The sequence below is a fragment of the Loktanella sp. SALINAS62 genome, from assembly GCF_018263905.1.
In the GTDB taxonomy this organism is placed as follows: Bacteria; Pseudomonadota; Alphaproteobacteria; order Rhodobacterales; family Rhodobacteraceae; genus Loktanella.
The window spans coordinates 303,290-415,809 of record NZ_JAAFZU010000055.1 but is presented as its reverse complement, the minus strand read 5'-3'; the positions used below and the strand labels follow the sequence as shown (position 1 = coordinate 415,809).

The 112,520-nt window shown below is 60.8% G+C and carries 108 protein-coding genes and 6 tRNA genes (2 of these 114 running past the window's edge); 70 read left to right on the top strand and 44 right to left on the bottom strand.

All coding sequences use genetic code 11. From position 1 onward, the window contains the following. From GZH79_RS16535 to GZH79_RS16520, 4 genes are all read left to right on the top strand, one after another. Positions 1–318, top strand: partial view of a DUF2948 family protein gene (locus GZH79_RS16535; protein WP_211644847.1) — the 3' portion only. The gene continues 150 nt to the left of window position 1, outside the view; only the last 318 of its 468 coding nucleotides appear in the window; its start codon lies off the left edge, out of view; the stop codon is at positions 316–318. A 77-nt stretch (positions 319–395) separates the two neighbouring features. Further along, positions 396–1,700, top strand: a complete 1,305-nt coding sequence (hisD, locus tag GZH79_RS16530) for a histidinol dehydrogenase (RefSeq protein WP_211645055.1) — start codon at positions 396–398, stop codon at positions 1,698–1,700. Further along, complete coding sequence (locus GZH79_RS16525; protein ID WP_211644846.1) at positions 1,697–2,176, top strand: UPF0262 family protein; 480 nt, start codon at positions 1,697–1,699, stop codon at positions 2,174–2,176. Before hisD ends, GZH79_RS16525 begins: the two co-directional genes overlap by 4 nt. Before the next feature lie 10 nt (positions 2,177–2,186). Continuing rightward, positions 2,187–2,651, top strand: coding sequence for a low molecular weight phosphatase family protein (locus GZH79_RS16520; protein ID WP_211644845.1), 465 nt, complete (start codon positions 2,187–2,189; stop codon positions 2,649–2,651). Positions 2,652–2,751: 100 nt separating this feature from the next. Here the strand turns inward: GZH79_RS16520 and GZH79_RS16515 are convergent, their stop codons facing one another. Beyond that, positions 2,752–4,293, bottom strand: a complete 1,542-nt coding sequence (locus tag GZH79_RS16515; protein ID WP_211644844.1) for a PRC-barrel domain-containing protein — start codon at positions 4,291–4,293, stop codon at positions 2,752–2,754. A gap of 240 nt (positions 4,294–4,533) precedes the next feature. Between GZH79_RS16515 and infA the strand changes: the two genes are divergently transcribed. The 5 genes from infA to GZH79_RS16490 all read left to right on the top strand — a co-directional run bounded on the left by infA (position 4,534) and on the right by GZH79_RS16490 (position 6,771). Next, positions 4,534–4,752: a translation initiation factor IF-1 gene (gene infA / locus GZH79_RS16510; RefSeq protein ID WP_056038395.1), complete on the top strand. Its 219-nt coding sequence runs from the start codon at positions 4,534–4,536 to the stop codon at positions 4,750–4,752. 87 nt (positions 4,753–4,839) lie between these two features. Further along, a complete protein-coding gene (locus GZH79_RS16505) occupies positions 4,840–5,433 on the top strand; it encodes a Maf family protein (protein ID WP_211644843.1) in 594 nt (197 codons plus the stop codon). Then, positions 5,430–6,449, top strand: coding sequence for a ribonuclease E/G (locus GZH79_RS16500; RefSeq protein ID WP_211644842.1), 1,020 nt, complete (start codon positions 5,430–5,432; stop codon positions 6,447–6,449). Before GZH79_RS16505 ends, GZH79_RS16500 begins: the two co-directional genes overlap by 4 nt. Beyond that, positions 6,446–6,619, top strand: coding sequence for a DNA gyrase inhibitor YacG (gene yacG / locus GZH79_RS16495; RefSeq protein WP_211644841.1), 174 nt, complete (start codon positions 6,446–6,448; stop codon positions 6,617–6,619). The genes GZH79_RS16500 and yacG overlap by 4 nt, the downstream gene beginning before the upstream one ends. A 77-nt stretch (positions 6,620–6,696) precedes the next feature. Further along, a tRNA-Phe gene (locus tag GZH79_RS16490) sits at positions 6,697–6,771 on the top strand. 99 nt (positions 6,772–6,870) lie between these two features. Here GZH79_RS16490 and GZH79_RS16485 read toward each other — a convergent pair. Continuing rightward, complete coding sequence (locus GZH79_RS16485; RefSeq protein ID WP_211644840.1) at positions 6,871–8,037, bottom strand: MFS transporter; 1,167 nt, start codon at positions 8,035–8,037, stop codon at positions 6,871–6,873. A gap of 254 nt (positions 8,038–8,291) precedes the next feature. On the opposite strand from GZH79_RS16485, the gene GZH79_RS16480 reads away from it, so the two are divergent. Both GZH79_RS16480 and GZH79_RS16475 read left to right on the top strand, forming a co-directional pair. Continuing rightward, positions 8,292–9,266 (top strand): response regulator, encoded by a 975-nt coding sequence (locus tag GZH79_RS16480; protein WP_211644839.1) that lies wholly within the window; start codon positions 8,292–8,294, stop codon positions 9,264–9,266. Further along, complete coding sequence (locus tag GZH79_RS16475; protein ID WP_211644838.1) at positions 9,263–9,601, top strand: Hpt domain-containing protein; 339 nt, start codon at positions 9,263–9,265, stop codon at positions 9,599–9,601. Before GZH79_RS16480 ends, GZH79_RS16475 begins: the two co-directional genes overlap by 4 nt. Here GZH79_RS16475 and GZH79_RS16470 read toward each other — a convergent pair. The 9 genes from GZH79_RS16470 to GZH79_RS16430 all read right to left on the bottom strand — a co-directional run bounded on the left by GZH79_RS16470 (position 9,598) and on the right by GZH79_RS16430 (position 20,719). Next, the gene (locus tag GZH79_RS16470) at positions 9,598–9,975 is read right to left on the bottom strand and encodes a response regulator (RefSeq protein WP_211644837.1); all 378 of its coding nucleotides are present in this window, start codon (positions 9,973–9,975) and stop codon (positions 9,598–9,600) included. The genes GZH79_RS16475 and GZH79_RS16470 overlap by 4 nt on opposite strands. A gap of 3 nt (positions 9,976–9,978) precedes the next feature. Then, the gene (locus tag GZH79_RS16465; RefSeq protein WP_211644836.1) at positions 9,979–11,097 is read right to left on the bottom strand and encodes a PAS domain-containing sensor histidine kinase; all 1,119 of its coding nucleotides are present in this window, start codon (positions 11,095–11,097) and stop codon (positions 9,979–9,981) included. Between the two features lie 116 nt (positions 11,098–11,213). Further along, positions 11,214–14,366: a CHASE domain-containing protein gene (locus GZH79_RS16460; RefSeq protein ID WP_211644835.1), complete on the bottom strand. Its 3,153-nt coding sequence runs from the start codon at positions 14,364–14,366 to the stop codon at positions 11,214–11,216. Positions 14,367–14,508: 142 nt separating this feature from the next. After that, complete coding sequence (locus tag GZH79_RS16455) at positions 14,509–15,846, bottom strand: AarF/ABC1/UbiB kinase family protein (RefSeq protein WP_211644834.1); 1,338 nt, start codon at positions 15,844–15,846, stop codon at positions 14,509–14,511. Positions 15,847–16,040: 194 nt separating this feature from the next. Continuing rightward, positions 16,041–16,115 (bottom strand) — tRNA-Glu (locus GZH79_RS16450). Positions 16,116–16,200: 85 nt separating this feature from the next. Then, positions 16,201–17,958, bottom strand: coding sequence for a single-stranded-DNA-specific exonuclease RecJ (recJ, locus tag GZH79_RS16445; RefSeq protein ID WP_211644833.1), 1,758 nt, complete (start codon positions 17,956–17,958; stop codon positions 16,201–16,203). Between the two features lie 62 nt (positions 17,959–18,020). Continuing rightward, the gene (glpX, locus tag GZH79_RS16440; protein WP_211644832.1) at positions 18,021–18,986 is read right to left on the bottom strand and encodes a class II fructose-bisphosphatase; all 966 of its coding nucleotides are present in this window, start codon (positions 18,984–18,986) and stop codon (positions 18,021–18,023) included. Between the two features lie 95 nt (positions 18,987–19,081). Then, positions 19,082–20,368, bottom strand: a complete 1,287-nt coding sequence (locus GZH79_RS16435; RefSeq protein WP_211644831.1) for a homoserine dehydrogenase — start codon at positions 20,366–20,368, stop codon at positions 19,082–19,084. Between the two features lie 54 nt (positions 20,369–20,422). Next, positions 20,423–20,719, bottom strand: coding sequence for a hypothetical protein (locus tag GZH79_RS16430; RefSeq protein ID WP_211644830.1), 297 nt, complete (start codon positions 20,717–20,719; stop codon positions 20,423–20,425). A 93-nt stretch (positions 20,720–20,812) separates the two neighbouring features. Between GZH79_RS16430 and GZH79_RS16425 the strand changes: the two genes are divergently transcribed. Together GZH79_RS16425 and GZH79_RS16420 are read left to right on the top strand one after the other, a co-directional pair. Next, complete coding sequence (locus GZH79_RS16425; RefSeq protein ID WP_211644829.1) at positions 20,813–21,400, top strand: TetR/AcrR family transcriptional regulator; 588 nt, start codon at positions 20,813–20,815, stop codon at positions 21,398–21,400. Next, complete coding sequence (locus tag GZH79_RS16420) at positions 21,397–21,864, top strand: hypothetical protein (RefSeq protein ID WP_211644828.1); 468 nt, start codon at positions 21,397–21,399, stop codon at positions 21,862–21,864. Before GZH79_RS16425 ends, GZH79_RS16420 begins: the two co-directional genes overlap by 4 nt. Before the next feature lie 8 nt (positions 21,865–21,872). Here GZH79_RS16420 and GZH79_RS16415 read toward each other — a convergent pair whose 3' ends face one another. The 3 genes from GZH79_RS16415 to GZH79_RS16405 are packed head-to-tail and all read right to left on the bottom strand — an operon-like array spanning position 21,873 to position 24,531. Next, entirely contained in the window at positions 21,873–22,472 is a 600-nt protein-coding gene (locus GZH79_RS16415; protein ID WP_211644827.1) for a hypothetical protein, read from the bottom strand. Beyond that, complete coding sequence (locus GZH79_RS16410; RefSeq protein WP_211644826.1) at positions 22,469–23,005, bottom strand: TadE/TadG family type IV pilus assembly protein; 537 nt, start codon at positions 23,003–23,005, stop codon at positions 22,469–22,471. The genes GZH79_RS16415 and GZH79_RS16410 overlap by 4 nt, the downstream gene beginning before the upstream one ends. Further along, entirely contained in the window at positions 23,002–24,531 is a 1,530-nt protein-coding gene (locus GZH79_RS16405) for a pilus assembly protein TadG-related protein (protein ID WP_211644825.1), read from the bottom strand. The genes GZH79_RS16410 and GZH79_RS16405 overlap by 4 nt, the downstream gene beginning before the upstream one ends. A gap of 225 nt (positions 24,532–24,756) precedes the next feature. On the opposite strand from GZH79_RS16405, the gene GZH79_RS16400 reads away from it, so the two are divergent. After that, positions 24,757–26,199: a Glu/Leu/Phe/Val dehydrogenase gene (locus tag GZH79_RS16400; protein WP_211644824.1), complete on the top strand. Its 1,443-nt coding sequence runs from the start codon at positions 24,757–24,759 to the stop codon at positions 26,197–26,199. Between the two features lie 145 nt (positions 26,200–26,344). Here GZH79_RS16400 and GZH79_RS16395 read toward each other — a convergent pair whose 3' ends face one another. Continuing rightward, complete coding sequence (locus tag GZH79_RS16395; RefSeq protein ID WP_211644823.1) at positions 26,345–27,391, bottom strand: quinone-dependent dihydroorotate dehydrogenase; 1,047 nt, start codon at positions 27,389–27,391, stop codon at positions 26,345–26,347. After that, the gene (locus GZH79_RS16390) at positions 27,388–27,723 is read right to left on the bottom strand and encodes a DUF952 domain-containing protein (RefSeq protein ID WP_211644822.1); all 336 of its coding nucleotides are present in this window, start codon (positions 27,721–27,723) and stop codon (positions 27,388–27,390) included. The genes GZH79_RS16395 and GZH79_RS16390 overlap by 4 nt, the downstream gene beginning before the upstream one ends. A 153-nt stretch (positions 27,724–27,876) precedes the next feature. On the opposite strand from GZH79_RS16390, the gene GZH79_RS16385 reads away from it, so the two are divergent. Next, positions 27,877–29,436 (top strand): bifunctional metallophosphatase/5'-nucleotidase, encoded by a 1,560-nt coding sequence (locus GZH79_RS16385; RefSeq protein ID WP_211644821.1) that lies wholly within the window; start codon positions 27,877–27,879, stop codon positions 29,434–29,436. A gap of 141 nt (positions 29,437–29,577) precedes the next feature. After that, positions 29,578–30,258 (top strand): SOS response-associated peptidase, encoded by a 681-nt coding sequence (locus tag GZH79_RS16380; protein WP_211644820.1) that lies wholly within the window; start codon positions 29,578–29,580, stop codon positions 30,256–30,258. Here the strand turns inward: GZH79_RS16380 and GZH79_RS16375 are convergent. Next, positions 30,252–30,776, bottom strand: coding sequence for a hypothetical protein (locus tag GZH79_RS16375; protein ID WP_211644819.1), 525 nt, complete (start codon positions 30,774–30,776; stop codon positions 30,252–30,254). The genes GZH79_RS16380 and GZH79_RS16375 overlap by 7 nt on opposite strands. Positions 30,777–30,913: 137 nt before the next feature. Here GZH79_RS16375 and GZH79_RS16370 point away from each other — a divergent pair. The 4 genes from GZH79_RS16370 (at position 30,914) to GZH79_RS16355 (ending at position 35,521) form a co-directional block, all read left to right on the top strand. Next, positions 30,914–30,987: transfer RNA gene (locus GZH79_RS16370), tRNA-Gly, on the top strand. A gap of 96 nt (positions 30,988–31,083) precedes the next feature. Then, positions 31,084–32,877 carry an ABC transporter transmembrane domain-containing protein gene (locus tag GZH79_RS16365; protein ID WP_211644818.1) on the top strand — a complete coding sequence of 598 codons (1,794 nt, stop codon included), beginning with the start codon at positions 31,084–31,086 and terminating at the stop codon, positions 32,875–32,877. A 110-nt stretch (positions 32,878–32,987) separates the two neighbouring features. Further along, a complete protein-coding gene (locus GZH79_RS16360) occupies positions 32,988–34,880 on the top strand; it encodes an acyl-CoA synthetase (RefSeq protein WP_211644817.1) in 1,893 nt (630 codons plus the stop codon). Between the two features lie 47 nt (positions 34,881–34,927). Then, positions 34,928–35,521 carry a hypothetical protein gene (locus GZH79_RS16355; RefSeq protein WP_211644816.1) on the top strand — a complete coding sequence of 198 codons (594 nt, stop codon included), beginning with the start codon at positions 34,928–34,930 and terminating at the stop codon, positions 35,519–35,521. On the opposite strand, the gene GZH79_RS16350 is transcribed toward GZH79_RS16355, so the two are convergent. Continuing rightward, the gene (locus tag GZH79_RS16350; RefSeq protein WP_211644815.1) at positions 35,518–36,078 is read right to left on the bottom strand and encodes a cupin domain-containing protein; all 561 of its coding nucleotides are present in this window, start codon (positions 36,076–36,078) and stop codon (positions 35,518–35,520) included. The genes GZH79_RS16355 and GZH79_RS16350 overlap by 4 nt on opposite strands. 246 nt (positions 36,079–36,324) lie before the next feature. Between GZH79_RS16350 and gabT the strand changes: the two genes are divergently transcribed. The 9 genes from gabT to GZH79_RS16305 all read left to right on the top strand — a co-directional run bounded on the left by gabT (position 36,325) and on the right by GZH79_RS16305 (position 48,523). Beyond that, positions 36,325–37,635: a 4-aminobutyrate--2-oxoglutarate transaminase gene (gene gabT, locus GZH79_RS16345; protein WP_249219266.1), complete on the top strand. Its 1,311-nt coding sequence runs from the start codon at positions 36,325–36,327 to the stop codon at positions 37,633–37,635. Positions 37,636–37,807: 172 nt separating this feature from the next. Continuing rightward, positions 37,808–38,782: a carbon-nitrogen hydrolase family protein gene (locus tag GZH79_RS16340; RefSeq protein ID WP_211644813.1), complete on the top strand. Its 975-nt coding sequence runs from the start codon at positions 37,808–37,810 to the stop codon at positions 38,780–38,782. A gap of 73 nt (positions 38,783–38,855) precedes the next feature. Further along, positions 38,856–41,645, top strand: coding sequence for an aminotransferase class I/II-fold pyridoxal phosphate-dependent enzyme (locus GZH79_RS16335; protein WP_211644812.1), 2,790 nt, complete (start codon positions 38,856–38,858; stop codon positions 41,643–41,645). Between the two features lie 14 nt (positions 41,646–41,659). Beyond that, positions 41,660–43,120: a biotin carboxylase gene (locus GZH79_RS16330; protein WP_211644811.1), complete on the top strand. Its 1,461-nt coding sequence runs from the start codon at positions 41,660–41,662 to the stop codon at positions 43,118–43,120. A gap of 3 nt (positions 43,121–43,123) precedes the next feature. Then, positions 43,124–44,095, top strand: coding sequence for a C45 family peptidase (locus GZH79_RS16325; protein ID WP_211644810.1), 972 nt, complete (start codon positions 43,124–43,126; stop codon positions 44,093–44,095). Positions 44,096–44,105: 10 nt separating this feature from the next. After that, complete coding sequence (locus GZH79_RS16320) at positions 44,106–45,146, top strand: 3-carboxy-cis,cis-muconate cycloisomerase (RefSeq protein WP_211644809.1); 1,041 nt, start codon at positions 44,106–44,108, stop codon at positions 45,144–45,146. A gap of 86 nt (positions 45,147–45,232) precedes the next feature. Further along, positions 45,233–46,321: a trypsin-like peptidase domain-containing protein gene (locus GZH79_RS16315; RefSeq protein WP_211644808.1), complete on the top strand. Its 1,089-nt coding sequence runs from the start codon at positions 45,233–45,235 to the stop codon at positions 46,319–46,321. Between the two features lie 181 nt (positions 46,322–46,502). Continuing rightward, positions 46,503–47,174, top strand: a complete 672-nt coding sequence (locus GZH79_RS16310; RefSeq protein WP_211644807.1) for a response regulator transcription factor — start codon at positions 46,503–46,505, stop codon at positions 47,172–47,174. Next, positions 47,171–48,523 (top strand): HAMP domain-containing sensor histidine kinase, encoded by a 1,353-nt coding sequence (locus tag GZH79_RS16305; RefSeq protein ID WP_211644806.1) that lies wholly within the window; start codon positions 47,171–47,173, stop codon positions 48,521–48,523. Before GZH79_RS16310 ends, GZH79_RS16305 begins: the two co-directional genes overlap by 4 nt. Here the strand turns inward: GZH79_RS16305 and GZH79_RS16300 are convergent. Together GZH79_RS16300 and GZH79_RS16295 are read right to left on the bottom strand one after the other, a co-directional pair. Continuing rightward, positions 48,505–49,434: a hypothetical protein gene (locus tag GZH79_RS16300; RefSeq protein WP_211644805.1), complete on the bottom strand. Its 930-nt coding sequence runs from the start codon at positions 49,432–49,434 to the stop codon at positions 48,505–48,507. The genes GZH79_RS16305 and GZH79_RS16300 overlap by 19 nt on opposite strands. Before the next feature lie 222 nt (positions 49,435–49,656). Further along, positions 49,657–49,740 (bottom strand) — tRNA-Tyr (locus tag GZH79_RS16295). 123 nt (positions 49,741–49,863) lie between these two features. Here GZH79_RS16295 and rlmB point away from each other — a divergent pair. The 3 genes from rlmB (at position 49,864) to GZH79_RS16280 (ending at position 51,598) form a co-directional block, all read left to right on the top strand. After that, complete coding sequence (rlmB, locus tag GZH79_RS16290; RefSeq protein ID WP_211644804.1) at positions 49,864–50,640, top strand: 23S rRNA (guanosine(2251)-2'-O)-methyltransferase RlmB; 777 nt, start codon at positions 49,864–49,866, stop codon at positions 50,638–50,640. Then, positions 50,637–50,942 (top strand): hypothetical protein, encoded by a 306-nt coding sequence (locus GZH79_RS16285; protein ID WP_211644803.1) that lies wholly within the window; start codon positions 50,637–50,639, stop codon positions 50,940–50,942. The genes rlmB and GZH79_RS16285 overlap by 4 nt, the downstream gene beginning before the upstream one ends. Before the next feature lie 182 nt (positions 50,943–51,124). Continuing rightward, on the top strand, positions 51,125–51,598 hold the full coding sequence (locus GZH79_RS16280) for a CoA-binding protein (protein WP_249219240.1): 474 nt from the start codon (positions 51,125–51,127) through the stop codon (positions 51,596–51,598). 53 nt (positions 51,599–51,651) lie between these two features. Here the strand turns inward: GZH79_RS16280 and GZH79_RS16275 are convergent, their stop codons facing one another. After that, positions 51,652–52,041: a DUF2147 domain-containing protein gene (locus tag GZH79_RS16275; protein WP_211644801.1), complete on the bottom strand. Its 390-nt coding sequence runs from the start codon at positions 52,039–52,041 to the stop codon at positions 51,652–51,654. A gap of 130 nt (positions 52,042–52,171) precedes the next feature. On the opposite strand from GZH79_RS16275, the gene hisA reads away from it, so the two are divergent. Next, positions 52,172–52,891 carry a 1-(5-phosphoribosyl)-5-[(5-phosphoribosylamino)methylideneamino]imidazole-4-carboxamide isomerase gene (gene hisA / locus GZH79_RS16270; RefSeq protein WP_211644800.1) on the top strand — a complete coding sequence of 240 codons (720 nt, stop codon included), beginning with the start codon at positions 52,172–52,174 and terminating at the stop codon, positions 52,889–52,891. Between the two features lie 4 nt (positions 52,892–52,895). Here the strand turns inward: hisA and GZH79_RS16265 are convergent, their stop codons facing one another. Next, positions 52,896–53,330, bottom strand: a complete 435-nt coding sequence (locus GZH79_RS16265) for a DUF302 domain-containing protein (protein WP_211644799.1) — start codon at positions 53,328–53,330, stop codon at positions 52,896–52,898. A 90-nt stretch (positions 53,331–53,420) separates the two neighbouring features. On the opposite strand from GZH79_RS16265, the gene hisF reads away from it, so the two are divergent. Together hisF and GZH79_RS16255 are read left to right on the top strand one after the other, a co-directional pair. Further along, entirely contained in the window at positions 53,421–54,182 is a 762-nt protein-coding gene (gene hisF / locus GZH79_RS16260) for an imidazole glycerol phosphate synthase subunit HisF (RefSeq protein ID WP_211644798.1), read from the top strand. After that, positions 54,179–54,487 carry a phosphoribosyl-ATP diphosphatase gene (locus GZH79_RS16255; RefSeq protein WP_211644797.1) on the top strand — a complete coding sequence of 103 codons (309 nt, stop codon included), beginning with the start codon at positions 54,179–54,181 and terminating at the stop codon, positions 54,485–54,487. The genes hisF and GZH79_RS16255 overlap by 4 nt, the downstream gene beginning before the upstream one ends. 31 nt (positions 54,488–54,518) lie before the next feature. On the opposite strand, the gene GZH79_RS16250 is transcribed toward GZH79_RS16255, so the two are convergent. Next, a complete protein-coding gene (locus GZH79_RS16250; RefSeq protein ID WP_211644796.1) occupies positions 54,519–55,010 on the bottom strand; it encodes a transglycosylase SLT domain-containing protein in 492 nt (163 codons plus the stop codon). A gap of 159 nt (positions 55,011–55,169) precedes the next feature. Here GZH79_RS16250 and GZH79_RS16245 point away from each other — a divergent pair, with 159 nt between their 5' ends. After that, a complete protein-coding gene (locus GZH79_RS16245; protein WP_211644795.1) occupies positions 55,170–55,991 on the top strand; it encodes an alpha/beta hydrolase in 822 nt (273 codons plus the stop codon). A 15-nt stretch (positions 55,992–56,006) separates the two neighbouring features. Here GZH79_RS16245 and GZH79_RS16240 read toward each other — a convergent pair whose 3' ends face one another. From GZH79_RS16240 to hisB, 3 genes are read right to left on the bottom strand one after another with little or no spacing between them, the layout of a single operon-like run. Next, positions 56,007–56,921, bottom strand: coding sequence for a glutaminase (locus GZH79_RS16240; RefSeq protein ID WP_349291224.1), 915 nt, complete (start codon positions 56,919–56,921; stop codon positions 56,007–56,009). After that, the gene (gene hisH, locus GZH79_RS16235) at positions 56,918–57,556 is read right to left on the bottom strand and encodes an imidazole glycerol phosphate synthase subunit HisH (RefSeq protein ID WP_211644794.1); all 639 of its coding nucleotides are present in this window, start codon (positions 57,554–57,556) and stop codon (positions 56,918–56,920) included. The genes GZH79_RS16240 and hisH overlap by 4 nt, the downstream gene beginning before the upstream one ends. Further along, positions 57,553–58,140 carry an imidazoleglycerol-phosphate dehydratase HisB gene (gene hisB / locus GZH79_RS16230; protein ID WP_211644793.1) on the bottom strand — a complete coding sequence of 196 codons (588 nt, stop codon included), beginning with the start codon at positions 58,138–58,140 and terminating at the stop codon, positions 57,553–57,555. The genes hisH and hisB overlap by 4 nt, the downstream gene beginning before the upstream one ends. Positions 58,141–58,262: 122 nt before the next feature. Here hisB and GZH79_RS16225 point away from each other — a divergent pair, with 122 nt between their 5' ends. Beyond that, the gene (locus GZH79_RS16225) at positions 58,263–58,502 is read left to right on the top strand and encodes an Lrp/AsnC ligand binding domain-containing protein (protein WP_211644792.1); all 240 of its coding nucleotides are present in this window, start codon (positions 58,263–58,265) and stop codon (positions 58,500–58,502) included. Between the two features lie 49 nt (positions 58,503–58,551). On the opposite strand, the gene GZH79_RS16220 is transcribed toward GZH79_RS16225, so the two are convergent. From GZH79_RS16220 to GZH79_RS16205, 4 genes are all read right to left on the bottom strand, one after another. Next, positions 58,552–58,626 (bottom strand) — tRNA-Gly (locus tag GZH79_RS16220). A gap of 19 nt (positions 58,627–58,645) precedes the next feature. Continuing rightward, positions 58,646–58,720 (bottom strand) — tRNA-Gly (locus tag GZH79_RS16215). Positions 58,721–58,848: 128 nt separating this feature from the next. After that, the gene (locus tag GZH79_RS16210) at positions 58,849–62,289 is read right to left on the bottom strand and encodes a pyruvate carboxylase (protein ID WP_211644791.1); all 3,441 of its coding nucleotides are present in this window, start codon (positions 62,287–62,289) and stop codon (positions 58,849–58,851) included. 63 nt (positions 62,290–62,352) lie between these two features. Then, on the bottom strand, positions 62,353–63,486 hold the full coding sequence (locus tag GZH79_RS16205) for an alpha-hydroxy acid oxidase (protein WP_211644790.1): 1,134 nt from the start codon (positions 63,484–63,486) through the stop codon (positions 62,353–62,355). Positions 63,487–63,629: 143 nt separating this feature from the next. On the opposite strand from GZH79_RS16205, the gene GZH79_RS16200 reads away from it, so the two are divergent. Beyond that, on the top strand, positions 63,630–66,026 hold the full coding sequence (locus GZH79_RS16200; protein WP_211644789.1) for a UvrD-helicase domain-containing protein: 2,397 nt from the start codon (positions 63,630–63,632) through the stop codon (positions 66,024–66,026). Here GZH79_RS16200 and GZH79_RS16195 read toward each other — a convergent pair. After that, the gene (locus GZH79_RS16195) at positions 66,023–66,622 is read right to left on the bottom strand and encodes a LysE family translocator (protein ID WP_211644788.1); all 600 of its coding nucleotides are present in this window, start codon (positions 66,620–66,622) and stop codon (positions 66,023–66,025) included. The two genes, GZH79_RS16200 and GZH79_RS16195, sit on opposite strands and share 4 nt — an antisense overlap. 71 nt (positions 66,623–66,693) lie before the next feature. Between GZH79_RS16195 and GZH79_RS16190 the strand changes: the two genes are divergently transcribed. Beyond that, entirely contained in the window at positions 66,694–67,146 is a 453-nt protein-coding gene (locus GZH79_RS16190; protein ID WP_211644787.1) for an Lrp/AsnC family transcriptional regulator, read from the top strand. 500 nt (positions 67,147–67,646) lie between these two features. Here the strand turns inward: GZH79_RS16190 and GZH79_RS16185 are convergent, their stop codons facing one another. Beyond that, positions 67,647–67,856: a DUF1127 domain-containing protein gene (locus GZH79_RS16185; RefSeq protein ID WP_211644786.1), complete on the bottom strand. Its 210-nt coding sequence runs from the start codon at positions 67,854–67,856 to the stop codon at positions 67,647–67,649. A gap of 228 nt (positions 67,857–68,084) precedes the next feature. On the opposite strand from GZH79_RS16185, the gene GZH79_RS16180 reads away from it, so the two are divergent. The 9 genes from GZH79_RS16180 (at position 68,085) to murD (ending at position 78,977) form a co-directional block, all read left to right on the top strand. Then, positions 68,085–69,158, top strand: coding sequence for an Mrp/NBP35 family ATP-binding protein (locus tag GZH79_RS16180; protein ID WP_211644785.1), 1,074 nt, complete (start codon positions 68,085–68,087; stop codon positions 69,156–69,158). A gap of 725 nt (positions 69,159–69,883) precedes the next feature. After that, positions 69,884–70,321 (top strand): cell division/cell wall cluster transcriptional repressor MraZ, encoded by a 438-nt coding sequence (locus GZH79_RS16175; RefSeq protein WP_249219239.1) that lies wholly within the window; start codon positions 69,884–69,886, stop codon positions 70,319–70,321. A gap of 9 nt (positions 70,322–70,330) precedes the next feature. Further along, entirely contained in the window at positions 70,331–71,299 is a 969-nt protein-coding gene (gene rsmH, locus GZH79_RS16170) for a 16S rRNA (cytosine(1402)-N(4))-methyltransferase RsmH (RefSeq protein WP_211644783.1), read from the top strand. Then, positions 71,299–71,658 carry a cell division protein FtsL gene (locus tag GZH79_RS16165; protein WP_211645053.1) on the top strand — a complete coding sequence of 120 codons (360 nt, stop codon included), beginning with the start codon at positions 71,299–71,301 and terminating at the stop codon, positions 71,656–71,658. Before rsmH ends, GZH79_RS16165 begins: the two co-directional genes overlap by 1 nt. Beyond that, positions 71,655–73,439 carry a penicillin-binding protein 2 gene (locus tag GZH79_RS16160; RefSeq protein ID WP_211644782.1) on the top strand — a complete coding sequence of 595 codons (1,785 nt, stop codon included), beginning with the start codon at positions 71,655–71,657 and terminating at the stop codon, positions 73,437–73,439. The genes GZH79_RS16165 and GZH79_RS16160 overlap by 4 nt, the downstream gene beginning before the upstream one ends. 19 nt (positions 73,440–73,458) lie before the next feature. Then, a complete protein-coding gene (locus GZH79_RS16155) occupies positions 73,459–74,952 on the top strand; it encodes a UDP-N-acetylmuramoyl-L-alanyl-D-glutamate--2,6-diaminopimelate ligase (protein ID WP_211644781.1) in 1,494 nt (497 codons plus the stop codon). Beyond that, a complete protein-coding gene (gene murF / locus GZH79_RS16150) occupies positions 74,949–76,364 on the top strand; it encodes a UDP-N-acetylmuramoyl-tripeptide--D-alanyl-D-alanine ligase (RefSeq protein WP_211644780.1) in 1,416 nt (471 codons plus the stop codon). The genes GZH79_RS16155 and murF overlap by 4 nt, the downstream gene beginning before the upstream one ends. A 27-nt stretch (positions 76,365–76,391) precedes the next feature. Then, positions 76,392–77,474, top strand: a complete 1,083-nt coding sequence (mraY, locus tag GZH79_RS16145) for a phospho-N-acetylmuramoyl-pentapeptide-transferase (protein ID WP_211644779.1) — start codon at positions 76,392–76,394, stop codon at positions 77,472–77,474. A 105-nt stretch (positions 77,475–77,579) separates the two neighbouring features. Continuing rightward, positions 77,580–78,977 (top strand): UDP-N-acetylmuramoyl-L-alanine--D-glutamate ligase, encoded by a 1,398-nt coding sequence (murD, locus tag GZH79_RS16140; RefSeq protein ID WP_211644778.1) that lies wholly within the window; start codon positions 77,580–77,582, stop codon positions 78,975–78,977. On the opposite strand, the gene GZH79_RS16135 is transcribed toward murD, so the two are convergent. Continuing rightward, positions 78,974–80,146: an NAD(P)/FAD-dependent oxidoreductase gene (locus tag GZH79_RS16135; RefSeq protein ID WP_211644777.1), complete on the bottom strand. Its 1,173-nt coding sequence runs from the start codon at positions 80,144–80,146 to the stop codon at positions 78,974–78,976. The genes murD and GZH79_RS16135 overlap by 4 nt on opposite strands. Before the next feature lie 156 nt (positions 80,147–80,302). On the opposite strand from GZH79_RS16135, the gene ftsW reads away from it, so the two are divergent. From ftsW to recN, 14 genes are all read left to right on the top strand, one after another. Continuing rightward, positions 80,303–81,472: a putative lipid II flippase FtsW gene (gene ftsW, locus GZH79_RS16130; RefSeq protein WP_211644776.1), complete on the top strand. Its 1,170-nt coding sequence runs from the start codon at positions 80,303–80,305 to the stop codon at positions 81,470–81,472. 11 nt (positions 81,473–81,483) lie between these two features. Then, the gene (locus GZH79_RS16125) at positions 81,484–82,560 is read left to right on the top strand and encodes a UDP-N-acetylglucosamine--N-acetylmuramyl-(pentapeptide) pyrophosphoryl-undecaprenol N-acetylglucosamine transferase (protein WP_211645052.1); all 1,077 of its coding nucleotides are present in this window, start codon (positions 81,484–81,486) and stop codon (positions 82,558–82,560) included. Then, positions 82,560–83,975 carry a UDP-N-acetylmuramate--L-alanine ligase gene (murC, locus tag GZH79_RS16120; RefSeq protein ID WP_211645051.1) on the top strand — a complete coding sequence of 472 codons (1,416 nt, stop codon included), beginning with the start codon at positions 82,560–82,562 and terminating at the stop codon, positions 83,973–83,975. Before GZH79_RS16125 ends, murC begins: the two co-directional genes overlap by 1 nt. Positions 83,976–83,979: 4 nt before the next feature. Beyond that, positions 83,980–85,482 carry a hypothetical protein gene (locus GZH79_RS16115; protein ID WP_211644775.1) on the top strand — a complete coding sequence of 501 codons (1,503 nt, stop codon included), beginning with the start codon at positions 83,980–83,982 and terminating at the stop codon, positions 85,480–85,482. Next, positions 85,479–85,733: a DUF2484 family protein gene (locus tag GZH79_RS16110; RefSeq protein ID WP_211644774.1), complete on the top strand. Its 255-nt coding sequence runs from the start codon at positions 85,479–85,481 to the stop codon at positions 85,731–85,733. Before GZH79_RS16115 ends, GZH79_RS16110 begins: the two co-directional genes overlap by 4 nt. Continuing rightward, the gene (locus GZH79_RS16105; RefSeq protein ID WP_211644773.1) at positions 85,730–85,990 is read left to right on the top strand and encodes a DUF2484 family protein; all 261 of its coding nucleotides are present in this window, start codon (positions 85,730–85,732) and stop codon (positions 85,988–85,990) included. The genes GZH79_RS16110 and GZH79_RS16105 overlap by 4 nt, the downstream gene beginning before the upstream one ends. Further along, entirely contained in the window at positions 85,987–86,928 is a 942-nt protein-coding gene (gene murB, locus GZH79_RS16100) for a UDP-N-acetylmuramate dehydrogenase (RefSeq protein ID WP_211644772.1), read from the top strand. Before GZH79_RS16105 ends, murB begins: the two co-directional genes overlap by 4 nt. A gap of 116 nt (positions 86,929–87,044) precedes the next feature. Beyond that, positions 87,045–87,923 carry a D-alanine--D-alanine ligase gene (locus GZH79_RS16095; RefSeq protein ID WP_249219263.1) on the top strand — a complete coding sequence of 293 codons (879 nt, stop codon included), beginning with the start codon at positions 87,045–87,047 and terminating at the stop codon, positions 87,921–87,923. Then, on the top strand, positions 87,911–88,792 hold the full coding sequence (locus GZH79_RS16090) for a cell division protein FtsQ/DivIB (protein ID WP_249219238.1): 882 nt from the start codon (positions 87,911–87,913) through the stop codon (positions 88,790–88,792). Before GZH79_RS16095 ends, GZH79_RS16090 begins: the two co-directional genes overlap by 13 nt. Then, a complete protein-coding gene (gene ftsA / locus GZH79_RS16085; protein WP_211644770.1) occupies positions 88,792–90,126 on the top strand; it encodes a cell division protein FtsA in 1,335 nt (444 codons plus the stop codon). The genes GZH79_RS16090 and ftsA overlap by 1 nt, the downstream gene beginning before the upstream one ends. Positions 90,127–90,300: 174 nt before the next feature. Next, entirely contained in the window at positions 90,301–91,929 is a 1,629-nt protein-coding gene (ftsZ, locus tag GZH79_RS16080; protein WP_211644769.1) for a cell division protein FtsZ, read from the top strand. A gap of 184 nt (positions 91,930–92,113) precedes the next feature. Then, complete coding sequence (gene lpxC / locus GZH79_RS16075; protein WP_211644768.1) at positions 92,114–93,031, top strand: UDP-3-O-acyl-N-acetylglucosamine deacetylase; 918 nt, start codon at positions 92,114–92,116, stop codon at positions 93,029–93,031. A 140-nt stretch (positions 93,032–93,171) separates the two neighbouring features. Further along, positions 93,172–94,017: an outer membrane protein assembly factor BamD gene (locus tag GZH79_RS16070; protein ID WP_211644767.1), complete on the top strand. Its 846-nt coding sequence runs from the start codon at positions 93,172–93,174 to the stop codon at positions 94,015–94,017. Positions 94,018–94,035: 18 nt separating this feature from the next. After that, positions 94,036–95,688 carry a DNA repair protein RecN gene (recN, locus tag GZH79_RS16065; RefSeq protein WP_211644766.1) on the top strand — a complete coding sequence of 551 codons (1,653 nt, stop codon included), beginning with the start codon at positions 94,036–94,038 and terminating at the stop codon, positions 95,686–95,688. 85 nt (positions 95,689–95,773) lie between these two features. Here recN and GZH79_RS16060 read toward each other — a convergent pair whose 3' ends face one another. Then, positions 95,774–97,147 (bottom strand): FAD-linked oxidase C-terminal domain-containing protein, encoded by a 1,374-nt coding sequence (locus GZH79_RS16060; protein WP_211644765.1) that lies wholly within the window; start codon positions 97,145–97,147, stop codon positions 95,774–95,776. Between the two features lie 117 nt (positions 97,148–97,264). On the opposite strand from GZH79_RS16060, the gene GZH79_RS16055 reads away from it, so the two are divergent. Further along, positions 97,265–98,872: a chloride channel protein gene (locus GZH79_RS16055; RefSeq protein ID WP_211645049.1), complete on the top strand. Its 1,608-nt coding sequence runs from the start codon at positions 97,265–97,267 to the stop codon at positions 98,870–98,872. Here GZH79_RS16055 and GZH79_RS16050 read toward each other — a convergent pair. The 5 genes from GZH79_RS16050 to cobS form a co-directional block, all read right to left on the bottom strand. Next, on the bottom strand, positions 98,869–99,210 hold the full coding sequence (locus GZH79_RS16050; RefSeq protein ID WP_211644764.1) for a DUF427 domain-containing protein: 342 nt from the start codon (positions 99,208–99,210) through the stop codon (positions 98,869–98,871). The genes GZH79_RS16055 and GZH79_RS16050 overlap by 4 nt on opposite strands. A gap of 41 nt (positions 99,211–99,251) precedes the next feature. Further along, entirely contained in the window at positions 99,252–101,042 is a 1,791-nt protein-coding gene (locus GZH79_RS16045; RefSeq protein ID WP_211644763.1) for an aminopeptidase P family protein, read from the bottom strand. A 71-nt stretch (positions 101,043–101,113) separates the two neighbouring features. Next, complete coding sequence (gene cobT, locus GZH79_RS16040; protein WP_211644762.1) at positions 101,114–102,991, bottom strand: cobaltochelatase subunit CobT; 1,878 nt, start codon at positions 102,989–102,991, stop codon at positions 101,114–101,116. A 12-nt stretch (positions 102,992–103,003) separates the two neighbouring features. Continuing rightward, a complete protein-coding gene (locus GZH79_RS16035) occupies positions 103,004–103,315 on the bottom strand; it encodes a hypothetical protein (protein ID WP_211644761.1) in 312 nt (103 codons plus the stop codon). Next, the gene (gene cobS / locus GZH79_RS16030; protein ID WP_211644760.1) at positions 103,312–104,298 is read right to left on the bottom strand and encodes a cobaltochelatase subunit CobS; all 987 of its coding nucleotides are present in this window, start codon (positions 104,296–104,298) and stop codon (positions 103,312–103,314) included. The genes GZH79_RS16035 and cobS overlap by 4 nt, the downstream gene beginning before the upstream one ends. A 175-nt stretch (positions 104,299–104,473) precedes the next feature. Between cobS and GZH79_RS16025 the strand changes: the two genes are divergently transcribed. The 4 genes from GZH79_RS16025 (at position 104,474) to GZH79_RS16010 (ending at position 106,914) form a co-directional block, all read left to right on the top strand. Further along, complete coding sequence (locus GZH79_RS16025) at positions 104,474–105,025, top strand: sigma-70 family RNA polymerase sigma factor (protein ID WP_211644759.1); 552 nt, start codon at positions 104,474–104,476, stop codon at positions 105,023–105,025. Next, on the top strand, positions 105,015–105,743 hold the full coding sequence (locus GZH79_RS16020) for an anti-sigma factor (RefSeq protein ID WP_211644758.1): 729 nt from the start codon (positions 105,015–105,017) through the stop codon (positions 105,741–105,743). Before GZH79_RS16025 ends, GZH79_RS16020 begins: the two co-directional genes overlap by 11 nt. 128 nt (positions 105,744–105,871) lie before the next feature. After that, positions 105,872–106,330: a peptide-methionine (R)-S-oxide reductase MsrB gene (gene msrB, locus GZH79_RS16015; protein ID WP_211644757.1), complete on the top strand. Its 459-nt coding sequence runs from the start codon at positions 105,872–105,874 to the stop codon at positions 106,328–106,330. Positions 106,331–106,482: 152 nt separating this feature from the next. Beyond that, the gene (locus tag GZH79_RS16010) at positions 106,483–106,914 is read left to right on the top strand and encodes a hypothetical protein (RefSeq protein WP_211644756.1); all 432 of its coding nucleotides are present in this window, start codon (positions 106,483–106,485) and stop codon (positions 106,912–106,914) included. Here GZH79_RS16010 and GZH79_RS16005 read toward each other — a convergent pair. Further along, positions 106,911–107,555 carry a J domain-containing protein gene (locus GZH79_RS16005; protein ID WP_211644755.1) on the bottom strand — a complete coding sequence of 215 codons (645 nt, stop codon included), beginning with the start codon at positions 107,553–107,555 and terminating at the stop codon, positions 106,911–106,913. The two genes, GZH79_RS16010 and GZH79_RS16005, sit on opposite strands and share 4 nt — an antisense overlap. A 72-nt stretch (positions 107,556–107,627) precedes the next feature. Here GZH79_RS16005 and GZH79_RS16000 point away from each other — a divergent pair, with 72 nt between their 5' ends. Beyond that, entirely contained in the window at positions 107,628–107,882 is a 255-nt protein-coding gene (locus tag GZH79_RS16000) for a BolA family protein (RefSeq protein WP_211644754.1), read from the top strand. Here the strand turns inward: GZH79_RS16000 and GZH79_RS15995 are convergent. Beyond that, positions 107,879–108,265 carry a DUF4177 domain-containing protein gene (locus GZH79_RS15995; protein ID WP_211644753.1) on the bottom strand — a complete coding sequence of 129 codons (387 nt, stop codon included), beginning with the start codon at positions 108,263–108,265 and terminating at the stop codon, positions 107,879–107,881. The two genes, GZH79_RS16000 and GZH79_RS15995, sit on opposite strands and share 4 nt — an antisense overlap. Before the next feature lie 19 nt (positions 108,266–108,284). Beyond that, a complete protein-coding gene (gatB, locus tag GZH79_RS15990; protein WP_211644752.1) occupies positions 108,285–109,796 on the bottom strand; it encodes an Asp-tRNA(Asn)/Glu-tRNA(Gln) amidotransferase subunit GatB in 1,512 nt (503 codons plus the stop codon). Between the two features lie 114 nt (positions 109,797–109,910). Between gatB and GZH79_RS15985 the strand changes: the two genes are divergently transcribed. Both GZH79_RS15985 and GZH79_RS15980 read left to right on the top strand, forming a co-directional pair. Then, positions 109,911–110,471, top strand: a complete 561-nt coding sequence (locus tag GZH79_RS15985) for a type 1 glutamine amidotransferase domain-containing protein (protein ID WP_211644751.1) — start codon at positions 109,911–109,913, stop codon at positions 110,469–110,471. Between the two features lie 166 nt (positions 110,472–110,637). Further along, positions 110,638–111,546 (top strand): transglycosylase SLT domain-containing protein, encoded by a 909-nt coding sequence (locus GZH79_RS15980; RefSeq protein ID WP_249219237.1) that lies wholly within the window; start codon positions 110,638–110,640, stop codon positions 111,544–111,546. On the opposite strand, the gene GZH79_RS15975 is transcribed toward GZH79_RS15980, so the two are convergent. Together GZH79_RS15975 and pepN are read right to left on the bottom strand one after the other, a co-directional pair. After that, the gene (locus GZH79_RS15975) at positions 111,488–112,363 is read right to left on the bottom strand and encodes a lysophospholipid acyltransferase family protein (RefSeq protein ID WP_211645047.1); all 876 of its coding nucleotides are present in this window, start codon (positions 112,361–112,363) and stop codon (positions 111,488–111,490) included. The genes GZH79_RS15980 and GZH79_RS15975 overlap by 59 nt on opposite strands. An 84-nt stretch (positions 112,364–112,447) precedes the next feature. Continuing rightward, a protein-coding gene (gene pepN, locus GZH79_RS15970; protein ID WP_211644750.1) for an aminopeptidase N crosses the window boundary here: on the bottom strand, positions 112,448–112,520 show its end. Its footprint extends 2,477 nt past the window's final position; the window shows 73 of its 2,550 coding nt (coding positions 2,478–2,550); its start codon lies beyond the right edge, outside the window — the gene reads right to left on this strand; the stop codon is at positions 112,448–112,450.

Here is a 112,520-nt window from a genome sequence, read left to right as displayed (position 1 = left end):
GCCATCTTGCTCAACCGCTTTCGATGGGAAGACAGCGCCGATGGCGATGCAAAACCGGAACGGGTCCGATCGGTTCTGCTAATCGAAGAAGTGACCGGCATCAAATCCCAGGGCGTCGAAAAAGGCGATGCGGATACGATCCTGTCGCTGCTGGATGTGACATTTGAACCCGGGCCCGATGGCACCGGCGCTGTGGTGTTGACCCTTGCAGGCGATGGGGTAATTTCCTGCGCTGTCGAAGCGCTGGGCGTGCGTCTGAAAGACGTGACACGCCCGCATGCTGCGGTGTCGGGCAAGCGGCCCACCCATCCGGACTGAAGCGTGACAAACAGCGGCTGTGTCGCACCATGATGAACAATCCGCCCGTGGCGGACAATAGCGTGACGGGGATGGCGATGCCTGATTTTCTGGACTACGGCGACGCGGATTTCGAACAACGGTTTTTGACGCTTTTGTCTGCCAAGCGCGAAGATTCGCCAGACGTCGATGACGCGGTGGCGGCCATCATTCAAGCGGTCCGCAACGATGGCGATGCCGCACTGATCGCGCTGACCGCAAAATACGATCGCTTGACCCTGACGGCGGACACGCTGCGGATTACAGCAGCCGAAGTGGACGCCGCTTGTGCGCAGGTCGCGGACGATGACCGTGCGGCACTGGAACTGGCCGCCGCGCGCATACGGGCCTATCACGAACGTCAGATGCCACAGGATGCGCAGTGGCAGGATGATGCGGGTGCGACGCTGGGTTGGCGCTGGACCCCGATTTCAGCAGCAGGGCTGTATGTGCCGGGCGGGCTGGCCAGCTATCCGTCGTCAGTGCTGATGAACGCTGTTCCCGCCAAGGTTGCTGGCGTCGGCCGTCTGGCGATGGTGGTGCCCAGCCCGGATGGGGTGTTGAATCCGTTGGTTCTGATGGCGGCACGGATCGCCGGGGTCGACGAAATCTACCGGATTGGCGGTGCGCAGGCCATCGCGGCGCTGGCCTATGGCACGGATACGATCAAGGCCGTGGACAAGATTACGGGGCCGGGGAACGCCTATGTCGCGGCGGCGAAACGGCGTGTGTTCGGCAAGGTCGGGATCGATATGATCGCAGGACCGTCCGAGATTCTGGTCATTGCCGACGCCGACAACGACCCCGACTGGATCGCGCTTGATCTGCTGAGCCAAGCGGAACACGATGAAAGCGCGCAGTCGATCCTGATCACCACAGACGCGGGTTTTGGCCGCGCGGTGGCGGATGCCGTCGATGCGCGGTTGCAAACCTTGGAACGCCGCAAAATCGCTGGGGCAAGCTGGCGTGATTTTGGCGCCATTATAACGGTGCCCGATCTGGATGTTGCGGTCGCCCTTTCGGATCGGATCGCGCCGGAACATCTGGAACTGTGCGTGAACGACGCCGAAGCGCTGGCAGACCGCATCACCCATGCGGGTGCGATTTTTGTCGGCGGCTGGACGCCGGAAGCGATTGGCGATTACATAGGCGGGCCAAATCACGTGCTGCCCACGGCGCGGTCGGCACGTTTTTCAAGCGGATTGTCGGTCATGGATTTTGTCAAACGCACCACGATCACCCGTATGACGCCCCGTGCGCTGGCGGCCGTCGGTCCGTCGGCAGTACGTCTGGCGACATCGGAAAGCCTGCAGGCGCACGGGTTAAGCGTGCAGGCGCGTCTGGATCGGTTGAACGAAACATGACACATATTATCGCCATTGATCTGGATGACAGCGGATTGCCTGCCCCCAGCGCCGAGATTGAACAGGAACGCAAGGTCGCAATTTTCGATCTTTTGGAAGATAACACATTCATTCTGCCCGCACGCGAAGACCGCGCCGTGCCGCCCGGTCCCTATGATCTTTCGCTGTCGATCCGGGACCGGCGGCTGGTTTTTGATGTCAAAGATTCCAAACACGGCGACGCCGGCGCTTTCCATCTGTCACTTGGCCCGTTCCGGCAGGTGGTAAAAGATTATTTCCAAATTTGTGAAAGCTATTTCGACGCGGTCAAGACTGCGGCCCCCAGCCAGATCGAAACCATCGACATGGCACGGCGCGGCATCCACAACGAAGGCGCGCGTGTGCTGCAGGAACGTCTGGACGGCAAGGCAGAAATCGACATCGACACAGCGCGCCGGTTGTTCACCCTGATCTGCGTGCTGCATTTTAGTGGCTGAGGGCGATCCAGTGACGCCAAGCTTGCCGCAGTCGGTTCTGTTCTGCTGCGACCACAATGCGGTCCGGTCCCCGATGGCCGAAGGCATCATGAAAAAGCTGTATGGCACGCGTGCCTATATTCAGTCGGTCGGCGTCAACAACGATATGGAAATCGACGGTTTCGCAATCACAGTGTGCAAGGAAATCGGGGTAGAGCTGGAACGCCACCGGTCCCGCAGCTTTGACGAAATGGAACAATGGGGCGACGATCTGTCGTCGTTCGATCTGGTGCTGGCACTATCGCCTGCCAGCCAGCGGCGCGCGCTTGACCTGACCCAGTTCTATCATCTGGATGTAGAATATTGGCCGCTTCTTGATCCCACAGGCATGGCTGACGACCGCGAGGCAAAGCTGAAGCTGTATCGCCAGACACGCGACCAGATCGTGCAGCATCTGCAGGATCGGTTCGGTCCCCCTGTGCTGGCGAAAGACTAGGCCGTGTTTCGGCACCCAACGACATTCCATCAGTGATGCGCTGACACGAAAAAGGCCGCCCCCGAAGGGACGGCCTGATGTGTCGACTAAGGATGTCTGATTAGCCTTCGAAGCGCGGCATGTCTTCGAGACGGTCCTGGTTTTCGTCGATGTAGACGCGAATGGAATTGTTTTCATCGCTCAGGATCGTCAGGCGGTCCATCGGTACTGCGACGGCGTGTTCGCCCAGTCCCAAAAATCCGCCGACGCGCAACACAAGGCTATCGACCTGTGCGTTGTCACCCAGCAGAACCTGACCGACTTCACCGATCTGGTCGCCGTTGATGCCGTACAGCGGGGCGTTTTCCAGCATTTCGGCGGTCATCATGTCCATCGTGGCGCGGGTGAACCCTTCCATCTGGACGTCCGGGCCATTGCTTTGCATTTCGTCGGACATGCCATCGGTTGCCATTGCCGCTTCGTCGGTGGTGTTGTCCAATGACTGCTCGGCGTTTTCGGCTGCGTTGTCGATCGCCATTGCCGCTTCGTCAGTGGCTTCGTCGGTTGCCTGGGCTGCATCCTCTGCAGTCTGTTCCAGATTCTCACCGGTCTCATCCAGTGACTGTTCGGCATCCATCATCGCTTCGTCGGCGTTGGTGTCGCTTTCCGTCATGGCATCTTCTGCCGCGTCGTCATTCGACTGGCCTTCGGCAGACGTATTGATGGTGACCGTTGGTTCGCCGGTCTGCACCATTTCGATGGTCGGTTCACCGCTTTGCTCGACCGTGACCTGTGGGTCAGCGGATTCGAAACGCACGGTCGGTTCGGACCGGTTGATCGTCGGTGCGTTGGCTTCGCCCTGTTCGTAAACGACATTGGGTTCGGCACTGGTCACATTGACGGTCGTGTCGGACAGTTCCGTGGGTTCGCCGGTTTCGCCAGCGCTCATGGTCTGGCCACTGGCGCGGTCGGTGACCTGCATGGACCCTTCTTCACCTTCGGGTGCGGGACGCAAATCAAGGTTCACCATCGGGGCGGCCTGCATGACCGTCACGGTTGGTTCTGCCTGACGCACTTCGACCTGCGGTTCGCTGTCGGTGATATCAACACTGGGATCGGGCATCGTGATGATGATTTCCGGTGCCGGCTGTTCGATGCGGATGGTCGGCTGCGGCATCATCAGGGTGACGTTGGCCGGGGCCTGACGCACGACGATTTCTGCCTGACCTTCGGTGACGGTCACTTCGGGCTGCGTGTCGGACACGGTCACGTCGGTCTGGCCTTCTTGCAGATCGACTTCGGCAGGCTGGCGGTCAAGATAAACCATACCCTGAACGGTCACCTGATCTTCCAGATCGACGGTCAGCGTTTCGGTTTCGGTCAGCTCTGCGCCTTCGGTCGTGGTGGCGCTGTCGGATTCACCCTGTGCTTCCTGTTCTTCGATCGCCTGCACAGCAACAAGTTCCACATCGCAGGCAGAACTGTCATCGGCTTCAAGCACCGCTTGAATACGCTCTGGGTTGTCGAACATTTCTGCCTGATTGGAATTCAGCAACTCTTCCAGTTGCTGGCACGAATCGGATGTCGCTTGCGCGGTTGCGGCTGTTGCGAAAGGCACGCAAAGTGCGGTCGTCAGCATCAGTTTCGTCAAGCTACTATTCATCGGGAAATCTCCTGTTGGATGGTTCGGCAAGACAAGGTTGTGCTGCGGCAATCTGTTCCAGGCTTTATCGCATTAATGTGATTGTCTTGTTCTTGATCAGCAATTTTTGAATTTTCACTGGCAGGAAGCGGCGATCAATCTAATGCGCGCGCCCAAAACTTGCCCCTTGAAAATTCCGGGGATGAGGCGCATCTAGGCCCGAGCGTTCAAACGGGACGCAAAGCAATCACAGGAGACCACATGGCCAAGGATGAACTTCTCGAATTTCCGGGCGTCGTGAAGGAATTGCTGCCGAATGCGACATTTCGGGTCGAGTTGGAAAACGGCCATGAGATCATCGCGCACACGGCAGGCAAGATGCGCAAGAACCGCATCCGCGTTCTGGCGGGCGACAAGGTACAGGTCGAAATGACCCCTTATGATCTGACAAAAGGTCGGATCAACTATCGTTTCAAGTAAGACGGAACCGGCGGTTCTGTCCCGTGCGGGACTGCGGATCGCGGTGCGATCCGCGTCCGTCACCCGGCAAAGATTCTGGGTGCTGATATGACCAACCCTTTTACACCGCGTCTGATCCTTGGGTCCGGTTCGCCCCGCCGGCTGGAACTTTTGGCCCAGATCGGCATCGTACCCGACGCCGTGACGCCGCCGGATGTGGACGAAACCGCCCATGGCGGCGAACTGCCACGCGACTACGTCAAACGGATAGCGCAGGCGAAGATCGACGCGCTGGACGCGGGCGACGATATTGTTCTGTGCGCCGATACGACAGTTGCCGCCGGTCGCCGCATACTGGGCAAACCCGCCGACGCGGCAGAGGCACGGAGGTTTCTGACCCTGCTGTCCGGGCGGCGGCACAACGTCATCACGGCCATTGCCGTGAAACGCGGTGACAAGGTCTGGACCCGCGACGTGCAGACCGCCGTGCGGCTGAAGTGCCTGACCGGCGCGGAAATGGACGCCTATATCGCGACCGGCGACTGGCAGGGCAAAGCGGGCGGTTATGCCATTCAGGGTCCAGCTGCAGCCTTTGTACCGTGGATCAACGGCAGCTTTAGCGCCGTGGTGGGCCTGCCGCTGGCGGAAACCGCAATCCTGCTGACAGCCGCAGGCTACCCCATATATGGAGACGCCCGATGAAAGGCCGTACCGTTGTTCTGGACCAGTTGAACGGCACCGAAGCCGCAGCGCTTTTGGTGGATGGTCAGTTGGATGATCTGCTGATCGACACGCCCGACCAGCCACGCCCCGGTGCAATCTTTCGCGGGATCTGCGATCGACCGCTGAAGGGGCAGGGCGGCATGATGCTGCGTTTGCCCGACGGTGACACCGCGTTTCTGCGGCAGGATCGGGGGCTGAAACCGGGCCAACCCATGCTGGTGCAGGTGACGGGTTATGCGACCGACGGCAAAGCCGTTCCCGTGACCGACCGTGTTCTGTTCAAAAGCCGCTACGCCATCGTGACACCCGGTAAGCCGGGGGTAAACGTGTCGCGCCAGATTGCCGATGACGATGAACGTGACCGGCTCAAATTAATTGCGCATGAACACTTTGACAGCGACATGGGGCTGATTTTGCGGTCGTCGTGCGACGGTGCCGCAGCGGATGACATCGCAGAGGATATCACCGCGATGCACGATCTTGCGCTGACGGTGCTGGCCGATGCGGACGGATCCGCCCCCGAAGCCCTGACCGAAGGCGACGGTCCCCATGCGCTGGCATGGCGTGAATGGACCCGCCCCGCTGAAATCGTCACCCTACCCGGGGGATTCGACGATCTGGGGGTGTTGGATCAGATCGACCGGATCGGCCAGCCGCGCATTGAAATGGATGGTGGATCGATGTTCGTCGAAGCGACGCGCGCTTTGGTTGCTGTCGATGTGAATACGGGCGGGGATACATCGCCCGCCGCAGCGCTTAAGGCGAATTTATCGGCTGCGCGGTTGTTGCCCCGCGCATTGCGCCTGCGTGGATTCGGGGGTCAGATCGTCGTTGATTTCGCACCCATGTCCAAGGCGCACCGCCGTCAGGTCGAACAGGGGCTGCGCGCGGCGTTCCGCGCCGATGCGGTCGAAACGTCACTGGTCGGCTGGACGACGATGGGCCTGTTCGAATTGCAGCGCAAACGCGAACGCCCCCCACTGGAGCTGTCATGACCTGCCCGATCTGCAACCGCGAGACTGATCCAAAGCTGCGCCCGTTCTGTTCGAAACGTTGCGCTGATATCGATCTGGCCAAGTGGCTGTCCGGTTCCTATGCGATCCCGGCAGCCCCCGAAGAGCAGGCCGACGACGAACAATGGGACGCGCCGGAAAAACCTCACTAAAAGGCAGCGATAGGCTATGGACACCCCCGATGTCATTGCCTAGAACGCCGCTACCCGACGGATGTATCCGTCCCGTTGCCCGGGTAGCTCAGGGGTAGAGCAGTGGATTGAAAATCCTCGTGTCGGTGGTTCGATTCCGCCCCCGGGCACCACTCGTCTGGTTACCTTCTCTGCCAGCCAAAGACAGATTCTGCTGCATAAGTCGTCGTATTGCAACGAGCTTCGTTGCCATTAGATGCGGATATGTCCGGTTAGTCTGATCTGTTCAGAATCGTGGATTTCCGCAGCAGAAAGGCAGTGACAACAGGTAGGCTGGCGGTCGCAAGGAACATCGTTCTGGAATCTGCTGCGTCTGTGATCAGTCCGGCCAATGCGGGACCACAGATGTTGCCCGCTGCGGTCGCCAGAAGCGTGGCGGTCAAACCCATCGACGGTGCCGACGGGAACAACCTTTCTGACCAGAATGCCAGCACCGCGCTGATCATCATGACGTTGACCCCCTGCAAACCTGCAGACAGCAACAAACCGATCCAGTGTCCCGGCAAAAATGTTGCTGTGACCAACGACGCTGTGGCCGCGATTAAAAGTGTGCGTAACAGCCACACCAAGCCGATGACATCCCTGACGCGGTTGGTGAGCAGACCAGTCAGACCGAAAATCCCGTAGATCACGAACATGGTCGATGGAACCGTGCCATCGGACAGGCCGGTGACACCCGACTGGCTAAACCAGTCACCGGCAAAAGCGATGAAAACGGCAGAGGTGATCCCGTAGACAAAGGCGATCGCAAAGAGCGGGCGCGATTTTGCCTGCAACAGGTCCTTGTATCGTGGGACTGGTGTGGTGGGGCGCGCTTTGTCGACCTGCCGCAGTGACAGCCAGTTCGTGACCAGTGCCATAGCCGCCGCAAGCGCAAAGATGGCCCAGCACGCGCGCCAGTTGAATCCGGTCAACACCATGATCAAAGCGACCGCACCCGCCAGCGCGATACCGGCGCTGGTGCCGGTGCTGATTTCAGACAGCGCGGTGGGTCTGTCTGCGTCATGCACCTTGCGGTGAACGGCGTCATTGAACGGCGTCCACGCAAACCCGGCACCGGACGCCGCCACACAGATACCGATGGTCAGCACTGTGACATTCGGCGCCAGCGCCGTGAGGGCCAGACCAAATGTGGACGCAGCCAACCCGGTCAGAACAGGAAAGGCTGGCCCACGCCGTTCAAGCCCCCATTCCGCGATCAATAGTCCGGCAAAGAACCCGGCAAAGCTGATGCTGGACACGATCCCCACGCTGGTGTCTGACATGGAAAAAGCTGCCTTGAATTCAGGCACGAAAAGCCCGAACCCCATGCGGGCAGGGCCAAAGCCGATTGCCGTGGCTGCAAAACCCGCGACGGTAAGGCGTTTGAAAAACGTCATGAAGAGACCTGATCTTTCAGGACGCAATGCAATCACCAGACCGAAAGTTCCTGAACTGAAACGTCGCTGACGGTAACGGTGACGCCGGACTATTGCCGTCGGGCATGACAAGGTGTACACGTTATAGTTGTATTTGTTGCGTTTGTATTAACAAAACGCCATCCGCTGGACACGTTTTCGCCCAGATTGCAGTGCCATATTGAAAAGAAAGAGCCGTCCCAAAGGCCGCCCCGCGTTTCTAAAAGGTAGCAGTCATGAAAATTCTCGCCGTTGACGACGATCCGTTCATTCTTGAACTTCTGGACAGCCTTGTTTCGTTCATGGATGGGCACGATCTGCTGACCGCAACGGATGCGATGCATGCGTCGCAGGTGATCGCGCAGACTGACGACATCGACTGTTTCTTGGTGGATATTCAGATGCCGGGCCGCGACGGCATCGATCTGTGCCGCGAAATTCGCCAAAATCCGCGCTATGCGCGCGCGCCGATCCTGATGCTGACGGCAATGACCGACAAGGATTACATTGACCGTGCCTTTGCGGCAGGCGCCACGGATTACATCAACAAACCTTTTGAAATTACAGAGCTGACCGAGCAGCTTGAACTTGCAAGCCGCAGGATTGCGGCCCGCGTCGGGGCACAGGAACGTCTGACGCAGATGCCGTCGGGGCGGTATGTCAGCGAAACCGACACCCCGCTTTCGCTGTTCCAGCCATTCGAAATCCATGACGTCGACGGTGTCCTGACACTGACGGCGTTGGAAAACTATATTACCAAACTGTCGCGAAACGCGCTTTATGGGTCCAGCGTTGTGGGATTTACCCTGCGCGCGGCCGATCGGTATTTTGCGGCGCTGTCGGAATTCGACTTCCGCTCTTTGATCGTAGATCTGGCCGAAGCACTTAGCGATCAGTTGGCTGAGCATTCTCCGCTTTTGACATATGTTGGCAACGGCAGCTTTGTGTGTATTCTTGAAGACGGGGCGCAGCTTGACCCGGCGCAATTCATCGATGCGCTGAACCTGTCCATTCATCAAATGGATCTGCATGCCAGCACCGGGGAACGGTTGCATTTGCGGATGTGCATGGGCGAAGCGGTGCGTCTGTTCTGGCGTCCGGGGCAACAGGCGATTGCATGTTTGTCCCAAGCGCATACGAACGCTGAATGCGAAGCGCAGCGCCTGGAACGGGCGCTGGACCTGTTTTGGAATATGGATCAGAGAGCATGAACGAAGCTGCGCCTGGAACGCTTGTCGCCGCCATCGATCGGCTGCGCATTCGATTTTTGGATCAATATAACGCGCAGCATGCGCAGCTGATCCAACTGGGGTTACAACTGGGTGAGGCGGGTGACGACCGTGACCGGACCCAGCAGGCCAAACACATCCTGCACCGGGTCGCGGGCACCGCTGGAACGCTGGGGCTAAAGCGACTGGGGCAGGCGGCGACACGGGGCGAAGAACGACTGCATCAGATCCTTGGGCAGGACAGTATTGACAACAATGCCGCGCGGCGCGCCATTGTCGCATTTTTGGAAGTATCGGCTGATTTCGTGACCGCCTAAGCGGTCGCTGGGCGCATGGCCAGTTTGATCTCATCCGCCAAAGTGATCGGATCAAAAGGTTTGGCGATCACCGCGACGGCCCCCTGATCCATCAGCGCACGGCGTTCCGCCATCTGCACCCGTGCGGTCATGAAAATCGCAGGCACATGCGATAAGGTCGGTTCCTGACGCAGACGCGTCAGCAATTCCGGGCCAGTCATGTGCGGCATCATCACATCCAGCAGTAGCACGTCAGGGGCAAATTCCACGGCACATTTCAGCGCGCTTGGGCCGTCCTCACACTGTTGGATGATAAATGTGTCGGACATTTGCAGCGCAAGCAGTGCGATTTCCCGAATATCGGAGTCATCTTCGACGTGTAACAACTTGATCATTAATCAAACCTTCGATGTCCTGTTTATGCAGTCTGCCTTGTCCGGCGCGATGGCAACAGTCACTGTGGTTCCTACGCCTTCGATGCTGGACAGGGCAATGGTGCCGCCGTGTTCTTCGATTATCGTCTTGACGATTGCCAGACCTAACCCTGTGCTGCCAGATCGGTTCCGGTGAACGGAACCCGCCTGATTGAACCGGTCAAAAACGGAACTGACCGCCTTTGACGGGATACCGATACCGTGATCGGTCACGCTGATTTCGAAAGCGCCGTCAGCCTTGCGGTCCAACTTGACCCGGACAGTCCCGTCGGGGTGCGAAAACTTGCAGGCATTGGAAATCAGGTTTGTCATCACCTGATGCATGCGGTCGGCATCAAAGATCACCATGGCGGGTTCGCTGGGGATCTGGCAGTCCAGCGTCACCCCGAATTCATCGGCAAACGTAGAGTTGGCTTCGCAGGCAAAGGCGACGGTATCACGCAGATCGGCGCGGTTCATGTCAAATGCCATGTGCCCGCTGGACATCTTTTCAAGGTCCAGAATGTCGTTGACCAGCAGCATCAACCGTCCGACGTTGCGGTGCGCGATATCCAGCAGACTGCGGGTTTTGTCCGTGATCGGTCCAGCGGCACCGGACAGTGCGAGGCCAAGGGCGCCCTTGACGGACGTCAGCGGCGTTCGCAATTCGTGGCTGACGGTGGCCACAAAATCGTCCCCCTGCGGTGTGAGCGTCGTTTGGGACGGGCCGCCGCGCCAGATCGTCACGATCATCGACCTTGCCACATCGCTGCCGCAACGCTGGCTTTCGACGCTGAACAACTGACCCTTGGTCGTGACGTGGGTTTCACGGCGCAGGACGCTTGCGCGTCTCAGATCGTTCAACAGCGTGTCTGCCCCGGTATCAAGTACCAGGTCTGCAAGTGGGCGTTGTGCCGCATCGTTCCAGCCAAACAGGCGGCAGGCAGCTGCATTGGCATGAACAATCATAGCGGCGTCAGGATCGAATGCGACAATAGGATCGGGTAGGGCGGACAACAACCAAAGATCGCTACGGCTGTTTTCGTAACCCCCGTCAGCGTCGCTTGGACGGATGATGGCGTAGTCATTCGGCGTCGTCTGCATTTAAGATATTCCTGCGATCTCAAAGCTGGAAAGGGGACGTCAATCTATCGTTTGGTGCAATACTTGTGTCATTAGCCCGCGATTGCGCCCAAAGCGTGACAATCCTGACAATTTTGTCAGGCGGCTTCGAACTCTCCCTGTCCAGTTTTAATCTGCATCGCGATTTCTTCCACGCATTTCCGTGATTTTGTCAAAGAAAGGCGGACCCGTTCGTCGATGTTTTGTGGTTCCATGGCGGACAGTGCGATCAGCTGGGCCTGTGGCTGTGCCCCTGTCAGATCGTCAAGAATCTCTGCCGCGTCGCCATCGCTGACTTCCCAGTCGATGATAATGATGTCGAAGGGCCGCTTGTGCATCAAGCTTCGCAGCTTTTTCAGGGATCTGGCGCGTGTCACATCGGCAAAGTCGAGAACCGATAGACGGACAATTTCCGCGAAATCGGCGTCTTCTTCCAGATGCAGGATCTGCTTGCGCCGATCTTCACTTGGGATGCATGGGGTGGTTTCTTTGGCGGGACTATCGGCTGCGGGGCAGGTAAACCAGAATGTTGTCTGGTTCGGCTGGCAATCGAACCCGATCTTGCCACCCATTGTTTCGACGATCTGACGCGAGATGTTCAGCCCCAATCCGGTGCCGCCCTTTGTGCGGGTGTCCGAACTGTCAGCCTGTGAAAACGCCTGAAAAATGCGGTCGCGGAACGCCGCTGGCACGCCAGGTCCGGTGTCCACCACACTAAAGCACACATCAGGCCCCGTGCTGGAAATCGTCAGGCGTACCTCTGATCCGTCGGGGGCGAATTTGGCAGCGTTGGAAAACAAATTGCTAAGAACCTGTGCGATACGGTCCGGGTCTGCCATGATCGACGCGCCGTCCGTCGTATCCTGTGCGTACAGCCCCACGTTGTGACGATCAGCATAGGGTGCGTTCTGTTCAATGGCACGATGCGCCAGCGTGATCGCCTTGTGTGCGCCAATATGGAACGCCAGCTTTCCGCTGGAAATCTTTTCAAGGTCCAGAATATCGTTCACCAGATAGATCAGCCGGGCCACGTTCGCCTGCGCGATTTCCAGCAGCCGCGGCGGTGCGTTGGCCCCTGCTTTTGCCATCAGGCCCAGTGCGCCGTTGATGGATGTCAGCGGCGTGCGCAATTCATGACTGACGGTCGCCACAAATTCCGATTTGACACGGGCGGCCTCTTTTTCCTGCGTGATGTCGTTGACCTGAAGAATGAACAGATCGTCACGCTGCGTGGGGTTGGGTGCCCATGACACCTTGACCAGACCCCAACATTCGGGGCCCGTGGGGCGATGCAGCCGATGTTCGCCCTTGTAGGTGCGCGTCGGGTGGCCTTGCAGGTCGATGACCGCGGCGACGATCCGTTCGGATTCCGCTGGGTGGAACAGATCGCTAAGCATCAGGTCCGACAGTTCTTCGCGGCTGCGCCCGGTCAGGGTTGCCAGCGCTGCGTTCGGATCGGTCAGTTTGCCGTTTGCGTCGATGATGGTCATGCCGACAGGGGCATGCGCCTGCGCCAGTCTCATCCGTTCCTCGCTTGCGATCAGTGCAGCCTGGGCATCAAGCAAGGCCTGAATGTCGGTCTGGGCACCGACAAGACGCTTGGCCCGGCCTTTCTGGTCGCGGCCGACAACCACTGCATCGGATTTCATGTAGTGCCAATTGCCATCATCAACTGCGACCCGGAACTGCGTAATTGACCGGGCCTTGTCGTCGGCAATACAGTCCCGATGCGCCTGTTCGATCAGCGACACATCGTCGGGATGCACACGCGACATGAAAATGCGCTGAATGTCCGACATCGGTGCATCGTCAGAAATGCGCATCAGCCTGCGCCACGTATCCGATACGATCACGGTGTTGGTTTCCAGATCGATATCGAACACACCGATATCAGCCCCGCTCAGCGCCATGTTCCAGCGTTCTTCGGCTTGTTGAAGCGCGACGGCATTTTCTGTCTGCTGCGTGACATCGCGTAAAATGACGGTCTGTCGCAATTCGCCCGTTGCGGATGTCCAGTTGTTGCGTTGCAGTTCCAGATAAATCCGCCGCCCGGCTGGGGTGGTCGCTGTGGCCTGTGCAAACGTCCAGCCGTCTTCCTTTTCAGTCCGGTCGACAAGCTGATCCAATCTTACTGAGTACATGGCGTCCTTGTCGCGTTCCAGCAGGTCCACCGCGGCAGAGTTGACGCTAAGGATGTCGCCGCAATGGTTCAGAACCATCACACCAAAGACCGCGTTGTCGACGATCGCCCGATTGCGTTCCTCGTTCGATTTGATCTGCCGGCGCTGCATCGTTTCGCTTTCGCGAAGGACCGACAGATAAGCGATCAACAAAATGGTAATGACGATACCGCTCACCAAGACGAAAAAGGCGATGTAATGACTTTGTGTCTGGGAAAACGCTGGTGTGCTGGCCCAGGTAATCGTCCAGTCCCGTCCAAAGATGGAAACGGTTTCGGTATGGGTCAGTCGCGCGTCGCTTGCCCGGTTCACGCCGAAAATCGGCTGATCCGCGTCTTGCGCGTCAATGACGGTCAGCGTGAAAAGCTGGTCCTGACCGGCCCCAAGGTTAGAAAGTATGCGATCCGCGAACAGGGGGGCATAAACCCAATCCAGAAATGCTGCCCGTCTTTGGTCAACGGTGTCCAGTGGCATCCCATCGTTGTAGCGCGGGCGCAGCATCAAGAATCCCACTTGATCGGTGCCACCCTGCACAAGCGTCAAGGGACCGCTGAGCTGGGTTTGCATCTGGTCACGTGCCGTCACGGCGGCGGTTCGTCGATTGGCTTCGAATGCGATGTCCAGTCCGCGCGCCGCAGCATTCCTGGCCAATGGTTCGATATAGCGGATGACCATCTTGTCGGGGGTGTCGGTGACAGGGTAGATCACAATTTCACCAGCATAATCTTGCCGTGCATCATTCAGAAATTCGGTCAGACCGTTGCCGTCGACCGGTTGGATCAGCCCGACACCGGCCACCGTTGGCAACGTGTCTGCAAGCCCGAGCGCATCGGTATAGTCTAGCCAGTCCTGCTGTGTCACGTTGACAGACGCATCAAGGAACCCCGACAGGCCGTCCAGCACCAAAGACACACTCGCAAACCGCTGCTGCAGGACCATGCGGCTGTCTTCGATCAAGGCGTCAAAGGCTGCCAGGTTCCGGTCGCGGGCAAGGTCGTAGGTCAGCCATGTGCTTAGTCCGGTCAGCACCACCATCGCGGGAACCGCAAGTTGCCGTATCGATGCAATCATGGCCGCCTCGCAACGCAAATATTATTTTTAGCTCAACCTACGGTAGGGATGTCTGCCGCAAGCGCAAACGCGCACGACCGTTCGGTGCCGAAAAATGAAAGCTGTTGCAATTTTCGCCCGTCCGGTGGGCCGCGGTCCCGGCCTAAGGTGCTGTGTGATCCAGATAGCGGTCCAGCAGTCCGACCACGTCGACCTGTGCGCCGATCCGTGCCGACAGCAGAAAAACGCCGCCAAACTTGCGTTGCAACAACAGCACCTCAATCGGCAACGGCGGCGGGATGAAACTGCTGTCCGCCAACGCGATGCCTTTGGCCTGCATCTGCCGGGCCAGACTGCGATCATTGAAATCGAAAATTTGCCCTGCGCAGAGTGCATCAAATACGGTTTGAATCATGTCGACGATCTGCGTGCGATGCGTGGTGGCGGTGTTATCGCCTAGAAAACCGATCTGTTGTGCGGTGGCTTCGATGGTTGCGGTGTCGCGATCCAGACCAGCCCGCAAAAGTTGCCGATACTGGTCGGCTGTTTGCGACGAAATCTGTTGTGCGGCGCCGAAATCCAAAAGCACGATCCGGCCTGTTTCTGCCTGATATCGATAATTGGCAAAGTTTGGATCGGTCTGCATCACGCCGAACTGAAAAAGCTCTTTCAGCGTCAGCGCGATCAGATCTTTGGCCACACCGTTGCGGATATCCTGCGACTGGGTGGCGACGTCTTCTATGGGCGCGCCCGCGACATAATCCATCGCAATGATGTGTCGCGTGCTCCAATCGGGATGGTGTTGCGGCACGACAAAGCGGTCATCATGCGACAACAGCTGTCCAAATCGCGTGAGCTGTTTCGCCTCATGCGTGTAATCGGTTTCCAAGTGCAATTGCGCGCGCGCCTCTTGCAGATACGGCTTCAGGTCGAACCCTTTGGGCAGTAGGCCCGACATGCGCATTAAGACACCGACATTGGCGACGTCACTGTCGATACTGTCAGCGATGCCGGGATATTGCACCTTGATCGCCAGATCACGCCCATCGCGTAACTGTGCCCGGTGGACCTGCCCGATAGACGCCGCCGCGATGGGGCGCACGTCAAAGAACGCGAACTGACGCAACCAGTCGGCTGGCCATTGCGCAGACAGTGCCTTTTTCAGTTGGGCGGGGGGCATATGATGGGCATCATCGCGCAGCCGTGCCATGATCTGTGCCAGTTCCGGCGGCAAGGCATCGCCTGTGTCCATCGAAATCAGCTGTCCCAGTTTCATGGCGGCACCACGCATCCGGGCCAGTTGTTCCGCTATGCGCGTCACGTTTCCCGGCGTCAGCAGCAGATCGCGCATCGCCGGGCGTTGACCGCGCCCCAACTGGGTCAAGCCGTTGACCGCCATATTTCCCGCCACACCAGCAGTCATCGCACCCAGCCTGCCGACGCGGGACAGTCGCCGGGACGGCACGGACAATGGGCGTGAAAAGGTTGGTTTGTCGGTCATGCGAAATACCTAGCGGTTGCTATGACGACGACAACCGCGGGTGTGTCGGCGCACCTGCGACAGATCGCCCAAGTTCAGCAGGGTACTGTCCCGGCACCGCCACCCCTGCGACCCAAGGTTAGCCAAGCGCATGGTCGCATACCTGCTGACTTGCCGGCCAACAGTCCGATCATCAATATCGTAAGGGAAAACCGTGGCAGCCCGTAGGGGAATCGAACCCCTCTTTCCAGGTTGAAAACCTGGCGTCCTAACCGATAGACGAACGGGCCACTGTTTGGTAGGGGGCTTTTAGGCAAGCCGCGCGGCGGGGGCAAGAGCGATTTTGACGGTTGCGATCAAAAAGTTTGCTGCAGTTCAAATTGCCGCGGGGGCAGCATCTTCCAACCGCAGTTGCGGGCTGGCGCGACCCTGCCAGACATTGATTTCAAGCTTGCCAGCAAGGTGAAACCGCGCGCCGTTGTGGTTCATCACGGCGGCACCCAGTGGACCGTCCATCGCGCCGAACGCGATGGCATCAATGCGTGCACCCATCCCGTCGCCAAAGGTAATCTTCAGATGGCCGGTCCCCACCGCCTTGGCAAAGAGAATCTGTGCGTCGGGGAATCCGAACCGGGGGGCGGGCGCACCGGCCCCGAACGGTCCGGCCTGTTCGATCTGGCGGATCAGTTCCACCGTCGCGGCCCCCGGCATCAGTAGCCCGTCCAGCCGCAGATCGGCCGGGCCCATTGCACCCGCACCCTGCCGGTCCAGCAGCACGGCGATCCGGTCCATCGCGGCGTCCAGTCCTGCGCGGTCAACGGTCAATCCGGCGGCCATCTTGTGACCGCCGCCCTTTGTCAGCAGACCCTCTGCCGTGACGCGCTGGATGACAGCACCCAGATCGATGCCACTGACCGACCGGCCTGAACCTTTGCCGACAGCGCCGTCCAGTCCGATGACGATGGCGGGGCGGTTGGTCGCTTCTTTCAACCGTGCAGCGACGATGCCGACAACGCCGGGGTGCCAGCCTTCGCCAGCCGCCCAGACAAGCGGCCCGTCCAGTCCCCGTGCCGTCGCCTGTTCCATTGCGGCCTCGCGGACGCGTGCCTCGATCTCGCGGCGTTCGGTGTTCAGCAGGTCCAGCCGTTCGGCCAGCGCCTGTGCCTCGTGCGGATTGTCAGTGGCCAGCAGCCTTGCGCCGAGATCGGCGGCCCCGATACGTCCACCGGCATTGACCCGTGGCCCCAGAAGAAACCCCAGATGATGGGACGTGGGCGCCTGATCCAGCCCCGCCACATCCGACAGGGCCGTGATGCCGATCCGTTCACGCCGCGCCATGACCGTCAGACCCTGCCGCACCAGCGCGCGGTTTACGCCGGTCAGCGGCGCCACATCGGCCACCGTGGCCAGCGCCACCAGATCCAGCATCGCCATCAGGTCGGGGCCGCGTGCGTTGTCCGCCTTCATCAGGCGGTTCACCTCGACCAGCATCAGGAACACGACGGATGCGGCGCACAGATGCCCCAACGCGCCGTCTTCGTCCTGCCGGTTGGGGTTCACGACCGCGACCGCTGGCGGCAGCGTGTCGGACCCCAGATGGTGATCCAGCACGATCACATCCGCGCCTTTGGCCGCAGCGATCGGGCCATGTGACAGCGTTCCGCAGTCCACGCAGACGATCAGGTCGTGATCGCGCGCCAGCGCCGCCATTGCGTCGTCGTTGGGGCCGTAGCCTTCGTCGATGCGGTCGGGAATGTACAACGTCGCACGGTGTCCCATTTGGCGCAGCCACACCAACAGCAAAGCGGCAGAGGCACCGCCATCCACGTCGTAATCGGCAAAGACGGCAATACGCTGACCGGTTTTCACCGCCGACAGGAAACGCGCTGCGGCAACGTCCATATCGCGCAGGCTGCGCGGATCGGGCAACAGCGCGCGCAGTGTCGGGGCCAGAAAATCGGTCGCCTGATCGGCTGTCACGCCGCGCCGCACCAGTGTGCGGCACAGGGCGGCGGGCAGGGCGGTGTCCTGCGCCATTGCTTCGGACAGGCGGTCCTCTGCCGCGCCGGGGCCGATCCAGCGGCGCCCGGTCAGGGATGCCTCGACGCCCAGAAATGCCGGTAAGTTCGTCATGCGGTAATCTGCCTGTGGTCTGGGTCCGGATCACGGGGGCAAGCCCCTGTCGGACCCATACATTAGGACCGTGGGCAGCGGTAGCGCATATGCCGGATCGCACCGGTCCGCGACCGCATCAAAACGGTTTCGGCGCAGACAAAATCACCGTCGCGTCGTATTCCCGACAGCAGGCTGCCATCGGTCACGCCTGTCGCGGCAAAGATCACGTGATCCGTCACCATATCGTCGCGGCGATAGATGCGGTCGAAATCAGTGATGCCCGCCTTTTCCGCGCGGCGCCGTTCGTCGTCGTTGCGAAACAGCAAGCGGCCCATGATCTGACCGCCCATGCATTTCAACGCGGCGGCGGCCAGCACGCCTTCGGGGGCGCCACCAGCGCCCATGTACATATCGATCCCGGTGCGTCCGGTGTCGGCGCAATGCATCACACCCGCCACGTCGCCGTCGGTGATCAGGCGGATGGCCGCACCAGTGGTGCGGACCGCTTGTATCATGTCCTCGTGCCGGGGACGTTCAAGTATGCAGACGGTAATGTCGGCGGGCATGCATCCCTTGGCATCGGCCAATGCGGCGACCCGGTCCTGCGGTGTCATGTCCAGCGTCACCGTGTCAGGGGCATAGCCCGGACCGATGGCCAGTTTGTCCATATAAACATCGGGGGCATGCAGCATCGATCCGCGCGGACCCATTGCGATGACCGCCAGTGCGTTCGCCATATCCTTGGCCGTCAGCGTCGTGCCTTCCAATGGATCAAGGGCGATGTCCACGGCAGGTCCGGTGCCGGACCCCACCTTTTCCCCGATGAACAGCATCGGCGCTTCGTCACGTTCGCCTTCACCGATGACGACGGTGCCTGCAATGTCCATCAGGTTCAGTTCGCGGCGCATCGCGTCCACGGCAGCCTGATCAGCGGCTTTTTCGTTGCCCCGCCCGATCAGGGGATAGCAGGCGATGGCCGCGGCTTCGGATACGCGGACAAGGCCCAGCGAAAGCGTCCGGTCATCGAAATCATCAAAATCTGGCATCGGTCTGTCCTGCTGCATGCGTCCCGGTCGCGGCGTAACGCGTGCTGCGCGCAGTGGGCAAGACTGAAAGCGCTAACAGTCAGACAGGGAAAAGTTCAGACCGTTTCGATGCGGATTGCGACCGGGGGCTGTGTCACGACGCCAGTGCTGTCAAAGCGGGCAATGGCTTCGTCCAGTGCGGCGCGGGTGGTTTTATGAGTGACGATCAGGACTGGGGCGGCGCTGTCCTTGTGGTCATACTGGCGCATCCGGTCGATGCTGACCCCGGCGTCGCCCAGAATAGACGCGACCTTGGCCAGCGCACCGGGTTTGTCCAGCAGACGCAGGCGCAGGTAATAAGGCGCCGCTATGGCAGCCTGTGCCGCGCGCGCCTTGCGCAGCGTCTTTGCGGGCTGGCCGAACGTCGACAGACGCGACCCGCGCGCAATGTCCATGACGTCGGACATGACGGCGCTGGCGGTCGGGCCTTCGCCTGCACCGGCCCCGCGCAGTACGATCTGACCCACGGCATCGCCTTCGAGCACGACCATGTTGGTGCCGCCCGACAGTTGCCCCAACGGCGAAGTGTCCGGCACCAGACAGGGAGACATGCGCTGTTCCAGTCCGCGCCCGGTCAGTTGTGCGACGCCCAGCAGCTTGATCTTGAACCCCATGTCGGCGGCCTGCCGGATATCGTCTATGGTGACAGACCCGATGCCTTCGAGTGCGACGCCTGCAAAATCGACCTGCGTGCCGAATGCGATGGACGACAGTAGCGCCAGCTTGTGGCCAGCGTCAATGCCGCCGACGTCCAGTTCGGGGTCGGCTTCCAGATAGCCCAGCGCGTCTGCTTCGTCGAAGACCTCTTGATAGGTCAGGCCCGCGTCTTCCATCCGGGTCAGGATGTAATTGCAGCTGCCATTCATCACCCCCATGATCCGCGTGATTTCGTTGCCTGCCAGACCTTCGGTCAGCGCTTTTACGACCGGGATTCCACCTGCGACCGCAGCTTCGAACCGGATCACGCGGCCTGCGGCCTCTGCCGCTTCGGCCAAGGCTTGGCCGTGGATCGCAAGCAGCGCCTTGTTGGCGCTGACCACATCCTTGCCCTGCGCGATGGCCGCTTCGGTCGTGGCTTTCGCGGGACCGTCGTCGCCGCCCATCACCTCTATCACCACGTCGACATCGTCGCGCGCAGAAAGTGCTGTCGGGTCGCTTTCCCAAGCATAAGCGCTTAGGTCGATCCCGCGATCCTTGGTCCGTGACCGGGCGGACACAGCCGTGATCACGATCGGACGGCCCGCGCGGGCCGCCAGCAGGTCACCGTGCGTCTGCACGATACGGACAATTCCGGTGCCGACGGTGCCAAGGCCCGCTATTCCAAGGCGAAGTGGGTCAGTCATGGCAGGCTCCGGTCGTGCGATTACGGTTGGCAGCCTGTTAGCGAAATCCCGCCGCTACCGCAACGCGGCTTGATCGATCCCGGCACGCATCCTTGCGCGGGTCGCGTCGTCGACAACCGGGCCGCGCAATGCGGTGGCGCGCGCGCGCAAATCGGCCGCGGAACCCGTAAGCGTCGCCGTTGTGCGGGGCGTCACGCGACCGGGGGCCGCTGCCTGCGCCAGCAAGGGGGCCAACGGTTGCAAGTCGGGATAGGGCGCTGCTGCGGCGGATGGTGTGATCCGGTCATTCAATTGCGGCGGCTGCGTGCAGGCAACCAGCGCCACGACGCCAAGGATCATTAAACTGCGCATTACCATTCCACCTGCTTGCATCATGACCCTAGCCCGCACAGCCATGTGACGAAACAGCTTTTCAAGCTGGGCGGGCTACCTATAAATGCGCACATGGCTCGCAAACAAGGTTCTTACGCGGATACCACGGGACCGCGCGTGCGCGATGCTGCCCTGCGTCTGATCGCGCGGCATGGGTTCGCCGCCGTTTCGATGCGGCAGATCGCGGCAGAGGTCGGCGTGCAGGCGGGCGCGTTGTATTCCTATACCCCTGACAAGCAATCGCTGCTTTTTGCCCTGCTGGACAATCACATGGCCGATCTGGCGGTTGCCGTAGCGCAGGCCGGAATTGTGGGCACACCACGACAACGGCTGGATGGTTTCACCCGGTTTCACATCCGGTTCCACCTGCCGCGCCGCGATGCGGTTTTTGTGTCCTACATGGAACTTCGCAATCTTGATGGCGATAATTTTGCACGGATCGCGGCCCGCAGACGCGCCTATGAAGACGTCCTGGAAGACATTTTGCGCGACGGTGTGGCCGACGGCAGTTTCCGGGTCGACGATACCCGCGTCACAACGCTTGCCCTGATCGCCCAATTGACGGGCATCACGAACTGGTACGATCCCGCAGGCCGTCTGACCCGCGACGAGATAGAAGCGATCTATTGCGCCTTGGTGCGCCGGACGGTGCAGGCGTGACGCCGACCCCCGACGCCCAACTGTCGTTGGCACCCAGCCGGTTGCGCCGGGTTCTGGCGCTGGGCGTGATCATGTTTCTGACCGCAGGTTTGGCGGTGATGGCGCTGGGTCAGGCGTTGGGGCAGCAAGCCGTGCTGCTGGGGCTGGCGTTTATGGCGCTTGCGGTTGCAAGCCTGTCCGTCCGGTCGTGGGACGACAGGCTGATCTGGACGGCGGACGGTCTTTACAATCACCGTGGCACGCTTCTTGCAGCGCGCGACCAGATTGTTGGTGTTGATCGACACGCGTTATCCTTGCGTCCGTCGCAGGGGTTCACCCTGTCACTGTCGCGCGCCGCGCCGCGTGGTTGGTCGCCGGGGCTTTGGTGGTCTTTTGGTCGTCGGATCGGCGTCGGCGGACTGACTGCGCCCGCCGCGACAAAGGCGCTGGCGGATCGTATCGCACTTGATATCAACCCGTCATAGCAGCGTTGTCAGCACTCGTCCGCCAATGGGTCCGTCGGCGTATTGTTAAAGCAGACGTTCGTATCGCGGGGTGCGGTAAACGTGAATGACGGGACGGTCACTTCGCGAATGGCCCGCAAGGGCGGTTTATAGTTGGTCCAGGTTTCAACCAGGATCATGCGGCCTTCGTCGGCCATGATGGGCAGGCGGTTTATCATCTCGGGCATGTCCGCAGATTCAAGGGGTTTGCGCGTGGTGCCACGGACTTCGGACCAGACGACGTGATAATGCGGTGCCACTTCGGTAAATCCGGTGTCATCATCCTTGGTGTGATAGCGCAGGACCGACACCCGCAATTCCGGCGCCTTGTCATGCAGGTTCAGAAATTGCTGAAGCGCGTACATTGAATCGATATACGCGTCGTCAACATAGTCGCGTTCGCGGCTCAGCATGTCTGCGATGGTCATACTTGTCTTGGTGCTGACGGCTTCGACGCGGAAGCCATCAAAATACACAAGCGTCCCCATCATGCCCCATAGCAACAGTGGGGACATCAGCACCAGTTCGACCGGCGCGTTGCCGTCGCGGCGCGACAGCAACCTGCGGATCAAGCGCGCGAAGCGGATCATTTGAAAGGCTCCATCACATAGGCTGTCGCGGCTTGCATCGCGTAATATTCGGTATCAGCTATAAGGATCTTGCGACCGACCCCGGCATAGTTGAAGGCAGGGTCGAACAGGATGCAGACCCGCAGCAGCATCAATTTGTTGTTTTCACCGTTTGCCAGCGTAATTTCGGGCGGGTTTTCTTCTGCGCGGTCGCGACACGGCGTTGCGTCTGTCGGCAAGGTCAGGTTGCGGGGATCAACCACCGTCATGTCCAACCGGATATCGCGTTCGCAGTTTTCAATCAGGCGCGCATACTTGCAGACCTGCGCGGTGAGATCGTCATGGGTCGGATTGGTCAGGTACCCGATCCGCACATCCCGGGCCGCCAGATCAACCGCACGATCAACCATGACCTGACGGATAGAGTGGACGTGAATTTCGAACGCGTTCACGAAAATAAAGAAAAACACGGGAACGACCAGCACAAAAGAGACCGTCGCCGCCCCACTCTCGCCGCGCAAGAGATCGCGGATTTTGGACAGCGGCCGCATCATTGCGTCAGCCTCAGTTCGGTGATCTGATTCGAAATAGCTTCGAAAATACTGTCAAGGTTCGACCCCGACGAGGCAAAGAAATTGGCCGGCTTTGTCGCGCAGGTCTTCATTATTTCCCGACCTGCAATGGCTGCGGTCGAAGTGTCCGTCCCAGTTACGGAAATGGTAAAGACTTCGATCCCGCGGGCTTTTGCCGCGTCGCACATTGCGATCAGGTACCCGTCACCGTCGGCAGGTGATTGCGTAAAAACAGCGTCAGGATTGGTCGTAGAACATTCGTTGGAGATATTCCAAAGATACCTTCTGACGTAGTCAAGGTTGACCCGTGCGAAATAATTCAGCTCGCTTGGTGTATCGACCCATTTGTCGGCCAATCGGCACGATCTGGAATTGGTCCCGTCGGTCAGCAGCACGACATATTTCAGTGTCGCCTGCGTATTGCTGCCACGGACCTGTTCATAGGGCGTCGGACGGTCCAAAAACGCGGGGTCGATGGCACCGGATGGCATGGCTTGCACCACGGTGTTAAACGATGGGTCCAGCAGGGCCGTGGCCCATTTCATGCCCATGAAAATGGACGTACCCGCGCGTGGTTTCAACTGGCTGACACGGCTTTTGAGATCGGTCACGTTCTGGCTGAGCGGCACGATCTGTTCATAGCTGAAGCGCGGACAAATCGGCTGATCAACGCCGCTGTTGCTGTACTCTCGGTCACTGCCATAGCCAAAAGGGTTGAACTGGACAGGCTGTGACTGCTTGTACGTGCTGGTCGTATCAAAAACCGTTGTCTGGTATTCGGTGGGATCAAATTCCACACAATGAGAAAAATCGTGCCGCGTCGCGGAGTCGACGTTCAGCGCGTTCAGAATGTTTGGCCCCGCATTTACCCGTTCGGAATACGGGATCAATGATACGGAAATTCGGTCCTTGAACGCGGGGTCCAGCAGGCGGTCCAGAAAACTTTCTGCCGCTTCCGTGACCAGCTGCATCCGCTTTTTGACGGTTCCGGGCACGTCTTCGTACATCGAACCGGAAATATCCAGCACAAGCGATACTTCGATCTTGCCGGTGCCCTGAACGGCGGTCGATACGGCATTGGCCCGCAGCACACTAGTGTCACCCAGCTGTCCCAGAAACGGCGATGCAATGTCCATAAAATAGGTTTTGATATCAACATAACTGTTGATCGTCACTTCGCGGCTGTTCACGCCCGATGTGATGATCGGGTCGCCGTTCAGATTGGCCGCGGCGCCTGCTTTGGTAAAATAGTCAACGATGACTGTTTTGGCATCCAGCGACTGTTTCAGGTTCGCAGTCGCTAGTGCTGCCTGATCGGTAATCCCTTGAAGCTGGGCGCGCCGCGCTTCGAACCGCATGAAATCGACGGCAATCCCGCCGACATAGATCATGGGGATCAACAGGACCAAGGTCAAAAGGATGATGGTGCCGTCTTCGTCACGGACAAAGCGGCGCAGCACGGGTGCCGACCGTGTGCGTTTCAGCAATTTCGAAACCCATATCATCATCTTGGTTCTTCGCCTCATACACTCTGCAGAACGCGCCTTGATCCCGTTCCACGCGGTTTTTCCGCCCGATGTAAAAAACAAATACCTTTGACGAAAATGGGGCACCGCAGTGTCAGGCCCGGTGCGTTATTCACAAATATCAAACAAAATGTGCATTACTGACGAATTGTATTAGCTGTTCATCAGGGCGGTCGTGCCGGTCGCCCCTTACGGAAGGAAACCGCGATGACACAACCCGAAACCAGTGCACAGGAACCCAGTTTTCGGGAATCCGTCGACATCATGTTCAATCGCGCTGTGCAGCTGATGGACCTCAGCCCCGGCCTTGAAGAAAAAATCAGGGTCTGCAACGCGACATATGTTGTCCGTTTTGGTGTGCGTCTGCGCGGTGCGATCCATACGTTTACCGGCTATCGTGCCGTACATTCCGAACACATGGAACCTGTCAAGGGCGGCATCCGCTATGCCCTGTCCGTACATCAAGACGAAGTCGAAGCACTGGCCGCGCTGATGACGTACAAATGCGCGCTGGTCGATGCGCCCTTTGGTGGCGCCAAGGGTGGTTTGTGCATCAATCCGCGCGATTGGGAAGAACACGAAATGGAATTGATCACACGCCGTTTCGCGTATGAGCTGATCAAACGTGATCTGATCAACCCCGCCCAGAACGTACCCGCACCCGATATGGGCACCGGTGAACGTGAAATGGCGTGGATCGCAGATCAATATAAACGCATGAACACCACCGACATCAACGGTGCCGCCTGTGTGACCGGCAAACCGACGAATGCGGGTGGCATTCAGGGCCGCACCGAAGCAACCGGGCGCGGGGTGCAGTATGCGTTGCGGGAATTCTTCCGTCACCCCAAGGATGTGGCAAAGGCTGGCCTGTCAGGCACATTGGCTGGCAAGCGTGTCATCGTGCAGGGGCTTGGCAACGTCGGATACCACGCCGCGAAATTCCTGTCCGAAGAAGACGGCTGCAAAGTCATCGGCATCATCGAACACGACGGATCGCTTTATCATCCGGACGGGCTGAACGTCGAAGCTGTGCGCGCGCATATCGTGGCCAACGGCGGTGTCAGCGGCTATCCGAATGCGGCCCACGATCCGCAGGGGGCCACGTTGCTGGAACAGGATTGCGACATCCTGATCCCCGCCGCGCTGGAAGGCGTGATCAACATGCAGAATGCGGACCGGATCAAGGCAAACCTGATCATCGAAGCCGCAAACGGTCCCACGACTGCCGGGGCTGATGAAATTCTGCGTAAAAAGGGCTGTGTGATCATCCCCGACATGTATGCAAACGCCGGTGGTGTGACCGTCAGCTATTTTGAATGGGTCAAGAACCTGTCGCATATTCGCTTTGGCCGGATGCAGCGCCGCGCCGAAGAAGCACGCCACCAATTGTTGGTGGACGAATTGGAACGCCTGGACGAGATGTTGGAACACCGCTGGTCGATGACCCCGGACTTTAAGGAAAAGTACCTGCGCGGTGCGGACGAAATCGAACTGGTGCGATCCGGGCTGGATGACACGATGCGCGTGGCCTATCAGGCGATGAGCAAGGTCTGGCACGAACGCGACGATGTCGAAGACCTGCGCACGGCTGCCTATCTGGTGTCCATTCGCAAAGTGGCTGACAGCTACCGCGCGAAGGGGCTTTAAGCCGTTTCGTTTTGGCCGGTGCCGCCTGCGTGTGGCACCGGCGATCCGTGGCACGGGACGGTCCTGCCTGTGGATGGTAAGCCGATTGTGTAACCGATGGGCATGATACGCGCAGACCGCACCGCGGCCCGCGCGGATGAATTGGTCAGGTCCAGTCGGCCCGACCGGCCCCGACCGCATCGCTGACCTGGGCAAACCCGTCGCGGGCCAAAAGCGCGTCCAGCCCCTGTGCAATGTCCGACGCCAGCGACAGCCCGCCATAGACCAACGCGGTATAAAGCTGGACCGCTGACGCCCCGGCCCGGATTTTCTGATAGGCCTGTTCCGCAGAACCGACCCCCCCCACACCGATGATGGGCAGGTCCGTCAATGACGATATGCGGGCCAAGACCCGTGTGGATTTCTCGAACAGGGGCTGGCCCGACAGCCCGCCCGCTTCGCCGGCGTGGGTGCCTTGCAGGCCGGTGCGATCCAGCGTGGTATTCGTGGCGATCAGCCCCGCGATCCCGGCGGTATTCGCGACCTCTGCCACATCGTCGATTTCAGCCAATGACAGGTCCGGTGCGATTTTCAGGAACACCGGGATCGGGCTGGGCAGGGCGGCATTCGCGGCAACCACCCGTTCCAGCAGCGCGCGCAACGCGGCTTTGCCCTGCAGGTCGCGCAGACGTTCGGTATTGGGTGACGAGACGTTCACCGTGGCAAAGTCAACGTCAGCACCGCAACGCGTCAGCACGCGGGCGAAATCACCCGCCCGGTCGTCAGAGGTTTTGTTCGCCCCAAGGTTCAGGCCGACAATTCCACTGTGACCTTTCAGCCGGTCCGCGATGGCGTCCATACCGTCATTGTTGAACCCGAACCGATTGATCGCGGCCCGGTCCTGGGTCAGTCGAAACAGGCGCGGGCGCGGGTTGCCAGGCTGCGGCAGCGGCGTGGCGGCGCCGACTTCGATGAAACCGAAACCGGACCGCGCCAATGGGGCAAGCGCCACCGCGTTCTTGTCAAAACCGGCGGCCAGACCAACCGGATTGGGCAGATCCAGACCGGCGATCGTTGTGCGTAGCCGATCCGAAGTGACCGGTCCGCCGCGCGGACCCAACCCCGCCTGTAGTGCAAGCAGTGCAAGCCCGTGCGCGCGTTCGGGGTCGAACGCCCGCATGATGCGCATCCCGGACCGTTCCAGCAGCGTCATAGGTCTGCGGGGAATCGGTGCAGCCCGTCGATCAGGGGCAGGGGGCGGTGCCAGACCACATCCGACAGCAGCAGGGGGCGATACAGGTGCGGAAAATCGGCGCCGCCGCGTGACGATTCCCAGTGCAGGCCATCGCCCATGCGGTCCGTATCGCAAGCGACCAGAACCAGCCCTTCGGCATCGGCAAAGTGTTTCAGGGCGGTTTCCGCGACCTGATCCGCCGTTGAAAAGTGGACAAACCCGTCCGCCAGATCGACGGGTGCGCCGTTGGTTGAACCGTCCGCCTGAAGCGCGGCCCATTCGGGGCTGTGAAAAATCTTGTATATCAACATGCATGTTCTTTGCCGTCTGCCCGGCAATTAATCAAGCATGGCCGTCATGAAACTGACGTAGGGACGGATTATGGCCCTTGTTCAGGCTTGGGTTTGACTCCGCATGGCGGCGTCGCCAGACTTTTGACAGTAAACCTTACATCTGGGAAAACGATGATGACTCGCATCCTGACAACGACCTGCTTGCTGGCCCTGACGGCCGGGGCGGCACAGGCGGAATACAATCTGACGATTCTGCACACGAACGATTTCCACGACCGTTATGAACCGATCAGCCAGTACGATGGCCCCTGTTCTGCAGAAGACAATGCAGCCGGTGAATGTTTCGGTGGTGCAGCCCGGTTGCAGACCGCACTGGAAGAGGCGCGCAGCCGGTCCAACAACACGATCCTTGTGGATGGCGGCGACCAGTTTCAGGGCACGTTGTTCTATACCCTGTATAAGGGCGAGATGACCGCAGAATTCATGAACAAGCTGGGTTACGACGCGATGACCGTGGGCAACCACGAATTCGACGACGGCCCCGAAGTGCTGGCCGCCTTTATCGATGCGGTCGAATTCCCCGTCCTGATGTCGAACGCCGATGTCAGCGGCGAAGACTTGCTGTCCGACAAGATCATGAAATCCACAGTCATCGAACGCGGTGGCGAACGGATTGGCCTGATCGGCCTGACCCCTGAAAATACCGGTGAATTGTCCAACCCCGGTGGAAATATCATCTTTACCCAGCCTGCCGATGCGGTGCAGGCGCAGGTTGATGCGCTGACGGCCGATGGCGTGAACAAGATTATCGTGCTGTCGCATTCCGGTTATGGCATCGATCAGGATGTCGCGGCCAACACCACTGGTGTCGATGTGATCGTCGGCGGTCATGACAACAGCCTGCTGGGCAATATGGACGGGGCAAAGGGGCCTTATCCGACGATGGTGAACGGGACTGCGATCGTGCAGGCCTATGCCTACGGTAAATTCCTGGGCGAACTGAATGTCACCTTTGACGACGACGGGGTGATTACGGAAGCCGCCGGTCAGCCCATCCTGATGGATGGCGGCGTCACCGAAGATACGGCCACCGTCGACCGGATCGCGGAACTGGCCCAGCCGTTGGAGGAAATCCGCAACGAAGTCGTCGGTGAGACGACCGACGCAATCGAAGGCAACCGCGATGTTTGCCGTGCGATGGAATGTTCGGGCGGCAATCTGATTGCCGATGCGATGCTGGACCGTGTGCAGGATCAGGGCATCGCCGTGGCATTTACCAACTCTGGCGGTATCCGGGCCAGTATCGACGCAGGCGAAATCACCAAGGGTGAAGTGCTGACCGTGCTGCCGTTCCAGAACACGTTGTCCACCTTCCGGGTGACGGGCGAACAATTGATGGAAGCACTGGAAAACGGCGTCAGCCAGATTGCAGACGGCAGTGGTCGTTTTCCGCAGGTCGCGGGCATGACATTCGAGGTTGATCCAACAGCCGAAGTCGGCAGCCGCGTGTCGAACGTGATGGTTGGCGGCGCGGCCATCGATCCGTCGCAGACCTATGGTTTGGTCAGCAACAACTTTGTCCGCAACGGTGGTGACGGCTACACGATGTTCCAGAATGCCGAAGACGCCTATGATTTCGGGCCGGACGTGGCTGACGTGGTGGCTGAATACATCGCCAATCTGGGTGGCACCTATACACCCTATACCGATGGCCGCATCACGATGAACTGATGCGCTGATCCATCTGGACGGATGCTGCGCCCCGGTCATTGGCCGGGGCGTTTGCGTTTACTGTGACGGAGAAAAGACCGTGACCCTGTTGTCTGTATGCACCGGCTGGTCAGTGCGCGTCGGATGTCCTAGCGTTTTGCCATGTGCGGACGCATGGCCATAACACTGCCCCACGCGGCGATGGCGCAGGTCTTTGACGCGGTGGCGTCGAACGATCTGCCAGACGTGCCGAATTACAACGTCTGCCCTACGGTGCAGGTGCATACCGTCACCAGTGACGATGGCCTGCGGCGGTTGCGCCCGATGCGGTGGGGGTTCATCCCCCATTGGTACGACAGCCCGACGGATGGTCCGTTGCTGATCAATGCGCGGTCGGAAACCATCGCCACCAAACCCGCATTCCGGCAGGCGGCCCGGACGCGGCGCTGTCTGATCGTCGCATCGGGGTTTTATGAATGGAAACGGATCGCGGGCGAAAAGCCATTGCCGTGGTATATCACGCGCGCTGATGCGGCCCCGATGGCGTTTGCGGGCATCTGGCAGGACTGGGACCGCGACGGGTCCGCGATGGCCACCTGCGCCATTGTGACCTGTGCCGCGAACGCCGCGATGGAACCGATCCACCACCGGCTGCCCGTGATCCTGTCACCGGGCGACTGGGGCAAATGGTTGGGCGAACAGGGGCACGGTGCCGCGACGTTGATGACACAGGTTGCGGATGATGCGCTGCATTTCACGCGGGTTGGCACGGCGGTCAATTCAAACCGTGCCAGCGGTCCGGACCTGATTGTGCCCATCGATCCGGACGCGCACGATCAATAGCTCAGATTGACCGGCCCCTGAATCAGCCGTCCCGGACGCATATCGGTGTAAACGGTTTCGACTTGTTCGGTCGTCGTTTCTTCACAATAGACCGTTCGCGTTTCCCATGTGCACCAGAACCAATAGCAGACCCGAACCTCTTCTGTGCCGCACGCATAGCTTGTCGTTGTGGTGACGTCTTCCACATCGACCGCACGGATTTCGGACGGCGCCTTGTCCAGCAGGATCGCAGAGGTCTGCCCCCTGGGAATGTTGGGCGTATAAACCTTGTTTCCAGTGGGGTTCAGGTAACGCAAATGAACGTCGCGGAATGACTGGTTCACAAAGCAGATATCCACCTGACTCGAATCCCATGCGCCGGAAAGGTTTTCAAAATAGATCTGTGGCGGAAGGATGCCCTGATCCTGAATGGTAAAGATTTCGTCGTTCACATCACAGGCCTGCGTCGCAGTTTGGGCAAGCAACAGGCCCGGGGCCAGCACAAGACCGCAGATCAGGGTCCGAAGGGCGTTTTTCATGGTCTACCTACGTGTCATTCGCCCAGTGGTCTTGCGGGCCTTTACCAAGCGGTAATCACCTAATCGGGCGATTTTATGACCCGGGACGGGCTTGCACTGTCAGTCGCGGCCACGATATAGAGTTCGTACAGCGCAAAGCGGGCGTTGTGTAATGGTAAGACCTCAGCCTTCCAAGCTGATGACACGGGTTCGATTCCCGTCGCCCGCTCCAGCTTTTCCGATACAGCCTGTCCTATGGTCGCAGCCGTCGTCGCTTGTGTCCTGTTGCCCATCCTTTTATGTGCTTTCGGGCAAGGGGACCTAAGACATGGCAGATCATCCCAAAACCGCAGAGACAGAGCGGGAAAAATCACGTAACATGGGCGCGCTGCGGCAGTTGTTGCCGTTCCTGTGGCCGTATCGGTTGATGATGGCGCTGGCGGGTGCGGCATTGGTGCTGACCGCGATCGTATCCTTGGTGTTGCCGCTGGCCGTCAGGCGGGTCGTCGATAATTTTGATGCCTCTTCCGCGGTATTGCTGGACGGCTATTTTGCAGCCGCCATGGGGATTGCGGTCCTGCTCGCACTGGGAACGGCACTGCGATATTACCTTGTGACGCGGCTGGGCGAACGGGTCGTGGCCGATATTCGCGTAGCGGTGTTTGACCGCATGATCGGCATGTCGCCCGCATTTTTCGAAAAGATCATGACCGGAGAAGTGCTGAGCCGCATCACGACCGACACCACGCTGATCCTATCGGTGATCGGATCGTCCGTGTCGGTGGCGCTGCGGAACGTGCTGATTTTCTTTGGCGGTCTGGTGTTGATGATGTTCACCTCTGCCAAATTGACGGGCATGGTGCTGTTGTTGGTGCCCGCCGTGATCGTGCCCATCGTGCTGCTGGGGCGGCGCTTGCGGGTGCTGAGCCGTGAAAATCAGGATTGGATCGCCCAAAGCTCTGGTTCCGCGTCAGAGGCGCTGTTGTCCGTGCAGACCGTTCAGGCATTCACCCACGAATCCCGCAGTCGTCATGCGTTCTGGGATGTGACCGAAAAATCGTTTATCGCGGCGCGGCGGCGGATCGGCGTGCGCGCATGGATGACCGCCATCGTAATCTTTCTGATCTTTGCGGGCATCGTTGGCGTGCTGTGGATGGGTGCGCGCGACGTGCGCACCGGTATCATGAGCGTGGGCGAATTGGTGCAGTTCGTGATCTATTCCGTGATGGTCGCGGGGGCCGTTGGCGCGCTGACCGAAATCTGGGGCGAATTGCAACGCGCGGCGGGGGCGACCGAACGTCTGGTCGAACTGCTTGAATCGCGTGACGCGGTGCAGGACCCGGCTGATCCGAAACCCGTCGGGAACCTGCGGACCGGGCATATCGTGTTCGATGACGTGACATTCCGGTATCCGGGGCGGCCCAGCATTGCGGCGCTGGACCATGTCAGTCTGGATGTGCAGCCGGGTGAAACAGTCGCGCTGGTCGGTCCGTCCGGTGCGGGCAAGACAACGATCATTCAGCTGTTGCAACGCTTTTACGATCCGACCGACGGCGCCATCACGATGGACGGTGTCGATCTGCGCGACATGACCCGTGCCGCGTTCCGCGCACAGGTGGCGCTGGTGCCGCAGGACCCGGTGATTTTTGCCGATACCGCGCGTGAAAACATCCGGTTCGGCAGGCCCGACGCCACTGACGCCGAGGTCGAAGACGCCGCACGCGCCGCCGCCGCGCATGATTTCCTGACCGCCTTGCCCGAAGGTTACGATTCCTATGTGGGCGAACGTGGTGTGATGCTGTCCGGTGGGCAGAAACAGCGAATCGCCATTGCGCGCGCAATCCTGCGCGACGCACCGATCCTGTTGCTGGACGAAGCCACCAGCGCGCTGGACGCGCAAAGCGAACGTCTGGTGCAACAGGCGGTCGATGATCTGGCCCGCAGCCGCACCACGCTGATCGTGGCGCACCGTCTGGCGACGGTGAAAAAGGCTGATCGCATCGTCGTGTTTGACGGGGGCCGCATCGTGGCAACCGGCACCCACGACAGCCTTGTGATGGAAAACGGGCTTTATGCCCGACTCGCACGGTTGCAATTCACCGAAGGCATGGCAGCCGAATAGCAGAAATGGCGCGGCGTCAGTCTTGCGCTGCCCCCCTAACTGCGTCCATCGTCCAAGCCAGCAAAATAAATGACCGGGCAGCCGGTAAAGACGTCTTGGGAGGGACAGCCATGGGTTATGCCGGACTTGCGGACCGCAATGCGATTGAACAGGAAGTCTCGTGGGGGGACCGTGACCTGCCGGTTACGACCTATGCCCAACTTTCGCAGACTGCCGCCCGATTCCCAGACCGCCCGGCGGTCACGTTCCAGCTGTTTTCCGGTCCCAAAGACCCGGCAGAGACATTTACATGGTCGCAACTCAAGGATCGCGTGACTCAGACGGCCAACCTGTTCCGCAGCCTGGGTATCAAAGAAGGTGATGTTGTCGCCTTTATGCTGCCGAACTGTTCCGAAGCGGTGCTGACCTATCTGGGCGGGCAGGTGGCGGGGATCGTGAACCCGATCAACCCGTTGCTGGAACCCGAACAGATCGCCGCGATCCTGCGTGAAACAGATGCAAAGGTTCTGGTGACGCTGCGCAGCTTTCCAAAGACCGATGTCGCGCAAAAGGCCGCCGCCGCCGTGGCGCTGGCCCCCAACGTCAAACACGTGGTCGAGGTCGATCTGCACCGTTACCTGACCGGTGCCAAAAAGCTGATCGTGCCGCTGATCCGGCCCAAAAACCCCGTCGAACACAAAGCAAAGGTCACAGCCTTTGACAAATCGGTGTCACGCCAGTCGACCGAATTGCAGTTCATGGATAGCCCGACCGACCGGATTGCCGCCTATTTCCACACCGGTGGGACGACCGGCATGCCAAAGGTCGCACAACACAGATACTCGGGCATCGTTTATAACGCATGGCTGGGCGCGCGGCTGTTGTTCACCGAAAACGACGTGCAGATCTGCCCGCTGCCGATGTTTCACGTCTTTGCGGCCATCGTATCGCTGGGTGCCTCGCTTGGATCGGGGGCGCATGTCGTATTCCCGACGCCGCAGGGCTACCGTGGCGACGGGGTTTTCGACAATTTCTGGAAACTGGTGGAACGCTACCGCGTGACGTTCATGATCACCGTGCCCACCGCGATGTCCGCGCTGATGCAGCGCAAGGTGGACGCAGATATTTCGTCGCTGAAACTGGCGTTCTGTGGGTCCGCGCCGCTGCCGCTGGAATTGTATCGCCGCTTCGAAGAAGCCGCCGGAATCACGATCTGCGAAGGCTACGGCCTGACCGAAGCGACCTGTCTTGTGTCGATCAATCCGCCCGCTGGCGAAAAGAAGGTCGGGTCCATCGGCATTCCTTTCCCCTATACCAAGGTCAAGATCATGTCGGTCGAAACGCATGAAGAATGCGGTGTCGACGAAATTGGTGAAATCTGCGTGGCCAGCCCCGGCGTGTTCAAGGGACACACCTATACCGAAGCCGACAAGAACAAGAACCTGTTCTATGCAGGCGAAACCGACCAATCCGAATACCTGCGGACTGGCGATCTGGGACGCGTGGATGCGGATGGATACGTCTGGATCACCGGTCGTGCAAAGGATCTGATCATTCGCGGCGGCCACAACATCGACCCCGCCGAAATCGAAGAAGCACTGGCGGGGCATGACGCAGTCGCGTTCTGTGGTGCCATCGGCCAGCCCGACAGCCATGCGGGCGAATTGCCCTGCGCCTATGTCGAACTGGTGGACGGGGCCAAAGTGACCGAAGCGGAATTGATGACCTTTGCGCGTGACAAGATTAATGAACGCGCGGCATTTCCAAAGCATCTGGAAATTCTGGACGAACTGCCGAAAACCGCAGTCGGCAAGATTTTCAAGCCGGACCTGCGCAAACGTGCGATCACCCGCGTCTATGATGCGGCATTGGCCGAACGCGGTGTCGCAGCGCGGGTCGGATCGGTGACAGAAGATAAAAAGCTGGGTCTGGTCGCCCATATCGACAGCGATGGCGCGTCCAAAGAGGATATCGCCCGCGTGCTATCGGAATACACGGTGGCTTGGGATATGGTCGACTCATGAACGGGACGGCGCAATGCCGCCCCGCTTTTCAGTCAAAGGCCTTTGTCATGTCGCTTTTCAATCGTGTCCTGACCCGTACCAACCTCGTACGGATCGCTGCACTTACCTGTGTCGCGGTCTTGTCCGCCTGTAGCCCAGAGGACGTCGCCGCGCTGAACACGCAAGTGGCCGCTTCGCCGGAACAATCCAGCGGGGTCGCGCGCCGTGGCCAGACCTCTGGTGCGCTGACGGGTATGCTGTGTGATCTGGGGCTCTGCACCGACCGACGGCCCGCCCCCCGCGACGGAGAGGTCTATGTCATCGCGCGCGACGGCGGTGGCCAGATCATCAGTGCCGAAGCGGACCGCGAAATGCTGCGCCAGTGGGGTGGTCCTGTGGAAATCCGTGGGTCATGCCGGTCGGCCTGCGTCATCTTTACAACCCTGCCCAATGCCTGTCTGGGTCCGAAACTGCGGATCGGTTTTCACAGTTCCAACGTCAATCGCGGCTTTGTCGGCAATGAACAGATCGCCAAATATCTGCGCGGCGGCATCAAGGAACGGTTCGTGAAAGAATGGCAGTTCGTGCCGAACGACGATCTGGTGTCCATTCGCGCGCGCGAATACGTCAAACTGGACCCGCAGGCCCGCATCTGCCGCTAGAACGTCGGCGGTGTGCAGGCGCTGATCACGACACATTCTGTCGTGCCGCAGTTGCGGAACCTGTGCGGCAGGCGGCTGTCGAACAGATAGCCGTCGCCCGGTTGTAAAACCTGCGACACGCCGTCCACCGTGACCTCTATCGCGCCGCGCACGACGATCCCGGCCTCTTCTCCGGTGTGTTGCAGGGGTTCGGGTCCGGTATCCGCGCCGGGGGGATAGGTTTCGTGCAGGATCTGCAGGGCATGATCCGCCGCGCGTCCCAGCTGCCGCAATGAAACATGCGGACCGGGCGCGTCGTCTTGCGGTGCAATTTCGGTGAACTGGTCTGCCGTGTAGAAATGCCGCGCAGGTGCCGCGTCTTCGAGTGGGGCAAAGAAATCGCCCATCGAAATCGGAAAGGCATCCAGCAGTGATTTCAGCGATGCCACCGACGGCGATGTGCGATTCTTTTCGATCAGGGAAATGGTCCCGTTCGTCAGTCCAGCGCGGCTGGCCAGTTCGCGCTGGGACAGACCGTGACGTTCGCGCAACTGCCGCAGTCGTTCACCGATATCCATGCCTGCAAATCCCGATATTTCCGACACCTCAAAGACTGCAAACGACACCGGAAAACAAGCGGGAACGCAGACCCTCTGAATTGCGTTGACAAGAATAATCAACAGGCGTCACTGATATTCAACGCTCACCTCTCTCGCTTGCGGAAGGACTGTCGCATGGCACAGAAAAAACAGACGACGAAGACCCCAAAGAAAACCGCCAACACATCATCGACGGCCCGCACCGACCTGAAGGTGGTGCGCGATATGCCGTTCGAAGCGCAGTCGAACGCAGAGCTTTTAAAACGCCGTCAGGCCGCCGTGCCGCGCGGTGTCGCATCCGCAGCACCGGTGTTCGCCAGCTTTGCCGAAAACGCCGAAGTCTGGGACGTCGAAGGCAATCGTTATGTCGACTTTGTCGGCGGGATCGCGGTGCTGAACACCGGCCACCGTCATCCACGCGTGGTCGCAGCCGCCAAGGCGCAGGAAGATCTTTATACCCACACCTCTTTTCAGGTGATGCCCTACGCGCCCTACATCGAACTGGCGGAACGTCTGAACGAACTGGCGCCGGGCGACCATGCCAAAAAGACGCTGCTGGTCACGACCGGCGCCGAAGCCGTGGAAAACGCCGTCAAAATTGCGCGCGCCGCAACAGGCCGTCCTGGTATCATCGCCTTTACCGGCGGTTATCACGGCCGCACGTTGCTGACACTGGGCATGACCGGCAAGATCAGCCCCTACAAAAAAGACGTGGGCCCGTTCCCGTCCGACATCTACCGCGCGCCGTTCCCGTCGCAGCGTGACGGCATCAGTGTGCAGGACGCACTGACCGGACTGCGCAACCTGATGCTGACCGACGCACAGCCCGAACGGATCGCTGCCATCATCATCGAACCCGTGCTGGGCGAGGGCGGTTATACCCCCGTGCCATTTGAAATGATGCAGGCGCTGCGGGCGCTGTGCGACCAGCACGGTATCATGTTGATCGCGGATGAAATCCAGGCGGGCTTTGGCCGGACCGGCAAATGGTTCGCCATTGAACATTCCGGCGTCGTGCCTGACCTGATCACCGTGGCAAAATCACTGGCGGGCGGTTACCCGCTGGCCGGTGTCATTGGCCGGGCAGAGGTGATGGACGCCATGATCCCCGGTGGTCTGGGTGGCACCTATGGCGGGAACCCGGTGGCCTGTGCCGCCGCACTGGCCGCCATCGACGTGATCGCAGAAGAAGGCCTGTTGGAACGTTCCACGGCACTGGGCGATCACTTCAAAGTGAAGTTCGCGGAAATCGGCGCACGATCCGCACCTTACCGGATGTGGGACATCCGTGGTCTGGGCGGCATGGTCGCGGTGGAATTCGTCACCGACTTTGCCACCGCCACACCGGATGCGGACCTGACAAAACGCGTGGTGGCGCACGCGCTGGACCGCGGCCTGCTGCTGCTGTCCTGTGGCCTGCATGGCAATGCCCTGCGGATCATGGTGCCGCTGACCGCGTCCGACGCAATCATCGAAGAAGGTCTGGCCATTTTCGAAGCAGCGCTTCAGGCCGCCGTGGCCGAGCAGCACGCCTGACGCGACAGGCTGAATGGCATGTGGGGCGGGTCAAAAGACCTGCCCCTATCGCCTGTTTGGGTTGTAACGCGGGTGCATTATCCCGTGATCACGCGCTATCCGGTTTAAGTTCTGGGTTTGTCCGGTTAAGATCGGCCTCAAGCGCATCCCGCGCAATCAAAGAGATATCGACATGACCCCTTTCGCAATCGCTGGCGTGCAGATGTACGTGCAGGCCCTGCAACCCAATATCGAAGGTATGATCCAGCGCCTTGATGTTCTGATGGCCCGCTTTCCGTGGACCCAGATGGTCCTGTTTTCCGAATTGGCGCCCTATGGCCCGCTGGATAAATTTGCGTTGCCGCCCCAGAATGACACGCTGTCCCGGTTCTGCGAAGCTGCGCGCCGTCATCGCGTCTGGTTGATCCCCGGTTCGATGTTCATCCGCCAGGAAGACGGGCGCATTCTGAACACATCTTATGTGATCGACCCCGATGGCAACGTCATCCGGCAATATGCAAAGATGTTCCCGTTCCGCCCTTACGAAGCCGGAATTGCTGCTGGCACCGAATTTTGCGTGTTCGACGTGCCGGATGTCGGACGTTTCGGTTTGTCGATCTGTTACGATATGTGGTTCCCCGAAACGACACGCCAACTGACATCCCAAGGGGTCGAGGTGCTGCTGCATCCGGTCCTGACCGGCACCACCGACCGCGATGCGGAACTGGCCATTGCGCGCGCCACGGCCGCGCAGTTCCAATGCTACGTCATCGATGTGAACGGTTTGGGGTCGGGCGGGATCGGGAAATCCTGCGTGGTCGATCCGACATCCATGGTGCTGCACCAGTCGGGCGGTCAGGAAGACATGTTCCCGATCGAGGTTGATCTGGACATGGTTCGCCGCCAGCGTGAAACCGGGATGAAGGGTCTGGGACAGGTGCTTAAATCGTTCCGCGACCGCGATGTCGATTTCGATGTGTATGATCGTACGTCAGGCCGCGATGATTTTCTTAAAACATTGGGACCACTTGAAATTCCGCATCAGGGCACACGTGCGGGTCTGCATGTCGATCCTGTAAGTGAAGCGGACGTGCCGCTTGAATTAGATACCCCCGCGCTAGGTGTTGCAGGGGGCGGTTACCTGCATCAAGGTATAAAGAACCAGTAGCGGCGATGCGCTGCCGAAACGTCGGCAGCGCCACAGATCGGCGTCCCGCACCCAAAAGGACGAGGATAAACGGATGAATTCAGTCACCGAGTACTACTCTGCAACCCAGTTGCGGTCGGACCGATGGAGCGCGCTCCGCGATGTCACCGCACAACTGTCCAGAGAAGCGCCGGCCAAGATTTCACCCAACCTACGCAGCCGCGCGGACGAGCTTTTCTCGCAACTGGCCGAAATCGAACCATACTGGGCGTTCCCGGGCATGCAGGATTTTGACTACATGCGCCGCCAGTTCAACCACAACAGCTTTGCCGAGCTGGCGTTCGCTGTGCACCGGGTCGCACGCGCGCTGACAACCGGCGCATACCGCAGGCGCCACATCCCGCTGGATCAGGCCGATACCGCCGACCGCGAAGAACACGACGACGAAGCGATGCTCAGCCCCGAAATGCGGGCCATGACAAAGCCCTATTTCGAAGTGCTGATCGTGGACGAGGTGAACGAGCAGCAGGAACGCTGGCTGAAAGCCAATGTGCATTCGATGCGCCGCGCCGAAGACGCGTTCATCTACGAAGCGGTGGTTGTCCCATCGGTCGAAGACGCGCTGATCGCGGTCCTGTTCAATCACAACATCCAAGCCATCGTCGTGCGCCCGGGTGTGACGCTGCGCACTAAGCAGGACCATCCGATCCTTGAACGGTTTTTGCGTGGAATCGCGGAAATCGACCATCTGAACGACCTTGGCCCCGAAGATTACGGCCCGGCCCTGTGCCGCCTGATCGACGACGTGCGCCCGGAACTGGACGCCTATCTGGTCACGGAACGGTCGGTCGAAGCAATTGCAGGCACCGATCTGGGCGTTTGCCGTCGCGTATTCTACAATCAGGAAGATTTCGTCGAATTACACCTGAACATCCTGCGCGGTGTGCAGGCGCGGTATAAAACGCCGTTCTTCACGGCACTGACGGAATATTCCAAACAACCGACAGGCGTGTTTCACGCCATGCCGATCAGCCGGGGCAAGTCGATCACCCGGTCGCACTGGATTCAGGACATGGGCGCGTTTTACGGGCCCAATATCTTTCTGGCCGAAACCTCTGCCACGTCAGGCGGGTTGGACAGCCTTCTGGAACCGCACGGCACAATCAAAGAGGCGCAGGAACTCGCGGCCCGGGCATTCGGATCGAAACAGACGTTTTTCGCCACCAACGGCACATCGACCTGCAACAAGATCGTGGTGCAGGCGCTGATCAAACCCGATGACATCGTTCTGGTGGACCGCGACTGTCACAAGTCGCATCATTACGGTCTGGTGCTGGCAGGCGCGCAGGTCTGTTACCTCGACAGTTATCCGCTGAACGAATATTCGATGTACGGGGCTGTGCCCCTGCGCGAGATTAAAAAGCAGCTTCTGGTGCTCAAGGCGGCGGGCAAGCTGGACCGCGTGCGCATGCTGTTGCTGACGAACTGCACCTTCGATGGGATCGTCTACAATGTCGAACGGGTCATGGAAGAATGTCTGGCGATCAAGCCGGACCTGATTTTCCTGTGGGACGAGGCATGGTTTGCCTTTGCCCGGTTCAACCCGACCTATCGCAAGCGCACGGGGATGCGCGCCGCCAACAAGATGCGCGTGCGCCTTCGGTCCGAAGAGCACGCCCGTAGTTATGCCGCACAACAGGAATTGCTGGCCAATGCGTCGCAGGACGACCTGCTGGATGCCCGTCTGATCGCACCGCCGCATGCACGTGTGCGCGTCTACACCACGCAATCCACACACAAGACGCTGACCGCGCTGCGGCAGGGCAGCATGATCCACGTCAACGACAGCGATTTCAAAGGCGAGGTCGAACAGGCGTTTCACGAAGCCTATATGACGCACACCTCTACGTCGCCGAACTACCAGATCATTGCGTCTTTGGACGTGGGTCGGCGGCAGGTCGAACTGGAAGGTTTCGAATTCGTCCAGCGCCAGCTGGAAGCTGCGATGGCAATGCGCCGCGCGATTTCAACGCACCCGCTTTTGGCCAAATATTTCCGCGTGCTGACCGTCGCGGACATGGTGCCGGAAGAGTTTCGTGAAAGCGGGACCGAAATGTATTACGACCCGGAACGCGGTTGGGTCGATATGCTGGACGCTTGGCAGAACGACGAATTCGTGTTGGACGCCACGCGGGTCACGCTGGCCGTTGGTGGCACTGGCTGGGACGGCGATACCTTCAAGACCAAGATCCTGATGGATCGCTACGGCATCCAGATCAACAAGACGTCGCGCAATTCGGTCCTGTTCATGACCAATATCGGCACCACCCGGTCGTCGGTCGCCTATCTGATCGAGGTGCTGGTCGAAATCGCCCGGTCACTGGACGATCTGCTGGATGATGCCAGCAAGATGGAACGGCTGGGATTTGAACGCCGGGTGACGAACCTGACAGAAAACTATCCGCCGCTGCCCGACTTCAGCTGTTTCCACGACGCCTTTCGCACCGATCTACAAAGCTCCGAAGGTGACATCCGGTCGGCCTATTACCTCGCATATGATGAACAATCGTGCGATTACATGGACTTGGACGGCACGCTGTACAACGCGCTGGAAGAAGGGCGCGAAGTTGTGTCCGCCAGTTTCATTATTCCCTACCCACCGGGGTTCCCCATCCTTGTGCCGGGGCAGGTCATCAGTCGTGAAATTCTGGCGTTCATGCGGGCGTTGGATGTGAATGAAATCCACGGCTATCGCGCCGATCTGGGGCTGCGCATCTTTACACCCGAAGCCCTGCGCGCGCTGCAGGACAAAAAAGGCGATCCCGCACCGAAACTCAAATCCAAGGCAAAGCCGAAATCCGCATCGAAAACCGCCGCCGAATAAATAAAGGAAGTTAAATGCCCAAAGCCGTTCTTCAGAATATCTCGGACATCCGGCGGTTCTTCCATCGCAACGAAGAGCCTGTCTATTTCGTGTCGGCCACCAATTTCAATTTGTTGGGGCTGGACGAATGGGTCAAGAATTTCAAATACATCACCTATATCGACTGCTACGAAGGCAAGCACCCGAACGTGTTTTGCCCGTCGGAACAACCGCACGCGGAATTCCAGTCGATCGAGGACATCAACAACTACCTGTTGCAGCACAAGGAAGTCATCGACTTCGTCAAGCGACGTGGTGGCAAGCCGAAATTCGTTTTCCTGATGTTCGACGAAGAAACCGAACGTCTGGCAAAAGAGCTGGGTGGCGAAGTCTGGTTCCCAAAGGCAAATCTGCGCCAGAAGATGGATAACAAGATCGAAACGGTCCGGATCGGCAACAAGGCGGGCGTGCCGTCCGTGCCGAACACGCTGGCAGAGGTCAAATCCTACGAAGGCCTGCGCAACACCTGCGAAAAGGCCGGTCTGGGGCACGATCTGGTGCTGCAATCGGCCTTTGGCGATAGCGGCCACACCACGTTCTTTATCAAGTCCGAAGAGGATTTCCGCCGCCACGAGCATGAAATCGTGGGGGAAGGCGAAATCAAGATCATGAAACGGATCGACTGTCGTGGGTCCGCGATCGAAGCCTGCGCCACATCGCAGGGCACCATCGTTGGTCCGCTGATGACCGAACTTGTCGGTTTCAAGGATCTGACGCCGTATCGCGGTGGCTGGTGCGGCAACGAAATTCTGGCGACCGCCTTTCCGCCCAAGGTGCGCCAGCATGCCCGCGACCTGACGTTCAAATTCGGTGAACAGCTCCGCAAGGAGGGCTATCGCGGCTACTTCGAGCTTGATTTCCTGATCGACAAGAAAACGGGCGATCTGTGGCTGGGCGAATTGAACCCACGGATCACGGGTGCGTCGTCGATGACGAACCACGCGGCCTTTGCCCATGCGGACGCGCCGCTGTTTCTGTTCCACCTGCTGGAATTCAGCCGCAAGAAGTTCAACCTTGATGTCGACGAACTGAACGCGCGCTGGTCCGATCCAGACATGATCGACGGCTGGAGCCAGATGGTCATCAAGCATACGCAGGACAGTGTCGATCTGTGCGAAACTGTGCCGGAAACTGGCATCTACAAGATGACAGAGGACGGGCGCGTCGTATTTGACCGGTTCGATTACCACCGCCGCGCCGTGGAATCCGAAAACGAATGTTTCTTTTTGCGCATCCTGCAACCGGGCGATTACCGCTACGAAGGTGCCGACATCGGCATTCTGGTGACGCGCGGACGTTCGATGACCAAAAACTTCATGCTCAACGAACGTGCCAAAAAATGGATTCACGGCATCAAAAAGGAAGTGACCGGCAAACCACTGCCCGTCGCCGCCGCAGGTCCAGCGCTCGCCGAACCTGTTTTCAAGATCATGTAAACGATGCTGTGGCGTGCCCTGTCAGAAGATCAGCCCGGCCCGCGATGGGCCGGGCTTTTTGCAGAATACTGGCCCGCCTACCGGGACTGGTGGATGCGCGAAGGCGAACACGCGCGCCCGACCTATGCCGAATGTCGTCGCCAGTTGGCGCGGCATATGCCGGAACTGCTGCCGCTATATGAAACGCTGTGCGAACTGGCGGGGGGCGGTGACAAAGCCGCGCGGTTCCTGTCGTTCTGGAATCCGCCCGCTTATTTGTCGGGGTGCAGTCAGGCGATCTGGCAGGGGCCGGAACCTGTCATGGTGCGCAACTATGACTACGACAGCCGCGCGTTCGACAGCCTGATCCTGCGGACAAAATGGGGTGGGCGTACCGTGATGGGTGTGTCCGACGGGCTATGGGGGCTGGTGGACGGGGTGAATGACGCAGGTCTTGCGATTTCGCTGACGTTCGGCGGGCGCAACGTGGTCGGGCAGGGGTTCGGCGTGCCGCTGATCCTGCGTTACGTCCTGCAAACCTGCACCACCACGGCAGAGGCAGGCGCGGCACTGGCCCGCATCCCCACGCATATGAGCTATAATGTCACGGTGCTGGATGAAAACCGGCAGTATCTGACCGCCATGATGGGTCCGGGACGTGACACGCTGATCACGCATAATGCCGTGGCGACCAATCATCAGGAAAGCGTCGAATGGGTCAGCCATGCCCGGTTCACCGCAACGGTAGAGCGTGAACGCTTTTTGTTGCAACGCCTGACCCTGCACCGTGAGCCACAGGAAACGTTCATTGATGCGTTCTTGAAACCGCCGCTATATTCGACCGCTTTTTCCAAAGGGTTCGGAACGCTTTATACCGCCGTCTATCGCCCCCGTCTGCGCCAGATGGAGGTCCGCTGGCCCGGCACGGTCTGGCCGATGTCGATGCACGCATTCGTCGAAGGGGGACGTCGCGTCACGGTCCCCGGTGCCGCCTGAAGGATCTGACATGGACGTTTTCGATCACCCCTATCTGTCCGGCTTGTTCGGCGATCCCGAGTTAGCAGTCCTGTGGTCCGCCAAGGCGCAGGTGGCGCATATGCTGGCGTTTGAATCCGCGTTCAGCCGCGCCATGGGGGCGGCAGGCCGATTTGACCGCCATCTGGCCGCACAGGCGGCAACGCATATTGACCAGCTGGCGCTGGACCCAACCACCTTGCGTGGTGGCTGCGCGCGTGACGGTCTGCCGGTTCCGGCGCTTGTCGCTGCGCTAAAGGCGGATGCCGGGGACACCGCTGCGGCCATCCACGCAGGCGCCACCAGTCAGGATGTGATGGATACCGCCCTTGCGCTGACCTTGCAGGGGACGACGACCCTGCTGGATGCGCGGTTGCGTGCCCTGAATGATGGGCTTTCCGCGCTGTCGGACCGCGATGGTGGCGCAGACCTGATGGGGCGGACCCGGATGCAGGCGGCATTGCCGATCACGGTCGCCGACCGGGTGCGGATCTGGCGGATGCCGCTGATTGATCATCGCGCGCGGTTGGATCTGGCGCGCGCCCAGACCGAACGGCTGTCGCTGGCGGGTCCGGTCGGCACAGGCGATTTCGCCGATGTGGCGGCAGATATGGCGCAGGCGCTGGGATTGACCACAGCACAGCCGTGGCACACCGACCGCAGCGGGATCGTCGCCTACGGCAACCTGCTGGCGCTGATGACCGGCAGCATCGGCAAGATCGGGCAGGATATCGCATTGATGGCGCAACAGGGTATCGGTGCCGTGTCGATCAGTGGCGGGGGGGGATCGTCTGCGATGGCGCATAAGCAGAACCCTGTTCTGGCGGAACTGCTGGTGACATTGGCGCGCTATAACGCGGGTCAGGCGGGTGTGTTGCAACAGGCGATGGTGCATGAACAGGAACGGTCAGGTGCTGCCTGGGCACTGGAATGGATGGTCCTGCCGCAAATGGCGCAAACGACCGGGCGGGCGCTGACGGCAGCCATCGCACTGGTGGGCGACATCAAACGGATGGGCGACGCGCAAACCTGACAAATTTGTATAGACGACGACAGGTGGCTGACAGACAGCGGTGACAAATACAGCCTCGTAACAACACCGAGGATGGAGCACACCTTATGTCTACTGCAATCCGCCGCACGATGACTGCCACATTGGCAGGCACCACCGCACTGGCCCTGCTGCCCGCCACCGCTTTTGCTGTTCCCGCTGGGGGATACGGCGATCTGGTCGAACGCCTGAACCCCGCCGTGGTCTTTATCGAAGTCACCGGAAAATCTGGCGACACCTCGATCGAGGACAGCCTGCCCGAAGGTTTCCCGCGCGAAGAACTGGAACGCCGCTTTGGCCCGATGTTCCCTGATCAGGGCCGTCCCGTTCAGGGTCTGGGGTCCGGCTTCATCCTGTCCGAAGACGGGATGATCGTGACCAATAACCACGTCGTTGAAAACGCCGATACCGTCACGGTCAAACTGGCTGACGGCACGGAATACGAGGCCGAAGTCATCGGAACCGATCCGCTGACCGACCTTGCCGTGCTGGATATCGAAGCAGACGACCTGACGACAGTATCCTGGGGGATCAGTGCGGATGTGCGCCCCGGTGACGAGGCACTGGCCATCGGCAATCCCTTTGGTCTGGGCGGCACCGTGACATCCGGCATCGTGTCGGCCGTGTCGCGCGACATCCAGTCCGGTCCCTATGACGACTATATCCAGACCGACGCGGCGATCAACCGGGGCAATTCCGGCGGGCCGCTGTTTAACGCGGATGGCGATGTGATTGGTGTGAACACCATGATCTTCAGCCCCGGCGGCGGCAGTGTCGGCATCGGTTTTGCCGTGCCGTCCGATCTGGCGCAGGACGTGGTCGCTGATTTGATGGACGACGGTACCATCGCGCGCGGTTGGCTGGGCGTCCAGATCAAACCGATGAGCGATGAAATCGCCAATGTGCTGGGCTATGACAAACCGACGGGCGCTGTGGTGGAAATGGTGTCCGATGGCAGCCCCGCCGCCGATGCTGACCTGCAGGAAGGTGACATCATCATCAGCTTTGCCGATAAGGACATCGCGGATGTGGGCGACCTGACCCGTGTGGTGGCCGATGTCGAACCCGATACGACGGTCGATGCCGTGGTCCTGCGCCGTGGGTCCGAAGAAACGATCAAGGTTACCGTCGGCAATCTGGCTGACCGGTCGACCTGATCGCGCAACGCGCGGCTGACACTGACGTTGGCCGCGCCACGTGACCCGCATCCGGATGCACTGTTGACGCGGGTCATTCTGGGCCTTGGCACACTCTTTTCAGAGGCCAAGGCCCATTTTCTTGGAATCACGGGCAAGACCCCCATGTTGCAGGGTGACGCAGATGCAGACAGGGTCCGACATGAAAATACTGGTCGTCGAAGACGATCCGACCACCGGTGCGTATATCGTGCGGGGACTGCGCGAAGAAGGGCACACCGTCGATCACGTGACCGATGGACGGGCAGGGCTGGTGCAGGCCACAGGTGCGAACCACGACGTGCTGGTCGTGGACTGGATGCTGCCGGAAATCGACGGGCTGACATTGGTGCAGACCCTGCGCGGCGCTGGCAATGCGACGCCGGTTCTGTTTCTGACAGCGATGGGTAGCGTCGACGACCGCATCGCAGGCCTGAATGCGGGGGCAGACGATTATCTGGTGAAACCGTTTGCCTTTGGCGAACTGTCGGCGCGCATCAGCGCGCTGGGCCGTCGTCCGCGCGCGCTGGCACAGGAAACGGTGCTGACGGCGGGCGATCTTTCGGTCGATCTGGTCACCCGCGACGTGACCCGCGCGGGTCAGCGCATTGATCTGCTGCCGCGTGAATTTGCCATTCTTGAACACCTGCTGCGCCGCAAGGGTCGGGTGCAAACCCGCACCATGTTGCTGGAATCGGTCTGGGACATCAGTTTCGATCCACAGACAAACGTCGTCGAAACACACATCAGCCGCTTGCGGGCGAAAGTGGACAAACCCTTTGACACCGAACTGATCAAGACCGTCCGGGGTGCAGGCTACCGGATCGAGGCATGAGCGGGCGCGGCCATCTGTTCAGCGCCAGTCCCGTGCGCCTGGCGCTGGGGCTGGTTGCGCTGTTTGCGCTCGTCAGTGTGGCATCGCTGGTGGCAAGCTACACGTTGACCAGTCGTGCGCTGGATACCCAGATGCGTCAGCAGCTACGTCAGGATCTGGCGGGGTTTCGGGCGGCGCCGACTGCGGCGGCGTTGGCGGCGCTTGTCGCGGCAGAGGCGCAGGCGACCGACCCCGACCGCGTCGTGCTGTCCTACGTCACCGAAAACGGACGGCATTTCGGCAATGGCAGGCTGGAACGCGATCAAGAAGGCTACGTCCTGACGACGCTGGAAGACACCGGCACCCCGATCAGCGGCGAATATCTGGCATTGGCGACGCGCGAACATCGCGGCTTGCTGACTGTCGCGCGCAGCCGGTCCGAGATTGACCAGCTATGGGCCGTATATCGCACCATCGCGCTGTTATCGTTGCTGCCAACGCTGATCATTGCACTGGGCGCGGGGCTGGCAATGGCGCGCCGGTCCGCCCGACAAGTGGATGCGGTGCGCCGCACGCTGGGGATTTTGACATCTGGCGATCTGTCGGCGCGGGTGCGGCCGACGTCCGCGTGGTCCGACGATCTGCGCAGGGTCGGGAACGGGATCGACCGGATGGCGGCCGCCTACGAAAACTCGACCGCTGCGTTACGGCAAGTGTCTTCGGACGTGGCGCATGACCTGAAAACGCCAATCCAGCGCATATCGGTGCGGTTGGATGAACTGGGCCGGACCGATCTGGACCCGGACGCGCAGGCACTGGTCGATCAGGCGCGCGCCGATATCGCGGGCGTGGTGTCCGTGTTCCGCGCACTGCTGCAGATCGCCCAAATCGAAGCCGGTACACCCAAAAGCCGGTTTCAGCCCGTTGATCTGGCAGCCTTGGTCGATACCTTTGCTGAACTTTATGAACCGGCGGCGCAGGAATCCGGGCGTCAGTTACGCACAGATGTTCCGGAACGGCCCATGATGGTGCATGGTGATGCCGACCTGATCGGCCAAATTCTGGCCAATCTGATCGAAAACGCCCTGCGGCATACGCCCCATGGCAGCGATATCGCGCTTCGGCTGGAACGGCTGCCTGATCGTGCGATTTTGCATGTCAGTGACAACGGTCCCGGCATCCCCGCGTCGGAAAGGGACAAGGTGATGCAACGATTGTATCGGCTGGACCGCAGCCGTAACACGCCCGGCAGCGGATTGGGGCTCAGCCTTGTGTCGGTCATCGCCAACCTGCACGATGCCGGAATTACTCTGTCGGATAACGATCCCGGTCTTTGCGTCAGCATCTCTTTTCAGGCGCTGAGCGCATAGTAGGGCGATGGGATCAGCCCCCGTTCAATGGCGCGGTCGTGCAGGGATTGCATGATCTTTATTTTCGGATCGGGATCGCGCGCGCAACGATCCAGCAGGTCCTGAAGCGCTGGACCATCGCCGATTCGGATCAGCAGGCTGAACAGATTGTTCAACGTGGCTTTGGCTGGTTGCAATTCCAGCGCGCGTTCATATTCGCGCCGTGCGAAATCGGGATGACTGAACGCCAGCGCCTTGCCGCGTTCACGGTGAAACGCCGCATTGCCGTTGCGGGCAAGCTTGAACTGCGGAATGCGGTCATCCTCTATCAGGCCGGAGATCAATGTCTTGACCAACCGCATTTTCGAAAGCGCCACCAGCACCGTATGCCCGGTAAATGGCAGGGCCAGTTCACGCACGTTGCGGTAAGCCGGACGCACGGTTTGGTTCAGGAATTTGACATCACGTGTCTGTACGGGATCGTAGATAACGAACGGCGCATGCCTTGATTTGCGGCTGCGCTTCAAATGGCGGTGCAGGACGCGCACATCTTTGTAAGCGGGCAGTGCCAGTCCATCCCAGGCGGGTAGCATGGGGGCTGCGGCGATGATTCGCGCATCGATCTGACCGCCGTAATACAGGGCGGCATAACCGCCGAGGCTGGACCCGTAACAGATGACATCGCGCCCCGGTGTGCACAGTGGCGACAGTGCGGCCCGAAAAACGGCGGCGTGCAAACCTTGGAACTGGGTGCCGCGCCGCTGCGCGACAAAAACATGATCCCATCCGTTTTTTTGGGCAAAATCTGTCCCGAACCCACTGTCAGCGATATCGGATGGCTGCCCGCCAAACGTCACCAGCAGCTTTTCGGTCGGCTGTGGGGCAGGATGATATGTAATCCGGTAATCGGCGTGGTCGGCAAGTCTGTGCATTGGTCATTCCAAAAGGGCGCCGGGTGAACCGCTTTTGATCGCGGACCGACGTTCCCAATGGGCTAAAGCCGAAAAACGGCATAAATATTGCGTGATTCGAGCCATTATGCGGTGTCATGCTGCAAATCGACACAATCCAACGCACCGGGCGCATGGCCATTGCCAAACTGCGCCCAGCACCCAGAGGCTGGGTTTTATGCCATGACAGAGATGCTGGATTAGTGGTGGGCGACCCTGGAATCGAACCAGGCGTGCGTCTCCGCGAGGGAGTTACAGTCCCCTGCCACACCTTGCGGCCTGTCGCCCACTGGCGGCGGGAATAGCCGCAGCGTTTTGGGGCGTCAACACGAAAATCTGCAGTTTACGTGGGCTTGTTCCGCGCGGCGTTAGCAGCCAAGTAGGATAAAGACACGATCAGGGACAAACGTCATGCAAAAACCCAAGTGGGTCATCGCGAAAGAACAAGGCAAACGCGCAGCTGCGGCGGAAACCGTGTGGCTGTTCGGGCTGCATGCGGTGCGCGATGCGCTGCTGAACCCGCGCCGCGAACGGCTGCGGTTGGTGGTGACACAGAACGCGCTGGCCAAATTGCAGGATGCGGTCACAGAAGCCGGCATGACGCCTGAAATCAGCGACCCGCGCAAATTCGCGGCCCCCATCGACCAAGGGTCGGTCCATCAGGGCGCCGCGCTAGAGGTCAAGCCGCTGGACTGGGGATCGCTGCAGGACATCGCGCTCGGCGAAGGGCCGGAACCCGCACGGATCATCCTGCTGGACCGTGTGACCGATCCGCATAACGTCGGCGCGATCCTGCGGTCAGCAGAGGTATTCGGCGCACGCGCCGTGGTGGCCGTGCAACGTCACGCGGCCCCTGAAACCGGTGCCTTGGCCAAAACGGCATCCGGTGCGCTGGAACGTCAGCCTTATCTGCGGGTCCGCAATCTGGCCGACGCGATGACGCAATTGCAGGACATGGGATACCGCGTACTGGGTCTGGACGGAGAGGCGGACACCACGATCGAAGCGGCCATCGACGGCTACCGCGATCGTCCGACCGCATTGGTGCTGGGCGCCGAAGGGCCGGGGCTGCGCGAAAAAAGCCGTGAAACCTGTGATGCGTTGGTCCGGTTGGACGCGGCGGGTGCATTCGGATCGCTGAACGTGTCGAATGCGGCTGCTGTCGCGTTGTATGCGGCGCGCGGATGACGGCGACAAAGGTTGCGACATGCTGTTATTGCGGCACGCGGGCGGCGCTGGTGCTGCGCGGCGATCAACGGCACGAGCTGTCTTGTGCGCAATGCGGCGCACCCTTGCATGATCTAAAGATCATGCCCGTCCGTGCCAGCGGTGCGTCTGCGCGTGCCGCGACACCCGCCCGCCCGGCCCGCACCCTGCGCGCGGATTTTCCAAATCGCCCCCAGAAAACGAGACGCAAGAAAAGCCGCAAGCGCGCCATGCGATCCCTGATCGAAGACCTGTGGGACGTCGTCGAAGATATCTTTGACTAAAATACCCCGTTGGCTGTGCGCGATGGGGGCGGCATGTGTACTGGAACAGAACAACGATACGCGTGACGTGACCCCGGGCGCAAAATGTGATTGCAGCCGCGTCAACTTGTGAGACAGAAATCGCTGGCGACTGGATCATGCGGTCTATATTCATGCCGGTGACACAAATTGGCGGCAGATCTTTGGATAACTTGTCAGATACAGAACTGCGGGCATTGTTTGCGTCGGTGAAAACCATCGCAGTGGTGGGCCTGTCTGCAAACCCGGTGCGGCCCAGCTATTTCGTTGCACGCTACCTGCAATTGCGTGGCTACCGGATCATCCCGGTCAACCCTGGTCTGACCGGGCAAACGCTGTTTGGCGAAACGGTATATGGGGCGCTTGCCGATATTCCGGACGAAGTGGACATGGCCGACATCTTTCGCAAATCCGAAGCCGTGCCCGATTTGGTGGATGAGGCATTGGCCCGCTGGCCCGATCTTTCGGTGATCTGGATGCAATTGGGTGTTCAGCACGCTGCGGCTGCCGATCTTGCGCGCGCAAGGGGCGTGACGGTCGTTCAGAACCGCTGCCCGAAGATTGAGTATCAGCGGCTTTATGAAGAGTTGCGGATGGGCGGGTTCAATACGGGCCGGGTGTCGTCAAAACTGACCTGAAGAAAAGGGCGCTGCCACTGGCGTCGCCCCTGACTGGTTCTGTCTATGCTGCGTTACTGGACGCGCACCCAGTTCTGGCTGGCGCAGATCAGGCCGCCCGCGACGCAACCCTGCAACCGCAATGCATTGCCCTGCACTTGCATTTTGCCAACGTAGGTTTTGCCATTCGATGGGCGGAAAACCTGACCGGCATAGGTGCCGTCGCCATTCGGGGCCATCCCGATGACGATCTGACGGCCAATGTTTTCCGACTGATAGGGCGTGCCGTCGGCCTGATAGGTCCGCACAATGGTTCCGCAGACGGCCGTGCCGCAGGCTGAGACATCGACATGCGCAAATGCGCCGTCGTCGACTTCGGTCTGCCATGTGCCAACCGCAGCATCCTGAGCGTGGGCTGCGGTCGCAATAACGGTGGCCGCGATGGCGGCGAATATGCGCTTCATATGGGTCTCCTCCCCCGATGTGATGATCTACACTGGGCCAGTGGCTGGCACCCGATCAAGCCTGACGTGGGGTCGGTTGCAATTTCCAGCTGACCACGCCAGAACGCGGCAAACGCAAAAGGACCCGCGCATGATCCTGTATCCGGCAATCGATCTCAAAGACGGCAAGGCCGTGCGGCTTGTGCATGGCGAAATGGATCAGGCGACCGTTTTCAACGATGATCCGGCAGCACAGGCGCGCAGCTTCGTCACGGCGGGCTGTACGTGGCTGCATCTGGTGGACCTGAACGGCGCCTTCGCGGGCGAACCCGTGAACGCCGCCCCGGTCGAGGCGATCCTGAAAGCCTGCAAGGTGCCGACCCAGCTGGGTGGCGGTATCCGCGACATGGCGACAATCGAACGCTGGCTGGATCGCGGGCTGACCCGTGTGATCCTTGGTACTGTCGCTGTGGAAAACCCCGATCTGGTGCGACAAGCGGCCAAGGCGTTCCCCGGTCAGGTGGCCGTCGGTCTGGATGCGCGCAACGGGCGCGTTGCCACACGCGGTTGGGCCGAAGAAACCGACGTCATGGTGACGGATCTGGCACGGTCGTTCGAAGACGCCGGAATCGCCGCGATCATCTACACCGATATCCTGCGCGATGGTGCGATGAAAGGTCCGAACATCGACGCCACCGCCGATCTGGCACGTGCCGTCGATATTCCGGTGATCGCATCGGGTGGCGTGTCGTCATTGGCCGATTTGACGGCCCTGCGCGACACCGGTGTCATTGCCGGTGCGATTTCGGGCCGCGCACTCTACGATGGTGCGCTTGATCTGGCAGAAGCGCTGGCCGCCCTGCGCAAATAGGTCGTCATTCGACGGCGCGGTCCGCCAGCATGCGCAGTGCACTTTCCATCTGCGCGACGTAATCTGCTGTCACATCGACGCCGAATCCGTCGAACATATCGCTGACACGTTCGTATGCGACCTGCACGTCGCCCTGATCGCCTTCGTAAACCAGCACCCGCAGTGGCAGCACCAGCCCGGTCTGGATATCGGCCTGCATGGCGGGGGTTCCCAGACGCGGATTGCCAAAGATCAGCAACTGCGACGGCGACAGATCCATATCGACCGCTTCGGCCCCGGCGGTGTGGTCCACGCGGGCAAAGACGGTTGCACCCGCCTCTTCGACGGCGGCTTCCAGTGCGTCCATCGTGTCGGGCACGGATTTCAGTGACTGCACGGTGCGGATTTCTGCGGCGGCGGGGCTGGCAAGGGCCAGTATCAGGGCAGTGGCGCGAAGCATTGAACGATTCCTTTCTGATGGGTCTGACCGGGAAACCCGGTTGCACCGTCTGGGGTTCCCCTTTGCCGGACTGCGCGATATGACGCATCCATGCTGAAAACCCGTATCATCCCCTGTCTGGACGTCGCCAATGGCCGGGTGGTCAAGGGCGTGAATTTCGTCGATCTGCGCGATGCGGGCGACCCCGTGGACGCGGCCATCGCCTATAATGCGGCTGGCGCGGACGAGCTTTGCTTTCTTGACATCATGGCGACCGAAGAAAACCGCGGCACCATGTTCGACTTGGCGACGCGCACCGCAGAGGCGTGTTTCATGCCGTTGACCATCGGTGGTGGCGTGCGGACGCACCATGACGTGCGCAATCTGCTTCTGGCGGGTGCGGACAAGGTCAGTTTCAATTCTGCCGCAGTCGCCAATCCGGATGTCGTCACCGAAGCCGCGTTGCGGTTTGGCAGCCAATGCATCGTGGTCGCCATCGACGCCAAAACCGTGGCACCCGGCCGTTGGGAAATCTTTACCCATGGCGGCAGGCGACCCACGGGCATCGATGCTGTCGAATTTGCCCGGACGGTGGCCCAAAAGGGTGCGGGGGAAATCCTGCTGACGGCGATGGACAATGACGGGGTGCAGACGGGTTACAACCTGCCACTGACGCGGGCGGTTTCCGATGCGGTCGACATCCCGGTCATCGCCAGTGGCGGGGCGGGCACGCTGGATCATCTGGTCGAAGGCGTGACCGACGGCGGTGCCAGCGCCGTGCTGGCCGCGTCGATCTTTCATTTTGGCACCTATACCATTCAGCAGGCCAAGGATCACATGGCCGCTGCCGGTATCCCGATGAGGCTGCAATGACCCTGAACGATCTTTTCAAAACGATTGAATCGCGCAAGCACGCCGATCCCGATACCAGTTGGACCGCGAAACTGCTGGCCAAAGGCCCTGCAAAATGTGCCGAAAAGTTCGGCGAAGAAGCAATCGAGGCGATCATCGAGGCCGCGCGCGGCGATAAAGCGGCGCTGACGTCCGAAGCGGCCGATGTGATCTATCACCTGCTGGTCATGCTGGCGGCCAGCGATGTGTCACTGGATGCGGTGATGGCGGAACTTGAACGGCGGCGGGGCACATCCGGCATCGCTGAAAAACAGGCGCGGTCCTGATCCGCGATTTTCCCGGACACGGCAGGCAGTGTCAGCCGCTGCGCAATCCGGTTTCGACCAGTTTGCCCTGTCGCTTGGCTTCGTAATAAAAACCCTGCGAATACCATTTGACGGCCTGCGCTTCGGACCCGCCCGATAGCAACCACGCACCGCGCAGATATTTCCCAGCGTATTTCAGGTTGGTTTCGGCATCCAGCAGATCGGATGGCGCGCCACGAAATCCCATAGTGCGGGCGGTCGCGGGCAGGATCTGCATCAGCCCGTAATAGGGGCCATTACGCGCGCCGGGATTGTGGGTGCTTTCGCGGATAATGACCCGGTGCAGCAGGCTGCGGGGAATGTCGTAGGTATCCGCGTATTCGTTGATAAGTGCGCGCAGTTCCGGCGTCTCGTTGGGGTGCATCGGGATGCGTGGGGCGACCTGTGCAAAGGATTTGGTGATCTCTGGCGTGGTGGCCGGGCTGGAACAGGCGGCCATCAGGGCAAGGCAAAACGCCGCAAGGGCGATCTTTGTGGTCTGCATGGATCGTTGTCCTGTTGTGATGCTGCGCTTACTTAGCCGCGTGGCTGGCGTGCGGACAAGTGCGTGCGTCCGCGTCGGCAAGTTCCGGCGCACGCAGCAGTGATGGAACCGCAGTCATGACATCGGGTTATTTGGCAAAGGCTGTAATAGGAGACACCGATGCCAATGATCGAAACACGCGACGGCACACCCATCTACGTCAATGATTGGGGCATCGGTGATCCCGTCGTGCTGATCCACGGCTGGCCCCTGAATGCTGACAGCTGGGAATATCAGGCCGTCAAACTGGCAGAGGCAGGCTACCGTGTCATCGCCTATGATCGCCGTGGCTTTGGGCGGTCCGGCCAACCTTTTGCAGGCTACGATTATGACACGCTGTCCGACGATCTGGTTGACGTGATGACAGCCTTGAACCTTGAAAACGCCGCCCTCGCGGGGTTCTCGATGGGTGGCGGCGAGGTCAGCCGTTACATGTCACGTCACGGCGGCAAGAACGTGGCAAAGGCGATGCTGATCTCTTCGGTCGCGCCCTACATGAAAAAGGCCGACGACAATCCTGACGGTGTCGACGACAGCGTGTTCGAAGATATGAAGGCAGGATTGCGCGACGACCGCCAAGCGTTTTTGCAGGATTTTTTCAACGACTTCACCGGAGAAGGAACCGATGCGGGTGGTGTATCGGACGCGACCCGGAACTGGTTGTGGTCAATGGCGATGCTGGCCAGTCCAAAGGCGACGCTGGATTGCGTGGACGCTTTTGGGCGGACCGATTTCCGACCCGACATGGCGCATTTCAAGGTGCCCACGCTGGTTGTCCATGGCACCGGTGACAAGATCGTGCCGATTGCGCCTGCCGGTCAACAGGCTGCTGACATGATCGATGGCGCGACGTTCAAATCCTACGACGGTGCGCCACATGCGCTGACTGCGACCCACAAGGAACAGTTGACAAGCGACATGCTGGAATTTCTGGGCCACTGACCGCCCGCTGCTGGCCTAGGAAAAGACCGACCATCCGGTATCCTGGGCCAGCATTTCCATCGCTTCGGACCCCAGTTTCGAATTGCCGCGCGCATTCAGGCCTGGTGACCAGACTGCGATCCCCGCGCGCCCCGGTGCGACGGCCAGAATGCCACCGCCGACGCCCGACTTGCCGGGCAGTCCTACGCGAAAAGCGAAATCGCCCGATGCATCATAATGCCCGCACAGCATCATCAGTGCGTTTATGCGCCGCCGCCGTGCCGCCGACATCAGGCGCGGCGTGCCCTTTGCACCGGTAAAAATCAGTGCGGCGCGGGCCAGTTGGCGGCAGGTCATCGCCAGCGCGCATTGGTGGAAATATGCGCCTAGCACGTTGGGAACCGCGTTCTGAAGCCGTCCGTGGGACGCCATGAAATAAGCGAGCGACCGGTTCAGGTCGCCTGTTGCCTCTTCGGATCGGGCGACGTCTGCATCGATATGGATGTCGTCGTCACCGGCTGCGTTGCGGACGAATTGCACCAGTTCGGCCAGAAACTCCTTGGGCGCATGATGCGCCATAGCCGCATCTGTCGTGGCAATGGCGCCCGCGTTGATGAACGGATTGCGCGGGCGGCCTGCCTCGTGTTCCAGTTGCAGGATCGAGTTAAAGGCCTGACCCGATGGCTCGCGTCCCACGTTGGTCCAGAACGAATCCCCCAGCCGCCCCAGCGCCAGCGACAGGGTGAATACCTTGGAAATGCTTTGGATCGAAAACCGTGTGTCGGCGTCGCCGGTGGTCAACACCTGCCCATCGGGCAGGGCAACGGCCATACCGAATTGGCGCGGATCGATCCGGGCCAACGGCGGTATGTATTGCGCGACGATCCCGCGGTCAGGGGCGACAGACATCTGTGCCCCGATCCGGTCAATGATAGCCTGAAGATCGGTCACGGGGTCCAGCGGAGGAAATTCGCAATCATCCGCAGGCCCGCGCTTTGGCTTTTTTCGGGGTGGAACTGCGCGCCGATGATGTTGTCGCGCCCGACCACTGCCGTCACGTCCCCGCCATAATCCACATGCGCCAGCAGGTGCGCGTCATCATGCACACGCATGGCATAGGAATGAACGAAATAGGCGTGATCGCCCGTCGCCATGCCGTCGAGCACGGGATGGGCGCTGTCCATCACCAGATCGTTCCAGCCCATGTGGGGGATTTTTAGCGCTGTATCCACAGGGCGAATCCGGTTCACGTCGCCGGGAATCCAGCCAAATCCTGACGTCGCTTCATATTCGTGACCCGTCGACGCCAAAAGCTGCATGCCTACACAGATGCCAAAAAACGGCACGCCCCGATTTTCGACCGAATCCACGATGGCTTCTGCCAGTGCTGTGCGGCTGAACAATTGGTCGCGGCAATGTGGGAATGCGCCATCACCGGGCAGCACCAGCCGGTCGGCGCTGGCGATGACATCCGCATCGCCACTGACGACGACCGGGCCGGACCCGCTGTCGCGTGCCATCAGCTCGAACGCTTTTTGTGCGGAATGCAGGTTGCCGCTGTCGTAATCGATCAGAACTGTAGTCACAGGATACCTTTGGTAGACGGGATCGCATCGGCCTTGCGCGGGTCTGTTTCCAGCGCTTCGCGCAACGCGCGCGCGACGGATTTGAATGCGGCTTCGGTGATGTGGTGCGCGTTGAAACCGTGCAGGCGGTCGATGTGCAGTGTGATGCCGCCGTGGGTTGCCAATGCCTGAAAGAATTCGCGCACCAGTTCGGTGTCGAACGTGCCGATCTTGCCGTAGGGCAGGTCCAGATTGCAGATCAGGTAGGGACGGCCCGACAGATCCAGCGCGCATCGCACCTGCGCGTCATCCATCGCAAGGTGGCAGTCGCCGTAACGCCGGATGCCTTTCTTGTCGCCCAAGGCCTGCGTCAGGGCTTGGCCGATGGCGATGCCTACGTCCTCGACCGTGTGGTGGTCGTCGATGTGCAGATCGCCCGCAGCCTTGACGCGCAGATCGATCAGCGCGTGTCGGGCCAACTGGTCCAGCATGTGATCAAAGAACCCGACACCGGTACGGTTGTCATATGTGCCGGACCCGTCCAGTTCCAGCATGACGGTGATGTCGGTTTCGGCGGTCTTGCGTGTGATCGTGGCGCTGCGCATCGCGGACTCCTGTCGTTGCGCGCCCCGTATAGGCGGCGCAGGGGTATCGTGCCAAGTCCACGGATTGCGCGGAACGCGTCCGTGGTGCAGGTTTGCCGAAAACACCCCCGAAAGGAAGCCCCATGACCACCTGCGTGTTCGTCCAGATCCGCTGCAAGCCCGGCACCACCTATGAGGTCGCCGAAAAGATCGCGCTGCGCGAATTGCATTCGGAACTGTATTCCACCAGCGGCGATTTCGACCTGCTGATGAAAGCCTACGTGCCAGCGGACGAAGACATCGGCCATTTCATCAACGAAGGCGTGGCAGGGATCAAGGGCATCGAACGCACATTGACGACACTGACGTTCAAGGCGTTTTGATCCACCACAAACAAAAGCCGCCCCAAGGGGGCGGCTGTTTTCGTCAATCTGGAGCGGGCGAAGAGATTCGAACTCTCGACCCTAACCTTGGCAAGGTTATGCTCTACCCCTGAGCTACGCCCGCGCACCAGATCGTCACTTGATGGAGCGGGCGAAGAGATTCGAACTCTCGACCCTAACCTTGGCAAGGTTATGCTCTACCCCTGAGCTACGCCCGCGTCATCAAGTAGGGCAGGCTTTACCGTTCCGGCTTTTGGCCTGCAAGTGTATTTTCGCAGAAATTCAACTTCTGCGAAGGATTACCGCCGGACGGCGGATCGCAGATCAATCCGCCATCCAAAAGGGCTTACTCGAATTCGATCAGCAGATCCTTTGCATCGATCTGTGATCCGGCGTTGACGTAGACCGCCTTGATTGTCGCGCTGCGGTCGGCGTGGATGCCGGTTTCCATCTTCATCGCTTCGATGGTCAGCAACAGATCGCCTTCTTTCACCTTTGTACCCGCCTGTGCGGCCACGGTGGCCACCACACCGGGCATCGGCGCGCCGATATGGTTGGGGTTGCCCATTTCCGCCTTGGGCTTGCTGACACGGTCGGCGGCGGCCAGACGGTTCAGCACACGGATCGTGCGGGGCTGACCGTTGAGTTCAAAGAACACTTTGACCTCGCCGTCCTCGTTCATTTCGGATTCGGCCTGCATCCGGATTTCCAGCGTTTTGCCGGGATCGATCTCGGCGCTGATCTCTTCACCGGGTTCCATGCCGTAAAAGAACGTCTTTGTCGGCAGGGTGCGGACCGGACCGTACAGTTCATGCCGCGCGGCATATTCGGTAAAGACCTTTGGATACATCAGGTAGCCGTTCAGATCCTCATCATCGACGGCTGTGCCGATCGTGTCGGCCAAGGTTTTGCGCGTCGCATCCAGATCGACCGGCGGCAGACGCTTGCCGGGGCGTTCGGTGTTGGGTTTTTCGCCTTTCAGCACTTTTTTCTGAATACCGGCAGGCCAGCCGCCGGGGGGCTGGCCCAGACTGCCGCGCATCATGTCGATCACCGATTCGGGAAAGGACACATCGACCGATGGATCTTCGACCTGATCGCGGGTCAGGCCCTGACTGACCATCATCAACGCCATGTCGCCCACCACCTTGGACGACGGCGTCACCTTGACGATATCACCGAACATCCGGTTCACGTCGGCATAGGTCTGCGCGACCTCGTGCCAGCGGTCTTCCAGTCCCAGGCTGCGCGCCTGCGCCTTGAGGTTGGTGAACTGCCCGCCGGGCATTTCGTGCAGATAGACCTCTGACGCGGGGGCCTGCAAACCGGATTCGAACGCCAGATAATGCGCGCGGACCTGTTCCCAGTAGTTGGAAATTTCGCGGATGGCGGCGATATCCAGCCCGGTGTCGCGGTCGCTGCCTTTCAGCGCCTCGACGATGGACCCCAGCGTGGGCTGGCTGGTGTTGCCCGACAGCGCGTCCATCGCGGCATCCACGCAATCGACGCCCGCGGCGGATGCGGCCAGCACGGTCCCGATGGCCGCGCCCGATGTATCGTGGGTGTGGAAATGGATCGGCAGGCCGACCTCTTCTTTCAACGCCTTGAACAACTGGCTGGCTGCCGGTGCTTTCAGCAGGCCCGCCATGTCCTTCAATCCCAGCACATGCGCACCGGCCTTTTCCAACTCCTTGGCCATGCCGATGTAGTATTTCAGGTCATACTTGGACCTGTCGGGGTCCAGCATGTCGCCGGTGTAGCAGATCGTGCCTTCGCAGACCTTGCCGCTGTCGATGACCGCATCCATCGCGATGCGCATGTTTTCGACCCAGTTCAGGCTGTCGAACACGCGGAACACATCGACCCCTGACGTGGCCGCCTGTGTGACGAACGCCTGCACCACGTTGTCGGGATAGTTGGTATATCCCACGCCGTTGGATGCGCGTAGCAACATCTGCGTCATCACGTTGGGCATGCGTGCGCGAATGTCGCGCAACCGCTGCCACGGACATTCCTGCAAGAACCGATACGCCACATCGAATGTTGCACCGCCCCAGCATTCGACGCTGAACAGCTGGCTCATCTTGGTGGCATAGGTCGGTGCGATGGTGGTCATGTCGATGGACCGCATCCGGGTGGCCAGCAGCGACTGGTGCCCGTCGCGCATCGTGGTGTCGGTGATCAGCAACTGCGGCTGGTCCTTCATCCATTGTGCGATGGCGGCGGGGCCGTCACGATCAAGGATCTGGCGCGTGCCGTCAGGCACGTCTGCGGTGGATTTTACCGGCGCCTTTGGCAATTTCACATCCGCCGCCGGGCGCGGACGGCCTGCTGTTTCGGGATGTCCGTTGACGGTGATATCCGCGATATATGTCAGGATTTTCGTCGCACGGTCCCGGCGCGCCTTGAATTCAAACAGCGCCGGGGTCTGATCGATGAATTTGGTGTGGTATTCGTTGTTCAGGAACGTCGGATGCTTCAGCAGGTTTTCGACGAATGCGATATTGGTGCTGACACCCCGGATGCGGAATTCGCGCAACGCGCGGTCCATCCGGGCGATGGCCATTTCCGGCGTCGGTGCACGGGCCGTCACCTTGGTCAACAGGCTATCGTAATAGCGTGTGATCACGGCCCCCGAATAGGCGGTGCCGCCGTCCAGGCGGATGCCCGGCCCGGTGGCGGTGCGATACATCTGGATGCGCCCGTAATCGGGGATAAAGTTGTTCTGCGGGTCTTCTGTCGTGACCCGGCACTGCAGGGCGTGACCGTCCAGTTTTACATCGTATTGCGACGCGCATCCGGTTGCTTCGACGATGCTTTTGCCTTCGGCGATCAGGATTTGCGCACGCACGATGTCGATGCCCGTCACTTCTTCGGTAACCGTATGTTCGACCTGCACGCGGGGGTTCACTTCGATGAAATAGAATTCGCCCGAATCCATATCCATCAGGAATTCGACCGTGCCCGCGCATTCGTAATTCACATGCGCGCAAAGCTTCTTGCCCAGATTGCAGATACGTTCGCGCTGGGTTTCCGACAGATAGGGCGCGGGGGCGCGTTCAACGACCTTTTGGTTGCGGCGCTGCACGGAACAATCGCGTTCCCACAAATGATAGATTTCGCCGTGGCTGTCGCCCAGGATCTGCACCTCGACATGGCGCGCCTTGAGGATCATCTTTTCCAGATAACCTTCGCCGTTGCCGAATGCGGCCTCTGCCTCGCGCCGGCCTTCGCGGACCTTTTCTTCCAGTTCCTTTTCGGACTCGATCGGGCGCATGCCGCGTCCGCCGCCGCCCCATGATGCCTTCAGCATCAGGGGATAACCCACCTCTGCGGCTTGCTTGCGGATGGCGTCCATATCGTCGCCCAACACTTCAGTTGCTGGGATGACGGGCACGCCCGCTTCGACCGCGACGCGGCGCGCGCTGGCCTTGTCGCCCAACTGGCGCATCGTCTTGGCCTTTGGCCCGATAAAGGTGATGCCTGCGTCCGTGCAGGCATCCACAAAATCGGGGTTTTCCGACAGCAGACCATAGCCCGGATGGATCGCGTCCGACCCTGACATCTTGGCCACGCGAATGATTTCCGCGATCGACAGATAGGCCGCGACCGGACCCAGACCCTCGCCGATGCGGTATGCCTCGTCCGCCTTGAAGCGGTGCAATGACAGCTTGTCCTCTTCGGCAAAGACGGCGACGGTTTTCTTGCCCATCTCGTTACAGGCGCGCATCACGCGGATTGCGATTTCGCCCCGGTTGGCAATCAGGATCTTTTTGAAGTCGGCCATGTAAAACAGTCCTTTTGCAGTTGCAGCAATTTGTAACCTTGCACCCAAGGATGTCCAGTGCCGCTAACGGATCAAGCGTCCCGGTACGTCTGACAGGCGGTGCGTACCCAACTGACCCATGTTTGCGATCAGATCCGCGCGCAGAATGTCGATCACATGGGCCGCGCCGGGTTCACCCAGCGCGGCCAGTCCATAATGGAACGCGCGGCCCAGCATGACGAAATCCGCGCCAAGCGCGATCATCCGCAGTATATCCAGACCACCCGCAATCCCGGAATCGACGATCAGCGGCAAATCCGTCGCGGCGCGCATCGCGGGAACGACGCTTGCGGTGGCGGGTGCGGCCGCGAACTGACGTCCGGCGTGGTTGCTGATCCAGATCGCATCGACACCGGCCTGTTGCAGCGGGGCCGCATCATCCGGGTCCAGCACGCCCTTGACCACCAGCGCGCCATCCCACGCGTCGCGGATCTGGCGCAGGTAGTCCCAATCCGGAGAGGTACGTAGCAGGTATCCGGCATGGGCCGTGGACGGCAGCGCGGTCGCGGCATCGGCGTAACTGTCGATCAGACGCATGCGCGGCATGCCTGTCCGCCGGATGCCCGCCAGCCATGCCGGGCACCGGGCGGCCTGTGCCGCCAGACGTGGCGTCAGGCGCGGCGGATTGGTCAGCCCGCCACGCGTCTGCCGTTCGCGCCGCGATGCCACCGGCACATCGACCGTCAGCACCAATGTGCCGAATCCAGCTGCGCGTGCCCGGCGCAGCATATCGGCGCGGATGTCGGGGTCGCGCGGCGGATAGATCTGGAACCAGCCATCGTCGCCCAAGTGCGGGGCGACGTCCTCTGGCGTACGGGTGGCAACGGTGGACAGACCATAGGGAATGCCTGCGGTCGCAGCCGTGCGGGCAAGCAGGCATTCGGCATCGGGCCAGACCAGACCCGACATGCCCACAGGCGCAATACCAAAGGGCAGGGGGTAGGTGCGGCCCATCACCGTGACCGAGAGGTCGGGCGTGAATTCGCCATGCAGGATCGAAGGGCGCAACAGCACCGCATCCAGTGCCGCGCGGTTGCGGGCCAGTGTCGCTTCGTCCCCCGTCGCGCTATCAAGGTATTCCCAGACGAAATGCGGAATCCGGCGGCGCGCGCGCGCTTTGAGATCGGCAATGGCGGGATAACGGTTGTGCAGGGTCATGCAGCCACGCTACGGCGTTGGGTCATCGGTTGAAAGGGGGGTGGCACTGGCGGGCATATTTTGCAGAAACCAAGAACTTGTGTTGTGAACGAAGCATGAACAAGGGGTTTCTTTGCGCGCCGTCTGGGTCTATTGAGGATCGCATGAGCGATTATTCCGAAGACGATGCATTCGAACGGGCCGTCCCGCTGTCGCAACGCGCGATGGCCCGGCCTGCGGCGGCCCCTGATTATCTGGACGGGCTGAACCCCGCGCAGCGTGCGGCTGTGGAAACGTTGCACGGTCCGGTCCTGATGCTGGCAGGTGCGGGCACCGGCAAGACGCGGGCACTGACCGCACGCATTGCGCATCTGCTGACCACGGGCACGGCACAACCGCGCGACATTCTGGCGGTGACATTCACCAACAAGGCCGCGCGCGAGATGAAGAACCGCATCGGTCGCCTGTTGGGCCAGACCGTTGAGGGAATGCCGTGGCTGGGCACGTTCCACGCGATCTGCGTCAAGATGCTGCGCCGTCACGCCGAACTGGTCGGCCTGAAATCCAATTTCACCATTCTGGATACCGATGATCAGCTTCGGCTGCTCAAACAGTTGATCATTGCCGAAGGGATCGACGAAAAACGCTGGCCGCCGCGCATGCTGGCCGGGATCATCGACGACTGGAAGAACAAGGCGCATGGCCCCGACAAGGTACCGCTGGCCGATGCCGGCGCATTCGATCACAAAGGTGTGGCGCTTTATGCCGCCTATCAGGCCCGGTTGCGCGATCTGAACGCATGCGATTTCGGTGATTTGCTGATGCACATGGTGACGATCTTTCAGACCCATCCTGATGTGCTGGCGCAATACCAGCGCTGGCTGCCCTATATTCTGGTGGACGAATATCAGGATACCAACGTTGCCCAATATCTGTGGCTGCGACTGCTGGCGCAAAAGAACAAGAACATCTGCTGCGTGGGTGACGACGACCAGTCGATTTACGGCTGGCGCGGCGCAGAGGTGGGCAACATCCTGCGGTTCGAAACCGACTTTCCCGGCGCGCAGGTCGTCAAACTGGAACAGAACTATCGGTCCACCCCGCATATTCTGGCTGCGGCATCAGGTGTCATCGCATCCAACAAGGGGCGGCTGGGCAAGACCCTGTTCACTGACGCGCAGGACGGTGAAAAGGTCCGCCTGATCGGCCATTGGGACGGCGAAGAAGAAGCCCGCTGGATCGGTGAGGAAATCGAGGCGATGCAGCGCGGAACGCGGGGCATGGACCCGGTCGGGCTGGACGATCAGGCAATCCTTGTCCGTGCCAGCCACCAGATGCGCGCATTCGAAGACCGCTTTTTGACGATCGGGCTGCCGTACCGCGTGATCGGCGGGCCGCGTTTTTATGAACGGTTGGAAATCCGCGACGCGATGGCTTATTTCCGGCTGGCGGTCAGCCCCGACGACGATCTGGCGTTCGAGCGGATTGTGAACACGCCCAAACGCGGGCTGGGCGACAAGGCGGTACAGACCATCCAGCGCACCGCACGCAGCAACGGCGTCAGCCTCGTCGAAGGCGCGCGGATCGTGGTGCAGTCAAAGCTGCTGGGCGGCAAGGGGCTGAAGGAACTGGGCCTTTTGGTCGACGGGCTGGACCGCTGGCACGGGCAGGTCCGGGCCGAAGCGGACACCCATCAGGAACTGGCGGAAATGATCCTCGACGAATCCGGCTACACCGGGTTCTGGCAGAACGACAAGACGCCCGAAGCACCGGGGCGGCTGGAAAACCTGAAAGAACTGGTCAAGGCGCTGGACAATTTCGAAAACCTGCAAGGGTTTTTGGAACACGTCGCGCTGATCATGGACAACGAAACCGAACAGGACGGCGAAAAGGTCAGCATCATGACCCTGCACGCCGCCAAGGGTCTTGAATTTCCCGCGGTATTCCTGCCGGGCTGGGAAGACGGGTTGTTTCCGTCCCAGCGGTCGATGGACGAAAGCGGGCTGAAAGGTTTGGAAGAAGAACGCCGTCTGGCCTATGTCGGCATCACGCGGGCAGAAGAAATCTGCACGATTTCATTCGCCGCAAACCGCCGGGTCTATGGCCAATGGCAATCGGCACTGCCGTCACGGTTCATCGACGAATTGCCAGAAGATCACGTCGACGTGCTGACGCCGCCGGGCCTGTATGGCGGTGGCTATGGTGCGGCGGGCATGGCCACCAGCGCCAGTCCGAAACTGCGCGAAGAATCCATGTCGGACCTGCATCAAAAGGCGCATGACGCCAATGTCTACAACTCTCCGGGGTGGCGCAGGTTACAGTCGCGCGGGCAGGCGCGTGGCATGTCGCAACCGTCAGAGGCGCGCAACATGGTCATCGACATGAACGCCGTCAGTGCATTCACCACCGGCGACCGGGTGTTCCATACGAAATTCGGCTACGGTGAAATTACCGGGATCGAGGGCGACAAGCTTGCGATCTCTTTTGACAAGGCGGGCGATAAACACGTCGTGGCGAAATTCGTGGTATCGGCGGATGCCGCGACGGACGCACCGTTTTAATGCCATACCATCGGCACCAGCGACGCCATCAGCAACACGGCCATCGTGATGTTGAACACGCGCAATCGCCGTGCGGTGCCCAGATAGCGGCGCAACTGGACGCCAAGTGCCGTCCAGACGGTAATTGCTGGAAAGTTGGACAATAAAAACACGCCCGCCACGATCAGCGATCCGACCCAGACCGCACGATCCTGCGGCGCAAACGCCGTGATGGCAGTGATCGCCATGACCCATGCCTTTGGGTTGACCCATTGGAATGCCGCTGCCTGCCAGAACGTGAATGGTTTGCCCGTGACCTGACGTGCCTCTGGCGGGACGGCGGTTGCGATCTTCCACGACAGCCATGTCATGTAGATCACCGCCACGACGGTCAGCAGGGTGTTCAGGACGGGGAACGCATCGAACACGCGCAGCAGGGCCAGCCCGATCATTACTACCATGAACGAATGGCCCAGACTGATCCCGCACATATGTGGCAGCGACCGCCGAAAGCCATAGTTTGCGCCGGATGCCATCAGCATCAGGTTGTTCGGACCGGGTGTGATCGAACTGACGAAGGCGAATTGGAACAATAAAAGAAGTGTGAGGGTATCCATCGCGCCGGTATATCGTGCCCTGCGTGGATATAAATTGCGAAGATGGTGTAAAACTGCCTACTTTCGCAATTATGAATGAACAAGATCGTATAAACGCTGAAATATTGCGTCTGCTGGCCTGTGATGGCCGGATCAGCAATCTGGAACTGGCCGACCGCGTCGGGTTGTCGCCGTCCGCCTGTCTGCGCCGCGTTCAGGAACTGGAACGGCGCGGCGTCATCCGCGGCTATCGCGCCCGGCTTGATCCGGTGCAAACGGGGCGTGGTTTTGTGGTTTATGTAGCGGTCGGACTTGCCGAACACACCAAAGCCGCACAGCAGGGGTTCGAACGTGCAATGGACCGGGCGCAAGATGTCGTGGAATGTCACAACGTCGCTGGCGCGTTCGAATACATGCTGCGGGTCGAAGTCGCGGATCTGCCCGCCTACAAGCTGTTTCACACCGAAACGCTGGGCACCGTGCCGCATGTCCGGTCGATCACCAGCTATATGGTCATGGGAAGCCCCAAAGACCTGCGCGCCTGACCCATCCCCCGCGAAAACAAAAAAGGCGATGCGCGGGAGGAGGTGCGCATCGCCTTTCGTTATGAACGCAAACCTCGGGGAGGAGGTCGGGTCTGCGCCAGTGCCGGTCCCCCTGGGAGGAGGTAGGAAGAGCCGGCTATGCGGACCACCGCGGGAGGAGGTGCAGTGTCCGTATTCGAATTCTTGGCGCGGTGGTGGCCGGGAGGAGGTGACCACCACCGCTGTTAGTCAGGTTCATCCGCCGGGAGGAGGCGGGGCAAACCCTGGTCTTTCCCGAAAGTCCGGCTGGGAGGAGGTAGCCATCGTTCCGGTTATCAACGGACCACCGCGGGAGGAGGTGCAGCGTCCGTATTCGCATCTGTTCAAAACGGCGACCCCAACACGGGGAGGAGGTCGGTCAGAGCCGCCGCTTTGTCATGTGCGCGCCCGCCGGGAGGAGGTAGCAGGCTGCGCGGTCAGGTCCGTATCAGGGAGGAGGTTGATAAGGACCCGATTGGAATTCATTTGCCGTATGCGGCTTCTATCGCGATACCCTTGATCATCGACCGGGCAATGCCCAGATCGGCAAGTTCGCGGTTGCTGAGCGCTGAAAGTTCGGTCAACGTCGTGCGGTAGACACGGCGCTTTGCAGCTGCTTCGGCGATTTGTGCGCGCATACCTGCAAAGCGCTGGTTCAGCGTCGGTGCGGTGTTCGTATTCGTGTATGCCATGTTGCTCTCGCTCTTCTCATCTGGTGAAGCACGTCTGCGCTTCTGATGACCAATATCTAGGATCATGCTGCAGTTGCACAATAGCTGTCTCGTCAATGCTGCTATGCAGCAGATGCAATTTACTCTGGGTCACGTTACAAAGCAGTTACATTGGCTTTCCGCGCGCCCTTGAACCTTGGAACCGACAGGCAGACTGTGCGCCTGTATAAGTAGTGAAAGGTCGCACCGATGGCGTTGGACAAGAACATGATCATGGCAGAGCTGTCTCGCGTGGGCCTGCCTGACGGGGGCGATCTTGTGTCGCGCGACATGATCCGCGCGTTGACGGTGGACGGTGGACAGGTCCGTTTTGTGATCGAAGCACCGGATGCCGCCACGGCCGCACGTATGGAACCGGTACGCGCCGCAGCGGTGGATGTGATCCGGGCGCTTGGCGACGTTGAAGCTGTCTCCGCCGTCTTGACGGCCCATAGTGCGCCCGCAGCGAAACCGGAACCGCCCAGTCTAAAGGTCGGGCGTCATCCGACCCCGCAGGCCGGTCCGGAACGTGTCGCGGGGGTGGACCGGATCCTTGCGATTGGTTCGGGCAAGGGTGGCGTTGGCAAATCGACGGTGTCGTCGAATCTGGCCGTGGCACTGGCGCGGGCAGGGCGGCGGGTCGGTCTGCTGGATGCCGATATCTATGGCCCCAGCCAGCCGCGCATGATGGGCGTGAACCAGCGACCCGGCAGTCCCGATGGGAAACGTATCGTGCCGCTGCAGGCACATGGCGTCACCATGATGTCCATTGGCCTGATGGTCGACCCGGCCAAGGCCGTGGTCTGGCGCGGACCCATGTTGATGGGCGCATTGCAGCAGATGCTAGGACAGGTGGAATGGGGCGAACTCGACGTTCTGATCATCGACCTGCCACCGGGGACGGGCGACGTGCAATTGACGCTGGCGCAAAAGACCGCGTTGACCGGGGCCGTGATCGTCAGCACGCCGCAGGACGTGGCCCTGCTGGATGCCCGCAAGGCGATGGACATGTTCAACACACTCAAAACGCCAATTCTTGGCCTGATCGAGAATATGAGCACCTTTCATTGCCCGCATTGTGGCGAGGAAACCCAGATTTTCGGCCACGGCGGTGTCGCCGACGAGGCAGAGGCGCTGGGGCTGCCATTCCTAGGTGCGCTTCCGATTGATCTGCAAACCCGCGTGTCCGGTGACGCCGGCGTTCCGATTGCGGCGGGTGAAGGCCCGGTCGCCGATGCCTATGCCGCGCTTGCGCAGCGTTTCATCGACGGTGGCATGGCCTGACGACCCCGCCTGACCGGCGACCCGGTCGGGTCTGGGCTGCGGTCTGCGATTCGAACAACATTTCTGAATCTCTGTGAATCTGGATCGGGCATCTTTTTGGATGCCCGATTCTGGCCTTTGACGGCCAAAATTTTTGTCATTTTATCGCACGAAGGGGATTGACTGCGGCGGCGGCGCCACTGGTTCAAGCCGACTCGGGGGAGCGGCGAAAACTTTTTTCGATCCCTGTGAACTTCTGGGAACGTCTCGCCTCAGCACCATATATGGTAAAATTTATCCACAAACGCGGCATATCTATAACCGGCTCTGTGGATAACCATCGAATCACAGGGGCGTGATTCTGCGTGACATCCCGTGATGTTCACAGAAATCCCAATTTAGGCGTTGCCCGGTCCGTTTCTGCATGCCACAAAGTCATCACGGTAACGACGGGCAGACAATCAAGGGGCGCCAAAGACCCCACCGGCAAATAGTCAGGTTTCATACAGGCCTCGTTTTTACTGACAAAGCGATCCGGCGCGTGAGCGAGCAGACATCCCCCCAGATGGCGCGCGCAGCTGGTCCCGCCCTTACTCCAAAGGGCATGAGACGGCGGGTTGAGTAGTGGCAGCTAACTCAATCCGCCGTTTCTACATTTAGCGACACATTTGGGGCGGGCGGAAAGGATCACGGTGGACCTGGGTTTCACAGGCCAGTTTCAGTCGAAAGTGGATGGGAAGGGGCGCATGTCCATCCCGGCTAAATTTCGGCGCGTGATCGAAGCCGGTGATCCCGAATGGTCCCCAGACAAACCGATGCAGGCCAAGATCCTGTTCGGAAACCATCTGGGCGAAAGCCTGCAGATCATGACGATGAACGATTTCAACATTCGGATGGCAAAAATCATCGCCATGCCTGACAACAACCCCAACAAATCAAAGCTGCGCCGCCTGATGATCGGGTTTTCGGACGAATTGACCATCGACAAGGACGGTCGCGTTGTCATGCCGTTGGCGTTCCGCAAGAAAATGGGCGTCGTCGAAGGCGAGTTGAAATTCATGGGCCTTGGCGATTTTTTCCAGATCTGGAAGCTTGAAAACTTCGAAGCCAGCGTGAACGACGATCTGGACGAATGGATCGCCGAACAGGGCGACGATTTCGACCCGATGAGCCTGGTCGAATAGGGCGCGGAAATGTCAGGTCCGGACGCACCCCATATTCCCGTTCTGATCAACGCGATCATCGATGGCTGTGCGCCGATCACCGGTGTCTGGCTGGATGGCACGTTCGGCGCGGGCGGCTATACCCGCCGCCTGCTGGATGCGGGCGCTGATCGCGTGATCGCCGTTGACCGCGACCCGCTGGCGTTCGACATGGCGCAGGACTGGATCGGGGATTATGGCGACCGGATCGTGCCGGTTGCAGGCACGTTTTCGCAGATGGACAGCTATGCGCAGGATCTGGACGGCGTGGTGCTGGATCTGGGTGTGTCGTCCATGCAGCTTGACCTGCCGGAACGTGGGTTTTCGTTCATGCGTGACGGACCGCTGGACATGCGGATGTCGCAGGCGGGCACCTCTGCCGCGGATATAGTCAACACCGCCGACGAAACCGAATTGGCCGACATTATCTATCTTTATGGTGAAGAACGCGCCAGCCGCCGGATTGCGCGGACGATTGTCGCCGCGCGTCCGGTGACGACAACGTTGCAACTGGCCAAGATCGTCGAAAGCTGCCTGCCACGTGCCAAACCTAACCAATCGCACCCGGCAACACGGACGTTTCAGGCGCTGCGGATCGCGGTGAACGACGAATATGGCGAACTGGCCGACGGGCTGATGGCCGCTGAACGGGCCTTGCGGCCCGGTGGCAAATTGGCCGTGGTGACGTTCCATTCCGTCGAAGACAGGATGGCAAAACGGTTCATTCAAGCGCGGAGCGGCACGACCGCCAACGCCAACCGCTATGCCCCCGCATTGGATGAAATCACCCCGGCCTTTACACAAAAGACCCGCAAGGCGATTGCCGCCGACCCGGACGAAGTCGCGGCCAACCCACGCGCCCGGTCCGCCAAATTGCGGATCGCCACCCGTACCGACGCCCCCGCCGCCGACATCGCGCGGCGTGATCTGGGCATGCCACTCAGGACGACCGACCAATGATGCGTTTCGTGATGTATGTCGCCGCTGCCGTCGCGGTCATGGGGCTTGGGTTTTGGGCCTATCAGGAAAACTACCGCACGCAGACCGCGATCAAGGATGTGCGCCTTTTGCACGCGCAGATTGGCGATGCCCACGAACGTCTGGGTATGCTGCGCGCCGAATGGGCGTATCTGAACCGGCCCGACCGGCTGGTCGATCTGGCAGAGCTGAACTTTGACAGGCTGGGGCTGCTGCCACTGTCGCCCGACAGCTTTGGCGATCCGCGCTATATCGTCTATCCGATCCCCGATATTCTGCCGATCACGGATCCCATCGATATCAATTCCATCGGCCCATCGGACGAAGAGGACCCGCTGTGATCCGCACCCCACTGCGCCCGCTGGCCCGTATCCTCAAAGCGCGCGAAACGGGCGAAGACCCGTCCGCGATTGAAAAAGAAAACCTGCGCCTGCGTCACGAAGCATTGGCCGATCGCAGCCGTGCCCGCGCAGAATCGCGCCTGTTGCTGCTGGGCGCGGCTTTTGCGTTGGCGTTCGGCACCATCGGGGTGCGGATGTCCACGCTGGCCGCATCGGTGCCCGAAGAACCGCGTGTCGCCGCCAGCGGCAACCCGATCATCGGGCAGCGTGCCGATATCGTCGATCGCAACGGCCGCATCCTTGCGACCAACCTTGCGACGCATGCACTGTATGCCCAGCCGCATCAGATGATCGAACCCGCGCGTGCGGCGGCGGAACTGGCAGCGATTTTCCCCGATCTGGATGAAGAACGCCTGCTAAAGGACTTTACAGGAAGCCGAAAATTTGTCTGGGTCCGCAGGCAGATTTCACCTGAACAGATGCAGCAAGTGCATGATATCGGGTCGCCCGGCCTGCTGTTCGGCCCGCGTGAAATGCGGCTTTACCCCAATGGGCCGATTGCGGCGCATGTGCTGGGCGGTGCGTCCTATGGCCGTGAAGGCGTATCGAGCGCCGAAGTCATCGGTGTCGCGGGCATCGAGCACCGGTTTGACAATCTGCTGCGCGACCCCGCCAACGAAGGTGCGCCGCTGCAACTGTCGCTTGATCTGACGGTGCAGGCCGCCGCAGAGGAAGTGTTGGCAGGTGGCATGATGCTGCTGAACGCCAAGGGTGCGGCATCCATCATCATGGATATTCATACCGGTGAAATCATCTCGCTTGCGTCATTGCCGGATTTCGATCCGAACAACCGCCCGCCGGCGCTGACCACAGGTGACCAGTCTGATAGTCCGCTGTTCAATCGCGCGGTGCAGGGCGTCTATGAACTGGGATCGACGTTCAAGATTTTCGCCATCGCCCAAGCGATGGAAATGGGCCTGATCAACCCGATGACGATGGTCGACACCAAGGGGCCGCTGTCGTTTGGCCGCCAGCGCATCCGGGATTTTCACCGCATGGACCCGGTCATGACCGCGACCGACGTGATCGTCGAGTCGTCCAACGTGGGCACGGCGCGGGTCGCTTTGCAGATCGGTGGCGTGCGGCAAAAGGAATTTCTGGCGAAATTGGGCCTGACCGAACCCACCCAGATCGAATTGACAGAAGCGCCATCAGGCCGACCTCTGCTGCCGCCCCGCTGGGGCGAGGTGAACACAGCGACGATTTCCTTTGGTCACGGCTTGTCCAGCTCTCCGCTTCATCTGGCGCAGGCTTATGCGACCGTTGTGAATGGCGGCACAAAGGTGACGCCGACGCTGCTGAAACGTGAGACACCGCAGGTTGGCCCGCGGGTGATCCGCGAAGATACGTCAGAACGTGCGGTTGATATGCTGCGGCAGGTCGTGACTCGCGGCACCGCATCCATGGGCGAGGTCGCAGGATACGAGGTGGCCGGCAAAACCGGAACCGCCGACAAACCGCTGACGAACGGCGGCGGCTATTACGATGACAAGACAATCACGACCTTTGCATCCGTCTTTCCCGCGTCCGGCCCCAAATACGTGGTCATCGTGACGCTGGATGAAGCGGTCGAATCCTCTGGCGATGAACCACGCCGGACTGCGGGTTGGACGGCGGTGCCCGTGGCCGCCGAAATGATCCGTCGCGTCGCACCGCTGCTGGGCATGAGACCACTGATTGAACCTTTGGCACAGGCTAGTGTAACACTCACCTCGAACTGACGCGCGCCGGAGATACGCCATGTCCGAGATCAAAACCTTGCTGGACCTTGGTCTGCACGCGCGCGGTGGTCGCAATCCGCGAATCCTTGGGGTCGAAACGGACAGCCGGGCCGTCCGGCGCGGTTATTTATTCGCGGCATTGCCCGGCACCAGCGTTCACGGTGCAAGCTTTATTCCCTTGGCGCTGGAACAGGGCGCGGCGGCGATCCTGACCGATACCGCCGGTGCGGAACTGGCCGCCGACGTGCTGGCTGACACCAATGCCGCGCTGGTCATCGCGCAGGAACCGCGTCAGGCGTTGGCGCAGACCGCGTCCCTGTGGTTCGGCCCCCATCCAGAGGTCATGGTCGCCGTCACCGGCACCAACGGTAAAACATCCGTGGCGACCTTTACCCGGCAGATCTGGGAAATCCTTGGCTATGCGGGAATCAACATCGGCACCACCGGCGTCGAAGGCGCGTGGACCGCGCCGTTGCACCACACCACACCGGATCCCGTGACGTTGCACCGCATTCTGGCAGAGGCCGAAGAAGACGGTGTGACCCATGCCGCGATGGAAGCATCCTCTCATGGGTTGGATCAGCGCCGGATGGACGGCGTCATGGTCGCGGCGGCGGGGTTTACGAACTTCACCCAGGACCATCTGGACTATCACGAAACGTTTGAGGCCTATTTCGAAGCGAAAATGGGGCTGTTTACCCGCATTTTGGCCGACGACGGCGTGGCGGTGGTCAATCTTGACGATCCGCGCGGGCCAGAGGTTGCCAGTCTGTGCACGACACGTGGGATTGAAGTGATCGGGGTCGGCCGTCATGCCGATGCGCGGTTGCGGATCGTGGCGCAGCGATTCGACGATACCGGACAGGATTTGCAGCTTTTGTGGCAGGATCGGCCATTTCGCGCCCGGCTGAACCTGATCGGCGGCTTTCAGGCCGATAATGTCGTTGTCGCCTGTGGGCTGGCCATCGCGGCGGGCGCACTGCCCGGTGATGTCTTTGCCGCGCTGGAAAAATTGACGACGGTGCGCGGACGGATGCAACTCGTTGCCACCCGCGAAAACGGCGCGCCGGTCTTTGTCGATTACGCGCATACACCCGATGCGGTGCAGACAGCGCTGCGGGCGATGCGTCCGCATGTGATGGGTCGGATCGTTGTGATCGTGGGCGCGGGCGGGGACCGTGACAAGGGCAAGCGGCCCCTGATGGGGCAGGCGGCTGCAGCCAACGCCGATCTGGTCGTGGTGACCGATGACAACCCCCGGTCCGAACGGCCCGCCGATATCCGCGCTGCAGTTTTGTCCGGTGCAATGGCCGAAAACGCCGCAGAGGTCATAGAGGTCGGCGACCGCGCCGAAGCGATCCTGCGTGGCATCGACGCGCTGGGGCCGGGTGACGCGCTGCTGATCGCGGGCAAGGGACACGAGTCGGGCCAGATTGTTGGCGATACAGTGCTGCCATTTGACGATGCCGAACAGGCCAGCGTTGCTGTCGCTGCACTGGAGGGACGGATTTGACCCCGCTGTGGACCAGCGCCGATGCGGTGACGGCAACCAAGGGTGAAACAACGACCGACTGGCAGGCGACAGGTGTGTCGATTGATACGCGCACGGTGCAGCCCGGTGATTTGTTTGTGGCCCTGACGGCTGCCCGTGACGGCCACGATTTCGTCGCACAAGCGCTGGAAAAAGGCGCCGCCGCCGCGCTTGTGTCACATCGACCTGCGGATGTTGCGGCTGATGCACCGCTTTTGATCGTGGATGATGTGCTGGCGGGGCTGGCTGATCTGGCCCGCTTTGCGCGCGCCCGGACGCGCGCCCGGATCGTTGCCGTCACAGGGTCGGTCGGCAAGACATCGACAAAGGAAATGCTGCGGTCTGCCTTGGCAATGCAAGGCCGCACCCACGCGGCAGAAGCGTCCTACAACAACCACTGGGGCGTGCCCCTGACGCTGGCGCGGATGCCTGTGGACACGCAATATGCGATCATCGAAATCGGCATGAACCATCCCGGCGAAATTGCACCGCTGTCGCGGCTGACCCGCCCGCATGTGGTGATGGTCACAACCGTTGCGCCCGCCCATCTGGAAGCCTTTGAAAACCTGTCCGGCATCGCCCGCGAAAAGGCGTCGATTGTCACCGGGCTGGATGGGGATGGTGTCGCTGTGCTGAACGCCGACTTGGATACATCGTACATTCTGACCGATATTGCCCGCGATGCAGGCGCGCAAATTGTTACTTTTGGAACATCGGGCGAATGGGCATTGGGTAAAGTGCGGATCACCGACAGCGTCACGACTATAGCGATACAGCACGACGGGACCGAATACCTGTGCAAGCTGTCGGTGCCGGGCAGGCATTTTGCGATGAACGCCGTCGCCGTGCTGGCAGCGGCCGACGCGTTGGGGGCAGACCCTGTGCAGTCTGCCGTCAACCTGTCACGGTGGCAGCCGCCGCAGGGCCGTGGCACCCGCGAACGCGTGGTTCTGGACCCGCTGGAAGACGGGATCACGCTGGATCTGATCGATGATGCGTTCAACGCCAACCCGACATCCATGGACGCCGCACTGGAAGTGCTTGCCGCCAGCCTGCCGCGTGATGATGTGGGCCGCACCCGTCGTGGTCGCCGCATCGCGATCCTGGGCGATATGCTGGAACTGGGGCCGGATGAAATGGCGATGCACGCGGGTCTGGCCGACAGTGCGCATCTGGGAACGGTGAATGTCATCCATTGTGCAGGGCCACGGATGCGGGCGCTGTTCGACGCGCTGCCCGCCGAACTGCGGGGGCATTGGGCACCCGACGCCGATGATCTGGCCGCCACAGTCAGAAGTCTGGTCGATGCCGGCGATGTCGTGCTGGTCAAAGGGTCCAAAGGATCGCACGTCTCGCGTGTCGTTGACGCCATCAGGAAACTCGGGCATCGCTGACGCGCGGTCCAGCAAGGGAACCACAACATGCTATACTGGCTTACCGAGCTGTCGGACGGCGGTGATTTTTTCAACCTGTTTCGTTACATTACTTTCCGCGCCGGCGGGGCGTTCATGACGGCGCTGGTGTTTGGTTTCCTGTTCGGTCTGCCGCTGATCAATGTCTTGCGCCGCACCCAAGGCAAGGGGCAGCCGATCCGCAGCGACGGACCAGAAGGCCATTTTATCAAGGCAGGCACCCCCACGATGGGGGGGCTTCTGATTGTGGGTGCGCTGACCACATCGACCCTGCTGTGGGCGCGCTGGGACAATCCCTATATCTGGATGGTCCTGTTTGTGACCTTGGGCTTTGCCGCCATCGGATTTGCTGACGATTACGCAAAGGTCAGCAAACAGAAATCCGACGGTGTGCCGGGCAAGGTGCGACTGGGGCTTGGTTTTTTGATCGCGCTGCTGGCGACGCTGTGGGCGTCTTATTTCCACCCCATCGATCTGCAATATCAACTGGCGGTCCCTGTGTTCAAAGATGTCTTGCTGAACCTTGGAATTTTCTTTGTGCCCTTTGCGATGATTGTCATTGTGGGGGCCGCGAATGCGGTCAATCTGACCGACGGTCTGGACGGCCTTGCGATCATGCCCGCGATGATCGCGGCGGCGACATTCGGGATCATCGCCTATTTCGTGGGGCGCGTGGATTTCGCAGAAAGCCTGGGCCTGCATTATGTCGTCGATTCAGGTGAAATCCTGATCTTTTGCGCGGGGCTTGTGGGCGGCGGCCTTGGGTTTTTGTGGTATAACGCACCGCCAGCCGCCGTGTTCATGGGCGATACCGGATCGCTGGCCTTGGGTGGTGCGTTGGGCGCCATCGCCGTAGCGACTAAGCATGAAATCGTGCTGGCTATCGTCGGCGGCCTGTTCGTGGTCGAGGCGCTATCGGTCATCGTGCAGGTCCTGTATTTCAAACGGACCGGCAAGCGCGTGTTCCTGATGGCCCCGATCCACCATCATTATGAAAAAAAGGGCTGGGCCGAACCGCAGATCGTGATCCGCTTCTGGATCATCGCGCTGATCCTTGCGATGATCGGGTTGGCGACGCTAAAGGTGCGGTGAAGTGGCATCGCCCATTTGCCGGATTGAAACACCTTTTGCTTGCAAACGCCCGGCGGTATCCGGTTTGAAACCCAAGCCTGCCACATCTGACATAAGGCCGTTCCCATGATCCCTGTCCAAGGTTTTGCCGGTCAATCCGTCGCTGTTCTGGGCCTTGGCCGGTCTGGTCTTGCCACGGCGCGGGCGTTGCGGGATGGCGGTGCGCATCCCGTCGTCTGGGACGACAGCCCGCGTGCCCGCGACATCGCAGAGGCAGAGGTGCTCGTGCTGCGGGACCTGACCAGACCGGGTGCGTTCGACGGGATCGCGGCGCTGATCGTCAGCCCCGGCATTCCGCACCTGTATCCCGCCCCAAACCCAGTGATCGCCGCCGCGTGGGACGCGGGCGTGCCGGTTGACAACGACATCGGCCTGTTCTTTCGCTCTTTCGCCACCGATGACTGGGACGGGTTCGATACCCGCCCGCGCGTGATCGCGGTGACGGGTAGCAACGGAAAATCCACCACCTCTGCGCTGATCCATCATATTCTGGCGGAAAACGGGCGTCCGACGCAGCTTGCCGGTAACATCGGGCGTGGGGTGCTGGACATCGACCCCGCCCACGACGGCGAAGTCGTGGTGCTGGAATTGTCATCCTACCAGACCGAACTGGCGCGGCATCTGACGCCCGACGTGGCCGTGCTGACGAATATCAGCCCTGATCATCTGGACCGTCACGCCGGGCAGGGTGGCTATTTCGCGGCCAAACGCCGCCTGTTTTCCGAAGGCGGCCCGGACCGCGCCATCATCGGCGTGGACGAGGACGAAGGCCGTTATCTCGCCAACCAATTGGTCAATGCCCTGTCCGACGACCGCCTGATCCGGGTATCGGTCACCCGCAAGCTGGGTGACGGCTGGACGGTCTGCGCCAAAAAAGGGTTTCTGGTTGAACATCGGCGCGGCAAGCAGGTGGCATCCATCGACCTGCGTGACATCACCGGCCTGCCGGGCGTGCATAACCATCAAAACGCCTGCTGCGCCTATGCCGCAGTGCGGACGCTGGGACTGGGACCGCGCGGGATCGAAGCGGCGATGCGCAGCTACCCCGGTCTGCCGCACAGGTCGCAGATCGTGGCCGAACGTGACGGCGTGACATTCGTGAACGACAGCAAGGCCACCAACGTCGACGCGGCGGCCAAGGCGTTGCAGGCATTTCCGCGCATCCGCTGGATATGCGGTGGCCTGCAAAAAGAGGGCGGTCTGGACGGGTTGCTACCACATCTGGGGACGGTCGCCCGCGCCTATGTCATCGGACGCGAGGCCGAGGATTTCGCCCGCCAGTTGGGTGGCGTCGACGCGGCGATTTGCGGCACGATGGATGTGGCTGTTGCACAGGCCGTGGCGGATGCCGAACCGGGCGACGTGGTGCTGCTGGCACCGGCCTGTGCGTCGTTCGATCAATACGACAGTTTTGCCGCGCGAGGTGATGATTTTACCGATCAGGTCCGCAGCGCATTGGCCTAACACCCGGCGGCAATGGCCGTGCCTGCGGCCCAGCCCGATGACCACGCCCATTGGAAATTGTAACCGCCCAGCCATCCTGTGACGTCGACCGCCTCGCCAATGGCGAACAGGCCCGGCACGGTTTTCGCTTCCATCGTGGCGGAATTCAGCGCGTCGGTGTCGATGCCGCCCAATGTCACCTCTGCGGTGCGGTAGCCCTCTGATCCGGCCGGGGTCAGTTGCCAGTGATGCAGACGGTCTGCAATTTGGGCCAGTTTGGCATCCGACAAATCAGCCAAGTTCGATTTGGGCAAGTCATCATCCAGATATACAACCAATCGGGCCGGTAGATGTTGCGAAAGGACAGTCGTCAATGACCGACGACCTGCGGTCTGGCGCGCGGTTTTCAGCAGATCGAACAGCGATGCGTCCGGTGACAGGTCGAGCGTGATGGTCTCACCCTCTGTCCAGTAGCTTGACGCCTGCAGCACGGCTGGCCCGGATAGCCCGCGATGGGTGAAAAGTGCGGCTTCCGTGAATGCGGGACCATTTGCCGATATGCGACTGGGCAGTGCGATGCCCGCCAGCGGTTTGAAGGTGTCGCCAAACGTCAGCGGCACCAGTCCGGGGCGGGGCGTGACCAGCGGCAGGCCGAACTGTTCCGCAATGCGATACGCAAGGCCCGTCGCGCCCATCTTCGGGATGGATTTACCGCCCGTGGCAAGGATCAGGTGATGGGCGGTCACGACCGTGCTGCGCCCGTCACGGGTCAGGGTCACACGGAACTCGCCATCATGCGTGACGCTGTCGATGCTGGTCTGCAGCCACATCTGTGCGCCAGCCCGGTCCATTTCGGCCCGCAAAAGTGCCACGATCTGTCGCGCGCTATCGTCGCAAAACAACTGGCCCAGCGTTTTTTCATGCCATGCAATCCCGTGGCTGTTCACAAGGTCGATGAAATCCCATTGCGTATAGCGCGACAGGGCCGATTTCATGAAATGCGGATTGCCCGAGATGAAATTGGCGGGTTCCGCATAAAGATTGGTGAAATTGCAGCGTCCGCCGCCAGAAATGCGGATCTTTTCCCCCGGTGCGCGGGCATGATCCACGACCAGCGTGGACGGCCCCGCATGGGCGGCCGCCATCATGCCGGCAGCCCCGGCGCCAAGGATCAGCGTATTGACTTGCATGCCGACGGGATTCGCCTGAAACGTCCGCGGTTGCAAGACCCCGCCGTGTGGGCAGGGTGCGTCAATTAGAAGTAGAATCGGTCCGGCTTTCGGTTTAGGCTGGCAATCAGACCCGGACAAAACCGGGCGAAGATAGGCAATTCGGGCGGAATTTGCATGACCGAGATGGTGTACGGCGCGCCGCGCGTGGTGACGGGTGATCCCGTTTTGCCGCGCTGGTGGCGGACGATCGACAAGTGGACAATGTGCTGCATTCTGGTGCTTTTCGCCATTGGCATGCTGCTCGGACTGGCCGCATCGCCCCCTTTGGCTGCGAAAAACGGATTGCCCCCGTTCTATTACGTGACGCGTCAGGCGTTTTTCGGTGGCATGGCGATTGCTGTCATGTTCGGCTTTTCGCTGATGACGCCGGTGATGGTGCGCCGTCTTGCGGTCATTGGGTTTGCATTTGCCTTTGCCGCGCTGGCCCTGCTCCCGATATTCGGCACTGATTTCGGCAAGGGTGCGACCCGCTGGTATTCGCTGGGCTTTGCTTCGGTGCAGCCGTCGGAATTTCTTAAACCCGGCTTCGTCGTGATCTCTGCTTGGATGATGGCCGCAGCGCTTAGCGTCGGCGGGCCGCCGGGCCGGATGTACAGCTTTGTCCTGACGATCCTGATCGTGGCCCTGCTGGCCTTGCAACCCGATTTCGGTCAGGCCTGCCTTGTGTTGTTCGCATGGGGTGTGATGTATTTCGTGGCCGGTGCGCCGATGGTGTTGCTGCTGTCGCTGGCGGCCTGCGTCGTGGGCGTTGGGTTTTTTGCCTACAACAGTTCCGAACACTTCGCCCGTCGCATCAATGGCTTTTTGTCACCCGAGGTCGACCCGACAACGCAGCTGGGTTACGCGACAAACGCCATCCGCGAAGGTGGCTTTTTTGGCGTGGGCGTTGGCGAGGGGCAGGTGAAATGGTCCCTGCCTGACGCGCATACAGACTTTATCATCGCCGTCGCCGCCGAAGAATATGGTCTGATCTGCGTCGTTGCCATTATCATCCTTTATGCCGTGATCGTGGTGCGTAGCCTGTCGCGGCTGATGCGCGAACGCGACCCGTTCATCCGGCTGGCGGGCACGGGGTTGGCCTGTGCGTTCGGCGTGCAGGCGATGATCAACATGGGTGTGGCCGTGCGGCTGCTGCCTGCCAAGGGGATGACCCTGCCGTTCGTCAGCTACGGCGGGTCGTCACTGATTGCGACGGGCATCGCGGTCGGCATGCTGCTGGCCCTCACCCGCAGTCGTCCACAAGGCGAAATCGGTGACATTCTGATGCGGCGGATGGGACGTTGAGCCGGCTTTTGATGATCGCTGCGGGTGGCACCGGCGGTCATATGTTCCCCGCTCAGGCACTGGCAGAGGCGATGCTGGATCGCGGCTGGCGGGTGAAACTGTCGACGGACGCGCGCGGCGCGCGCTACGCGGGCGGGTTTCCGGATGCGGTTGCTGTCGATCAGGTGGCGTCCGCCACCTTTGCCCGAGGCGGTGTGCTGTCCAAGGCCGTGGTGCCCGCGAAAATCGCGGCCGGTGCGGTGCAGGCCATCCTGAAGATGCGGCGCGACCGCCCGGCGGCTGTCGTTGGGTTCGGCGGCTATCCTGCCATTCCAGCGATGACGGCGGCGACTGCACTGCGGATTCCGCGCATGATCCACGAACAAAACGGCGTGCTGGGCCGGGTGAACCAATTATTCGCCAGCCGCGTCGATGCCGTGGCCTGCGGGACATGGCCCACCAAACTGCCTGCAGGTGTCAAAGGCATCCACACCGGTAACCCGGTGCGGCAGGCGATCATGGACCGCGCGTGTGCCGGATATATCCCGCCGGGTGATTACCCGATGTCGGTGCTGGTGATCGGCGGCTCGCAGGGGGCGCGTATCCTGTCCGATGTGGTGCCTGCCGCCATCGCCGCACTGCCCGATGCGGTGCGCCGCAACATCCGCGTCTTTCAGCAGGCCCGCGAAGAAGACGTGAAGCGTGTCGATGCGTTTTACGCCGCGCGCGGCATCGCGGCGCAGGTCCAGACCTTTTTCCACGACATCCCCACCCTGATGGCAGAAGCGCAGCTCGTCATTGCCCGATCCGGTGCCAGCACTGTCGCGGACCTTAGCGTGATCGGGCGGCCCGCGATCTTTGTCCCGCTGGCCAGTGCGATCCGCGACGAACAATCCGCCAATGCGCGCCAGATGGTCGATGCGGGTGCCGCGATCCTGATGCCCGAAAGCAAATTCACCGCCGACGCGTTGGCAGAACATATGGAAACCGTCCTGCTGCATCCCACCGGGGCAGGGCAAATGGCCCGCGCGGCCTTGTCCTGCGGGACACCGGACGCTACGGAACGGCTGGCCGCGCTGGTCGAAACACTGGCAGGAGCACAGACATGATGGACGGGAGTTTACAGCTTATGGCACCGACGAAATTGCCACTGGACGTGGGCGCGATCCATTTTGTCGGGATCGGCGGGATCGGCATGTCCGGCATCGCAGAGGTGCTGATGAACCACGGCTATACCGTGCAGGGGTCCGATTTGAAGGCCACCCCGATCACCAAACGGCTGCAAGAGCTGGGCGCCACCGTCTTTGTCGGGCAAAAGGCCGAAAATCTGGCGGACGCGCAGGTCATCGTGATCTCATCGGCGATCAAACCGGGCAACCCCGAACTGGACGCCGCGCGCGCGCGCGGTTTGCCGGTGGTGCGCCGGGCGGAAATGCTGGCTGAACTGATGCGTCTGAAATCCAACGTCGCGGTCGCGGGCACGCATGGCAAGACGACGACCACCACGATGGTCGCCGCCCTGCTGGACGAAGGCGGGATCGACCCGACCGTGATCAACGGCGGTATCATCCACGCCTACGGGTCCAATGCCCGCATGGGGCAGGGCGAATGGATGGTCGTCGAAGCGGACGAAAGCGACGGCACGTTCAACCGTCTGCCAGCCACCATCGCCATCGTCACCAATATCGACCCCGAACACATGGATCACTGGGGCACGATCGAAAACCTGCGGCAGGGGTTTCTGGATTTCGTGTCGAACATCCCGTTCTACGGGCTGGCCGTGTGCTGCACCGACAACCCAGAGGTCCAAAGCCTTGTGGGCAAGATCACCGACCGCCGCGTCGTGACATTCGGGTTCAACGCACAGGCCGACGTCCGGGCGATCAACCTGACCTATCAGGCGGGCCGCGCACATTTCGACATCGCCCTGCGCGCCGAAGACGATGTCATCACAGGCTGCGTGCTGCCCATGCCGGGCGATCATAACGTATCGAACGCATTGTCCGCCGTCGCCGTCGCCCGCCATCTGGGCATGACAAAGGACGGTATCCGCAAGGCCCTTGCGGCATTCGGCGGCGTCAACCGCCGCTTTACCCTTGTCGGAGAGGTGGGCGGCATCACCATCATCGACGACTACGGCCACCATCCCGTCGAAATCACGGCCGTCCTGAAAGCCGCCCGTCAGGCGACCGAAGGCCGCGTGATCGCCGTGCACCAGCCGCACCGGTTCAGCCGCCTGTCGCATCATTTCGACGAATTCTGCGCCTGTTTCAATGACGCCGATGTGGTGGGGATATCCGACGTCTATGCGGCGGGTGAAGACCCGATCCCCGGCGCATCCCGCGACGATCTGGTCGCAGGCCTGATCCGCCACGGCCACCGCCACGCCCGCACCGTCGCATCCGAAGAAGACCTTGAACGGCTCGTACGCGAACAGGCCGTCCCCGGCGACATGGTCGTCTGTCTGGGCGCCGGCACAATTTCCGCCTGGGCTTACGGCCTGAAAGACCGACTGGCAGGCTAGGGCGGTGGACATCGCCCAGGTTCAGGATGAGGAGAGCCTAAAGCGGTATCTGGACGCGCTGCCGGAAGATGACGCCGTAGAGGCTGTCAAGCGAATTTTGTCGCGAACATCGGCCCGTTATTTGCCGATGATCGCAATTGAGTTTGCTGAGAATCAGCATTTGAGAGCGTCGGGTGCGACAGCAGTTCCGTTTTTTGGTGCTGTTGCTACGTCGCTGGTAGCAAATGATATAAAAAATAAACGAACCCTCGAAAGCTCTGCGTATGCAGTGGCATCTGTAGCGACTGCTGTTGCCGAGCAAACAGCAACCTATTCATCGTTTTTTCAGTCAGGCCGGTATGGTAATTCAGGATTCTTTGTTGCTGCCTATGCGCCAATGGCTTGTTTTACTTCCACAGCAAAACAAGCCATTCCGTATGCAATAAATGCGCTAAATTCGTTGGTGCCGAATAGGAAGTGGAGTGAAGTAAACACAGATTTATTGGCCAAGTCGGGGGATCCCGTCTGGTATGCCAAAATGTCTGGAGAATATCGAAAATCTTGGGAGCATGTTCAGGATGTGTTTGAGAATGACCCCTCCGCCGATTGGTCATTCTGGATCGCCTGGTACGAGCGCGTCCTGTCGGGCCGTGATTTTCTAGCGGCAGATATGGCCGAGGTACTAAGCACACTGGGCAAGGACGACTGGGACAAAGGCCCCGCACATATCAATCCGATGTTTGACGGGGTGCTGGGGCTGTATCGGGCGCAGGATGCTGACCAGATCATTGCTGCGACCCCGCTGGGTGAAGACGTCACCTACGACGAAGAAAATGCCGTCCTCGTGCTGCGCGCGACCGATACGATTGAGCAGGATTATCTAGTCGACGTACTTGGTCAGATCTCCAGTGCCTGTCGCTTGTTCGAATCCAGTGATGTGGCACGCAACAGTTTCCCTCTCACTACCGAATTGCGCATCTTGGACGAGGCGCAAACCATTCACCGGGATCGGCCTGTCCTGATCCTGAAGGACGTGAGCCGCGTTTTGACGCGTTTGGCAAAGAAAATCGCGATAGGCGACTGTCCTTCTGCTGATCAGGATGCAGAAATCGGTGACTTTCAAGAGATTCTCGAAAATGTGCAGTTGGACCTGATCGGTCTGAGCCCAGAGATCAGAGCATACTATCAAGCGACCCGTCCCGCTGTACCAGAGGGCGATGTGTCTCTGATTGCCGAAGGCGCGCGCGCCATTGCGCAATCAGGCGATGAAGCACTTGCCGAAGCACTTACGACCGAAGCTGCTATTATCGAAGATACCGAAGAAGATGAAGTTGCACGTCGCAACGCGCTCTATCGCATCGCCGGCCTTACTGCACGATGCTATCGCGCAGTAAGGGTCACGCTTAAAGAAACTGCGTCTGTAGTGAAGGATTTTGCGGTAATTGGAGGGGCCTATGGTGCAGTGGTCTACTTTTCAGGCCCAGCCTTTCGCACTCTTTTGGAAATCTTTTTCCGGAGCTTTCCATGACCCCCTCCCTCATCATCGCGGCGCTTTGGGTCATTGCGGCGACCGTCACCGCTTTCCTCCCCATGCGACACCAATATGTGCCGGGGGTGGCGCTGTTGCTGGTGGCTCCCGTCCTGATCGTCTGGCTGGGGGTTGATCTGGGGTGGCTGGTGGCGGGACTTGCCGTGCTGGCGTTCGTGTCGATGTTCCGCAATCCGTTGCGTTACCTCTTCGCACGGGCGCGGGGGCAGACCCCGGAGGTGCCACGATGAGCGTGCCTGTCATCCTTGCACTGCTGTGGCTGATCGCGGCCAATGTCGTGGCGATGTTTCCGTCGCGCGACAATCACTGGCGGTTCGCCTATGTGATGATCGCGCTGGGCATTCCCTTGCTGGGCTGGGTCACCTATGTCAGTGGCCCGGTGATCGGGCTGGTTTTCATGGCAGCGGGCGGGTCCGTCCTGCGCTGGCCGATCATTTATCTGGGGCGCTGGTTGCGTCACCGCAAAACGCAGGAGCCTGCTGAATGACGACCGCTTTGCCCGATGTGCGCGGCACCCTGACGCTGGACCGTCCGCTGGACAGCCTGACGTGGCTGCGTGTCGGCGGCCCTGCGGATGTGCTGTTCCAGCCTGCGGATGTCGATGATCTGGCTGCTTTTCTGGCGGCCCTCGATCCGGCGGTGCCTGTCTTTGCGATGGGTGTCGGGTCCAACCTGATCGTGCGTGATGGCGGCGTGCGTGGCGTGGTGATCCGGTTGGGGCGCGGGTTCAACGATATTGTGGTCGCGGGCGATACGGTGACGGCGGGGGCCGCCGCGCTGGACGCCCATGTTGCGCGCCGCGCGGCCGATGCGGGCGTGGACCTGACGTTCCTGCGGACCATTCCCGGCAGTATCGGCGGGGCCGTGCGGATGAACGCGGGCTGCTACGGGTCCTATGTGGCCGATGTGCTGGTCAGCGCCGATGTGGTGCTACGCGATGGCCGCCGGGTGACGCTGGACGGCGCCGAACTGCAACTGGCCTACCGGTCCAGCACACTGCCCGATGGTGCGGTGCTGGTGTCCGCCGTGCTGCGTGGTCCGCTGGGCGATCCCGGCGCATTGGCGCAGCGCATGGCCGACCAGCTGGCCAAACGCGATGCAACCCAACCGACCAAGGACCGGACGGCGGGCAGCACATTCCGCAATCCAGTCGGGCACTCGTCAACGGGACGTGACGATGATACGCACGAGATGAAGGCATGGAAGGTGATCGAGGGCGCCGGAATGCGGGGCGCCACGCTGGGCGGGGCGGTCATGAACTTGATGCATGCTAACTTTTTGACCAATGCGGGTGGTGCAACCGCTGCTGACCTCGAAGATTTGGGCGAAATGGTCAGAAAAAGGGTTTACGCCGAATCGGGCGTCACACTAGAGTGGGAAATCATGCGGGTCGGCGAACGCACCCTGCATGAAGCCACGGAATAATCCCCGAAAACGGGGCGGCCCCAGGCAAGGGCCAATGATAATGACGGGTCGCAAAGACCCGCAAGCGAGGCGGTTAGGGCATGTCAGAAGTGGCACCCTCCAAGGTTGTCGTCGTGATGGGCGGCCCATCGGCAGAGCGTGAAGTCTCTTTGTCCACGGGCCACGAATGCGCGCAGGCACTCAGAGAGGCAGGATTCGAAGTCATCGAACTGGACGCGGGCCGTGATCTGGCCACGCGCCTGACCGATGTTGCGCCTGACGTTGTGTTCAACGCACTGCATGGCCGCTGGGGCGAAGACGGCTGTATTCAGGGCCTGCTGGAATGGATGCGGATTCCGTATACACATTCGGGCGTGCTGGCGTCGGCGCTGACGCTGGACAAGCAACGAACCAAAGCCGCCTATATCGACGCAGGCCTGCCGGTCGTGCCCAGTCTGATTGCCCGTGCGGCGGACGTACGCGCCGGTCACGTCATGGTGCCGCCCTATGTGGTCAAGCCCAACAACGAAGGGTCGAGCGTCGGGATCTACCTTGTGCATGACGCCGCTGACGGCCCGCCCCAATTGGCTGACACCATGCCGGACAGCGTATTGGTCGAAGCCTTTGCACCGGGACGTGAGCTGACCGTGACCGTGCTGGGCAACCGCGCGCTGACCGTCACCGATATCCTGACCGACGGCTGGTACGATTACACGGCGAAATACACCGAAGGCGGGTCGCGTCATGTGATCCCCGCCGATCTGCCGCCCAACATCTTTGACGCCTGCATGGATTATGCGCTGAAGGCACATTTATTGTTGGGCTGCCGCGGCATCAGCCGGACCGATTTCCGATGGGACGAAAGTCGTGGGCTGGCGGGCCTGATCCTGCTGGAAACCAACACGCAGCCGGGCATGACACCCACGTCGCTCGCGCCTGAACAGGCCGCACACGTCGGCATCGACTTTCCATCACTTTGCCGCACCTTGGTAGAAGACGCCTCATGCGACAGATGACGCGACCGATCCGCGATCCGGCCCCGTCGAAATGGGGCTACCGCTGGCAGCGCTGGATGCTGACGCCCGGCGTGCGCACGGGCCTGCGGGTCGGTGTGCCGATGGCCACTGTGGCACTTGTTGCGGGGCTTTGGTCGCTGAACGATGCGAACCGCGCGTTGCTGACCGACCGGGTCGCGCAACTGACGGAAGCCTTTCATCAACGCCCCCAGTTCATGGTGTCAGAGCTGTCGATCACAGGTGCGGACGAAACATTGGCAGACAGCGTGACCAAGGTTGCGAATGTCACCTTTCCGGTGTCGTCGTTCGATCTGGATCTGGCCGGATTGCGGACGCGGATTGCGGCGCTGGACAGCGTTGCCGATGCGCGCGTGCGGGTCGGTGACGCGGGTGCGCTGGAAATCGCCGTGACGCCACGGGTGCCGGTGGCGCTGTGGCGCACGCCCGAAGGGTTGCGGATGATTGATGCAGACGGCGTGTTTGCCGGGGCAGTGACGTCGCGTAGTGACCGGCTGGATCTGCCATTGATCGCAGGGCAGGGCGCGCAGGGCCATATCGCAGAGGCACTGACACTGTTTCGCAGCGCGGGACCGATCGCAGAGCGGATGCGCGGTTTGGTGCGTGTGGGTGACCGACGTTGGGACATGGTGCTGGATCGTGACCAGCGCATTCTGCTGCCCGCCGACGGTCCGGTGAGTGCGCTGGACAGAGTGATTGCGCTGAACGAAGCGCAGGACGTGTTGGATCGCGATGTCGCCGTCGTCGACATGCGGGTGCCGCAGCGCCCGACACTGCGTCTGGCACAAGAGGCAGTAATCGCAACGCGCAACGCAAGCGCGGCAGGTAGAGTTCAGAGGATGGGGCAGTAATGCGGGATTTATACGAAACGCAACGGGCGATGCGGAACGTGCGCAAAGCGGCGATGCAGAGGGGCGTCATCGCCATTCTGGACGTCGGCACATCCAAGATCGCGTGCCTTGTGCTGCGCTTCGACGGACCCGATCGGCTGGGCGATAATGACGGTGTCGGATCATTGGCGGGGCAATCGCGGTTTCGGGTGATTGGTGCCGCGACCACGCGGTCGCGCGGCGTCCGTTTCGGTGAAATCGACGCGATGCAGGAAACCGAACGCGCCATCCGCACCGCCGTGCAAGCTGCGCAGAAAATGGCCGAAGTGCGCGTCGATCATGTCATCGCCTGCTTTGCCGGTGCGCGGCCCCGGTCCTATGGTCTGGATGGCAGTGTCGAGGTTGCGGAAAACATCGTGACGGAAAATGACATTGGCCGCGTGCTGGCGGCCTGTGACATGCCGGATTTCGGTGATGACCGCGACGTCTTGCACGCCCAGCCTGTCAATTTCGCGCTGGATCACCGCAGCGGTCTGGGCGACCCGCGCGGCCAGATGGGCCAGACGCTGACCACTGACCTGCATCTGCTGACCGTGGACGCAACGGCGATCCGCAACCTCTTTTTCTGTATCAAGCGGTGCGATCTGGAACTGGCTGGCATCGCCTCTTCGGCATATGTGTCTGGCGTGTCGAGTCTGGTGGAAGACGAACAGGAACTGGGGGCGGCCTGTATCGACATGGGCGGCGGGTCCACCAGCCTGTCGGTTTTCATGAAAAAGCATATGATTTATTCCGATGCGGTCCGCATGGGCGGCGATCATGTGACGGGCGATATTTCCATGGGCCTGCAGGTGCCGATGCAGACCGCCGAACGGATCAAGACGTTCTACGGTGGCGTTGTCGCAACTGGTATGGACGACCGCGAGATGATCGAGATCGGTGGCGATACCGGGGACTGGGAACGCGACCGCCGCACCGTCAGCCGGGCGGAACTGATCGGCATTATGCGCCCCCGGATCGAGGAAATTCTGGAAGAGGTCCGCGCGCGTCTGGACGCGGCTGGATTTGAACATCTTCCCAGCCAACAAATCGTTCTGACCGGTGGCGGCAGCCAGATTCCGGGGCTGGACGGGCTTGCGGCGAAAATTCTGGGTCAACAGGTGCGATTGGGTCGCCCCCTGCGCGTGCAGGGTCTGCCACAGGCCGCGACGGGGCCTGCGTTTTCATCGTCTGTCGGTCTGGCGCTCTTTGCCGCCCATCCGCAGGACGAATGGTGGGATTTTGACGTGCCCGCCGACACTTATCCGGCGCGATCACTGAAAAGGGCCGTCAAGTGGTTCAAAGACAATTGGTGAGTCTATATTTGGCACGACTCGCCATATCGTGAAAAACTGTGCGGAATCATGCCACATTTTGTGGTGAGATTGTGGTTTTCGGGTGACGCGTCTGCGTGAAGGCGTTAGGATTGCGATAATTAGTCGAATTATGCCCGGTGGGACGGGTGCAACATAAAAACAGGCGGACCGAGCATGACACTGAATCTTTCCCTTCCCGGGCACGAGGACCTGAAGCCACGGATCACCGTTTTCGGTGTCGGCGGCGCGGGTGGCAACGCGGTCAACAACATGATCGAGAAAGAGCTTGATGGCGTCGAGTTCGTCGTTGCGAACACCGACGCGCAGGCGCTTCAGCAGTCCCGGTCCGAGCAAAAGATCCAGATGGGCGTGAAAGTGACCGAAGGTCTGGGTGCCGGCGCACGCGCAACCGTCGGTGCCGCCGCCGCTGAAGAAAGCATCGAACAGATCGTCGACCAACTGGCCGGGGCGCATATGTGCTTTATCACCGCCGGTATGGGCGGCGGCACCGGCACCGGTGCTGCCCCGATCATCGCGCAGGCCGCGCGTGAATTGGGTGTGCTGACCGTCGGCGTCGTGACCAAGCCGTTCCAGTTCGAAGGCGGGCGTCGGATGCGTCAAGCCGAAGAAGGCGTCGAAGCACTGCAAAAGGTCGTCGATACCCTGATCATCATTCCCAACCAGAACCTGTTCCGTCTGGCGACCGAAAACACCACCTTTACCGAAGCTTTCGCGCTGGCCGACGACGTGCTGTATCAGGGCGTCAAGGGCGTGACCGACCTGATGGTGCGTCCGGGCCTGATCAACCTTGATTTCGCAGACGTCCGCGCCGTGATGGACGAAATGGGCAAGGCGATGATGGGCACCGGCGAAGCCGAGGGCGAAGACCGCGCAAAGCAGGCCGCACAAAAGGCCATCGCAAACCCGCTGCTGGACGAAATCAGCCTGCAGGGCGCACGCGGTGTATTGATCAATATTACTGGCGGCTACGATCTGACCCTGTTCGAACTGGACGAGGCCGCGAACGAAATCCGCGAAAAGGTCGACCCCGAAGCCAACATCATCGTGGGCTCGACGCTGGATACCAGCATGGAAGGCCGGATGCGCGTGTCGGTCGTGGCCACCGGGATCGACGCCGCCGTCAGGGCAGCAGAACCGCAGCCCCGCCGGTCGACACAGGAACCCGCGCGCCAGCCGGTCCGTGAACCCGTGCGCGAAGCGCGCCGTGAAGAGCCCGCACCCCGTGTGGCCCCCGCACCGGCACGCGAAGAACCGCGCCGCTATGAACAGCCCGCCGCCCGCGTGGAAACCCCGCGTCACGAAGAGCGTGCAGAACGCAGCCTGCTGGACGACATGGCAGACCATCAGCCGCGTCAATACGCCGAACCGGAACCCGCCGATCTTGACGACGATCTGCCACCCCCGGCCTATCGCCCGCGCGCAGAACCAGAGATCGACGCCACCGAACAGTTTACCGCGCCGCGCGCTTCTCGCCCCGGAGAGCCGTCAGCAGAAGCGCTGGCCCGTCTTCAGGCTGCCGTGCAGCGTCAGCCAAAAGAAACGCCGCGTCAGGCCGCAGCGCCGCAGGATCAGGAGGCCGAAAAGCCGCGCTTTGGTATCAACTCTTTGATCAACCGCATGACTGGCGATCAAAAACCGGCAGCTGCACAAGCGCCGCGCCAGCAGCCACAGGTCAGTGCGAAACGAGAGCAGCCGCAAGCGCAACCGCGCCACGAGCCAGAGCATGACCCCGATCAGGAACGGATCGAGATTCCCGCCTTTCTCCGGCGTCAGGCAAACTAAGCATTTCCCGATACGATCCAAAAGCCGCCCCTTGGGGCGGCTTTTTCGTTTTAAAGCAGTTGGTTAAGCCATCGAGCGGGCATTGTTTCAGCTTGTTGTAATGTGTGAATTGTGGTCCTGCCCCCAACCGGACTATTGCTGCGTTTATAATACATTAAGTATCCGCAGCACGTGGGGCACCGCCATGCAGACAACATTGAAGAAAGACCTGACCTTTCACGGGATCGGGCTTCACACCGGGAAGCCGGTGAACCTGCATTTGCGGCCTGCGCCTGCGGGACATGGCATCGTGTTCCGGCGTGTCGATCGTGACGGTGGTGGCGTGCTTATTCCGGCCAAGTGGCACCATGTCGAAATCTGTCCGCTGAACACGCGGTTACGGGTGGGTGACACCATCGTGTCGACCATCGAACACCTGATGGCGGCCCTGTCCGGCTGCGGCGTGCATAACGTTCTGATCGATATTGACGGACCCGAAGTGCCGATCATGGACGGATCTTCGGCAGAATTCGTGCGCGGCATACTGCAGGCCGGGCTGAAACGGCTGGCCAAGCCCCTGCAGATTATCAAGATTTTGGAAAATGTATCCGTCCATCATGGCGATGCTTGGGCCAGTCTTCAGCCTGCGACAAGCCTTCAGATTGATTTCGAGATCGACTTTGCCGATGCGGCCATCGGGCATCAGGCTAAAACCCTGAATATGGCCAATGGAAGTTTTGTGCATACCCTATGCGACAGCCGCACATTTTGCCGTAACGCGGACGTCGAAGAGATGCGCGCCCGTGGGCTGGCATTGGGCGGGACGCTGGAAAATGCCGTTGTCGTCGACGGCGACAAGGTGCTGACACCGGGTGGATTACGCCACGCGGACGAAGCGGTGCGCCACAAGATGCTGGATGCGCTGGGGGATCTTTATACGGCCGGTGCGCCGATCCTTGGCCGCTACACGGGCCACAAAGCCGGGCATAACCTGTCCAACGCATTGCTGCGCGCCCTGTTCGACCGCCCGTCGGCATGGCGGCTTGTCGATTGCACGCCGCAAATCGCGGCGCGTCTGCCGGGGCAGGGATTGTCGGCTGCCGATCTGAATGCCGTCGCTTGACCGGATCGCGCGCGGGGTTTCGGCACAACTTGATCGCGTTCTGCGATAAGCCGTTTTGCACGCCTGTCTTTTCTGTTAGACCTTCTGCCAAACCCGGCCGATAAGGTGCGGAACAGTAAAGACGACACGGGGGCGTGACGATGTCGGGCACATTCATTCGGTCAGGGGTCACAGCGACGGTGCTGTCTTTGACTTTGCTTGCAGGATGCGGCGATGGGTTCGACCCGCGCCGCGCGGGCGCGCTTGAATCGCTGAATGCGCAGCAGATTTATCAGCTGGGCGAGGTTGAGGTTGAAACCGGTGATCCCGGTGATGCCGCGTTCTATTTTGGTGAAATCGAACGGCTTTACCCCTATTCCGAATGGGCCGAACGGGCGTTGATCATGCAGGCGTTCGCCTATCACCGCGACGCGGACTACCCCAACAGCCGTGCGGCGGCGCAGCGTTTTCTTGATTTTTATCCTGCGCAACCCGATGCCGCCTATGCCCAGTATTTGCTGGCCCTGTCATACTATGACCAGATCGACGAGATCGGCCGCGATCAGGGTCTGACGTTTCAGGCGCTGCAATCGCTGCGTGCTGTGATCGAACAATATCCCGACAGCGAATACGCCCGCGCGTCGATCCTGAAATTCGATCTGGCGTTCGACCACCTTGCGGCAAAGGAAATGGAAATCGGGCGCTATTACCTCAAGCGGGGCAATTATGCCGCCGCCGTGAACAGGTTCCGTATCGTTGTCGAAGAATTCCAGACCACATCGCAGACACCCGAAGCCCTGCACCGCCTGGTCGAAGCGTATCTAAGCCTTGGCCTGACCGATGAAGCACAGACCGCTGGCGCTATTCTGGGCAACAATTATCCGGCGACCGAATGGTATCTGGACAGCTACGCCCTGCTGACAGGACAAGGGCTGGAGGCACGTGCGCAGGGCGATAGCTGGCTGGCGTCGATCTATCGTCAGGTCGTCCGCGGCGAATGGCTTTAGGGCTGTCTGGCACCTGACATGCTGCGCACGCTCGACATTCGCGACATGCTGATCATCGATCAGCTGGAACTTGTCTTTCAGCCGGGATTGAACGTGCTGACCGGTGAAACCGGGGCGGGCAAGTCGATCTTGCTGGATTCGCTTGGCTTTGTGCTGGGATGGCGCGGTCGCGCCGAACTGGTGCGCCAAGGGGCCGAACAGGGTGAAGTCACCGCCAGTTTCGATCTGCCTGACGGCCATCCCGCCCATGCTGTTCTGGCCGAAGCAGGGCTGCCCGGCGGCGATGAACTGATCCTGCGCCGCGTCAACGCCCGCGATGGTCGCAAGACCGCCTGGGTCAATGACCGTCGCGCCAGCGGAGAAGTGCTGCGCGCCCTGTCCGATACGCTGATCGAATTGCATGGCCAGCACGATGACCGTGGCTTGCTGAATCCGCGGGGTCATCGTGCCATGCTTGATACCTATGCAAGCGTCGATGCCGAACGGACCGCCGTGCGTGCCGCATGGTCTGCGTTGTCCAAGGCCACCAAGGCCCGTGTCGCTGCCGAACAGCGCATCGCAGAGGTCCGGCAAGAAGAAGAATATCTGCGCCATGCCGTAGGCGAATTGGACAAGCTTGACCCGCAGGCTGGCGAAGAAGCGACACTGGATATCGCCCGTCGCACCATGCAGGCCGCCGAAAAGATCAAGACAGATGTTGCCCGTGCGTCCGACGCGCTGGGTCTGCAAGGCGCCGAAGGCATGTTGTCGGATGCGAACCGCTGGTTGATCGGTGCCGCCGACCGTGCCGATGGACGGCTGGACGATCCGCTGGGCGCGATCGAACGCGCGATGCTGGAACTGGATCTGGCACAACGCGGTGTGCAGGACGCGCTGGATGCGCTGACCTTTGATCCGTCCGAACTGGAAGCGACAGAGGAACGTCTGTTCGCAATCCGGGGTCTGGCGCGCAAACATGAGGTGCTGGCCGATGAACTTGGCCCTTTTGCCGATGATCTGCGCGCGCGGCTGACCTTGCTGGACAACAGCGCGCAGGGGTTGGGCGATCTGGAACGCGCCGAACGCGCGGCGCAGGATGCCTATGACGCGGCAGCCGCCGATCTGCGCGCGGCCCGTACCGATGCCGCCGGCAGGTTGGATGCCGCGATGGCCGCAGAACTTGCCCCGTTGAAAATGGAACGCGCCGTGTTCCGCACGGAACTGGACGATGCCCCCGCCGGACCCGAAGGCCGCGACGCGGTTGCGTTTACCGTGGCGACCAATCCCGGCGCGCCGCCGGGCCCGTTGAACAAGATCGCATCGGGCGGCGAGCTGAGCCGGTTCCTGCTGGCGATGAAGGTCAGTCTGGCGCAGGCCGGGCAGGGCGGCGTCACGATGATCTTTGACGAGATCGACCGGGGTGTCGGTGGTGCGACGGCAGATGCCGTGGGGCGCAGGCTGGCGGCCCTGGCGGATGGCGGACAGGTGCTGGTCGTGACCCATTCGCCGCAGGTCGCGGCGCTGGGTGGGCACCATTGGCGCGTCGAAAAACGGCAGGACGATACGGAAACCACATCGACCGTCGTGCCGCTGGCACCGGACGAACGCGTCACGGAAATCGCACGGATGCTGTCGGGGGATACGATCACGGATGCCGCCCGTGCTGCGGCGCGTGCGCTGATGACACGGTAAAAAGGCGGGCCGCCCAAAAAGGGCCACCCGCCGAAACTGCTAAAATTGGCTTTGGTCGATACAGCGCGACTGTGACGTCATCATGTCAGGCCTGCCGGATCAATTTTCCGGGGTTCATGATGCCCTGCGGGTCCAGTGCGGACTTGATCTGCCCCATCACATCCCAGCCCGGCCCGTGTTCCTGTTCCATATAGGCCAGTTTGCCCATGCCGATACCGTGTTCGCCGGTGACCGTTCCGCCCAGACGCAGCGCGCGCTGTGCCATGCGGTGCGACAGGTCCAGTGCCGCCGCGCGATCATCGGGATTCGTGTCGTCGATCAACAGGGCTGCGTGGAAATTGCCGTCGCCGACATGACCAAGGATCGGGCCGGTGATCGGGCTGGCGGCGATATCGGCCTGTGTTTCTGCAATCGCCTGCGCCAGCGCCGAAATCGGCACGCAGACATCCGTGACCACCGCCCGCGCGCCCGGTCTGCTGGCAAGGATCGACCAATAGGCCCGGTGCCGCATCGCCCATAGCTTGTTGCGATCCTCGGCCCGTGTCGCGGTCCTTGGGTCGGTGCCGCCCGCGTCGCGGGCAATGTCGGCAAAGGTCGCTGCATCCTCTGCCACGGCACTGTCAGAACCATGGAACTCCACCAGCAAATGTGGCTGCGCGGGGAAATCGTATCCCTCTGCCGTGTTCACCGCGGCGACCGATGCTGCGTCCATCAGCTCTATCCGGGCAACCGGCAGGCCCATCTGGATGGCGGTTGTTGCGACCGTCACGGCCATTGCCACATCGTCGAATCCACAGACGGCGGCGGATATAGCTTGCGGTTGGCCATGCAGGCGCAGGGTCATTTCGGTGATGATGCCCAGCGTGCCTTCGGACCCGACGAACAGCCCGGTCAGATCGTAGCCTGCGCTTGATTTCGCGGCCCTGCTGCCGGTGCGGATGATCCGCCCGTCGGCCAGCACAACCTGCAACGCCAGCACATTGTCGCGCATCGTGCCGTAGCGGACCGTCGTGGTCCCCGATGCGCGGGTCGCTGCCATGCCGCCCAGACTGGCATCCGCGCCGGGATCGACCGGAAAAAACAAGCCCGTCGCCCGCAACGCATCGTTCAGCACCGTGCGCGTCACACCGGGTTGCACGACGACGTCCATGTCTTCCGCATGGACGTCCAGCACGCGGTCCATCCGGGACAGGTTCACGATCACACCGCCCCGGACAGCCAGCGCATGCCCTTCGAGTGATGTACCGGTGCCCCATGCGACGACGGGACAATCATGTGCCGCGCAGATTTTCACGATGTCACTTACCTCTGCCGCAGAGGCGGGCCAGACCACCGCATCGGGCGGCGTGTTGGCAAAGTGCGATTCCGATTGCCCATGATGGACCAGATCGGCCTTTTTAACGGACAGTCGGTCCCCTAGAAGGGATTGCAAGGCGGTGATGGCGGATGAGTTCTGCATGGCAGAAAGCTGCCGTACCGGATCGCAAAGGTAAAGGGCGGCGTAATGGACGGGGCACAGGACGACACACGCAACCGCACCCGCCTGATGGAAGAGGTGCGCCGCGCCTGGCTGGTGATGAAGCTGCGTGGACCCGGTCAGGTGCAGTTCTGGTTTATCGCGCTGGTGCTGGGGATTGCGGCGGGTGGTGCCGCCGTGCTGTTCCGGCTGGGGATCGACCTGATCCAACGGCTGGCCTATGGCACGACCGACCCCAATCGATTGCATAGCTTTGTGACCGGGCTGCACTGGTCGCAAGTGCTGGTCGTGCCGATCCTTGGCGGGCTGGTTGTGGGCCTGATCCTGAACAGATTTGTCAGCGACAGCCGGGTCCGGTCCGTCGCCGACGTGATCGAAGGCGCTGCCCTGCGCGACGGTCGCGTGTCGTTCCGCGAAGGTCTGGCATCCGCGGCGGCCAGCCTGCTGACCCTTGGCACCGGTGGGTCGTCGGGCCGGGAAGGACCGGTTGTGCATATCGCCGCGATGCTGTCGACATGGATCTGCGTGCGCATTCGTGCCGATGGCGTGACGGGGCGCGATCTGCTGGGATGTGCGGTCGCAGCGGCGGTTTCGGCCAGTTTCAACGCCCCCATCGCCGGTGCGCTGTTCGCGTTAGAGGTCGTGTTGCGCCATTTTGCGGTGCATGCATTTGCCCCCATTGTGATTGCATCTGTGGCGGGCACAGTGGTCAGCAGGCTGGCACTGGGCGATGTGACCGAATTCGTCATCGACCGGGAAAATGCGTTGGCGTTCTATGTGGAATTGCCTGCGTTCCTGATCCTTGGTCTTATCTGCGGATTGATCGCGGTGGTGCTGATGCGGTCGATCTTCTGGGCCGACAATCTGGGCAGTCGCCTGCAATATCGATTCCGGATTCCCGCCTTTTTGCGGCCCGCCGGTGCTGGGGCGCTACTGGGTCTGATGGCCATCTGGTTCCCCCATATCATCGGCGTTGGGTATGAAACGACTGTGACCGCGCTGACCGGCGGGCTGTTGCTGCACGAGGCACTGATTTTTGCCGTGCTGAAAATCGCCGCCGTGGCCATAACGATTGGCGGGCGGATGGGCGGCGGTGTCTTTTCGCCGTCATTGATGGTGGGGGCGCTGACCGGGCTGGCGTTCGGCATCATCGCCACCGGCCTGTTCCCGACCGTTTCGGGCGAAGGCACATTGTATGCGCTGGCAGGTATGGGCGCCGTCGCGGCGGCCGTCATGGGGGCGCCGATTTCGACGACGCTGATCGTGTTCGAACTGACGGGCGACTGGCAGACGGGGCTTGCGGTGATGGTCGCAGTGTCGATGTCGACGGCGCTGGCGTCGCGGCTGGTTGAACATTCGTATTTCCTGCACCAGTTGGAACGGCGCGGCGTGCATCTGGCCGCAGGGCCACAGGTTTATCTGCTGGGGACATTCGTGGCGGGTAACGTGATGCGTCCCATGTCGGACCCGCGCGCCGCGGCGGAAAAGGTCTGCCGCGACATGATCGCGGCAGGCATATTCGTCGATGCAAAGGCGACGCTGGATCAGGCCATGCCGATCTTTGAGCGTGGCGCGCATCCGTTCATCCCTGTCGTGGTCACCCAAAAAGGAGAGCCACCCGCGTTGCAGGGCGCGCTGTTCCAAGTCGATGCATTGCGGGCGTTCAACCGCGCGCTATCGGCACGCGCGGCAGAGGAACATTCCTAAACCTGTTCGACCGTCACGTGATCGGTGTCGAACGCCAGAAAACCGGCGATCTGGGACATCGCGTCCTTTGGTGCGTCATAGGACCAAACGGCATTTTCCAATGTCGCGCTGCGGGTCACGATGGAATAATAGCTGGCATCGCCCTTGTGGGGGCAATGCGTGCTGCGGTCGGTTGCATCGAGAAAGGTCATGGCGATATCGCCGCGCGGAAAATAGATGACTGGCGGATACCCGTCTTCTTCCAGCCGCAGGGCCGTGCGGCTTTCGCCAAGCACGGCACCGCCGGCCCGGATCACCCATGTTCCGGGGGCAGGTGAAATCGTGATGTGATCGGCCATGGCGCGGTCCTGTTCTTTTGATGTCAGTTAAGCTGCTCTGATCAGAGCGGGTGGCAGGCGATGTCCAACCAGTCTCGGGCCGCCCCCTCTAGCAGTGGCCCGATGATGCGAAGTGTATCGGCATGATAATCGTTGATCCAGTCCAATTCTGTTTGCGACAAAAGTGATGTGTCGATCAGACGACGTGCCAAAGGCACATGGGTCAGGGTTTCAAACGTCAGCATCGGGCGGTCATCTCCACCATCAAGCGGGCCGGCATCATGGCAGACGATCAGATTTTCGATCCGGATGCCGTAAGCGCCTTCGCGGTAGTAGCCGGGTTCGTTCGACAGGATCATGCCGGATTTCAGCGTCACCTTTGACCGGCGCGAAATCCCCTGCGGCCCTTCGTGGACGGACAGATAACTGCCCACACCGTGCCCCGTGCCGTGGTCAAAATCCAGACCTGCAGCCCAAAGCGGCGCACGCGCCAGCGCGTCCAGATGTTGGCCAGACAGACCCACAGGGAACCGTAGCTTGCTGACGGCGATCATGCCCTGCAGCACGCGGGTATAACGGTCACGGTGTTCTGATGTAGGTTCACCGATGATGACGGTGCGGGTGATATCGGTCGTGCCGTCGACATATTGCCCGCCGCTGTCAACCAGCAGCAATTCACCGGATTGGACAGGGCGATTGGTGTCTTCGGTCACGCGGTAATGGACGATGGCACCGTGTGATCCCGCGCCGCAGATGGTTTCAAAGCTGATGTCGCGCAGTGCCCCAGTTTCGCGACGAAAGCTTTCCAACTGCTGCACAACATCGATTTCTGTCAGGTGGCCGTGCGGTGCGGTCTGGTCCAGCCACGCCAGAAACCGGACCATCGCGGCCCCATCGCGCCTGTGGGCAGTCCTGCTGCCTGCGATTTCTGTGGGGGTTTTGCACGCCTTGGGCATGATGCAGGGATCGGTGCCGTGGACAACGTCGCATTCGGCATCTGCCAGAATGGCGGCGATGGCGTCGGGGCAGACATCGGGATCAATCCGCACCGGGCCGTCGAGCGTGGTCAGTGCCACCTCAAAGCTGTCGGGGTCCTGAATGGTCACGTCCTCGCCCAGATGCGTGGCAATGTCCGCACATTTTTCTGCCGGGGCGAACAGGTCGACGGTGCCGTCGCAATGCAGAATGGCATAAGCCTGCGGCACCGGATTACGTGGAATATCAGCGCCACGGATATTCAAAAGCCACGCGATACTGTCGGGCAGGGTGATGACCCAATGTCCGCGGTTCATGTCCGCGCTGAGGCGGGCGCGCTTTTGCGCGTGCGATGCGCCGGTGAATTCCAGCTGCTGCGCAAAATAGGGCGCGCCGGGCCGGGCCGGGCGGTCGGTCCAGATCGGGTCGATCTGGTTTGCGGTGGCGCGCAGGTCGATCCCGCTGTCGGCCAGCGTTCCGGTCAGATCCTCGATCGTGGACACCGTATGCAGCCACGGATCATAGGCCACAGTGCCGCCGTTCGGCAGATGTTTGATCAGCCAGTCGGACAGTTTCGTTTCGGGCCAATTGACCGGCGTAAAGACATCGGCGGTCTGGTCGCGGACCTGCAGACGGTAGCGCCCGTCGATGAACACGCCCGCGACGTCCGCAAGCACGGCGGCAAATCCTGCCGAACCGGTGAACCCGGTCAGCCACGCCAGCCGTTCGTCACAGGCTGCGACGTATTCACCCTGCCAGCGGTCCGTGCGGGGCACCAGAACGCCATCCAGATCCTGTTCGGCAAGACGGGTGCGCAAGGATGCAAGTCGGTCAGGCCCCGACGCGGGATCACTGCTGGCGGTAAAGGTCTGAAACATGGTGGTCCGGTCCCTTGGGAATCTTGGCCGCACAGTCCGCGCCGGGCGTCAGATTTTCAAGGGCAAAGCTGTCAGCCGACGCGTCGCATCCCCAAAACGCGGGCCCGCTTGCGCGGATCGCTGTCGAACAGGCTTGCCAGTTGTTCCGTCATCGCCCCGGCAAGCTGTTCCACATCGGTGATCGTCACCGCGCGGTCATAGTAGCGGGTCACATCATGGCCGATGCCAATGGCGGCCAGTTCAACCGTCTTGCGTTTTTCGATCATGCCGATCACGTCGCGCAGGTGCTTTTCCAGATAGTTGGCGGGATTGACTGACAGGGTGCTGTCATCGACAGGCGCGCCGTCGGAAATGACCATCAGCACCTTGCGCTGTTCCTGCCGCGCCATCAGGCGGCGGTAGGCCCATTCCAGCGCCTCGCCGTCGATGTTTTCCTTCAGCAGACCTTCTTTCATCATCAGCCCCAGATTGGGGCGGGTCCGGCGCCACGGTGCATCGGCGGATTTATAGATGATGTGACGCAGATCGTTCAGGCGACCGGGGGCGGGCGGGCGTCCTTCTTTCAGCCATGCCTCGCGGGATTGACCGCCTTTCCATGCCTTGGTGGTAAAGCCCAGAATCTCGACCTTGACGTCGCAGCGTTCCAGCGTGCGGGCCATGACATCGGCACAGATTGCGGCAATCGAAATCGGGCGACCCCGCATTGACCCGGAATTGTCCAACAACAGCGTGACCACGGTATCGCGGAATTCCATGTCCTTTTCGACCTTGAACGACAGCGGCGTCGTGGGGCTGGCCACGATCCGCGCCAGACGTCCGGCATCAAGGATGCCTTCCTCCAAATCGAATTCCCAAGTCCGGCTTTGCTTGGCCTGCAGACGGCGCTGCAGCTTGTTGGCAAGGCGGCTGACCGCCCCTTTGAGTGGGTCAAGCTGTTGGTCAAGATAGGCGCGCAGGCGTTCCAGTTCAGCGGGCTCGGCCAGATCGGCGGCGCTGATTTCTTCATCAAAACTGGTCGCGAACACCTTGTAATCGGGGTCCGCGTCGGACACGGGCGCGGGCTGCGGCGGGTCCATCGGGGCCTCGCCGTCGGGCATTTCGGTTTCTTCGCCCATTTCAGGGTCGGCCTGATCATCCATGCTGACCTGGGCCTGGCTCGCGTCTTGCTGTTGTTCCTGCGATTGCTCTGGTGCGGCTTCAGCCTCGTCGCCCTCGCTTTCGTCTTCGCCGGTGGATTCGGGATCTTGTTCTTCGTCCTGACCTTCTTCGGCTTCGTCGTCCTGATCGTCGTCGGGTGCGTCGGGGTCGTCGCCCAGCTGATCGGCGTAGCCCAGATCGCTGATGATCTGGCGGGCAAATTTTGCAAATGCGCGTTGGTCGGTCAGAGTGTCGGACAGGCTTTCCAGCGTGCCGCCAGCCTGTTCTTCGATGAAACCACGCCACAGTTCCATGACGTTATCGGCCCCCGGCGGCAGGTCGCGTCCCGTGGCAAGATGGCGGATCAGATAGCCTGCGGCGACGGCCAGCGGCGCGTCGGCGGCGGATTTGATCTGATCATACCCTTTGCGCTGCGCATCGTTGCCGATCTTGGCGTCGATATTGCCTGCGGTGCCGGGCATGGCGCGCGCGCCGACCGCTTCGACGCGGGCGGTTTCCATCGCATCGTAGATGTCGCGCGCCATCTGGCCCTGCGGGGCATAACGCGTATCAGTGCTTGCATCGTGAAATTTGTGGCGCAGGGCGAATGCATCGGCGGTGCCGCGCGCCAGCAGGACTTCTTCGCGGGTCATGCGGCGACTGATTTGCGGCAAGCGGATTGTGTCGTTGGTCTGGCCTGCGGGATCGACGGAATAGCTGACGGTCAGATCGGTATCGTTGGCCAGCACTTTGGTCGCTTCGGCCAGCGCCTTTTTGAACGGGTCGGCGGGGTTGTCGCTGGGTTTGCTCATCACAGGCTCCGATCAGCCGCAGGACAGGGTGGCAGGAATACGCCCGGCAAAGCGCAGGGCAGCACTGGCGGGCAGGGTCGCATCACGGTCACCGCCGGCCAGATCATAGATCACGGGCGCGGCCGTTGCATCACAACCGCGCGGGGCAGCCCGTTCGGCGGCACGTTCGATCCCCGCGATGGTCGGCACGTCGGTGGTGGGTGTCACCAACGCCAGTTTGCCGCTGTCGGACAGGGTCACGTCATAACCCTGCGGGGCCATGCCCGGCCCGCAGGATACCAGCCCAAGGACCGACGCGGCCGCGATGACGCGGCGCGGGGTCACCGAAAGCTCTGGCTGGCGGCACTTTCAGGCAGCTCTTCGTCAAAACAGCGCTGGTAGAATTCCGCGACCGTCTGGCGTTCCAGCTCGTCGCATTTGTTCAGGAACGACAGGCGGAACGCATAGCCCACATCACCAAAGATGCGGGCGTTTTCGGCCCATGCCAGCACGGTGCGGGGCGACATGACAGTCGACAAATCGCCATTCATGAACGCGGTACGCGTCAGATCAGCTACGGTGACCATCTGGCTGACGGTCTTTTTGCCCTTTTCGTTCTGATAATGTGCGGATTTGGCCAGCACGATTTCGGTTTCGACATCGTGCGGCAGATAGTTCAGCGTGGCCACAAGGCTCCACCGGTCCATCTGTGCCTGGTTGATCTGCTGGGTGCCGTGGTAAAGCCCCGTCGTGTCGCCCAGACCGACCGTGTTGGCGGTGGCGAACAGACGGAAATAGGGGTGGGGCGTGATGATCTTGTTCTGGTCCATCAGCGTCAGCTTGCCGTCCGCTTCCAGCACGCGCTGGATCACGAACATCACGTCGGCGCGGCCCGCGTCGTATTCATCGAACACGATGGCCACGGGATTGCGCAGGCACCACGGCAAGATGCCTTCGTGAAATTCGGTGACCTGCACGCCGTCGCGCAGTTTGATCGCATCCTTGCCGATCAGGTCGATCCGGCTGATGTGGGAATCAAGGTTCACACGCACGGCAGGCCATTTCAGGCGGGCCGCGACCTGTTCGATGTGGGTCGATTTGCCGGTGCCGTGATAGCCCTGCACCATGACGCGGCGGTTGTGGCCAAAGCCAGCAAGGATCGCCAGCGTGGTGTCTGGGTCAAAGGTATAGGTCGGGTCGATGTCCGGCACACGTTCTGACGGTTCGGCAAATCCCTTGACCGTCATGTCCGTATCGATGCCGAACACCTCGCGCACGGAAATGTCGGTGTTCGGTGTGGCGTTGATGTCGATCGTGCCGTCGGCCATGGGGTCAGCCCTTCTTTCGCGGAACATAGGAAGTCATGGTTGCGGGATGCAACATATCGCCTGAAATGAAAAGGGAAAGCGGCTGCGACAGGAATGCGCGCAAGAGCCTGCTGGGGCAACGTTGCGTTTTGCTGCAAATTCGCCAAAGTTGCGGCATGTAACAGGATGGAACAGCATGACCACCACTGCCGACATCGAAGATATGATCGCCCGCATGGCCATGGGGGACCGCGCCGCGTTCGAGGGGCTATACAATGCCACCTCCGCGAAACTTTTCGGGGTTTGCCTGCGTGTGTTGGGTAATCGGGCAGAAGCCGAGGACGCGCTGCAGGAAGCTTTCGTCAAGATCTGGCGCAACGCTGATCGCTACCGCGTGAATGGCCTAAGCCCGATGACCTGGCTGATTACGGTGACGCGCAATCATTCCGTGGACCGTGTGCGGGCGCGGAAGTCAAAACAGGGCGCAGGCCTAGATGAAGCGGCCGAAATTGCGGACAGCAAACCCGGACCCGAAGCGCTGGCGATGGCATCGTCGGACCGGGTGCGGATTGTCGATTGCATGGGCCAGTTGGACCCTGACAAGGCCGGTGCGGTGCGCCGGGCCTACCTTGAAGGGGAAACATATCAAGAGCTGGCAGATCATTACGATGTGCCGCTGAACACCGTTCGGACCTGGCTACGCCGGAGTCTGCTGAAGTTAAGAGAGTGCCTGTCCCATGACGGATGATATCGACAAAGACGAGGAACGCGCCCTGACGGCGGAATACATCCTTGGTCTGCTGACGGACGATGAACGCACCGCCTACGAAGAGGTGCTGGCTATCGACCCTGATCTGCGGTCCGAATACGCGTTCTTTGCCGACCGGATGGTCGCGCTGACCGACGATATCGCGCCGGTTACACCGCCAGCGGGTCTGTTTGGCGCGATCAAGGCAGATCTGTTCGGGACGCCCAAGTCGGACAGGGCCACGTCAAAAGCGCGGTCCTGGCTGGAACGGCTGGGCCTGTTTCCTGCAATGGCGGGCGGTGTCGTGGCGGCAGTTGCGGTGCTTTGGGCGGTGAACCTTTATGTGCCGGGGGCACCGACGGGGGATGGCCCGGCCATATCCGCCCCGACCCTGCAGGCGCAGATCGCGGCAGAAGATGACAGCCTGATCGTCATGGCCAGCTATGACGCCACTGCACAGACCCTTGTGCTGGACCGTACGGCTGGCACTGCGCGTGATGGCCGGTCGCTGGAATTGTGGCTGATCGCGGACGACAATCCGCCGGTGTCGCTGGGCGTCTTGCCTGACACACAGGCCGGTACGATTGCCGTTGACCCAGCGCTTGTGCCCGCTTTGCCGGGTGGTGTGCTGGCGATTACGGACGAACCGCAGGGTGGTTCACCGACGGGTGGGCCAACGGGCGACGTTCTGGCCGCTGGTCCGTTGACGCAAACCTGATCCGAACGTCCGCATCGAATTTGTCGATGCGGACGTTCACGTTTGTGTGCGACTGGTCCACCGGTTTTCGGTGATCACGAATGATGTGTTAGCACATCTGCAGAACCGACCGCAGGAGGACAAAACCCATGCACCGACGTATGTTTTTGACGACCGCCCTTGCCGCAACCGTGGCACCCGCCGCGTTGATGGCCCAAAGTTTCGAGGTGACGCGCACGCGGGCCCAATGGCAGGCTATGCTGTCGGACATTGAATTCCACGTGATGCGCGAAGAAGGCACCGAAGCCGCCGGAACCAGCCCGCTGGATGCAAATTATGCACCCGGCACCTACCATTGTCGCGGCTGCGATCTGCCAGTGTATCCGTCCAGTACGAAATACGACAGCGGCACCGGCTGGCCCAGCTTTTACGCATCCTTTCAGAATGCCATCGGGACCAAGGCGGATCGCAAACTGCTGAGCGTCAGGACAGAGGTGCATTGCCGCCGCTGTGGCAGCCATTTCGGTCATATCTTCAGCGACGGCCCCGCGCCAACGGGCCAGCGTCATTGCCTGAATGGCGTGTCACTGGTGTTCCGCGCGGCCTGATCCGCGCTTGGGGAAACACTGTGTTGATAACTTAGTGGTGTGTCGCCTGCCGCATTGCAGGTAATGCTGGTGCAAACCAAGGTTTCTATTTCAGCATGCGCGACCGGATATTACACCCTTTCAGACCCTCTTTTGGAGAGCGATGTCTTATCGTGGCCTGGGTTGCTGTGTCCGCCCTTGGGGGTTTTCTGGCCTATACGTTGGTCAGCAATATCGCCGGGACACACGCATTGATGCGGGTATTCGGCACCACCGAATGGTGGTTCGTCGGATGCGGTGTCTTTGGTGCGATGGCAGGGCTTTATTGTGCGCGCCACTGGATCGGGGTGACCGGACGATACGCACTGGTCAAGGCATTCTGCGGCATCGTCATCGTCAGTTTCATGGGGGCCCTGATCGGCGGCTCACTGATGCTGCCGCTTTACGGGACGATGTTCGGCCCCATGCTGTTTGCGATGATGTTGGTTGAAAATCCTGTTCTAGCGCTGGTCTGGATTGTGGTTCTGATTGCGGCGCATATCCTGATTAGCCGTCACCGACGCGAGCGCGAACAGATGTTCGCGCCCGTGCCGATCACGCTTTAGTCTTTTTCCCGGAAGTTGCGGCTGGTTTTCAGCTGGTCCCAGGCCCACACGACTTCTGACAGCTGTTCTTCCTGACTGCGGTCGCCGCCGTTCATGTCGGGGTGCAGCACCTTGATCAGCGCTTTGTAGCACTTGCGGATCTCTGTTTTGGACATGCTGTCCTTTGCATCCAGAATTTCGACAGCCCGGCGTTCGGTCGGGGGCAGGCGGCGTGTAGCACCGCCGGGTGCTGCGTTACGGCCCGGATTGCGGGTTGCGTTTTCACCCAGCACTTCGTGCGGGTCCTGAACGCCCAGCCGCGCCCAAGCGCGTTCCTCGACCGACTTTTTCATCGGCTTTGTCGGGCGTTCCCACGTCCGGTCCTTGTCCATCTGGGCCATCAGCTCCGCTTCTGATGTGCCGTCAAAGAAATTCCATTTCAAATTGTATTCGCGGATGTGCTCCTTGCAGAACCACAAATAGTCATCCAGCGAATCTGGCGCGCGTGGCGCGCGATACTTGCCCGCTTCTTCGCAGCCTTCGTGTTCGCACACACGGGTCGACGTTTCCGACGCACCCGACATCCCCCGCCGCCCGCGGGGGTTCTTCTTCTTGCTGCTCGACACCGACATGTCGAAACCGAAGGGATCTTTCTTGTTCATGGTGGCCCTTTCCGACTCGGAGACAGCACTCTAAACCATTGGCTCGGCAGGTGAAGAGCATAGGAGAAAATAATGGCCCTTGACGCAGAAATACGCGCCGCATTGACCAGCGGACTTTCGCCGGAACGGCTGGAGGTCATCAACGAAAGCGCCCAGCATGCGGGACATTCGGGCGATGATGGATCGGGCGAAAGCCATTGGCGCGTCGTCATAAGCGCCACGTCGCTGGACGGCCAGTCCCGGATTGCCAAACATCGTGCAGTGCATGATGCGCTGGGCCCGGATATCATTGGCCGCATCCATGCGCTTGCAATCAGTTTTGACTAGGGCTGATCTGGCGTCGGTTTCGGCGCTGTCGCGGCATCGCCGTCTTTTGATGGAATGACGGCGGGTTCAACCTGCGCGGTTGGTTCAGGCGCAGGCGGCGTGTCGCTGTGATCTTCGATCAGGGCGGCTGGAACCGCTGGGTCTGCCGGAATGGCCCTGCGAAACACCAGCATATTTTGAAACACGGTCACGCGGGTCATTGTCAGGCCTTCGCGCCCTTCTGAGGGCAGGGTATCGGTGCGCAGATATTCCCAGCCATCGGCGGCGTGATGGTTCAGCACAGCCTGCATTGCGGCGGCAAAACGCGCTTCGATCCCTTTGACGGATTTGTCTTTCAGGCCGCGCCGGGGGGCGGGCACGACCAGATATTCTGAACGGTCCATCGGTGGTCCTTTTGGCAGATCAGGCAAGTTTTTGCGCGACAATGTCGTTGACGGCCTTGGGGTTGGCTTTGCCGCCGGTGGCTTTCATGACCTGACCGACGAACCAGCCCGCCAGCTTTGGGTTCTGCTTTGCTTTTTCGACCTGTGCGGGGTTGTCCGCGATGATCTGGTCGACTGCAGCTTCGATGGCAGACGTATCGGTCACCTGCTTCATGCCTTCGGTTTCCACGATTTCGTCGGGGTCACGGTCCTGCGTATAGGCGATGTCGAACACGTCCTTGGCGATCTTGCCACTGATGACGTCCGATTTGATCAGCGCTACGATCTGGCCCAGCCGGGCAGCGGAAATCGGGCTGTCGGCAATCGCCTTGTCGCCGTCCTTTTTCAAACGGCCAAACAATTCGTTGATGACCCAGTTCGCGGCCAGCTTGCCATCGCGACCCTGTGCCACCTCTTCGAAATAGGCGGCATTGGCGACATCCGCTGTCAGCACGCTGGCGTCATAGTCGGACAGTCCAAAATCACTGATAAAGCGGGCTTTTTTCGCGTCCGGCAGTTCCGGCAGCGATGCGGCGATATCATCGACCCAAGCCTGTTCGATTTCCAGCGGCAGCAGATCCGGATCGGGGAAATAGCGGTAATCGTGTGCTTCTTCCTTTGACCGCATCGACCGGGTTTCGTTGCGGTCCACATCATACAGACGGGTTTCCTGCACGACCTGCTTGCCGTCTTCGATCAGGGCGATCTGGCGGCGGGCTTCAACCTCGATCGCCATCTGGATGAACCGCATGGAGTTCATGTTCTTGATTTCGCAACGCGTTCCCAGATGCGCGAAATCCTGCGTTTCCTGATAGCGTTCGTAATCACCCGGACGGCAGACCGACACGTTGACGTCAGCGCGCAGGTTGCCGTTTTGCATGTTGCCGTCGCAGGTGCCCAGATAACGCATGATCTGACGCAGTTTTGCGACATAAGCGGCGGCTTCTTCGGGGCCGCGAATGTCGGGGCGGCTGACGATTTCCATCAGGGCCACGCCGGTGCGGTTCAGGTCCACAAAGCTCATGTTCGGGTCCATGTCGTGGATCGATTTGCCCGCATCCTGTTCCAAATGGATGCGTTCGATCCGCACGCGCCGTGCGGTGCCGTCGCCCAGTTCGACCAGCACTTCGCCTTCGCCCACGATGGGATGGTAAAGCTGGCTGATCTGATAGCCCTGCGGCAGATCGGGGTAGAAATAGTTTTTCCGGTCAAATGCGGAAAACAGGTTGATCTGCGCCTTCAGGCCCAGCCCGGTGCGCACGGCCTGTGCGACGCAGCCTTCGTTGATGACGGGCAACATGCCGGGCATGCCTGCGTCCACGAATGCCACGTTTGAATTGGGTTCTGCCCCGAACAGCGTCGACGCGCCTGAAAACAGCTTTGCCCGGGTCGCGACCTGTGCGTGGACTTCCAGTCCGATGACCAGTTCCCAGTCGTGTTTTGCACCCGCAATGACCTTGGGGGCGGGGGCGGCATAATCCAGATCAAGCATAGGGCACCTCTTTCGTTCGCTGCGTTCTAAGCCAGCCCACAGGTTGGAACAAGGGGCGGGGTTGCCCCGTTGTTGGGCAGAAGAAATTGCCCACCCCAAGATAAGGAACGCAACATGACAGACATCGCATCCGCCAAGATCCTGATGATCGCCACGCACGGTTTCGAGCAGTCGGAACTGGAATTTCCCCGTGACCAACTGCGCGCCAAAGGGGCGACTGTGCACGTCGCCACGCTGGACGGCAACGCCATCAAGGGCTGGGAAGGCGACGACTGGGGCGACAGCGCCGACGCCGATCTAAAAATCGCCGATGCAAAATGTGAAGATTACGACGCGATCGTTCTGCCCGGCGGTCAGATCAACCCCGATATCCTGCGCACCGAAGAAGCCCCGATCAAACTGATCCAGGATTTCGTAAAAAGCGGCAAGATCGTCGCGGCCATCTGCCACGCGCCGTGGTTGCTGATCGAGGCCGGCGTCGTCGAAGGCCGCGACATGACCAGTTTCAAATCGATCCGCACCGACCTGAAAAATGCAGGTGCCAACGTCGTTGACCAAGAGGTAGCGACGTCGCGGGGAATCATCACAAGCCGCAATCCCGGCGATCTAAAGGCATTCGTGGCCAAGATCGTGGAGGAGGTCGAAGAGGGCAAACACGACCGCCCCGCAGCATAAAATAGCCGGAAACCCGATTAAAAGGCGCCCTGCGGGGCGCCTTTGTGCCTGCGTCTAGGCGGTGCGCCACGCATCTGCGGATTCAATTCTTGTGTCACGGACAGAGTCTATGCACCTTGCCTGCATGCTGAAACGGCTTTTTATATTAGGCGGCGTTCTGGCCAGCATGGCTAGCGCAGCGCATGCGGCACCGTCCAACGCGGATGTGCAGGCCATGCCAGTTGCCGCGGCCGTCTTGTCGGCGCGCACAGCACAGGTACCGCCCATCACCAAAGCCCGGCCATTTTCCAGAGAAGACGCAGCAGCAGATCGCGCCCGGCAACGGCTGGCCCGGTTACAATCGGTGCGCCCAGCTGCGCGCCCGTTGCACATGCTGCGCTATCCCGTGAACGTGGTCGTGGGTGCGCCACCGTTGCGCCCCATGCTGCGACCCAATTTCATTCCCGATACGCGCTGGGGCGAATCGAACCGCGCCCGCATGTGGACGCGGGCCACAATGGCGGCTGTTGCAACGCACGGTCTGGATACCACGATCCCGCGCGATATTTCGGCGTGGTGCCCGGCCTATGCGGAAAATTCCCCCACGCTGCGCCGTGCGTTCTGGGTTGGAATGATGTCGGCGCTGACGAAACACGAAAGCACCCATAACCCCGACGCGGTTGGCGGTGGCGGGCTATGGTATGGATTGCTGCAGATCCTGCCGTCGACCGCCCGTGGCTACGGCTGTCGCGCGACCAGTGGCGACGCGCTGAAAGACCCGATTGCAAACCTGTCGTGTGCCGCCCGCATCATGGGGCGGACGGTCGCCCGCGACCGGGCCGTCGCATTGCACGACGGTCGCTGGCGCGGGGTCGCCGCAGATTGGGGCCCGATGAGCAATCGCGCCAAAATCGCGGAAATGTCGGCCTGGACCCGCAAGCAGGATTATTGCGTTGTCAAGGAACGCCCACGCCCGGTTGCGCGTCCGGCATCACTGGTGGCCGCAAACCCGCAAGACAGCGAGACGCACCCGACGCTCAGGACACTTCGCCCCACGATTTCGACAATGGATGCCGTGTCATCCGCACCAGACTGACGGCCGGGGCATCGTCGCCGCCCAGTGCCAGCGTTGCTTTTTTCAGCATTTCGATTCCGTCTTCGCTGTTTTTGGGGATGTTGTCGGCTGCGATCGGCTGACCGATGGTCACGCGGTAGGGCTGCCGGTCCTTGTTCAGCGTTTCGTGAAACAGCGTCACGTCACGCAAGGTGGGGTGCAGCTTGTCAAAGACATAGAACAGCGCAGAATTGCGCGCCTGCACGTTGACCGGAATCACCGGCAGACCGAATTTCCGCGCCAGCATCGCGGCAGAGGGCATCCAGTCGCGTTCATGCAGCTTTAGCTTGCGGCGTTTCGCCAGACGCCCGGATGGAAAGATCACGCCAAGCCGACCGTCCTGCGTTGCCTGTCTGACGTAGGCCATTGTATCGCGTGTCTTTTCCCGCGACCGCCTGTCCATCCGCCATTCGACGGGACAGATCAGGTCATCCATCTGGGGCATCACCCGCAGGATGTCGCTGTTGGCAAAGAAATACATGTCCGGCCTGATCTTTGCCATGACATGCCACAGGATGATCCCGTCCGCGATTCCCGTCGGATGGTTGGCCACGATCAGCGCCGGACCGCTGCGGGGCAGATGCGACAACCCGCTGACATCCACCAGTTTCGCCAGCCGATCGGCCATGTGATCCATGATCTCGCGGGATGGGGCGTGCTGCAAATCCTCTGCGATGGCGACGGTTTTGTCGTAGGCCAGCGCCAGATGCATCAGCCCGCGCACGAACCGCATCCCCGGCAGCCGCCGATACATCCACGGCGCGCGCTCTTCGATCAGCGGGGTTATCCGGTCTTTCATCACAGTCATGCTGCGGTCCCCGATCTGACGCGACCTCTCATTAAGATGTGATCTAGTGGAAATCGGGCGCGCGTCCAATAGCTGTCAGCTTAGGATACGGGAAACCATCTCTGCCGTGTCGCGCGACAGTCCTTTAGTGTCACCGATCCGGGCCAGT

What these genes read in the sequence shown, in the direction of transcription:
- hisD (WP_211645055.1), top strand. Translation starts at nt 396, where the DNA reads ATGCCTGATTTTCTGGACTACGGCGACGCGGATTTCGAACAACGGTTT.
- GZH79_RS16525 (WP_211644846.1), top strand. Translation starts at nt 1,697, where the DNA reads ATGACACATATTATCGCCATTGATCTGGATGACAGCGGATTGCCTGCC.
- GZH79_RS16515 (WP_211644844.1), bottom strand. Translation starts at nt 4,293, where the DNA reads ATGAATAGTAGCTTGACGAAACTGATGCTGACGACCGCACTTTGCGTG.
- infA (WP_056038395.1), top strand. Translation starts at nt 4,534, where the DNA reads ATGGCCAAGGATGAACTTCTCGAATTTCCGGGCGTCGTGAAGGAATTG.
- GZH79_RS16505 (WP_211644843.1), top strand. Translation starts at nt 4,840, where the DNA reads ATGACCAACCCTTTTACACCGCGTCTGATCCTTGGGTCCGGTTCGCCC.
- GZH79_RS16500 (WP_211644842.1), top strand. Translation starts at nt 5,430, where the DNA reads ATGAAAGGCCGTACCGTTGTTCTGGACCAGTTGAACGGCACCGAAGCC.
- yacG (WP_211644841.1), top strand. Translation starts at nt 6,446, where the DNA reads ATGACCTGCCCGATCTGCAACCGCGAGACTGATCCAAAGCTGCGCCCG.
- GZH79_RS16485 (WP_211644840.1), bottom strand. Translation starts at nt 8,037, where the DNA reads ATGACGTTTTTCAAACGCCTTACCGTCGCGGGTTTTGCAGCCACGGCA.
- GZH79_RS16480 (WP_211644839.1), top strand. Translation starts at nt 8,292, where the DNA reads ATGAAAATTCTCGCCGTTGACGACGATCCGTTCATTCTTGAACTTCTG.
- GZH79_RS16475 (WP_211644838.1), top strand. Translation starts at nt 9,263, where the DNA reads ATGAACGAAGCTGCGCCTGGAACGCTTGTCGCCGCCATCGATCGGCTG.
- GZH79_RS16470 (WP_211644837.1), bottom strand. Translation starts at nt 9,975, where the DNA reads ATGATCAAGTTGTTACACGTCGAAGATGACTCCGATATTCGGGAAATC.
- GZH79_RS16465 (WP_211644836.1), bottom strand. Translation starts at nt 11,097, where the DNA reads ATGCAGACGACGCCGAATGACTACGCCATCATCCGTCCAAGCGACGCT.
- GZH79_RS16460 (WP_211644835.1), bottom strand. Translation starts at nt 14,366, where the DNA reads ATGATTGCATCGATACGGCAACTTGCGGTTCCCGCGATGGTGGTGCTG.
- GZH79_RS16455 (WP_211644834.1), bottom strand. Translation starts at nt 15,846, where the DNA reads ATGACCGACAAACCAACCTTTTCACGCCCATTGTCCGTGCCGTCCCGG.
- recJ (WP_211644833.1), bottom strand. Translation starts at nt 17,958, where the DNA reads ATGACGAACTTACCGGCATTTCTGGGCGTCGAGGCATCCCTGACCGGG.
- glpX (WP_211644832.1), bottom strand. Translation starts at nt 18,986, where the DNA reads ATGCCAGATTTTGATGATTTCGATGACCGGACGCTTTCGCTGGGCCTT.
- GZH79_RS16435 (WP_211644831.1), bottom strand. Translation starts at nt 20,368, where the DNA reads ATGACTGACCCACTTCGCCTTGGAATAGCGGGCCTTGGCACCGTCGGC.
- GZH79_RS16430 (WP_211644830.1), bottom strand. Translation starts at nt 20,719, where the DNA reads ATGCGCAGTTTAATGATCCTTGGCGTCGTGGCGCTGGTTGCCTGCACG.
- GZH79_RS16425 (WP_211644829.1), top strand. Translation starts at nt 20,813, where the DNA reads ATGGCTCGCAAACAAGGTTCTTACGCGGATACCACGGGACCGCGCGTG.
- GZH79_RS16415 (WP_211644827.1), bottom strand. Translation starts at nt 22,472, where the DNA reads ATGATCCGCTTCGCGCGCTTGATCCGCAGGTTGCTGTCGCGCCGCGAC.
- GZH79_RS16410 (WP_211644826.1), bottom strand. Translation starts at nt 23,005, where the DNA reads ATGATGCGGCCGCTGTCCAAAATCCGCGATCTCTTGCGCGGCGAGAGT.
- GZH79_RS16405 (WP_211644825.1), bottom strand. Translation starts at nt 24,531, where the DNA reads ATGATGATATGGGTTTCGAAATTGCTGAAACGCACACGGTCGGCACCC.
- GZH79_RS16400 (WP_211644824.1), top strand. Translation starts at nt 24,757, where the DNA reads ATGACACAACCCGAAACCAGTGCACAGGAACCCAGTTTTCGGGAATCC.
- GZH79_RS16395 (WP_211644823.1), bottom strand. Translation starts at nt 27,391, where the DNA reads ATGACGCTGCTGGAACGGTCCGGGATGCGCATCATGCGGGCGTTCGAC.
- GZH79_RS16390 (WP_211644822.1), bottom strand. Translation starts at nt 27,723, where the DNA reads ATGTTGATATACAAGATTTTTCACAGCCCCGAATGGGCCGCGCTTCAG.
- GZH79_RS16385 (WP_211644821.1), top strand. Translation starts at nt 27,877, where the DNA reads ATGATGACTCGCATCCTGACAACGACCTGCTTGCTGGCCCTGACGGCC.
- GZH79_RS16380 (WP_211644820.1), top strand. Translation starts at nt 29,578, where the DNA reads ATGTGCGGACGCATGGCCATAACACTGCCCCACGCGGCGATGGCGCAG.
- GZH79_RS16375 (WP_211644819.1), bottom strand. Translation starts at nt 30,776, where the DNA reads ATGAAAAACGCCCTTCGGACCCTGATCTGCGGTCTTGTGCTGGCCCCG.
- GZH79_RS16365 (WP_211644818.1), top strand. Translation starts at nt 31,084, where the DNA reads ATGGCAGATCATCCCAAAACCGCAGAGACAGAGCGGGAAAAATCACGT.
- GZH79_RS16360 (WP_211644817.1), top strand. Translation starts at nt 32,988, where the DNA reads ATGGGTTATGCCGGACTTGCGGACCGCAATGCGATTGAACAGGAAGTC.
- GZH79_RS16355 (WP_211644816.1), top strand. Translation starts at nt 34,928, where the DNA reads ATGTCGCTTTTCAATCGTGTCCTGACCCGTACCAACCTCGTACGGATC.
- GZH79_RS16350 (WP_211644815.1), bottom strand. Translation starts at nt 36,078, where the DNA reads ATGGATATCGGTGAACGACTGCGGCAGTTGCGCGAACGTCACGGTCTG.
- gabT (WP_249219266.1), top strand. Translation starts at nt 36,325, where the DNA reads ATGCCGTTCGAAGCGCAGTCGAACGCAGAGCTTTTAAAACGCCGTCAG.
- GZH79_RS16340 (WP_211644813.1), top strand. Translation starts at nt 37,808, where the DNA reads ATGACCCCTTTCGCAATCGCTGGCGTGCAGATGTACGTGCAGGCCCTG.
- GZH79_RS16335 (WP_211644812.1), top strand. Translation starts at nt 38,856, where the DNA reads ATGAATTCAGTCACCGAGTACTACTCTGCAACCCAGTTGCGGTCGGAC.
- GZH79_RS16330 (WP_211644811.1), top strand. Translation starts at nt 41,660, where the DNA reads ATGCCCAAAGCCGTTCTTCAGAATATCTCGGACATCCGGCGGTTCTTC.
- GZH79_RS16325 (WP_211644810.1), top strand. Translation starts at nt 43,124, where the DNA reads ATGCTGTGGCGTGCCCTGTCAGAAGATCAGCCCGGCCCGCGATGGGCC.
- GZH79_RS16320 (WP_211644809.1), top strand. Translation starts at nt 44,106, where the DNA reads ATGGACGTTTTCGATCACCCCTATCTGTCCGGCTTGTTCGGCGATCCC.
- GZH79_RS16315 (WP_211644808.1), top strand. Translation starts at nt 45,233, where the DNA reads ATGTCTACTGCAATCCGCCGCACGATGACTGCCACATTGGCAGGCACC.
- GZH79_RS16310 (WP_211644807.1), top strand. Translation starts at nt 46,503, where the DNA reads ATGAAAATACTGGTCGTCGAAGACGATCCGACCACCGGTGCGTATATC.
- GZH79_RS16305 (WP_211644806.1), top strand. Translation starts at nt 47,171, where the DNA reads ATGAGCGGGCGCGGCCATCTGTTCAGCGCCAGTCCCGTGCGCCTGGCG.
- GZH79_RS16300 (WP_211644805.1), bottom strand. Translation starts at nt 49,434, where the DNA reads ATGCACAGACTTGCCGACCACGCCGATTACCGGATTACATATCATCCT.
- rlmB (WP_211644804.1), top strand. Translation starts at nt 49,864, where the DNA reads ATGCAAAAACCCAAGTGGGTCATCGCGAAAGAACAAGGCAAACGCGCA.
- GZH79_RS16285 (WP_211644803.1), top strand. Translation starts at nt 50,637, where the DNA reads ATGACGGCGACAAAGGTTGCGACATGCTGTTATTGCGGCACGCGGGCG.
- GZH79_RS16275 (WP_211644801.1), bottom strand. Translation starts at nt 52,041, where the DNA reads ATGAAGCGCATATTCGCCGCCATCGCGGCCACCGTTATTGCGACCGCA.
- hisA (WP_211644800.1), top strand. Translation starts at nt 52,172, where the DNA reads ATGATCCTGTATCCGGCAATCGATCTCAAAGACGGCAAGGCCGTGCGG.
- GZH79_RS16265 (WP_211644799.1), bottom strand. Translation starts at nt 53,330, where the DNA reads ATGCTTCGCGCCACTGCCCTGATACTGGCCCTTGCCAGCCCCGCCGCC.
- hisF (WP_211644798.1), top strand. Translation starts at nt 53,421, where the DNA reads ATGCTGAAAACCCGTATCATCCCCTGTCTGGACGTCGCCAATGGCCGG.
- GZH79_RS16255 (WP_211644797.1), top strand. Translation starts at nt 54,179, where the DNA reads ATGACCCTGAACGATCTTTTCAAAACGATTGAATCGCGCAAGCACGCC.
- GZH79_RS16250 (WP_211644796.1), bottom strand. Translation starts at nt 55,010, where the DNA reads ATGCAGACCACAAAGATCGCCCTTGCGGCGTTTTGCCTTGCCCTGATG.
- GZH79_RS16245 (WP_211644795.1), top strand. Translation starts at nt 55,170, where the DNA reads ATGCCAATGATCGAAACACGCGACGGCACACCCATCTACGTCAATGAT.
- hisB (WP_211644793.1), bottom strand. Translation starts at nt 58,140, where the DNA reads ATGCGCAGCGCCACGATCACACGCAAGACCGCCGAAACCGACATCACC.
- GZH79_RS16225 (WP_211644792.1), top strand. Translation starts at nt 58,263, where the DNA reads ATGACCACCTGCGTGTTCGTCCAGATCCGCTGCAAGCCCGGCACCACC.
- GZH79_RS16210 (WP_211644791.1), bottom strand. Translation starts at nt 62,289, where the DNA reads ATGGCCGACTTCAAAAAGATCCTGATTGCCAACCGGGGCGAAATCGCA.
- GZH79_RS16205 (WP_211644790.1), bottom strand. Translation starts at nt 63,486, where the DNA reads ATGACCCTGCACAACCGTTATCCCGCCATTGCCGATCTCAAAGCGCGC.
- GZH79_RS16200 (WP_211644789.1), top strand. Translation starts at nt 63,630, where the DNA reads ATGAGCGATTATTCCGAAGACGATGCATTCGAACGGGCCGTCCCGCTG.
- GZH79_RS16195 (WP_211644788.1), bottom strand. Translation starts at nt 66,622, where the DNA reads ATGGATACCCTCACACTTCTTTTATTGTTCCAATTCGCCTTCGTCAGT.
- GZH79_RS16190 (WP_211644787.1), top strand. Translation starts at nt 66,694, where the DNA reads ATGAATGAACAAGATCGTATAAACGCTGAAATATTGCGTCTGCTGGCC.
- GZH79_RS16185 (WP_211644786.1), bottom strand. Translation starts at nt 67,856, where the DNA reads ATGGCATACACGAATACGAACACCGCACCGACGCTGAACCAGCGCTTT.
- GZH79_RS16180 (WP_211644785.1), top strand. Translation starts at nt 68,085, where the DNA reads ATGGCGTTGGACAAGAACATGATCATGGCAGAGCTGTCTCGCGTGGGC.
- GZH79_RS16175 (WP_249219239.1), top strand. Translation starts at nt 69,884, where the DNA reads ATGTCCATCCCGGCTAAATTTCGGCGCGTGATCGAAGCCGGTGATCCC.
- rsmH (WP_211644783.1), top strand. Translation starts at nt 70,331, where the DNA reads ATGTCAGGTCCGGACGCACCCCATATTCCCGTTCTGATCAACGCGATC.
- GZH79_RS16165 (WP_211645053.1), top strand. Translation starts at nt 71,299, where the DNA reads ATGCGTTTCGTGATGTATGTCGCCGCTGCCGTCGCGGTCATGGGGCTT.
- GZH79_RS16155 (WP_211644781.1), top strand. Translation starts at nt 73,459, where the DNA reads ATGTCCGAGATCAAAACCTTGCTGGACCTTGGTCTGCACGCGCGCGGT.
- mraY (WP_211644779.1), top strand. Translation starts at nt 76,392, where the DNA reads ATGCTATACTGGCTTACCGAGCTGTCGGACGGCGGTGATTTTTTCAAC.
- murD (WP_211644778.1), top strand. Translation starts at nt 77,580, where the DNA reads ATGATCCCTGTCCAAGGTTTTGCCGGTCAATCCGTCGCTGTTCTGGGC.
- GZH79_RS16135 (WP_211644777.1), bottom strand. Translation starts at nt 80,146, where the DNA reads ATGCAAGTCAATACGCTGATCCTTGGCGCCGGGGCTGCCGGCATGATG.
- ftsW (WP_211644776.1), top strand. Translation starts at nt 80,303, where the DNA reads ATGACCGAGATGGTGTACGGCGCGCCGCGCGTGGTGACGGGTGATCCC.
- GZH79_RS16125 (WP_211645052.1), top strand. Translation starts at nt 81,484, where the DNA reads ATGATCGCTGCGGGTGGCACCGGCGGTCATATGTTCCCCGCTCAGGCA.
- murC (WP_211645051.1), top strand. Translation starts at nt 82,560, where the DNA reads ATGGACGGGAGTTTACAGCTTATGGCACCGACGAAATTGCCACTGGAC.
- GZH79_RS16110 (WP_211644774.1), top strand. Translation starts at nt 85,479, where the DNA reads ATGACCCCCTCCCTCATCATCGCGGCGCTTTGGGTCATTGCGGCGACC.
- GZH79_RS16105 (WP_211644773.1), top strand. Translation starts at nt 85,730, where the DNA reads ATGAGCGTGCCTGTCATCCTTGCACTGCTGTGGCTGATCGCGGCCAAT.
- murB (WP_211644772.1), top strand. Translation starts at nt 85,987, where the DNA reads ATGACGACCGCTTTGCCCGATGTGCGCGGCACCCTGACGCTGGACCGT.
- GZH79_RS16095 (WP_249219263.1), top strand. Translation starts at nt 87,045, where the DNA reads ATGGGCGGCCCATCGGCAGAGCGTGAAGTCTCTTTGTCCACGGGCCAC.
- GZH79_RS16090 (WP_249219238.1), top strand. Translation starts at nt 87,911, where the DNA reads ATGCGACAGATGACGCGACCGATCCGCGATCCGGCCCCGTCGAAATGG.
- ftsA (WP_211644770.1), top strand. Translation starts at nt 88,792, where the DNA reads ATGCGGGATTTATACGAAACGCAACGGGCGATGCGGAACGTGCGCAAA.
- ftsZ (WP_211644769.1), top strand. Translation starts at nt 90,301, where the DNA reads ATGACACTGAATCTTTCCCTTCCCGGGCACGAGGACCTGAAGCCACGG.
- lpxC (WP_211644768.1), top strand. Translation starts at nt 92,114, where the DNA reads ATGCAGACAACATTGAAGAAAGACCTGACCTTTCACGGGATCGGGCTT.
- GZH79_RS16070 (WP_211644767.1), top strand. Translation starts at nt 93,172, where the DNA reads ATGTCGGGCACATTCATTCGGTCAGGGGTCACAGCGACGGTGCTGTCT.
- recN (WP_211644766.1), top strand. Translation starts at nt 94,036, where the DNA reads ATGCTGCGCACGCTCGACATTCGCGACATGCTGATCATCGATCAGCTG.
- GZH79_RS16060 (WP_211644765.1), bottom strand. Translation starts at nt 97,147, where the DNA reads ATGCAGAACTCATCCGCCATCACCGCCTTGCAATCCCTTCTAGGGGAC.
- GZH79_RS16055 (WP_211645049.1), top strand. Translation starts at nt 97,265, where the DNA reads ATGAAGCTGCGTGGACCCGGTCAGGTGCAGTTCTGGTTTATCGCGCTG.
- GZH79_RS16050 (WP_211644764.1), bottom strand. Translation starts at nt 99,210, where the DNA reads ATGGCCGATCACATCACGATTTCACCTGCCCCCGGAACATGGGTGATC.
- GZH79_RS16045 (WP_211644763.1), bottom strand. Translation starts at nt 101,042, where the DNA reads ATGTTTCAGACCTTTACCGCCAGCAGTGATCCCGCGTCGGGGCCTGAC.
- cobT (WP_211644762.1), bottom strand. Translation starts at nt 102,991, where the DNA reads ATGAGCAAACCCAGCGACAACCCCGCCGACCCGTTCAAAAAGGCGCTG.
- cobS (WP_211644760.1), bottom strand. Translation starts at nt 104,298, where the DNA reads ATGGCCGACGGCACGATCGACATCAACGCCACACCGAACACCGACATT.
- GZH79_RS16025 (WP_211644759.1), top strand. Translation starts at nt 104,474, where the DNA reads ATGACCACCACTGCCGACATCGAAGATATGATCGCCCGCATGGCCATG.
- GZH79_RS16020 (WP_211644758.1), top strand. Translation starts at nt 105,015, where the DNA reads ATGACGGATGATATCGACAAAGACGAGGAACGCGCCCTGACGGCGGAA.
- msrB (WP_211644757.1), top strand. Translation starts at nt 105,872, where the DNA reads ATGCACCGACGTATGTTTTTGACGACCGCCCTTGCCGCAACCGTGGCA.
- GZH79_RS16005 (WP_211644755.1), bottom strand. Translation starts at nt 107,555, where the DNA reads ATGAACAAGAAAGATCCCTTCGGTTTCGACATGTCGGTGTCGAGCAGC.
- GZH79_RS16000 (WP_211644754.1), top strand. Translation starts at nt 107,628, where the DNA reads ATGGCCCTTGACGCAGAAATACGCGCCGCATTGACCAGCGGACTTTCG.
- GZH79_RS15995 (WP_211644753.1), bottom strand. Translation starts at nt 108,265, where the DNA reads ATGGACCGTTCAGAATATCTGGTCGTGCCCGCCCCCCGGCGCGGCCTG.
- gatB (WP_211644752.1), bottom strand. Translation starts at nt 109,796, where the DNA reads ATGCTTGATCTGGATTATGCCGCCCCCGCCCCCAAGGTCATTGCGGGT.
- GZH79_RS15985 (WP_211644751.1), top strand. Translation starts at nt 109,911, where the DNA reads ATGACAGACATCGCATCCGCCAAGATCCTGATGATCGCCACGCACGGT.
- GZH79_RS15980 (WP_249219237.1), top strand. Translation starts at nt 110,638, where the DNA reads ATGGCTAGCGCAGCGCATGCGGCACCGTCCAACGCGGATGTGCAGGCC.
- GZH79_RS15975 (WP_211645047.1), bottom strand. Translation starts at nt 112,363, where the DNA reads ATGAAAGACCGGATAACCCCGCTGATCGAAGAGCGCGCGCCGTGGATG.